This window comes from Streptomyces sp. NPDC057963, from assembly GCF_042887155.1.
In the GTDB taxonomy this organism is placed as follows: Bacteria; Actinomycetota; Actinomycetes; order Streptomycetales; family Streptomycetaceae; genus Streptomyces.
Genome location: NZ_JBHVPX010000002.1, coordinates 514,969 through 628,520 on the forward strand (window position 1 = coordinate 514,969; position 113,552 = coordinate 628,520).

Consider the following 113,552-nt stretch of genomic DNA (forward strand, 5'->3'; position numbering starts at 1 on the left):
GCCGGATGAGCGCTGATGTGCGGGAGAACCTGACGTAGGAGGGTTTCGGTCATGCCGTGCGTGAGCCGGCGCAGGCCGTGGCCGACGAGAGGTTCGAGCCCGATGTCGTGCTGAGCATCGCGCGGGGCGGGGTGTTCGTCGCGGGCGGGCTCGCCTACGCCCTGGACTGCAAGAACATTCACCTCGTGAACGTGGAGTTCTGCACCGGGGTGGATACCACCCTGGTAAATGCCGGTCATGTGAGCCGAAGCACGATAGCTGTCACTGAGGCAGGAGGTCTGTCACCAGGACTTCCGGGCAGGGCGGGGCTGGAAGCTGTGCCAGAACCCGTGACCTGTGACGTCCTGTGACAACCGGGACGGTAGGGCCGGCGTGGCTCACGTAGTCACCTGGGACTCATGAGCTTCTTGCTTGTGCAACCCATTTCGATACCCACGCGTCCGACCCTTTGACGGACGGCTGCCGATCACCCGGGAGGGCACGTGTCGAAGAAGGACCGGACAACGGACGCGGCGGGGGAGAAGGACCGCGAGAAGTGGATGGCTCGTTTCCAGGTACGGCTGGCCATGCAGCCGGGCGTGGACCGGGCAGTGGTGCTCCAGGCGGTCAAGGAAGTCACGACACACTGCGCGGATACGGGAGAGCACCCGCGGACTGCTTTCGGCGACCCGGACGCCTATGCCGTGCAGGCTGCCGCGCGGCTGGTACCGGCGGACCGGGCGGCGCGCGCGAGGCGGCACGGCGCCGCAGTGGACGCGCTCGACTCCGTGCTGAAAAGGGCCCGGGACGCCGCCGGTCTGTGACCGGTTGAAGCGACGCCCGCCACGTCCCGGCGCACGGGTTCTGACGCAGCTTCCATCCGTCGGGGCTGTTGGGCGTCTGTGCTTGCGCGCTGCTGGTGACGTGCGGCGTGCCGTCCCGGTGACAACCATCGTGCTTCGCCTGGTCGACGCCGCAGGCCAGTCGACGCCGCAGGTGACACCTACCGTGCTTCGGCTCATCAAGCTGGTTCCCGTGCCGAATGCCATCGACTTCTCGGACAAGAAGGTCCTGATCGCCGACGACGTCGCCGATACCGGGAAGACGCTGAAGCTGGTGCGTGATTTCTGTATCGATCATGTCGCCGAGGTGCGCAGCGCGGTCATCCACGAGAAGTCGCATTCGCTCGCGAAGTGCGAATACGTGTGGAAGAAGACCGATCGCTGGATCAACTTCCCGTGGAGCGTGGAGAAGTCCGTCGTTCGGCGCACTGGGCAGGTTCTCGACGCGTAGCGCCGGGCGGCGCCGGCGGATGACGGGGCGCGGCCTGTGTGGTGCGGTCCGCGCGAGGTGGTCCGTGCGGTGCGTGCCGTGCGGTGCGGTCGGCGCGGCCCCGTGCGAGCGGGCGCACCCGGACGGGGAAGACAGGGACGGCAGGAAGAAGAAAGAAGCAAAGAAGAGAAGAAGAAAGAAGCAAAGAAGAGAAAGTGGAGGGGCTCCGACGCGACAGCGTCGGAGCCCCTCCACTTTCTTCTTTCTTCCCGGACGACCGGATCCGTCAGACCGTGCCCAGCTTGATGATCGAGAGCAGGGCGATCAGCTGGATCGCGGATGCGCCCAGCGCCTTCGGCCACGGCAGGTCGTGCGACTTGCTCACCATCGAGGTGAAGAGCGCGGCCGAGGCCAGCCAGGTGATCCAGCCGAGGATCTGGACCAGGGAGTTCTCGCCGCCGAGGAAGAGCGCGAATATCAGGCGGGGGGCGTCCGTGATCGACATGATCAGCATGGAGAGGCCCACGGTCGGCTGCCAGGAGCCGTCGCCCCCGAGCTGGCGGGCGAGGGTGTGCGTGACCGCGCCCAGGACCAGGCCGCCGATGACGAAGCCGATGCCCGTGATGACGATGTAGGGGACCACCGTGGAGATCGTCGCGTGGATCGCGTCGTCCCGGGCCTGGTCGAAGCCGAAGAGGGCCAGCAGGCCGTACAGGAACGTGACGATGAGCGCCGGGCCCCAGACCGGGTAGTCGCGCATCTGCCAGAACGTCGGTCCCGGGCGCAGCACGATGCCGGTGAGCAGGTCCTTCCACGGCAGCCGCGGGCCGGCCGGCTGGGCGGGAGCCTGGCCGGCGCGGTAGGTGTTGCCGTCGCCGTACGGGTCCTCGCCGATGCTGAACGCCTGGGTGTGCCCCGGGGAGTTGGCGTACGGGTCGCCCTGCTGGGGGGATCCGTGGGGGTGGTGGGGCTGTTGGTACGGGTCGCCGAAGTACTCCGGTTCGCCGTGGTTGCCACCGCCCTGGCCGCCGGCGTTGTAGCCGTTGCCGCCGTTGCCGGCGTTCGGCCCTCCGCTGCCGTTGCCGTAGCCGCCGTTGCCGGTGTTCGGCCCGCCGTTGCCGTACGGGGGCGGGGCGCCGTTGCCTCCCGTCGGTGGCCATGGCTGCTGCCCGTACGGCGGTGGTGCCTGTGTGCCGTACGGCTGCTGCCGCGGTTGCTGCTGCGCCTGCTGCGGGGTGCGGTTGTCCCGGCCGCGTCCGATCCTGAATCCAGCCACGTCGTCGAACGTACCTGGTCCGCTCGGGTGCGGTGAGAGGGCCTGGGGAACCTGCCCGCCATTGCGGCCGAGCTGTGACATCCCCTAGGGGAATCCAGGGGGCACCTCCGGGGGAATCCTGGGGGCCCCGGAGGGTTGGCCCGAGGGGCGGGGCATGGGACCTGTGCGGGAAAGCAGCAGCGGCCGGTCCTGCCCCCGAGGCAGGTCCGGCCGCTGCTGTCGCACGGCAGCCCGAGCTACTTCACCGGCTCCGGCTCCGGTGCGTCCGCCGACTCCGTCTCACCGGCCGGGTCGGCCGGGGTCTTCACGGAGTCCAGCAGCAGCTGCGACACGTCGACCACCTGGACCGACTCCTTCGCCTTGCCGTCGTTCTTCTTGCCGTTGACCGAGTCGGTCAGCATGACCAGGCAGAACGGGCAGGCGGTGGAGATGATGTCGGGGTTCAGGGACAGAGCCTCGTCGACGCGCTCGTTGTTGATGCGCTTGCCGATCCGCTCCTCCATCCACATCCGGGCACCACCGGCACCGCAGCAGAAGCCGCGCTCCTTGTGGCGGTGCATCTCCTCGTTCCTGAGGCCCGGGACCTTCGCGATGATCTCGCGCGGCGGGGTGTAGATCTTGTTGTGACGGCCCAGGTAGCACGGGTCGTGGTACGTGATCAGGCCCTCGACCGGCGTCACCGGGATCAGCCGGCCCTCGTCGATGAGGTGCTGGAGCAGCTGGGTGTGGTGGATGACCTCGTACTCGCCGCCGAGCTGCGGGTACTCGTTCGCGATGGTGTTGAAGCAGTGCGGGCAGGTCGCCACGATCTTCTTCGACGCCTTCGCCTTCTTCGTCGAGTCGTCCTCGTCGTCCTCGCCGAACGCCATGTTCAGCATGGCCACGTTCTCCTGGCCGAGCTGCTGGAACAGCGGCTCGTTGCCCAGGCGGCGGGCCGAGTCACCCGTGCACTTCTCGTCGCCGCCCATGATCGCGAACTTGACGCCCGCGATGTGGAGGAGTTCCGCGAAGGCCTTGGTGGTCTTCTTGGCGCGGTCTTCGAGCGCGCCCGCGCAGCCGACCCAGTACAGGTAGTCGACCTCGGACAGGTCCTCGACGTCCTTGCCGACGATCGGGACCTCGAAGTCGACCTCCTTGGTCCACTCGACGCGCTGCTTCTTGGCGAGCCCCCAGGGGTTGCCCTTCTTCTCCAGGTTCTTGAGCATCGTGCCCGCCTCGGACGGGAACGCGGACTCGATCATCACCTGGTAGCGGCGCATGTCGACGATGTGGTCGATGTGCTCGATGTCGACCGGGCACTGCTCCACGCACGCACCGCAGGTGGTGCAGGACCACAGCACGTCCGGGTCGATGACGCCGTTCTCCTCGACCGTGCCGATCAGCGGGCGCTCGGCCTCCGCGAGAGCCGCGGCCGGGACGTCCTTCAGCTGCTCCTCGGACGCCTTCTCGTTGCCCTCCATGTCCTTGCCGCCGCCGGCCAGCAGGTAGGGGGCCTTGGCGTGCGCGTGGTCGCGCAGGGACATGATCAGGAGCTTCGGGGAGAGCGGCTTGCCCGTGTTCCAGGCCGGGCACTGCGACTGGCAGCGACCGCACTCCGTGCACGTGGAGAAGTCGAGGATGCCCTTCCAGGAGAACTGCTCGACCTGGGAGACCCCGAAGACGTCGTCCTCGCCCGGGTCCTCGAAGTCGATCTCCTTGCCGCCGGAGGTCATGGGCTGGAGCGCACCGAGCGCCGACTCCCCGTCCGCGTTCCGCTTGAACCAGATGTTCGGGAAGCCGAGGAAGCGGTGCCAGGCGACACCCATGTTGGTGTTGAGCGAGACCGTGATCATCCAGATCAGCGAGGTGCCGATCTTGATCATCGCGGTGAAGTAGATGAGGTTCTGCAGCGTGCCGAGCGCGAGGCCCTTGAAGGCGAGGACCAGGGGGTACGAGATGAAGTACGACGCCTCGTAGCCCTCCACGTGGTGGATCGCGCCCTCCAGGCCGCGCAGGGTCAGGATCGCCAGGCCGATGACGAGGATGACGTACTCGACGAAGTACGCCTGCCACGCCTTGGAGCCCGCGAAGCGGGACTTGCGGCCGGCCCGCGAGGGCAGGTTCAGCAGCCGGATGGCGATCAGTACGAGGATGCCGACCGTCGTCATCAGACCGATGAACTCGGTGTACATCTCGAACGGCGGCCAGTCGCCGATGATCGGCAGGACCCAGTCGGCCTTGAAGAGCTGCCCGTACGCCTGGAGCAGCGTCGGCGGCAGCGTCAGGAAGCCGATGGCGACGAACCAGTGCGCGAAGCCGACGATCCCCCACCGGTTCATCCGGGTGTGGCCGAGGAATTCCTTGACCAGGGTGATCGTGCGCTGCTTCGGGTTGTCGGTGCGGCTGCCCGCCGGGACCGGCTGTCCGAGCGTGACGAACCGGTAGATCTGCGCGACGGCTCGGGCGATGAGCGCAACGCCGACGACAGTCAGCACCAGCGACACGATGATCGCGGCGAGTTGCATGTGGGGGCTCCTCGGGCCTGCGAGGGTGGGATCCAGCGTCTACAAGCGAATACTGGCAATTACTAAGCAGTAACTTAATCAGTCTGTGCTGACACTATCCACTTATTCCGCCGCGCTGTAGCCGCACCGGCGGTGATCTGTGTCGCTCAGGTGTGCCTTGCCGTGCCGGGTGAGTCCGCGGACCGCCCGGCGCAGCGGAGTGTGTGCGGCGCGCACCAGGATGGCCAGGTCGAGTCCCACCCAGTGGTGCTCGGCGTAGTGCTGGTCGAGCAGGGCGGGTTCGTCCCACGGCATTCCGGAGCGGGAGCGAACCTGTGCCAGGCCGGTGAGGCCCGGCTTCAGGTCCTGCCGCCAGTGTCTCGCGCCGGGGGGCGCGGCGGATGCGGGGGTCCCCGCGGTCCGTGTCCGGTGGTCGTCCGGTGCCAGGGGCTCCGGCCCGACCAGCGAGAGGTCTCCCCGTACGACGTGCGGCAGCCGGGAGAGCAGATCCAGCCGCAGCCGCCGGGTGCGCAGCGAGCGCAGCACGAAGGGGCGGCCGCCCAGGCCTACCCGGGGCGACCGGGTCAGTACGCCGCCCGGGAGCCGCCGCGCCGCGAGGGCGAGGGCGCCCGCGGCGAGCAGGGGGGCGGCCAGGGCCAGCAGGATCGAGCCGAGGGCCAGATCCAGTACGCGCTTGGCCGACGGCCTCTCCCGTCGCCGCGCCCACTGCCATGTGCACCGCCATGTCCGCTGCCCTGCCCGGCGTGCCCCTTGCCGGGCCTGTTGCCGGGTCCACTGCCAGGTTGACGGCCAGGTCGACGGCCACTGCGGCGTCCGCCGCCGCCGCCGTTGCCGCTGCCGCGCCCATCGCCGCGCGGGCCGCCACTGCTGCCGCGGCGCCCACCGCCCCTGCCTCCTCCCTTGTCCCCGCCGCCCCGGTTGCTGTGCCTGCCTCTGTCTCTGCCTCTGCATCGTTCGCACCTGCCTGGGGTCGAGCGGATCGAGCGGATGGAGCGGATCGAGCCGGGTTGGACGGGGTTGAGCGGGCCGGCTGTCGGTTTTGCGTGACTCGCTGCAGTTTGTGACAGAACGATCCCATGACGCGATGATGGGTGGGGGCTGCGCGGCCCGCAGGGCGGGCGGGTGTCGTTCGTGATCTCGCGCTCCGCGCGAGGTGCGTGCACGATAGTTGAGTCGACCCGACTCAAGTCTGTTGACACTGGGGCGGGTGTCGTGCATCCTTGAGTCAGTTGCACTCAAGTAGTCAAGCTGGAGGAATTGAAATGGCACGTGCGGTCGGCATCGACCTGGGCACGACTAACTCCGTCGTCAGCGTTCTCGAAGGCGGCGAGCCCACCGTCATCACCAACGCAGAGGGCGCCAGGACCACGCCGTCCGTCGTCGCCTTCGCGAAGAACGGCGAGGTGCTGGTCGGCGAGGTCGCCAAGCGCCAGGCAGTGACCAACGTCGACAGGACCATCCGCTCCGTCAAGCGCCACATGGGCACTGACTGGAAGATCGACCTGGACGGCAAGAGCTTCAACCCGCAGCAGATGAGCGCCTTCATCCTGCAGAAGCTGAAGCGGGACGCCGAGTCGTACCTGGGCGAGAAGGTGACCGACGCGGTCATCACCGTCCCCGCGTACTTCAACGACTCCGAGCGTCAGGCGACGAAGGAGGCCGGCGAGATCGCGGGCCTGAACGTCCTGCGTATCGTCAACGAGCCGACGGCCGCCGCGCTGGCGTACGGGCTCGACAAGGACGACCAGACGATCCTCGTCTTCGACCTCGGCGGCGGCACCTTCGACGTGTCGCTGCTGGAGATCGGCGACGGCGTCGTCGAGGTGAAGGCCACCAACGGTGACAACCACCTCGGTGGTGACGACTGGGACCAGCGCGTCGTCGACTACCTGGTGAAGCAGTTCGCCAACGGGCACGGTGTGGACCTGTCCAAGGACAAGATGGCTCTCCAGCGTCTGCGCGAGGCCGCGGAGAAGGCGAAGATCGAGCTCTCGTCCTCGACCGAGACCACGATCAACCTGCCCTACATCACGGCGTCCGCCGAGGGCCCGCTGCACCTGGACGAGAAGCTCACGCGCTCGCAGTTCCAGCAGCTCACCGCTGATCTCCTGGACCGCTGCAAGAGCCCGTTCCACAACGTCATCAAGGACGCGGGCATCCAGCTCTCCGAGATCGACCACGTCGTTCTCGTCGGTGGCTCCACCCGTATGCCGGCCGTCGCCGAGCTCGTCAAGGAGCTGACCGGTGGCCAGGAGGCCAACAAGGGTGTGAACCCGGACGAGGTCGTCGCCATCGGTGCCTCGCTCCAGGCCGGTGTCCTCAAGGGCGAGGTCAAGGACGTCCTGCTGCTCGACGTCACCCCGCTGTCCCTCGGTATCGAGACCAAGGGCGGCATCATGACGAAGCTCATCGAGCGCAACACCACGATCCCGACCAAGCGCTCCGAGATCTTCACGACGGCCGAGGACAACCAGCCGTCCGTGCAGATCCAGGTCTACCAGGGCGAGCGCGAGATCGCGGCGTACAACAAGAAGCTCGGCATGTTCGAGCTGACCGGCCTGCCGCCGGCCCCGCGCGGTGTCCCGCAGATCGAGGTCGCCTTCGACATCGACGCGAACGGCATCATGCACGTCGCCGCCAAGGACCTCGGCACCGGCAAGGAGCAGAAGATGACCGTCACCGGCGGCTCCTCGCTGCCGAAGGACGAGGTCAACCGGATGCGTGAGGAGGCCGAGCAGTACGCGGAGGAGGACCACCGCCGCCGCGAGGCCGCCGAGGCCCGTAACCAGGGCGAGCAGCTCGTCTACCAGACGGAGAAGTTCCTCAAGGACAACGAGGACAAGGTCCCCGGTGACGTGAAGACGGAGGTGGAGACCGCGCTCACCGAGCTGAAGGAGAAGCTCAAGGGCGAGGACACCGCCGAGATCCGTACCGCCACCGAGAAGGTCGCGGCCGTCTCCCAGAAGCTGGGCCAGGCGATGTACGCCAACGCCCAGGCCGACGGCGGCCCGCAGGGCGACCCGCAGCCGGGCGCCCAGCAGGCCAAGGCCGACGACGACGTCGTCGACGCCGAGATCGTGGACGACGAGAAGCCCGCGAAGGGCGGTGCGGTGTGACCGAGGAGACTCCGGGCTTCGAGGAGAAGCCCGACGTCCCCTCCGGCGCCACCCCCGACGGAGCCGAGCCGAAGGACGCCCCTTCCTCTCCGGAGGAGGAGGCGTCCCCGGCCGGGGACGCAGCACAGACAGTCGGTCTGACGGCCCAGCTGGACCAGGTCCGCACCGCGCTCAATGAGCGCACGGGCGACCTCCAGCGGCTCCAGGCCGAGTACCAGAACTACCGCCGCCGCGTCGAGCGGGACCGGGCCACGGTCAAGGAGATCGCAGTCGCGGGTCTCCTGTCCGAGCTCCTGCCCGTACTCGACGACGTCGGCCGGGCCCGGGAACACGGCGAGCTCGTGGGCGGGTTCAAGTCGGTGGCCGAATCACTGGAGACGGTCGTCGCCAAGCTGGGCCTGCAGCAGTTCGGCAAGGAGGGCGAGCCCTTCGACCCGACGATTCACGAAGCCCTGATGCACTCGTACGCGCCGGATGTCACCGAGACGACCTGCGTGGCGATCCTGCAGCCGGGGTATCGGATCGGCGAGCGCACCATCCGCCCCGCGCGGGTGGCGGTGGCCGAACCCCAGCCGGGTGCGACACCGGCCGCGGCCAAGGAAGAGAAGGCAACCGACGAGGAGAGCGGTGGCACCGAGGAGGTCTGACATCCCGTCTGACCACCTCGCGGCCCACCGCCCGGCCATGCGACCGGCCAACGGGCCCGCCGCATGGCCGATCGTCCGGAAGGAGGGACGTCGATGAGCACGAAGGACTTCGTCGAGAAGGACTACTACAAGGTCCTCGGCGTCCCCAAGGACGCCACCGACGCCGAGATCAAGAAGGCGTACCGGAAGCTCGCCCGCGAGTTCCACCCGGACGCCAACAAGGGCGACGACAAGGCGGAGGAGCGCTTCAAGGAGATCTCCGAGGCGAATGACGTCCTCGGCGACACCAAGAAGCGCAAGGAGTACGACGAGGCGCGCGCCCTCTTCGGGAACGGCGGCTTCCGGGCCGGCCCCGGCGGCGCCGGAGGCAACTTCAACTTCGACCTGGGCGACCTCTTCGGAGGCACCCAGGGCGGGGGCGCGGGCGGCGGACCCGGCGGTTTCGGCGGCAGCGGGGGCGGCCTGGGCGATGTCTTCGGCGGCCTGTTCAACCGGGGCGGTACGGGGACGCGGGTGCAGCCGCGCCGCGGCCAGGACATCGAGTCCGAGGTGACGCTCAGCTTCACCGAGGCGGTCGAGGGGGCCACGGTCCCGTTGCGGATGTCCAGCCAGGCGCCCTGCAAGGCGTGCTCCGGCACCGGTGACAAGAACGGCACCCCCAGGGTCTGCCCGACCTGTCTCGGCACCGGCCAGGTGTCGCGCGGCACCGGCGGCGGCTTCTCGCTCACCGATCCCTGCGTGGACTGCAAGGGCCGGGGCCTCATCGCCCAGGACCCCTGCGATGTCTGCAAGGGCAGCGGACGGGCGAAGTCCTCCCGGACCATGCAGGTCAGGATTCCGGCGGGTGTCTCGGACAGCCAGCGGATCCGGCTGCGCGGCAAGGGCGGTCCGGGCGAGCGAGGTGGACCGGCCGGCGATCTGTACGTCGTGGTCCATGTCGACGCCCACCCGGTGTTCGGCCGCAAGGGCGACAACCTCACGGTCACCGTGCCCGTCGACTTCACGGAGGCGGCGCTCGGCGGCGAGGTGAAGGTGCCCACGCTCGGCGGCCCGCCGGTCACCCTGAAACTGCCGGCCGGGACTCCCAACGGGCGCACGATGCGCGCCCGGGGCAAGGGCGCCGTACGCAAGGACGGCACCCGGGGCGACCTGCTGGTCACCGTCGAGGTGACGGTGCCCGGCGAGCTCACCACCGAGGCCAGGGAAGCACTGGAGGCCTACCGGAAGGCGACTGCGGGCCGTGACCCGCGGGCGGAGCTCTTCCAGGCAGCGAAGGGAGCTTGAGGTGGACGGCCGACGACGCAATCCGTACGAACTGACCGATGAATCGCCGGTGTACGTGATCTCGATCGCGGCCCAGCTCTCGGGCCTCCATCCGCAGACACTGCGCCAGTACGACCGCCTGGGCCTGGTCTCTCCCGACCGCACGGCCGGGCGCGGCAGACGCTACTCGGCCCGCGACATCGAGCTGCTGCGCACCGTGCAGCAGCTGTCGCAGGACGAGGGCATCAACCTCGCCGGCATCAAGCGCATCATCGAGCTGGAGAACCAGGTCGCGGCCCTCCAGCAGCGCATCGCCGAGCTCTCGTCGTCCCTCGACGGTGCGGCGGCGGCGATGCAGCAGCGCGAGGCCCAGGTGCACGCCTCGTACCGGCGCGATCTGGTGCCGTACCAGGATGTGCAGCAGACCAGCGCGTTGGTGGTCTGGCGGCCGAAGCGGCCGAAGGACTGAGCGGGTTCGCACCCCGCACGACGAGCGAGGCCCGTCACCCGTTCCTCACCGGGGTGGCGGGCCTCGCCCGTGGGCGCACGCCGTGTACGTCGTCCCGGACCGGGAACGCAGCATCCGTCCGTAGCGTGGCCTGCTGCTGCGACGGGGCCGGCTGCGGCTGGTGTGACGGGCCGGGAACGGCTGTGGGCCGGTGCGACGGACGGGGAACGGCTGTGGCGGGGACGGCCACCGGGTCGGTGGCCCCTGCTCCTTGTTCTTCCGGTGCGACCCGCCCGGTCAGGGGGCCGCGTCCGCCACGAGACCGGAGTACCCCGAGGACAGCTCGGGTGTGAGGGGTGCGCACCATTCGTGCTGCGTCAGGATCTCGGCCAGCGGGTACACCTCGTCCCCCACCGTGCCGGCCGCCCGGTCCAGATGCACCGGCCGCCCGCTCAACAGGAGACGCAGGGCAGGCAGGGCGCGGGCCTTGAACGTGAGCTTCTTCCCCGACGAGAGCACCTCGACCGTCCGGCCCAGATCACGGAACCGGGGACGGAACTCGCTGATGCAGACGACGGAGGCAAGGGGACCGAAGGTCTCCAGGAAGGGGACGTGCCGGGGCGGGGCGACGTCCTGCTCCCGCGTCACCAGAAAGTCTGCGGGAGTGCGGGACCCGACGAGCCGGACGGCCGCCCCGACGAGTTCCTGGTGCTGTTCCGAGCCCGCCGCGTTGTCCAGATCGCGACGGAAGAGCTCGTTCTCACGGGACCGGTCGGCGAGCCAGGACAGCCAGTCCGCCCCGGTCCGCGTGGTGAACCCGAGCGTCATGTGCAGGCTGTGCCCCGAGCCGCGACCGCTTCGGCCGGCCCGGTGCCAATGACCGCGCGGGATGTGCATGACGTCGCCGGGGTTCATGGTGCCGGCCCAGAGCGTTTCCTCGCTGGGGTCGTTGTTCCGGGCGGTGTCGCGGTGGAGCGGCGCGACGCGCGACGTGCCCCGTACCTCCCAGTCCTTCTCGCCCGAGAGCTGGACGGCGAGGACATCGTGGTCGTCCCAGTGCAGGCCGAAGCCGTCGGCGCCGTTCGTGGTGAGGTAGATGTTGACCGTGACCCGATCGCCCGACCACCACTGGATGGCCCGGCAGGCCACTTCGAGCGTGGGGTCGAAGACGTTCGCACGGTCCAGCACCATCGTCACCCCCTCGCGCAGGAGGTTCCCGAGGTGGCGCATGTTCACCAGGCCGGCCTGGCCCGCACCGCCCGTGTCCTGGCTCAGGTACGCGCCGGGGTGCAGTTCCCGGCCGTCCTGGAAGCAGCGAATCTGCGGACTTCCCAGCCGCCTGCGCATCGCCAGATCCAGAAGCCGGGCGGGAGTCAGCAGGCGCGTGACCAGACCCGGGTCGCCGAGGCTGCCCCGGGCGAACCCGGTGCCGAGATGACGTGGGCCGTCCCACCCCAGTGCCTCTTCGATACCGGCGACCAGTCTGTGGTCCACTGCCCCTCCTGATGCGGAAACCCTGGTGGCGCCGAGGGGCCGCGCGGCCTTGCGACGACGCGGCCCCGTTGCCGTCCTGCGGATCCGGTCCTCAGACGCGGTGCGGCGCGTCGGTCGCTACGTTCGGCCAGGCGATGTCCCAGGCGATGTCGCCTGCTGCGGCGCCGAGCGGGTCGGCACCGTCGGAGCGGTCGTGCACGCTCCCCAGCACCTCCACCGACACGAGGAGGTCATCGCTGCTGAGGGTGCTCTGGGTGGCGCTCATGTGTATCGCTCCGTCCGATCAGAGGTTCGATGCCGAGTGAACAGTGCCATCGAAGCACGTTCACCGGCGGTTGGGATCATCGGCAGAGTGAAAAATCCGATTCAACGGCGAATTCCCATGACTTGGCGTCAGAGTGCGTCGCGATCGGCGCCCTGGTCCAGGATTCCTGACTGTGCGATGAGGTAACCGAGTTGGGCGCGGCTGCCGCTGCCGAGCGCGGCGTTCAGTTTGGCGATGTGCGCCCGGCAGGTGCGTACGTTCATACCGAGGCGGCGGGCGATGGAGTCGTCGACGTTTCCTTCGACGAGGAGCTGGGCGATGGAGCGCTGTACTCCGCTGATGCCCTTGGGCGTCTGTTCGTATCTCCTCTCTTCGAGGAACGGTTCCGCGCGGGTCCACAGCTGCTCGAAGACCTTCACCAGGTACTCGACCAGCCCGGGGTGGCGCAGTTCCAGGGCGACTTGGCGGTCGTCCTGGGCCGGGATGAAGGCGACGGTCCGGTCGAAGATGATGAGGCGTTCGATGAGTTCTTCGAGCGTCCGGATCTCGACCTTGCCCTCGGGCAGACGCTCCGCGTAGGCAAGGGTTCCAGGGCTGTGCCGGGCCGTGTGCTGGTAGAGCGTGCGGATGCTGACACCGCGGTCCACCACCGAGAGGCCCCGTTCCAGGGCCTCGCTGAGGCGGTCCTCGCTCCGCCCGCCCCCGGGCTGGACGGTGAGGACTTCGGTGCGGCACTCGGCCGTGGCGAGATCGAGCGCCGCGTTGATCCGGTTGACCCCCTCCAGCACGGTGATGGCGTGGGTCGTCGGCGGGTCCTGGGCACTGATGTCCATGAACGGTTCGAAGGATTCGGCCAGTTCGACGGAGTGCCGCCGGCGTTCCTGGATCTCGCGCTCTATGGGGTGAAGGCGCTGGGCCAGGGCGGCGGACGGGGGGACCGGACGGAGCCAGTCGGAGTCGTCGGGGTCCGGGTGCAGGAGGGTGAAGTCCATCAGGCAGGGCGCCGAGTCCACTTCACTGCGGGCGATGCGTCCGGAGCGAAGTGCGCTGGCATAGAGGCGTTTTCCGGCGTCACAGAGCTCGGTGATCCCATGAGGATGCGCCTGTTTTGTATCTCTTGTGGTCATACCTCCACCCCCCAGGTTCCTGAACATGCAGGAACATGATGCATTGACTCGGTGGTGTTCGCCTGCCCAGGTAAGACATCGTCTTAGGTGCGGGGGAGAAGAATCCACAAGTGAGGACGAAGCTGACTATGTATAAGCGAGTGCTTCGCTCGGTGCTTGCCGCCTCGTTCGTCGCGGCTTTGGGCCTTGGAGCGGTGGGCGCCGGCGACATTGCCTGGAACGCCGAGGCGGCATCCGTGCCGGGTGACATCGCGTGGAGCGTTGAGGCGGCGCCCGCGTCGGGCGACATCGCCTGGGTCGCGCCGGCCTCCGCGTCGGGCGACATCGCCTGGGTCGCGCCGGCCTCCGCGTCGGACGACATCGCCTGGGTCGCGCCGGCCTCCGCGTCGGACGACATCGCCTGGGTCGCGCCGGGTGACATCGCGTGGAGCGTCGAGGCGGCGGCCGCGCCCGGTGACATCGCCTGGTCCGAGCCGACCCACCTGAGCGCATGACCATCCCGCCGGACGACCGAACCTTCCGGCGCGAGATGGCCACGGCCTACCGATCAGGCTGGCATTTCATCGATCTCGTCACGGCCATCCCCCGTTGTGGCGACTCGTTGATGGTCACTCTGTTCGGCGACCCCATCGTTGTCGCACGGGAAGAAGACGGCGAAGTACGTGCCTACCGTTGCCTCCGCAAGCCGCGGGGAGCACCGCAGCCCGTCCGCTGCGCGATTCGGTACGACATGATTTTCGTCAACCTCGACCGGCGGGACCACCAGCTGTTCGAGCCAGAGACTATTTCCGCCACCCCCCGCAGTGCCTGAGCGATCCCCCGTCGTTACATGTCGCTCAGTCACTCCCCCACACAACGGCGCCATCGTGACCTGAACACGATGGCGCCGTTGTGCTGCCCGGAGCGGAGTCCGCGGTTTCCCGCCCGCCCCGCCCGCCGCGCCCGCCGCGCCCGCCCCGCTCGGCCCGGTTCCTCTCACGCCCTGCCGGGTTCCCCTCACGCCCTGCCGAGCGCCCGGTCCAGGGCGATCTCGATGACGACGCGGTCCGGGTTGGGCCCCGGCGTGCGCGCGTAGCGTTCCTCGTAGCGGCGTACCGCGTCGGCGACCGCCTCCGCCTCCGCGCTCACCGTCGCGCGGCCCTCCAGGGTCGCCCAGCGGCGCCGGTCGACCTGGCAGACCGCGACCCGTGCGCCGTCCGGACCCGCGGCCAGGACGTTGGCGACCTTCCGGCTGTTCTTGCTGGCGATGACGCGGGCGAGCCCGGCCCCGGGGTCGTACGTCACGCCCACCGGCACCACGTGCGGTGTGCCGTCGGCGCGGGGGGTGGTCAGTGTGCACAGGTGGTGCTCGCGCCAGAACGCGAGGTACTCGGGGCTCGGATTCGTTACGTCGACTGCCATGGGGACAGCGTAGGCAGTGCGGACCCGCACATCATCCTGCGGTGGCGGAGGCCCTCTCCGGCCGGTTGACTCGGAATCCGACCCGGTCCTGGTCCCGGTCCTGGTCCTGGTCCCGGAATCCGACCCGGTCCCGGTCCTGGTCCTGGTCCCGGAATCGGACCCGGAAGAGAAGTGCCTGTGGGGTTGAGTGGAATAGACTCAACTTTGTACACGTTGACTCAGTCAGTGTTGTGGAGAGAGCCAGCCATCGCAAGGAGGAGAAAGCGCACGTGGACGCCGAGCTGACCAACAAGAGCCGGGATGCCATCAACGCGGCCACCAGCAGGGCCGTGAAGGACGGACACCCCGATCTGACCCCCGGGCACCTGCTGCTCGCGCTGCTCGCGGGCGAGGACAACGAGAACATCATCGACCTGCTCGCCGCCGTCGAGGCCGACCAGATCGCCGTACGCACCGAGACGGAGCGGCTCCTGGGCGCCGAGCCCAGCGTGACCGGGTCGACCGTCGCCCCTCCGCAGCCCAACCGCGAGCTGCTCGCCGTCATCGCGGATGCCGCGCAGCGCGCGAAGGAGCTGGGCGACGACTACCTCTCCACCGAACACCTGCTGATCGGCATCGCGGCCGAGGGCGGCCGCGCCGGTGAGATCCTGAGCGGTCAGGGGGCCAGTGCGAAGAGGCTGCTGGACGCATTCGAGAAGAGCAGGGGAGGGCGCCGGGTGACCACACCCGACCCGGAGGGCCAGTACAAGGCCCTGGAGAAGTTCGGTACGGACTTCACGGCCGCCGCGAGGGAAGGCAAGCTCGACCCGGTCATCGGACGCGACCAGGAGATCCGGCGCGTCGTCCAGGTGCTGTCGCGGCGTACGAAGAACAACCCCGTACTCATCGGTGAGCCCGGCGTCGGCAAGACCGCCGTGGTCGAGGGCCTCGCCCAGCGCATCGTCAAGGGCGACGTCCCCGAGTCCCTGCGGAACAAGCGCCTCGTCTCGCTCGACCTCGGCGCGATGGTCGCGGGCGCGAAGTACCGCGGCGAGTTCGAGGAGCGGCTGAAGACCGTCCTCTCCGAGATCAAGGAGAGCGACGGGCAGATCATCACCTTCATCGACGAGCTGCACACCGTCGTCGGCGCGGGCGCCGGCGGCGACTCCGCCATGGACGCCGGCAACATGCTCAAGCCGATGCTGGCCCGCGGCGAGCTCCGCATGGTCGGCGCGACCACGCTCGACGAGTACCGCGAGCGGATCGAGAAGGACGCCGCGCTGGAGCGCCGCTTCCAGCAGGTGCTGGTGGCGGAGCCGAGCGTCGAGGACACCATCGCGATCCTGCGCGGTCTCAAGGGCCGCTACGAGGCCCACCACAAGGTCTCCATCGCGGACTCCGCGCTGGTGGCGGCCGCGACCCTGTCCGACCGCTACATCACCTCGCGCTTCCTCCCCGACAAGGCCATCGACCTGGTCGACGAGTCGGCGTCCCGGCTGCGCATGGAGATCGACTCCTCGCCCGTCGAGATCGACGAGCTCCAGCGCGCCGTCGACCGCCTCCACATGGAGGAGCTGGCCCTCAGGAACGAGACCGACCCCGGCTCCAGGCAGCGCCTGGAGAAGCTCCGGCGCGACCTCGCCGACAAGGAGGAGGAGCTGCGCGGCCTGACCGCCCGCTGGGAGAAGGAGAAGCAGGGCCTCAACCGCGTCGGTGAGCTGAAGGAGCGCCTCGACGAACTGCACGGCCAGGCCGAACGCGCCCAGCGCGACGGCGACTTCGACACCGCCTCCAAGCTGCTGTACGGGGAGATCCCCGGCCTGGAGCGGGAGCTCGCGGAGGCGGCCGAGGCCGAGCAGGAGGCCGCCAAGGACACGATGGTGAAGGAGGAGGTCGGCCCGGACGACATCGCCGACGTCGTCGGCTCCTGGACCGGCATCCCGGCCGGACGCCTGCTGGAGGGCGAGACCCAGAAGCTGCTCCGCATGGAGGACGAGCTGGGCAAGCGCCTCATCGGGCAGACCGAGGCCGTGCGCGCGGTCTCGGACGCGGTACGCCGCACCCGCGCCGGCATCGCCGACCCCGACCGGCCCACCGGCTCGTTCCTCTTCCTCGGGCCGACCGGTGTCGGCAAGACGGAGCTCGCGAAGGCGCTCGCCGACTTCCTGTTCGACGACGAGCGGGCCATGGTCCGCATCGACATGAGCGAGTACAGCGAGAAGCACAGCGTGGCGAGGCTGGTCGGCGCCCCGCCCGGATACGTCGGCTACGAGGAGGGCGGCCAGCTCACGGAGGCGGTCCGCCGCCGCCCGTACAGCGTGGTCCTGCTGGACGAGGTCGAGAAGGCCCATCCCGAGGTCTTCGACATCCTGCTCCAGGTCCTGGACGACGGCCGGCTCACCGACGGACAGGGCCGGACGGTGGACTTCCGCAACACCATCCTGATCCTGACCTCCAACCTCGGCAGCCAGTTCCTGGTCGACCCGCTGACCAAGCCCGAGGTGAAGAAGGAGCAGGTCCTGGAGGTCGTACGGGCCTCGTTCAAGCCGGAGTTCCTCAACCGGCTCGACGACCTGGTGGTCTTCTCCGCGCTGTCCGGCGACGAGCTCGCGCACATCGCGAAGCTCCAGATCGACCGGCTCGCCGGACGCCTGGCCGAGCGCAGGCTCACCCTCGACATCACCCCGGACGCCCTGGCCTGGCTGGCCGAGGAGGGCAACGACCCGGCCTACGGAGCACGGCCGCTCCGCCGTCTCATCCAGACGGCGATCGGCGACCGGCTCGCGAAGGAGATCCTCGCGGGCGAGATCAAGGACGGGGACACCGTCCGGGTGGACCGGGCCGGGGACGGACTGCGCGTCGGCCCCGCGGCGTAATCACCCCGGCCCCGTGCCGCCGGCACCCCGTACAGGGTGCCGGCGGCACGGTCCGCACACCGGCCGCGTGTCAGCTTGTGGCGGATCGGGCCCGTCCGGGCTTGCCATCCCCCGCCCGCCATGGGAGAGGATGGCGGCAACCGCACGAAGGGAAAAACACGGTGAGCATCGATCCGTCCTCGATTCCTAATTTCGGGGGCCAGCCCGAACCGCAGGCCGCAGGACCGGAGGGCCCCGTCGTCCCTGACCAGGACCTCGTCAAGCAGCTCCTGGAACAGATGGAGCTGAAGTACGTCGTCGACGACGAGGGCGACCTCGCGGCGCCGTGGGAGGACTTCCGCACGTACTTCATGTTCCGCGGCGAGGACGAGCAGCAGGTCTTCTCGGTCCGTACGTTCTACGACCGCCCGCACGCCGCGGACCAGCGTCCGGTCCTTCTCGACGCGATCGACGACTGGAACCGCCGCACCCTGTGGCCCAAGGTCTACACGCACACCCACGAGCCCGAGGAGGGTTCCGAGGAGACCGAGGTCTCGGTCCGTCTGATCGGTGAGGCGCAGATGCTCATCGGTACGGGCGTCAGCCTGGAGCACTTCGTCTCGTCGACGGTCAGCTGGGTGCGCGCCTCGATCGAGTTCGACAAGTGGCTGCAGGAGCGTCTGGGCCTGGCGCCGGCCGAGGAGAAGCCGGACGGCGCGGAGCAGGCCGCTCCGGACGCCTGAGTCCCGCACGGAAGCGAGAGCCCGGTCCGGGCGGTGGTCCACGTGACCACCGCTCCGGGCCGGGCTCTTCCGCGACGGGGCAGCCTTGGGCTACAGCCGCTACAGCCGCTTCAGCCGGGACACCACGGCGACGAGTGACGTGTGACACCTCGTCGGCCGGGCATCCGGCGCCGTACCTGTGCCCGGCGCTGCCTTCTCCGGGACCGCACCTCCCCGTGCCGTGCCGTGCTGCCGTCCGGTTCGGTGAGCGGCTGCTGTCCCGGTTCGGTGAGGGAACGTCACTTGGAACCCGGTGACGGGCTGTCGCGGGCCGTAGGGGCCTGGTCGCAGGCCCGATCAGGGCGTCGGCCCACCACTTTCGTCACTGTTCCGCAACAGACATGAACCGCCACGCCGGGCGCCCCGTACAGCCCGGTGTGCGCGGCTCAGCGACCGCGGCGACCCGAAACGAGAGAAGGAACCGACATGCCCGGCGGCAACATCAAGATCAGCCCGGAAGAGATGCGGGAGGCGTCGACCTGGCTGCAGCACCAGAAGGAACTGATGCAGCAGAGCCTCCACGAGGCCAACACCAAGATGGACGAGATGGTCGAGGCGGCCTACGCGACGCCGGGCTCCGAGACCAAGTTCCGTCCGTTCTGGGAGGAGTACAAGAACGGCACCGACAAGGCGATCGAGGGCCTGCAGGGCGTCAGCGAGTTCATCAAGCAGGTCGCCGACGCGTTCGTCGACACCGACGACCAGACGTCCGGCTCCATCGGCTGACGTGCCCTTGGGTCCGGTCCCGCCCTTCCGCGGCGGGACCGGACGGCGGCCGGAGAGGAGGAACCGATGACCCGCATCAACGTCCCCCTCGGGGACCTGAACGAGACGGTCAAGTCACTTGAGGACATCGGGGATCGGATCAACAACACCGCGCGGCTCAGCGACGTCGGATCGAAGGGCGATGTGGGCGATTCGAAGCTCGCCGACTCCCTCGCCGACTTCGACGACGCATGGGGCAGGGGCCACGAGAAGGTGCAGGACAACGTGAAGGTGTTCTCCGAGAACACGAAGAAGATCTCCGACGCCTTCACACAGACGGACGACGAGACCGTCAAGGTGCTGGACGACTCCAAGAAGGCCTGACGAGAGCCTGCTGGCAGAAGGGACATGCGTCATGACGCATCCGGTCACGGACCGGGCTACGGGGGCGCCCGCGCACTACAAGCTGCGCTACCCCGGCTCCTGGTGGTATCTGGACCTCGACCCGAGCACCCGGGACGCGTCCATCCGCCGCCGTATCGAGCACCAGGCGAAGGGGGTTCCGCAGCTCTCCCGCGAGCGGCTCGACGGCCTGATCCGCGACACCCGCCGGACCGCCCGCGAGGCCTACGCCCGGGGGGCGCTCCAGGCGGCGGGGATGGTCGGGTTCCCCGGCGGGGACGCGATGCTCAGCGCCACGTCCGTCGTGCTGCGGATGCCCGTGCCGGAGGACCAGTCGGCGGATCTGGCCGAGGTGCTGTTCGGGGCGAGCATGCAGGCCGGGGACCCGCAGAGCAGCGGGTACCCGCCGCGCGAGGTGGAACTGCTGGAGCTTCCGGACGTCGGACCGGTCGGGCGGATCGCCTCGATCGAGGACATCGACTACAAGGGCACGCCGGTGCGTACGGCGCTGCTGCACACGCTGTTCCCGATCCCGAACCGCCGGGAATACCTGCTGGTCTCCAGCTCCACGCCCAATGTGGAGCTCAAGGACCAGTTCTTCGAGGTGTTCGACGCCATCGCGGGGACGCTGCGTTTCGTGGAAGTCAAGAGCAAGGGCACGGCTGTGCCGGCCGCACAGAGCCCGCAGGGCACGGACGAGAACGGAAAGTGAGGGCGCGGCAATGGCGCGGCCAGCGGTGTCCGACTGGGAGACGGTCTTCGGGTTCTCGGACGACCCGACGCCGGGCGATGCGGAGATGCTCGGGAAGCTCGCGGGCCAGTACCGGTCCGTCGCCGACGACGCGGACCAGGCGCTCCCCATCGTCAGCGGCCTGAAGAACAGCCAGCTCGGCGAGGGCAAGGCCATGGACAAACTCCGGAACAAGCTCGGGGACCTGGCCAATCAGGTGGAGAAGCTGCACAGTTCGTACGACAAGGCGGCCCGCGCGCTGGACACCTACGCCGACCAGCTGGGGGACCATCAGCGCAAGGCCGACAACGCCCTGGTCGACGGACGGGACGCCAAGGAGCGGCTGCAGCGGGCCACCGATGCCGCCGCCGCGGCGGGGTCTGTGATCAGCGGCCTGGACGCGGCGGCCCCACCCCCGCCGGACGACGAGGCGGCCCGGCGCAGTGCGCGGCAGGCCATGGAGAATGCCCGGAACGACCAGTCCGCGGCACAGGGGAACGTCGACAGCGCCCAGCGGGATCTCGACGCCGCCCGCATGCTCGCCGAGGACGCGCGGGAGCTGCGCGAGACGGATGCCTCGACGGCGGCCCGCGCTCTGGACGAGGCGACGAGCGAGGCGGTCCCCGGCAAGAGTCTGTGGGAGAAGATCAAGGACATCTTCAAGAAGGTGCTCGGCTTCATCAGCGCCGCCCTGGGCATCATCGCCATGCTCATCCCCGGATTGCAGGGCCTGGGGCTCATCCTGACGATCGCCAGTCTGGTCACCGCTGCCATCCCCTTCATCATGAACATCGTCGACAGTATTCAGTCGGGCGAGTGGGATGTGCTCGACATGGTCCTCAGCGGCCTGGGGCTGGTGCTCGGCGGCATCGGCCTGGTCAAGATCGCCAATCTGGGCGGGATCGCGAACACCCTCAAGACCGTCACGAGCGATCTCAAGGCGATCCAGATCAACATCAAGAGCGTGATCCCCACCATCAAGTCGTTCACCGGGTTCAAGAACCCGGGTGACCTGGTCGCGAACCTGATGAAGAACCTCCCCGGTGGCGTGTGGAAGACACCGGACATCCTGAAGCAGCTGCCGGACATCACCAACATCTGGACGAAGACGGCGGGGTGGATCGACCAGAGCTCGAACCTCATCGGAGTGGCCGGCTTCGGCTGGGCCATCAACGGCGCCGTCCCCCACGGGACGCAGGGCACGATCAAGCACGACCCCAGCTACGTGGAGGGATCGACCTGATCCGGGCCGTGTCCCGTCATGCGTGAGGGCTCCCGCCCCGGCCGTCGCCGGGGCGGGAGCCCTCTGCTGTGGGACCCGGGAGCCCTCTGCCGTGGGACCTCAGAGCCGGTGTCGGAACCCTCGCACGGGCGCTCAGCTCCCGGCCGGCAGAAGCACCGTCTCCGGGACCTGGACGGTGCGCAGCACGCCGTCGCCCAGGTGCAGGATCGCCCGCCCCGGGCGGGTCGCGCCCAGGCGGCTGCGGGGCACCTTGACGCCGATCAGTTCGCCGTCGCTCATGTTCTGCGGCTTCAGCAGCAGGCCGCACCGGTTGCGGCGGGCCTCGGTGTGCCAGCCGGAGAAGCCGGAAGAGAGCCGGTCGGTCTGCCCGGAGATCACCAGGCCCCGGCCGTTCTCGGCACCGGACTTGGCGATCTGGTTGAGGACGGGCTCGGCCTTCGTCTTCAGCAGCAGGTCGGCGTCGTCCAGGATCACCACGGCCCCCTGCGGCGAGGACGCCAGCGCCTCCTCCAGCGCGGTGGGGTCGATGTCGGACTCGTCGAAGACCGCGAGGACCCCGGACCGTCCGGCGAGTTGGCGCAACGGCGACCTGGCGGGCGCGCCGACGACGACGGGCGTCCCGGCCGACAGCAGCGACAGTGCCAGCGTCGCCAGGACGGTGCTGCGGCCGGAGCGGGCGGGTCCGGCGACGAGGAAGGTCGGCGTGATGGCGAGGTCCGGCCCGAACGCGGTGAGTTCGTCGCCGCCGACACCGGACAGGGCCCACCGTGCGGACGGCAGCGGCTGCGGCACGTACCGGGTCGCGTCCTCCCAGGTGAGCCGGTCCGGCAGGGTGTCGACGCGGAACGGCCGGGTGGAGTCCGGCAGCTGGGCCGCCTGCTCGCGGCAGTACTCGGCGATCTGCTGGAGTGCCACGGCCTGCGCCTGGCCTTCCGGGTTGTCCGTGAGGAGCGCGATCTGCACCTCCGCCTTGTCGGCGGCGCGGAACGCGCGGCCCGGCGGGATCTCGTCGGGCACGTTGCGCTGGGTGATGCCGATCATCCCGTACTCGGACTTCTCGTTCAGCTTCAGCACGAGCTTGTCCTCGGTGGAACCGTTGACCCGGCTGGAGAACAGCGCCCGGTCACCGGTCATCACCAGGTGGATGCCGACGCTCGCGCCGTCCCGGAGCAGGGTCAGCACGGAGTTCAGCAGGTTCCCGGAGTCGTACTCGCCGAGCTGCTTGTCGAAGACCTCCCACCGGTCGATGAACAGCACGATGTGCGGCGGCCGTTCGGCCTCCGGCAGGGCGCGGCGGAGCTCCGGCAGGTCGGCGCTGCCGCGGGCGGCGAGCATCTCCTGGCGCCGGGTCAGCTCCCCGGTCAGCCGGGCGAGCAGCCGGGCCACCCGGTCGGGCTGGGTGCGCTGGGTGATGGCCCCGCAGTGCGGCAGCCCCTCGATGGGCAGCAGCGCGCCGTTGCCGCAGTCGATGCCGTACATGTGCAGCCGGTCCGGGGAATGGGCGGAGGCCAGGGCGCCGGCGATGGTGCGCAGCGTCTGCGACCTGCCCTGCCGGGGCGAGCCGATGATGTGCAGGTGCCCGAGCGTCGCCGGGTCGATCACCAGGGGCAGCCGGGCCTGCTGTGCGGGCAGGTCCACCACGCCGTACGCGACGGGCGCGAGGTCGTAGTCCGAGGGCGGGGGCGCCGGCAGTTCGCCGGTGACCAGGACCTCGGGCAGCGGCGGGAGCCAGGGGCTGTGCTGCGCGGGGATGCCCATCTCCCGGTCCGCTTCGCGGATCGCCGCGACGAGCCCGGTGAGGTCGGTCTCCACCTCGGCGGGTACGGCCGCGCCGCGGGGCCGCGCCGGGAGCGGCTCGCCGAGCCGTTCCCAGCCGACCGTCACCGCCCAGGGTGCCGGCAGCGAGGTCGCCGCGGCACCGGGCCGACGGCCGCCGACCCGTCCGGACTGGAACGGCACGAGGGAGTTCTGGCCCAGGCGCACATAGGCGCGACCGGGGGTGCCCTGCGAGATCCCGGCGGCCTCGGCGGAGTTGAGGACGTCCTGGCTCTCGCCGGCGTCCGTCACCCGGAGCGCGATGCGCAGGTTGGTGTTGGCGCGGATCTCCGAGGAGACGACGCCGCTGGGGCGCTGCGTCGCCAGGATCAGGTGGATGCCGAGGCTGCGGCCCCGCTGGGCGATGTTGACCAGACCCTTCACGAAGTCCGGCAGGTCGCGCACCATCGAGGCGAACTCGTCGATGACGATGAGCAGCCGGGGCATCGGCGCGCGGCCCGCCGGGTTGCGCTCCAGCAGCTCGACGTAGTCCTCGATGTCCTTGGCGCCGGCCGCGGCGAGGATGTGCTCGCGCCGGGTGAGTTCCGCCGTCAGCGACACCAGGGCCCGCTCGACGAGGTGGGCGTCGAGGTCGGTGACCATGCCGACGGTGTGCGGCAGGTCGACGCAGTCCTTGAACGCGGAGCCGCCCTTGTAGTCGACCAGGACGAACGTCATCGCGTCCGGACGGTTCGCCACCGCGAGCGAGGCGACCAGCGTCTGGAGGAGTTCGGACTTGCCGGAGCCGGTGGTGCCGGCGACCAGCCCGTGCGGGCCGTCGCGCCGCAGGTCCAGGTGGAACGGCCCGTCCAGGGAGACGCCGACGGCCGCCCGGGTTGAGCGGCCCCCGGCCGTCCAGCGCGCCCGGATGCCGGCGGCCTGCGGTGGGTCGAGGGCGAGGACGTCGAGCAGCCGCGCGGAGGCGGGTAGCACCGCGGCCTCCTCGTCGGCCCCGCCCGGGTCCCGCAGCGGGCCCATTGCGCGGGCCAGCGAACGGCACCATTCCAGGGACACCGCGTCGGGCCGGATGCCCCCGACGGTGCCCCTCCCGGAGCGTCCCACCCGTACGGTTCCGCCGGGCTCCTCGGCGACGACGGCGTGGCACTCCTCGGGCAGCAGCCGCTCCTCGGCGTCCAGGCAGACCGCGCGGACGCCGACGGCCGGTCCGTCGCGCAGGATCTGCGCCACGCCGGGCAGCGAACGCAGCCTGCGGGCTCCGTCGAGGATGACGAGCACGTCGGGCCCGGCGGGCCGGCTCCGCCGGTCCTCCCGTCCGGCGCGCTCGACGATCAGCGCGGTGAGTTCGGCGACCCGCCGGGCACAGGTCTCCGTGCCGTAGCCGATGCTGGCCGGGGTGTCGCCGGACTTCTTGCGCACATGCGGCAGCCAGCGCAGCCAGGACCAGCCGTCCCGGCCCCGTTCGCCGGTCGTCAGCAGATGGATCTGGAGGTCACGGGGGCTGTGCAGAACGGCGGCCTGGGCGACCGCCCAGCGCGCCACGGCGCGCGCGGCCGGGCCTTCGCCGGCGATGCCCAGGACGTCGTGCTCCCGCAGCGGAACGGTCACCGGGACGTCGTACGCGGTCCGCGGGTCCTCGCGGCGGTGTTCGTCCTTCGTCGGGTCCTGGAGCACCACGTCGGAGGCCAGATCGGCGGTTCCGATGCGCAGTTCGAGGAAGTCGGCGTCGGAGGTACGGCGTTCCCACAGGCGGCGCCGGGGGCCGACGGCGGTCAGGATGACCTCGGCCGGGTCCGGGAAACCACGGCGCCGGGCGGTGCGTTCGGCCGCCAGGGCCTTCGCCGCGTCGCCCTCGATGCGTGCCTTCTTCTCCTCGTAGGCGGCGACACTGCCGGAGTGGGTCTGGCGCCCGGTGCGCCGGCTCATCAGATAGTTGCCGAGGATCGCGACCGGGGAGAGCAGCCCGAACAGCAGCATCGACATGCGGCCGAATATCAGCGCCCCGGCCCCCGCCATCACCAGCGGGGCCGCCGCGGTGATCCACGGGAGCGGCCGGGCGGCGGGCGGGGCGGGCGGGGAGGGCAGGGTGAAGCGGGTGGCGTTCTCGGCCGGCCGCAGCCGCGGCGGCCGGTTGTAGTCCCAGCCGGTGCCGTCCTCCGACGGCTGCACGGCCGCGTCCGGCTTCTGCGGGAGGGCGAGTTCGAGCAGGCTGTCTCCGACGAGGAGCTGTGCGCCGGCCGGCCAGGCGGTCGCCTCGGTGAGGTCCTCGCGGTCCAGTTGCAGGGTGGCGCCGTCCGGCGCGGAGGCGTCGGGTGCGATACGGCAGCGTCCTTGGGGGCCCACCGCCAGGACGGCGGCCGGACGGTCCGGTACGGCGCGCAGCACCTGGGCGGTCCCGTCGTGGGCCAGCCCGATCCGGTACTCGCCCATGTCGAGCCGGTGCACGGCGCCCGCGCCGGTCCCGCCGACCGCACGGACCTCCACCAGCCCGTCCGGTTCGGCCGACACGGTGCCCGCCGGGCGGCCCAGGCCCACGATGGCCGCGTGGTGCAGCGGCGCGTCCCGCAGCCGCATATCGGCGGGCAGCAGCCGGTCGCCGGCGTACAGGCCGAGGCCCTCCGGGGGCCGGTGGATGCCTCCCGCCCCGGCCAGCGCCTCCGCGACAGCGCGCACGGGCGTGTCGGGGTCGGCGTCGAGGTGGACGTCGAACGCGTCACCGTCCTCCTCGACCACGGTCAACATCAACGACACGAGAACGTCCTCCAGCCGGCGTGAATGGGGGGCCTCGGCAGCCGCACTCGGCGGCTCCCGTGCCACTGACGGGACTTACGGCGCCCGTCCGCGGATGGTTCACCCGGCGCACCGGTGAACCATCCGCGGACCGGCGCCGTAGTGGCCATCGGGTGCACGGCGCAGCCACTGTGCCGCCCTCGTTCCCGACTGTCCCGGTTCCGCCGCCGGGGCGTCCCGACAAGGAGTCAGAAGATGATCTGGTACGTCCTGGCCGTGGTGCTGGGGCTGGCGTTGATCGGGGCGGTGGCCGCGCTGATCGTCACCGAGCGACGGCCCCGCCCGCCGAAGCCCGTCGCCGCCTCGGTGGCCGTCGTGGGCCGGGAGGCGCTGGACGTGGTCAACGCGGGCTTGCGCCGGCTGACGGGCGAATGCCTGCGCTCCGGCCGGTCGCTGCCCGACCTGTACGCCGTCGTCTACTCCGAGGAGCGGCTCGCACTGCTGCTGGCCGGGGCCGAGGAGTCCGCCCCCGCGCCCTGGACCGTCGAGGCGGACGGCGAGCGCTGGACGATCTCGCCCGAGGATCTGCACCGCCCCGGCCCGGAGGGCGAACCGGCCCTGCCGTACGCGCTGACGGTGACGGTGGGCCTGGACGGACCCGACCGCGTGCTGGTCGACCTCTCCCGGGCGTCGGGGCCCGTCTCGGTGACGGGCCCGGACAAGGAGGTGCACAGCCTGGTGCGGGCCGTCGTCACCGAGGCGCTCGCCGGCCCGGTGGGGGCGCTCGCCGAGGTCACCCTGGTGGGATCCCTGGCCGACGGCCGGCTTCTTTCCGGCGACGAGCCGCGGAACTCGCGTCTGCACAGCGCGGCCAGCCTGGAGGAGGCGTTCGCCACGGTGGCGGCGTCGGCGGCCTCGGGAGCGCCGGAGCCCGGCTCGCCCGACGTCACGCAGATCTTCCGGCTGATCGAGGGCAGCAGCCGGATCGCCGTCCAGGGCGAGGCGCCGCACCTGTTCGTCGTGGATGCCTCGCAGCTCCCGCGACGGGAGGGGTCACTGGCCGGTCTGCGGCGCGGGGACGCGGTGCTGGTGGTCGGCGAGGCACCCACGGGGTGGCGCTGGCGTGCCGGTGCGGGCGGATCGCTCGACACCGGGCCGCTCGGCCTGGAGATCACCCGGCACGCGGGACGTCTGGCATAGGTGTCATCCGGCCTCGCGGTACAGGCCGCCCGTGTACATCCCGCGGCTGTGCAGTGCCTCGCGCAGGGCGCGGGCGGCGTAGAACGTCCGGGACTTGACGGTGCCCGGCGGTACGCCGAGGACCTTGGCCGTCTGGTTGACGCTGCGTCCCAGGTAGTGCACGTGCAGCAGGACCTCGCGCTGGGCCGGCCGTAGGTCCTGCAACGCGTCGATGAGCACCTGGGAGGTGAGCATGTGGTCCACGCCGTCGGACACCGGCAGGTGGGCGAGTTCGGGGTCACCGGTCTCCGGTGGTCTGGCCTGGCGGGCCCGGTGGCCGTCGATGACCAGATTGCGCAGCGCGGTGAACAGCCAGGGCCGCACCGAATCCGTGGTCGGGTCGAGTTCCTCGGCGTGCCGCCAGGCGCGTATCGCGACTTCCTGGAGGACGTCCTCGGCGCGATGCCAGTCGCCTTCCAGCCGCCGTGCGGCGAACTGCAGCAACGCGCTGCCGTGGAAGTGGTAGAGCGCTCTGAGGAACTCGTCGGGGTGGGGTTCCGCGGTGCGGGGGCCAGGTATGAGGCCTTCGGTCGAAGCGCTGGCCGACAAGGGCCTTCCTCTCCGGTCGTCTGTGGGAAGACGGGTTCCGCCGGCTGCGGGACAACCGGCAGGCGCCGCCGCGAGCCGCCGTGCACCCGTACGGTGCCCGTCAGCCTGCGGCGGCGGTGAACTCGCCCCGTCAGCGCCGGTCAGCCCGGTTCGCGAGAGGAAAGCGAGTCCACCTCACGGGGCGTCAACTCCCGGTCGTAGAGATGTACGTCGGCGATGTCACCGTTCCAGTGGTCGGCCGCCTTTCCATCGAACTTGCCGCGGCCGATCACCACAGTGCCAGTGGGCTTCACGCTGCTGGAGGCCACCCTGGTTCCCGCGAGCCGGCCGTCCACGTAGACCCGCATCCGGTGGTCCTTCTGACTGTACGTGCCGGTCAGGTGGTACCAGCGGCCGGGCTGCGGCTTCTCGGGCGTCTCCGCGACGGTACGGGCGCCGCTGAAACTGAAGGCGAAGTTCCCGTCAGGGCCGGAGTACTGGAGGAAGAACGTGCTGATCCGGTCGCCGTCCTGGGAGAGGGCGGTGTGGATGCCGGTCATGCCCTGGGGCGTGAGGCGCACCCGCGCGGCGACCGAGTAGTCCTTGCTTACGGTGTCGAGCCGGGTGCTGGAGTCCGCGTATCCGCTGGCGCCGTCCAGCTGCACGGCGCCGCCCTCGGGGCCGTCGGTCCACTGCGTGCCGCCCCTGACCACGGCGTCGTGCTCGCCGGCCTTCGCGGTGCCGGACTGGTGCAGGGGCCACCAGCCGAGGCCCTGCAGCGACTCGGCGCCGTCGGTCGGGCTCGACGCGGCCGGTTTCGCCCCGGCGGGTTTCGCTTCGGCCTGTTCCTCCCCAGAGTCCTGACCGCGCACCAGTTGGACGACGACGAAGGCCAGCGCGACGGTCAATACGGTGATCGTGGTGATGAGCGGCCATCTGCGCGTCATGAAGTTCCTCAGGAGGTGCGGCATAAATGTGTCTCTGGTGAGTACGCGTCCGATCCGGAAGTGGTTCGGTGTGCAGGTGAGTCGTGACAGGCCTGTGAGGCGGCGGGCCTGTCCGCCCCTGGACGTGCGCGCGTGCGGCGGGAGATGCGGCGGCGCCGTGTCCGCGCCGGTGGAACATGGGGAGGTGTGACGTTCCGGCGGCGCGGGCGCATCGTCCACCGACCGTTCCCGAGGGTGCACGACGCGGTCGCCGGTGTCCGCCGTCGTTCCCCGGCCGTTCACCTGTGTGCGGTGGGGTGCGGGGTGTGTCCCGTGGAATCCGCTCAACTCCGTTACGGCTGTCGGTGAGCGGTACGGCGGGCACGCCGAGGGACTTCGGGACGGGCAGACCGGGGAATGTTTGCAAGCACTCGTTTTGGGGCCAGGGTTCCGAGTTTCCTGCCGGCCGATGGATCGGGCCGGAACCGAGTAGTGGTACTGACGGACCGTGATGAGGCTGGAGCGGTCGGCCTTCGGCGGCAGGGTGAACCCGCACTCGAAGTCCTCCGTCGGCAGCGGTGTCGGCTCGCCCACCTCGCAGCGGAAGTTGAAGCCGGTCGAGGTGACGGTAGAGGAGTTGGCGATCGGTTTCGGCGATGCGTGCTGCGAGGGCCATGTTCATTTTGCGGGGCCCGTGTTCGGTCATGCTCTGCATCACGGCGGAGTAGATCAGGCTCTGTGGTGGTGGTGCTTTGTACGAAGAACGTGGACGCATGGGGTGAGCCTGGCGCAGAAACCTGCCCTGGTCGGGCGGCTTCGCTCCGCTCCCACTCATAGGGGTTGTTACACAACGTGACAGGTGTGGGGGTGAGTGTCACGTTGTGTGGAGGGGTGGCCTGTGTGGCGAGAGATGGGCTTGGTGGGAGGGTCTGTGGAACGAACGTGACAGGTGTGGGGGTGGGTGTCACGTTGTGTGGAGGGGTGGCCTGTGTGGCGGGGGGTGGGCTTGGTGGGAGGGGCTGTGGAGTGAACGTGACAGGTGTGGGGGTGGGTGTCACGTTGTGTGGAAGAGGTGTTGCTGTGGGCGGGCTGGCGGAGGAACCGGGCGAGCGTATGGGTTGGCGTCGTGCGGGCCCGCCTGCTGTCGGTTCGCCCGGGTGTGGAGTGACGGCCAGGCGTGGGAGGTGACTGTGAAGGTGGGTTTGTCTGGCTTTTTGCTGGGTTGGTCAGTTGGACTTGGTGTAGGTGAGTTGTTCGCCGGTGTTCGTGTTTTCGCGGCTCAGGGAGCCGTTCGGGAGCAGGGTGAGTGTGGTGGGTTTGCCTGCGGTGCAGGATGACATGGGTTCGCCGACGGCGACGGTGGAGGTGCCGACTTCGACGGGTCCGTTCGGGGTCGGTTCTGCGGTCAGGTCTGCGTGGAAGACGCAGTGGTAGGAGCCGCCGCCGTCCAGCGGGCCGTCCGCGGTGAGGGTGAGGACGGTGTCGCCGACCGTGCCCTGCTTGATGACGAGATCCCGCGTGGAGTGGCCGACGGCGTTGTCGATGGAGCCCGACCAGGCGCCGAGGTAGCCGGCCGGGATCGGGCCGTCGCTGTTCCTCTTTCCGTCGGTCGGGCTCGACGCGGCCGGTTTCGCCCCGGCGGGTTTCGCTTCGACCTGCTCCTTCCCGGAGCCCTGGTCGCGCACCAGTTGGACGACGACGAAGGCCAGCGCGACGGTCAATACGGCGATTGTGGTGATAAGCAACCATCTGCGCGTCATGAAGTTCCTCAGGAGGTGCGGCATAAATCTGTCTCTGGTGATTACGCGTCCGATCCGGAAGTGGTTCGGTGTGCACGTAAGTTGTGACAGGTCTGTGAGGCGGCGGACCTGTCCCCCTGGATGCGCGCCCGTACGCCGGGAGACGTGGCGGCGCCGTGTCCGCGCCAGTGGAACATGAGGAGTTGTGACGATCCGGCGGCGTGGGCACTTCGTCCGCCGACCGTTCCCGAGTGTGCACGACACGGCGCGTCCGGAAAGCGACGCCGCGCCATTCGCCGCCGGTCCCTCCTTTCGTGGGGACCGGTGCCGAATGGCGCGGGCGGCTCGGGACTGCGCCGGGCCAAACAACACGTGGAGCCCCTGGTCGAGTTGGTCTCCGTACCTCATTTCGGATGAAGGGGGCGCGGGTTCAAGACGCCAGGCGCCGCAGCCGACCGGCCGCCTCCTGGAGGACATCGTCCTTCTTGCAGAAGGTGAAGCGGACCTGGCTGCGGCCGACGTCGGGGTCGTCGTAGAAAACGGAGTTGGGAATGGCCACGACGCCGCAGCGTTCGGGGAGGGCGCGGCAGAAGGCGTAGGCGTCCTCCTCGCCGAAGGGGGTGATGTCGGTGGTGATGAAGTACGTGCCCTGAGGCTGGTAGATGTCGAAGCCGGCCGCCCGCAAGCCGGCGCCGATCAGGTCGCGCTTGCGGCGGAGGTCGGCGCGGAAGCCATCGAAGTACGAGTCCGGCAGCCGGAGGGCCTCGGCGATCGCGTACTGGAATGGGCCTGCGCTGACGTAGGTCAGGTACTGCTTGGCTGTCCGGACGGCGGCGACGAGCGGGCCGTGTGCCGTGACCCAGCCGACCTTCCATCCCGTGAAGGAGAAGGTCTTGCCGGCGGACGAGATGGAGACGGTGCGCTCACGCATGCCGGGCAGGGCCGCGATGGGGCGGTGCCTGCCCTCGTAGACCAGGTGCTCGTAGACCTCGTCGGTGACGACCAGCAGGTCGCGTTCGATGGCGAGTGCGGCGATGGCGCTCTGCTCTTCAGCGGTGAGGACCATCCCGGTCGGGTTGTGCGGAGTGTTGAGGAGAAGGAGGCGGGTCCGCGGGGTGATCTTGGCGCGCAGCTCATCCAGGTCCGGGCGGAAGGACGGCGCTCGCAGCGTGAGCGGCACGCGCTTCGCACCGGCCATCGCGATGCAGGCGGCGTAGGAGTCGTAAAAGGGCTCGAAGGCGATGACTTCGTCGTCCGGCTCCAGAAGCGCCAGCATGGTGGCGGCGATGGCCTCTGTGGCGCCGGCGGTGACCAGGACCTCGGTGTCGGGGTCGAAGAAGAGTTCGTAGAAGTGCTGCTGGTGGTCGGAGATCGCCGCGCGCAGCTCCGGGACGCCTGGGCCGGGCGGGTACTGGTTGCCCTTTCCCTCTCGCAGAGCGCGGACGGCGGCCTCTCGGATTTCCTCGGGGCCGTCGGTGTCGGGGAAGCCCTGGCCGAGGTTGATGGAGCCGGTCCGTACGGCAAGCGCCGACATCTCCGCGAAGATCGTCGTGCCGAACCCGGCGAGGCGGCGGTTGAGCAGCGGTCGTCCCTGTGTCATGGCCGCCATCCTGCGCGGAAGCTCTGGAGTTGCTCAAGTCTGCTTTGGCCGTACGGGGACGGGGGCATCTCCGACACACGCAGGAAACGCGAGGAAGCGCAAGGAAGCGGCGGACCTCGCTTCGGGGGAACGGAAGGGCGTGAGGTCGGTGGGAGCCATCTTCGGAGCGGTGTTCGCGGTCGCGGTGGTCGTGCTGTTCGTAGCGGTCCTCGTGAGGTCGGGGAACAGGGCGAAGGCGCGCGGACGGAGTGCGCGCCGGGGCGCGAGCGCCGGCGGCGCCGCGGGCGGCAGCTGGTGGGCGGGGGGTGACAGCGGCGGCGGCACCTCCTGCGGAGGCGGCGGCGGGCACTCGGGCGGTCACTCCGGGGGCCATTCGTGCGGCGGCGGCCACTCCTCGTGCGGCGGCGGTTCCTCCTGCGGCGGCGGGGGCGGATGCGGCGGAGGCAGCTGACACGGGGCAGCTGGTCCGCGACCGGGCGGGGCCACACGCCCGGTGCCGGACCCGTGCGGTCCGGTGTCCGACAGGTGCCCGGCGGGTGAACTCCCGCCGGGCACCTTTTTGTTGGGCCTTTCCGCGCGATTCCGGTGAACAGATGAACCGGGAGGCCCCCTAGGGGATGGAAACCACTTCAAGTTGGGCAAAAAAGCTGTGGGCGCGGCATGCTTCGTGATTCCCTCGGACGAGAGAACATTCAGCCCTAGGACCCGAGTTGGACCTGATCGGGCGCTTCCCACCTCCCACGTGCATCACGTCGGAGGCGTCCCCTGTCCATGTGTCCACGCTTGTTTGCGGAGCCGACTCATGCTCACGACCCTCCAGACGGCCTATTCCGACACCCGTGCTGCCGATCTGGCCTGGGCGCTGGGGCGCGAACCGCTCCCCGCCCTGGCCGTGCTCGACCTCGATCTCGCCGGTGCCCGACTCCAGATGCGCCTGCTCGGCGCCTCCCACCAGGTGCTCCTGGAGGAGGACCGGGACACCTGTTCCGAAACCGTCGCGTGCATCCCCGGCAGCAGCACGCCGCTGCCGCTCGGGGTCGCCAAGCGGCTCGGCGAGTGGGAGTACGAATTCGCGGCGCGCGTCGAGACGCTCTCGGCGGGCTCGTTCGCGGGACGGGCGCAGGAGCTCCTCGCGCTCGTGGCCGACCATCCCCACGGTCTCGCCGGGACGTTCCCCGGCAGCCCGCACGCCTTCACCGCCATGCTCGCCCAGCGGACCGAGGGTCAGGTGCGGTGGCGCACCTGGCACGCGTACCCGCAGGAGGGCCAACTGGTCGTGACGCGCACCCGGGTCGGCGTACGGATGCCGGCGGCAGCGCTCTGACACGGGCCAACCTCCGTCGTGAGCACGCCACTTACATCCTTGTGGGTGACAGGCGGCCACCTCGTCGTAACGTAGCGTTCGCCTCATGATCGACCAGCAGGTGTCGCTGCGAGGGGGCGCGGCGCTTCTTCCCGTACGGCCGAGGACCGGTCGATGTCTCGTGCTGGCCGCTGTCTTCATCTGTGCCGCCTGCGGTCTGGTGTACGAGCTCGAACTGGTGGCGCTCGCCTCCTACTTGATCGGTGATTCGGTCACCCAGGCGTCCGTCGTGCTCTCCGTGATGGTGTTCGCGATGGGCGTCGGCTCGCTCCTCGCGAAACGTTTACGCAGCCGTGCCGCGGTGGGTTTCGGGCTGATCGAGGCGGCGCTGGCACTCGTCGGTGGTTCCTCGGCGGTCGTGCTGTACGCGTCGTTCGCCTGGATCGGGGAGTCGCGGTTCGCCCTGGTCGGGTTCTCGCTCGCGATCGGTGTCCTGATCGGGGCGGAGATCCCGCTGCTGATGACGCTGATCCAGCGCGTCGACCGGCAGGACCCGGGCGGGGCCGTCGCGGATCTGTTCGCCGCCGACTACGTGGGCGCGTTGGTCGGCGGGCTGGCGTTCCCCTTTCTGCTGCTGCCGGTGCTCGGACAGCTCACCGGGGCGCTGTTCACCGGCGCGGTCAACGCGGCGGCGGGCGGGGCGCTGGTGCTGTGGGTGTTCCGGCGGGACCTCACCCCGCGCTCGCGGTGGCTGCTGTTCCTCGTCAATGCCGCCGTGATCGCCGTGCTCGCCACCGCCACGGCGCTCGTCGACGACTTCGAGCGGGCGGCACGGCGCGCCGTGTACGGGGACGGGGTGCGGGTCGCGCTGCAGACCGGGGTCCAGGAGATCGTGCTGACGGGGACGGGCCGCAGCTCTCTGGACCTCTACCTGGACGGGCGGCTGCGGGTCAGCGCGCGCGACGAGTACCGCTACCACGAAGCGCTGGTGCACCCGGCGATGAACGGGCCGCGCGCCCGCGTCCTGGTCCTGGGCGGCGGCGACGGCCTCGCCGCCCGGGAGGTACTGCGCTACCCGGACGTGCGCGCTGTCACCCTCGTCGAGCTCGACCCCGGCGTCACCCGGCTGGCCCGTACCGACTCCGCGCTCTCGGCGCTGAACGCCCACGCGTTCCGCGACCCGCGGCTGACGACCGTCGACGCGGACGCCTTCACCTGGCTGCGGGCGGCGCACGGCAGCTACGACGTGGTGATCTCCGATCTGCCCGACCCCGGGATCTCCGCCAGCACGAAGCTGTACTCGGCGGAGTTCTACGGGCTGATCGCCGAGGCCCTCGCTCCGGGCGGCCGGCTGGTGGTGCACGGGGGCCCGCCGGTGACCCGGCCGCGTACGTACTGGACAGTGGAGGCGTCGATGAGGGCGGCGGGGCTGCACACCCGCCCGTACCGGATCAGTGGCCGGCTCTCCGATTTCGCGGCCGGCCCCGACCGGGCCACGCACCGGGCGCAGGCCGAGGACGGCTGGGGCTTCGTCCTGGCCGCCCGGGGCGGGGCGCCAAAGCTCCGCCTCGCCCCGGGAGCGCCGGAGCTGCGGTCGCTGACACAGCCCTCGCTGGCGCGCGCGGGGCGGGAGGCGGAGAGCGCCCGGCCGTGCGGGCTGCCGCCGTCGACGCTGGTGCATCCGCGGTACTGGGAGGGCCGGTGACCGGGCGCCGCCCGCCCGGCGGCCTCGCGACGCGGAATCGCTGACGTGATGGCCGGGGCTGAGTAGGCTCGGTTTCCATGGAGCATGAGGTGTTCGTTCCGGTTCCGGTCCCGTCCCTTCGGCGGACGCTGGGCGATCCCGCCCGCGTCGCGCGCTGCGTACCGGGCCTCCAGCAGGATGCCGACGCGTCCGCGGGCCCGCTGGCCGGCCGGCTCAAGATCCGGATCGACGGCCACACGATCACGTACCGCGGTGCGCTGCGGTTCACCGCCTCCCCGCCGGACGGGCCGGACGAGGGTGCGGTTCTGGTGACGGGCGAGGGCGTCGAGGCCCGGGGGACCGGCGCGGCGAAGCTGGCCCTGACGATCGGCCTGACACGCGAGGGCGACGGCACGACGATCGGGTTCACCGGCACGGCGAGCGGCGACGGCCGCCTCCTGGACCTGGACCCGGCGGCGGCGCTCGCGGCGGCCCGCCGCCTGCTGGACCGCTTCGCGCAGCAGCTGGTGACGGAGACGCTGGCGGGTGGCGGTGCGGGCGGCGGTACAGGCGGCCCCGCGGGCGGCGAGGCGGTGGGCGAGGTCCTCGACGAGGCCGAGCGGTCCGTCGGGGAAGCGGTGGAGCAGGCCATCGAGGAGGCGGCCGAGGAGGCCGACACGACCGGTGCTGCCGCCGCCCGCGGCACCGCCCCGGAGGCCGCCGGTGACTCCGGACCGGACATCGCCGACGCACACGCAGACGCAGACGCAGACGCAGACGCAGCCGCCGATGCCGACGACGGCGACGGCGACGGCGACGGCGCGCCCACGGACGACGCCGCCACGGACGGGACGCCCGCCACCGGGAAGCCCCCGGGCACGGGCGCCGTCTTCGACGCCCCCGTGCCCCCGCCGTCGCTCGACCCTGCGGCGGAGGTGGAGTTCACCGTCCCCGACGGCCCGCCGGCCGAGGCCGCGCACGCCAGGCGGACCATGATCGGCCGCAGCGCCGAGGAGGTCGACCACGCGCCGCCGCGCGGCCGGTACGCGCCCGTGCCGTCACCCGATTCGACCACCGCGGGCGCCACACTCCGCTGGGTGGCCCCCGCCGCGGCGCTCGCGCTCGCCTCGGCCGTCGTGGTGAGCCGGGCGCTGAGGCGGCGGAGGTAGCCGCGCCAGTAATGTCGGTCCGGTGAGTAGCAGCGAGAAGGACGTCCGGCTGTCCGTCGGCGACGCAGAGTTGACCGTGAGCCCCGCCAACGGCTGCCGCATCGGCAGCCTGCGGATCGGCGGTACCGAGTTGCTGCGGCAGGGGGAGCGGTACGGCTGCTTCCCGATGGTGCCGTGGTGCGGGCGCACCGAGAACGGCGTCTTCCGCAACGGCGGTGTCCCGCACCGGTTGCCGCTGAACTCCCCGCCGCACGCCATCCACGGCACCGGCAGGGACACGGCCTGGCAGACCGCCCGGACGGGCGAGCGGGAGGCCGCCTTCTACTACGACCTGGCCGACCCCTGGCCGTATCCGGGCCGGGTGACTCAGACGTTCGAGCTGGCCGAGGATTCGCTCACACTCGCCTTCGGCATCGAGACGTACGGGGATTCGTTCCCGGCGCAGGCTGGCTGGCACCCCTGGTTCCTGCGCAACCTCGGCGGCGGTGGCAAGGACGCACAGCTGGCGTTCGACCCGGCCTGGCAGGAGGAGCGGGGCGAGAACCATCTGCCGACCGGCCGCCGCATCCCACCCCTGCCCGGACCGTGGGACGACTGTTTCGGGATGCCGGACGGCGTCGATGTGACGCTCACCTGGCCGGACCAGCTGGAGCTGACGGTGAAGAGCCGGGCCGAGTGGGTCGTGGTCTACGACGAGCAGGCCGAGGCGGTCTGCGTGGAGCCGCAGTCCGGTCCGCCGAACGGGCTGAACACCGACCCCAGGTACGTCACTCCGATCGAGCCGCTGGAGATCGCGACGACCTGGAGCTGGCGCAGGCTCTGACCCGGGCGGCGGCTCCGGGCGCTTCATCCGGCCGGGTCTCCCCGCCTCCAGGAGCTCCGACCGGGCGAAGGCTCTGGGTGGGGGCTCCGGGCGAGGGCTCTCTGTACGGGCTCCGGGTGGGGGCTCTCTGCACGGGCTCCGGGCGGGGGCTCCGGGTGCGAGCTCTCCGCACGGGCTCCGGTCGGGTGCTGCGGCGGGGGCCGTACAACCGGTCGGCACGGGCCGTGAGGCGGGCGCCTTAAGCTCGTAGCCATGACTGACGTACGTGCTGAGCTGCTCCAGCAGATCAAGGACAAGGCCGTGGTACACGGCAAGGTGACCCTCTCCTCGGGTCTTGAGGCCGACTGGTACATCGACCTGCGCCGCATCACGCTGGACGGCAAGGCCGCTCCGATGGTCGGTCAGGTCATGCTCGACGCCACCGCCGGGCTGGACTACGACTGCGTGGGCGGGCTGACGCTGGGCGCCGACCCGGTCGCCACCTCGATGCTGCACGCCGCCGCCGCGCGGGGGCAGGAGCTGGACGCGTTCGTCGTCCGCAAGGCGCAGAAGGCGCACGGGATGCAGCGCCGCATCGAGGGCACGGATGTGAAGGGCCGCCGCTGTCTGGTGGTGGAGGACACCTCGACGACCGGCGGTTCGCCGCTGACGGCCGTCGAGGCGGTGCGCGAGGCCGGCGGCGAGGTCGTCGCCGTTGCCGTGATCGTGGAGCGGGGTGCGGCTCCGGCCATCGCGGAGGCCGGTCTCCCGTATGTCCACGTCTACTCGGTGGCCGACCTCGGGCTGGCCTGACAGCTGGAGTGACGTAGGGGCTGACCTGCTCTTTTCGCCAAGGGCCGACTGTTTCACGTGAAACGGCCGGCCCTTGGCGTATGCCCGCGAACCACTCGTAGGACTGGTGGGGCGGCAGGCCGGGTGGAGCCGGAGCGAGAGTCTGGGAAGATGGGGGCGACGATGACGTCGCCCCCAGGTCAGGGAACCAGCAACGCACACCCGCACATCCCAAGGAGCGGTCAGATGCCCATCGCAACCCCCGAGGTCTACGCCGAGATGCTCGACCGGGCGAAGGCAGGCAAGTTCGCCTACCCGGCCATCAATGTGACGTCGACCCAGACCCTGCACGCTGCACTGCGCGGCTTCGCGGAGGCGGAGAGCGACGGCATCGTCCAGATCTCCACCGGTGGGGCGGAGTTCCTGGGCGGCCAGTACAACAAGGACATGGTCACGGGCGCCGTCGCCCTCGCCGAGTTCGCGCACATCGTCGCCGCCAAGTACGACATCTCGGTCGCGCTGCACACTGACCACTGCCCCAAGGACAAGCTGGACGGTTACGTACGTCCGCTCCTCGACATCTCCGCCGAGCGCGTCGCCCAGGGGCAGAACCCGCTGTTCCAGTCGCACATGTGGGACGGTTCGGCCGAGACCCTCGCCGAGAACCTGGCCATCGGCCAGGAGCTGCTCGCCAAGGCCGCCGCTGCCAAGATCATCCTTGAGGTCGAGATCACCCCGACCGGCGGCGAGGAGGACGGCGTCACGCACGAGATCAACGACGAGCTGTACACGACCGTCGACGACGCGCTGCGTACCGCCGAGGCGCTCGGCCTGGGCGAGAAGGGCCGCTACCTGCTGGCCGCCTCCTTCGGCAACGTCCACGGCGTCTACAAGCCGGGCAACGTCGTGCTCCGTCCCGAGCTACTGAAGGACCTCCAGGAGGGCGTCGCCGCCCAGTACGGCAAGGCGGCCGGCAGCCAGCCGTTCGACTTCGTCTTCCACGGCGGATCCGGCTCCACCGAGCAGGAGATCGCCACCGCGCTGGAGAACGGCGTCGTGAAGATGAACCTCGACACCGACACCCAGTACGCCTTCACCCGCCCGATCGTGGACCACATGTTCCGCAACTACGACGGCGTGCTGAAGGTCGACGGCGAGGTCGGCAACAAGAAGGTCTACGACCCGCGCAGCTGGGGCAAGTCCGCCGAGGCGGGCATGGCCAAGCGCGTCACGGAGGCCTGCGCCAACCTGCGTTCCACCGGCACCAAGCTGAAGTAGCGGCCGGTACGAAGTGTGGCCGTGGGCCCGGTACCCCTGGGGGTGCCGGGCCCACGGCGTGTCCGAGAGAGCGGAAGAGGGATCGCTGTGAGTTCCAGTGCGCACTATGACTTCGACACCGTCGTCGACCGCCGGGGCACCTGGTGCATCCAGTGGGACGGGGTCGCGGACCGGTTCGGGGTGGACGGGCTGCTGCCGTTCACCATCTCCGACATGGACTTCGAGACCGCACCGGAGGTGCTGAGCGCGCTGCGGGACCGGCTCGACCACGGGGTGTTCGGCTACACGACCTGGCAGCAGGACGACTTCCGTTCGGCGATAGCCCACTGGTACGCGACCCGGTACGGAACCCGCATAGACACCGGGCAGCTGGTGTACGGGCCGTCCGTGCTCAGCCAGCTCTCCCAGCTGCTCCAGATGTGGACGGCCGAGGGCGAGGGCGTCGTCGTCCACGCCCCGACGTACGACGGTTTCCGCAAGGCGATCACCGGGCTCGGGCGCGAGCTGAGGGGTGTGCCGGTGGGAGACACGGCCGCGCTGGAACGCGAGCTCGCCCGCCCCGACAGCAAGGTCCTTCTCGTGTGCTCGCCGCACAACCCGACGGGCCGGGTGTGGACGGAGGCCGAACTGAGCGGGATGGCCGCGCTCGCGGCGCGGTACGGGGTCGCGGTGATCAGCGACGAGATCCACGCGGACTTCGTGCACGAGGGGCGCGCGCACGTGCCGTGGACGCGGGTCGGCGGTGAGGGGCGCTGGGCGGTGATCTCCTCCGCGTCGAAGGCGTTCAACTTCCCGGCGCTGACCGGCTCGTACGGGCTGATCGCCGACCCGGCCGACCGGACGGAGTTCCTGCGCCGGATGGAGACGGCGGAGGGGCTCGCCTCCCCGGCCGTGCTGTCGCTCACCGCGCACATCGCCGCGTACCGGGGGGCCGGGGCGTGGCTGGACGAGGTCCGCGCGTATGTCGCCGGGAATCTGGCGCTGGTCGCGGAACGGCTGAACGGGGCGTTCCCGGAACTGGGCTGGGAGCCGCCGCAGGCGGGTTACCTGGCATGGATCGATCTGCGCCCGGCGGGTGTGGCCGACGACGAGGCGTTGCAGCGGGTGCTGATCGAGCGCGAGAAGGTCGCGGTGATGCCGGGGGCGGTGTACGGGGCCGAGGGCTTCGTGCGGTTGAACGTCGGGTGCCCGAGGTCCAAGGCGGAGGCGGGCGTGGAGGCGCTGATCCGGGGCGTCCGGGCCGTTGCGGAAGCCGTGTCGTAGGGAAAGCCGTGCCATAGGGTCGGACTCCGCCTTTGGGCCGAGGTCTCCCGGGCTCTGCGCACAGGGGGTGCGTGGTGCCGGCCGGCTCCGACTCGGGCCGTCCCGGCGGGTCGTCCGGGCGTTCCGCGAGGCCGGGTTCCCCGTGGAACGGGACGGCGCGGGGGACAGCCGCCCGTCCCTCGCGCTGACCGACTGACCGCACCCCTTCGGAATGCACCCCTTCGAAAGTGCCCCCTCGGGGGCATCTCCTCGAAAGCACCTTCTCGAAAGCACCTTCTCGAAAAGCACCCGCCGTCCCGATGGCCCGGGCGGCGGGGAGCGGGGATGCTGCTGGTATGCCTGACGCAGAGACGGGAGCCATCCGGGTCGCCTCCCCGGCCGGACGCTGGGTCGTCCTCACCACCGTCCTCGGCTCCAGCATGGCCATGCTGGACTCCACCGTCATCAACGTCGCCCTGCCCCGCATCGGGAAGGACCTGGGCACCGACCTGGCCGCCCTCCAGTGGACCGTCAACGCCTACATGCTGACCCTCGCCGGGCTGATCCTGCTCGGGGGCGCCCTCGGCGACCGGTACGGGCGGCGGCGGGTCTTCGTCGTCGGAGTCGTCTGGTTCGCCACCGCGTCCGTGCTGTGCGGCATCGCGCCGAACGCGGCCGTCCTGATCTCCGCCCGTGCTCTCCAGGGCATCGGCGGGGCGCTCCTCACCCCCGGCTCGCTGGCGCTGATCCAGGCCAGTTTCCATCCGGACGACCGGGCCCGCGCCGTCGGGCTGTGGTCGGGGTTCGGCGGGATCGGCGCCGCCGTCGGTCCGTTCGTCGGCGGGTGGCTCGTCGACGGGCCCGGCTGGCGGTGGGTGTTCCTGCTCAATGTGCCGCTCGCCGCGGTCTGTCTGCCGGTCGCGCTGCGCCACGTACCGGAATCGCGTGACCCGCACGCGCACGGGCGCTTCGACGTGCTGGGCGCCGTGTTCGGCGCGCTCGCCCTCGCCCTGGTGACCTACGCGCTGATCGAGGCGCCGGGACAGGGGGCGTCCGGCGCGGTGATCGGGGCGGCCGTCGGCGGGGTCGCGCTCGCGGTGGCGTTCGTGCGGTTGGAGCGGCGGCGGCCGGACCCGATGCTGCCGCCGTCGGTGTTCGCGTCCCGGCAGTTCACCGTCGTCAACATCATCACCGTCTGCGTGTACGCGGCACTCGGCGGCTACTTCTTCCTGTCCGCGATCCAGCTCCAGGTCGTGGCCGGGTACTCGGCCCTCGGCGCGGGCACGGCCCTGCTGCCCACGACCGTGCTGATGCTGCTGTTCTCGGCCTCCTCGGGCGAGCTGGGGCAGCGCATCGGGCCCCGCATCCCGCTCACCGCGGGCCCCCTGGTCGCCGCGGCCGGAATGCTGCTGATGCTGCGGGTGGGACCGGGATCGAGCTCCGTCTCCGGCTACCTCACCGATGTGCTCCCCGCCGTCGGGCTGCTCGGCGCCGGACTCGTCACCGTGGTCGCCCCGCTCACCGCGACCGTCCTGGCCTCCGTCGACACCGCACGGGCCGGTCTCGCCAGCGGCATCAACAACGCGGCCGCCCGCGCCGCCGGGCTGATCGCGGTGGCGGCGCTGCCGCTGCTCGCCGGGATGGGCCCGGAGGCCTACCGGAACGCCGACGAGTTCGCCTCGACGTTCCGGCGGGCCATGCCGATGTGCGCCGGGCTCCTCGTGCTGGGTTCGCTGATCGCCTGGGCGACCGTACGGAAGCCTCCCGTCACGGCGGACGAGGAGAAGCCGCGCCCCGAGTGCACGGTGCACTGCGGCGTGGTCGCCCCGCCGCTGGAACCCGCGCAGGAGGAGACACGGGACCAGGACGCGGACTGACCGCCGGCGCCGTGCGCCCGGGGTGCCGAGGTGCCGCGGTGCCGGGGTGCCGGGGTGCCGCGGTGCCGAGATGCACGGGCATGTTGGGCGCGCGGGCACGTGAGGCGCGCACGGGCTCCTCGCAGCGCGCCCCCGCACCACCCGGCGTGAACCAGCCCTCCGTGCAGCGCTCGGGTACCCCGGCGCGCATGTGCCAGGCACACTTGAACCCATGTCGATCCACGAGAACCTGCTCGGGGGACCTCCCCCGACCCACCTGCCCGACGACCCGGAGCCGCGCGAGCTGCTCGCGAACGGCACGGCCCCCGCCGACGTCGCCGCGAAGTACCCGACCTCCTCCCTGGCCTGGGCACAGCTCGCCGACGAGGCGTTCGAGGGCGGCCGCGTCGTCGAGTCGTACGCCTATGCCCGCACGGGCTACCACCGCGGCCTCGACGCGCTGCGCAGGGCCGGTTGGAAGGGCCACGGCCCCGTACCGTTCGAGCACGAGCCGAACCGCGGCTTCCTGCGCGCCCTGCACGCCCTGGCGCGGGCCGCCCAGGCGATCGGCGAGCAGGAGGAGTACGAGCGCTGCTCGACGTTCCTCCGCGACTCCTCGCCGACCGCCGCGGAGACCCTCGGCTAGGGCCTCTCGTTCGGATCACGCCGGGCTCGCCGATCCGGCCTGTCCAGCCGGGCTCGCCGATCCGGCCTGATCCCAACGGAAGACCCTGGACGTACCCGGCCCGGCGCATGCATTCCGGACCCCGCGGACAGCCGTACGTCCGCGGGGCCTGCGTTGCCCCGCGAGCCCCGTCTAGGATGCCGACAGGGGACCGGAGCTCCACCACCTCACGGAAGGGGCGGACCGCTACCCGGAAGCTTGTGTCGAGGAGACAGCAATGTCGACGATCCACCCCGACCCCGAAGCCACCGGTGCGCAGACCCCGCACCTCGACTTCGCGGGAACGACTCCGTACGAGGACTATGTCCAGGCGGACGTCCTGACCCATCTCCAGCAGCTTCGCTCCGACGACCCGGGCGAAATGGTCTTCCTGGTCACCACCCAGGTCATGGAGCTGTGGTTCACCGTCATCGTCCACGAGTGGGAGACTGCCGCGCACGCCCTGCGCGAGGACCGGCTGCCCGTGGCCCGCGATGCGCTCAAGCGGTCGGTGCGGGAACTGGAGGCGCTCAACGCCTCCTGGACGCCGCTCGCCCAGCTCACCCCCGCCCAGTTCAACTCCTACCGCGGCGCCCTCGGTGAGGGCTCCGGCTTCCAGTCCGCGATGTACCGGCGGATGGAGTTCCTGCTCGGCGACAAGTCCGCGTCCATGCTCGTGCCGCACCGTGGCGCGCCCCGCGTCCACGCCGAGCTGGAGAAGGCGCTCGCCGAACCGAGCCTGTACGACGAGACGCTCGCGCTGCTCGCCCGGCGCGGCCACGCCGTACCGCAAGCCGTCCTCGGCCGCGATCTCACGCAGAAGTACGAACCGTCCCCCGAGGTCGAGGCCGTCTGGGCGGAGATCTATGCCAACCCCGACCAGCACGACGACCTGGTCCGGCTCGGCGAGGCGCTGACCGATGTCGGCGAACTGGTGTGGCGCTGGCGCAACGACCATCTCGTCGCCACCCGGCGTGCGATGGGCTCGAAGACCGGGACCGGCGGTTCCGCCGGGGTCGCGTGGCTGGAGAAGCGGGCCACGAAGAACGTCTTCCCCGAGCTGTGGTCGGCGCGCAGCCATGTCTGAGACCTTCGCCGCCGCGTCCGGGGCCTTCGCCGCGCGGGCCGCGGCGCTCGACGCCGCCGACCGGCTCGCCGATCTGCGCAAGCTGTTCGCCCTCGACGACACCGTCTACCTCGACGGCAACTCGCTCGGCGCACTGCCCGCGCACGTACCCGCGCGGGTGCAGGAGGTCCTCACCCGCGAGTGGGGCGAGCTGCGCATCCGGTCCTGGGACGAGAGCGGCTGGTGGACCGCGCCGGAGCGGATCGGCGACCGGATAGCGCCGCTCGTCGGGGCCGCGGCCGGGCAGATCGTCGTCGGCGACTCCACCAGCGTGAACGTCTTCAAGGCCGTCGTCGCCGCGAGCCGGCTGGCGCCCGGGGAGCGCGACGAGATCCTCGTCGACGCGACGACGTTCCCCACCGACGGGTACATCGCCGCGTCCGCGGCCCGGATGACCGGCCACCGACTCGTGCCGGTCACCCCCGCCGAGGTACCGGACGCCCTCGGTCCGCGTACCGCCGCCGTCCTGCTCAACCATGTCGACTACCGCACCGGCAGGCTCCACGACCTGCCCGGACTCACCGCCGCCGTGCACGCGGCGGGGGGTCTCGCCGTGTGGGACCTGTGCCACAGCGCGGGCGCCCTGCCCGTCGGACTCGACGCGCACGGCGTGGATCTCGCGGTCGGCTGCACGTACAAGTACCTGAACGGCGGTCCCGGTTCGCCCGCCTACCTGTACGTCGCCGAGCGCCACCAGGCGGCCTTCGACTCGCCCCTGCCGGGGTGGACGTCGCATGCCGACCCGTTCGGCATGACCCCCGGATATGCCCCGGCGGACGGTGCCGTACGGGGCCGCGTCGGCACCCCCGACATCCTGTCCATGCTGGCGCTCGAAGCGTCACTCGATGTGTGGAACGGGGTGCCGGTCGAGGCGGTACGGGCCAAGTCCCTGGCGCTGACGGACTTCTTCCTGGAGTGCGTCGCCGCGTACGCGCCCGAGGGCCGGGTCACCTCCCTCACCCCCGCCGCGCACGCGGAACGCGGCAGCCAGGTCGCGCTGCGGTGCGAGGAGGCGGAGCCGGTGATGAGCGCGCTCGTCGCACGGGGCGTCGTCGGGGACCTGCGGCGGCCGGACGTGCTGCGGTTCGGGTTCACCCCGCTGTACGTGGGCTTCGCGGACGTGGAGCGGGCGGCGCGGGTCCTGGGCGAGGTACTGGGCGAAGTGCCGGGTGAGGCGCTCGGCGAGGCGCCGGGCGAGGTGCCGGGGAGCCGGGGGCGCTGAGCCGGGTGCGCCGACCCGGGGCGGGGAACCGGCCCCGGGGTCCGGAGCAGGGGCGGACTCCTGGTGGAGTCCGCCCCTGTCATGATCCTTCCACGGGTACGGGAACCTCCCGTACTGGTACCGTCCCCGCAGGTCAGCCCAGTTGGGTTCGGATACGGATCAATACAGCTCGGATACAGGACGGTTGGAGCAGCATGTCGGATTCTGCCGCGCGTGATCGTGACGCAGCCGAGACCGAGTCGGCCCTCTCGCATCCACCGGTCGCCCCCGATGCGTCCGCCGCCTACGGCAACCACCCCGACCAGCTGATCGACTTCTACGCCCCGCGTGACGGCCGGGCCGGTGCGCCGGTCGTGGTCGTCCTGCACGGCGGGGCGTGGCGGGCGCCGTACGACCGGCAGCATGTGTCGCCGTTCGCGGACTTCCTGGCCCGGCGCGGTTTCGCCGTGGCCAGTGTCGAGTACCGGCGGGGCGGCGAGATCCCGCAGCAGCGGGGTGCCGGTCCGGTCGCGGGCCGCTGGCCGGAGACCTTCGACGACGTCGCCGCGGCGATGGACGCGCTGCCGGACCTGCTGGCCCGGGAACTCCCGGCCGCCGACACCCGGCGGATCGTCCTGACCGGGCACTCCGCCGGCGGGCAGCTCGCCCTGTGGGCCGCCGCCCGGCACGTCCTGCCCGAGGGCTCGCCGTGGCGGCTGCCCGCACCGCCGCCGCTGCGGGGCGTCGTCGCTCTCGCGCCGATCGCCGATTTCGCCGCGGCCGTCGAACTGGACGTGTGCTCGGGGGCGGTCGGCCAGCTCCTCGGCCGCGAGGAGGACTTCGGGGAACGGGCCGCGCACACCGACCCGGCCGCGCTGCTGCCCACCGGCATCGCGACGACCGTGGTGCAGGGCACCACCGACCTCGATGTGCCGCAGGCCGTCGCGGAGGCTTTCGTCGACGCGGCGGCGAAGGCGGGGGAGACGGTGGGCCTGACCCTGCTGCCCGACGTCGGCCACTACCCGCTGATCGATCCGGCGAGCGACGCGTGCGCGGTGGTGGCGGAGGAGCTCGCCCAGCTGGCCTGGTGAGCGGCGGTCCGACGGCGGTGCGGGTCCGTAGTACTTGCGACGGACGGCGCGGGATCCGCAGCACTGCTGACGACCTGCGCCGGTTCGGCCCCTACCGTTGGAAACGTGACCGAGACCAAGAGCAGAAGCCCCGAGTACCGATTGGCCGCCGGGGCGTTGGGCGGCCTGCGGCAGGACCTCTTCCGTGACACCTTCGCCTACCGTCCCCTGGAGCGGATGCGGACCGACGGGCCGCTGGTCCGGCAGCTGCCGCAGCGGATGCGTGAGCGTGCCGCCTGGACACCCCACGCCCTGGTCGGGGCAGCCGCGCTGTTCGCGGCCCTCCTGGGCCTCGTCTCGTCGGACTCCTTCGTGCTGCGCTTCATGTTCGATACCGTCGTGCTCGCGCTGCTTCCGTCGGCGACCGTACTGATGACGCTGGTCAGGCCGATCGGCGCGTTCTGGATATCGATGGCGCTCATCCCGTTCGCGGCGGTCGCCGGCGGTGGCTACTGGCCCTGGGCGCCGAGCACCTTCTTCTCGCACCTGGTGGTGCTGATCGTGGTCGCCGCCCGGACCCGGCCCCGTACCGCCGCCTGGATGTGGGGCTTCACGTTGCTGCTCGGCGTCGTGCTGGAGAACTTCGGCGGCGGCGGGCACCCCACGTCGACCGCCTCCCCCTTCGCCGTCGTCTCCGCGTTCGCGCTGCTGGTGGTGTCCGTGGTGCAGATCCGTCGCGACGCCGAGCGCCAGGTGACCGTGCAGCGCACCGTGACCGCCGTTGAACGCGACCGGCGCACACTCCTGGAGGAGCGCACCACCATCGCCCGGGAGCTGCACGACGTGGTCGCCCACCACATGTCGGTCGTCGCGATCCAGGCCGAGGCCGCCCCGTACCGGGTGGAGAACCCGCCGCCGGAGCTGGAGCAGGCCTTCGTCACGATCCGGGAGAACGCGGTCTCCGCCCTCACCGAACTGCGCCGGGTCCTCGGCGTCGTACGGGCCGAGGACTACCAGGCGCCGGACGCCCCGCAGCCCACCCTCGCCCAGCTCGACGGGCTGCTCGCCAACGTGCGCGAGGCGGGCCTGGAGACGGAGAGGACGACCACCGGCGCGGTACGTGAACTGCCGCAGGGCGTCGAGCTGTCGGCCTACCGGATCATTCAGGAAGCCCTCAGCAACACGCTGCGGCACGCACCGGGCGCCACTGCCAAGGTCGAGATCGGCTACGTGCTGGGCGGACTCGGGCTGCGGGTCGTCAACGGGCCGCCGACCGGTCCGGTGAAGGCCTCGCCGGGGGCCGGTCACGGGATCACGGGGATGCGGGAGCGCGTCGCGATGCTGAACGGTGACATGACGGCCGAACCGACGAAGGAGGGCGGTTACGAGATCACCGCGTTCATCCCCGTCCAGTCCGCGAACGGAACGGACGAGCAGCAGGAGGCGCAGGTGGAGCAGGTATGACCACGTCGTCCTTCACCTCCGCTTCCACCTCCGCCGCCCAGCCCATCCGGGTGCTGATCGTCGACGACCAGATGATGGTCCGCGAGGGCTTCTCGGTGCTGCTCAACGCCATGCCGGGGATCGAGGTCGTCGGCGAGGCCGTCGACGGCCGGCAGGCCATTGCGCAGGTCGCGGCGCTGCGTCCCGACGTGGTGCTGATGGACATCCGGATGCCGGAGCTCAACGGCATCGACGCCACGCGCGAGATCGTCGCCGCCGACGCGGACGCCAAGGTGCTGGTGCTGACCACCTTCGACCTGGACGAATACGTGTACCAGGCGCTGCGGGCCGGGGCGTCCGGCTTCCTCCTCAAGGACGCCTCCGCCCGGCAACTCGCCGACGGTGTACGGGTGGTGGCCGCCGGTGAGGCGCTGCTCGCCCCGACCGTCACCAAGCGGCTGATCAGCGAGTTCTCGAAGATCGCCGAGAGCCCGCGGCCGCCCGCCTTCGCCAGGATCGGCGACCTCACGGAGCGGGAGACGGAGGTGCTCGTGCTCATCGCGCAGGGCCGGTCCAATGCGGAGATCGCCTCGTACCTGGTGGTCGCCGAGTCCACCATCAAGACGCATGTGAGCCGCATCCTGGTGAAACTGGGGCTGCGCGACCGCACCCAGGCGGCCGTCTTCGCTTACGAGGCTCGGCTGGTCACGCCCTCCTGAGCCTGATCACGCCTTCCTGAGCCGAGGCGGCTGGGGCCGGGGCTGGGGCCGGGGCTGGGGCCGGGGCTGGGGCCGGGGCTGGGCACGGCGCTGGGCACGGGGTCGGGGACGGGGCTGGGGTCGGGATCGGCGGGGCCGCCGGTACGGGGGACGGGGGTGGGCGGCCGGCGGCGGCTCGTACCGGGGGGCGGGTGTACGTCGGCCGACTCGTACCGGGGCGGGTGTGGCCGGTGACCGTCCGGTCCGGTTAGCGTCCGTACATGCACCCGTCCTCACATTCCGCGGCCGACGGCTCCTGCGAGCCCTTCGATCCCTGGTCCCCGGCGTTCGTCGCCGACCCGTACCCCGCCTACGCCGGGCTGCGTGCCGCCGGCCGGGTGCATTACTTCGAGCCCACCGACCAGTGGCTCGTACCGCACTACTCCGACGTGTCGGCCCTGCTGCGCGACCGCCGCCTGGGCCGTACCTATCTGCACCGCTTCACCCACGAGGAGTTCGGCCGCACGCCGCCGCCCGCCGAGCACGAGCCCTTCCACACCCTCAACGGACAGGGGCTCCTCGACCTGGAGGCCCCCGACCACACCCGGATCCGGCGCCTGGTGTCCAAGGCGTTCACCCCGCGTACCGTCGAGCAGCTCGTTCCGACCGTGCGACGGCTGGCCGCCGGGCTGGTCGACTCGTTCGTCGAGGCAGGCGGCGGTGATCTGCTCACGGCGGTTGCCGAGCCGCTGCCGGTGGCCGTCATCGCCGAGATGCTCGGCATTCCGGAGTCCGACCGCGCCCCGCTGCGGCCCTGGTCGGCGGCGATCTGCGGGATGTTCGAGCTCAACCCCTCCGACGAGACCGCCCGCGCCGCGGTCCGTGCCTCGCTCGACTTCTCCGCGTATCTGCGCGAGCTGATCAAGGAGCGGCGCAAGAACCCCGGAACGGATCTGATCTCCGCGCTCATCGCCGCCCACGACGAGGGGGAGCGGCTGAGCGAACAGGAGATGATCTCCACCTGTGTGCTGCTGCTCAACGCGGGCCACGAGGCGACCGTCAACACCACGGTGAACGGTTGGTGGACGCTGCTGCGCCATCCCGAGCAGCTGGCCGCCCTGCGCGCCGACCACGGGCTGCTGCCGACAGCGGTCGAGGAGCTGATGCGGTACGACACTCCGCTGCAGATGTTCGAGCGCTGGGTCCTCGACGACATCGAGATCGACGGCACAGTCATTCCACGCGGCTCCGAGGTGGCCCTGCTCTTCGGTTCCGCCAACCGCGACCCGTCCCGCTTCCCGGCCCCGGACACCCTGGATCTGGCCCGCCAGGAGAACCCGCACATCACCTTCGGCGCGGGCATCCACTTCTGCCTGGGCGCCCCACTGGCCCGGGTCGAACTGGCCGCTTCCTTCGGCGAGCTGCTGCGTCGCGCCCCGAACCTGCGGCTGACGACCGAGCCGGAGTGGAACCCGGGCTACGTGATCAGGGGCCTGAAGGAACTGCGCGTCGAGCTGTGACGGGGTGAGCGGGAAGGGCAAGGGGAACGCGGAAGGGGAAAGGGAAGGGGAGCGGGGGAGCGGAAGGGGAAGGGCGGGGCGGGAGCAGGGGCTCAGCAGCCCGGCCCGCACATCGGCGGCGGGCCTTCCAGGACATCGAAAGCGACCCCGAAGCCCGCGAGGGCCGTGAGGAGCACCGCCGCCCCGAGCGCCTGCCGCCACTTTCCCAGTACGAGGGCGAAAAGGGTGATTCCGGCAACGATGCCGCCCAGGGTCATGACCGGCAGCCCGAGCCGGAGCACGTCCCACTCCATCGCGCCCTCGAAGCCGCCGAAGAGGCCCCGCCGACCGTAGGGGGCCCAGGCGAGCATCCCGGCGGCTCCACCGGCGGCGGCGACCGCACATCCGGCGGCCCCGCGGATGGCTTCACGTCGGTTCTCCACGATCTGGTCGACGCGAACGCACCACGGGAAGGTTGCACATCCCGGGGAGGGGCCCGCCGTCACCGGGCGCCCTCCCCGCCCCGTCACGTCAGGACATCGCGTCGCCGCAGCGCCGCCACCCCGGCGCCCACCAGCACCACAGCTGCCGCGGCGAGCGCCAGCACCGGTCCCCACTCCATCCCCGTGCCCCCCGGCAACTTCGGCAGATGCGTGAACGGCGATACGTCCATCACCGGCTGCGGCATATGGATGGCGGGCCCGATCCACCCCAGCGCCAGGCATATTCCGGCCACGCCCCAGGACGCCACCGCGGCTTTCGGGAGCGCCCCGTACAGCAGGACCGTCATACCGCCCAGCAGCCAGATCGCCGGCAGCTGCACCAGCGACGCGCCCAGCACGGCGGGGAGTTCATGTCCGTAGCCGGCGGCCAGGCCGAGGCCGCCCACCGCCATGATCAGGGCCGCGCCGCCGAACGCGATGACCAGATGGCCGGCTGCCCACCCGATCCGGCTCACCCCGCCCGCCAGCACCGGTTCGGCGCGCCCGGCGATCTCCTCGCCGTGCAGCCGCAGCACCGAGGCGACGATGTACAGCGCCGCGACCGTCCCGAGCACGGAGACCATCGCCGCGAGGAACGCGTCGGTCAGACCGGCCTGTCCGCCCATCCGCTCGAAGATCTCCCGGGTCTTCGCGTTGTCGCCGACGAGGTCCGCCGCGCCGCCGGTCAGCCCGCCGAAGACGACACCGGCCGTGGCGAAGGAGAGCGTCCAGCCGATCAGCGCACCGCGCTGGAGCCGCAGTGCCAGACCGAACGCCGTGGAGATCCGCCCCCGTGCGGGCCCCGGGCGGGTCGCCAGAAAGCTCATGCCGACATCGCGCCGCCCGGTCAGCGTGTACGCGAGGGCCGCCTGGACGGCGACGGCGGCCGCGATGACGAGCAGCACCCACCAGCGTTCGTCCGCGTACGCGCGCACGTTCTCCGCCCAGCCGAGGGGGGAGAGCCAGGTCAGTAGCGACGATCCGTCGTCCGTCGTTGAGTCGCCCGCCGCCTTCAGCACGAACGCGGCACCGATCACCGCCGCCGTGAACCCCTTCGCGAGCCGTGCGCTCTCGGTGAACTGCGCGGTGATCGCGGCGGTGCAGGCGAACAGCACACCGATCCCGGCCACGGTCAGGGCGAGCGCCACCGCTCCGGCACCACCCGCGCCGGAGCCGGCCATGCCGGCCGCGATCACCAGTGCCAGCGCGCCGTCGGCGATCAGCGCGGCGAGGAGTGCGGCGGTCAGCGGGGCGCGGCGCCCCACCATGGCGGAGGAGAGCATCTCCTGGCGGCCGGTCTCCTCTTCCTCCCTGGTGTGCCGGATGACGACGATCAGGCTCATCACGGCCGCCAGCGCTCCGCCGAAGCCGACCATCCGCCAGCTGACGAGCCCGCCGACAGAGTCGCTGAAGACCGGGCCGTACATCGCGCGGAGCGAGCTGTTGCCGTTCATCGACGCGGCGAGCCCGGCGCGCTGGGCGGCGGTGTCGTACAGCGAGGCGAAGGACCTGCCGACGGAGGAGAAGGAGCCCCCGAGCACGATCACCCAGACCGGCATCATGATCCGGTCGCGCCGCAGGGCGAGCCTCAGCAGGGTCCAGGTACCGGCGAGCTGTCCCGCCCCGGTGCCGGTCCCGGTCCCGGTCCGATGTCCCGCACCGGCCGGTGCGGGCGTGGTCACGGCAGTCATCGCGCCACCACCCCCGCGCCCTCGCCGCTGTCCGTCGCGTCGGTCGTGTCGGTCGCGTAGTGACGCAGGAAGAGCTCCTCCAGGGTGGGCGGGGTGCTGGTCAGGGTCCGTACCCCCGATGCGGAGAGCGACTTGAGGACGGCGTCCAGCTTGTCCGTGTCGACCTGGAGCGTGACCCGCAGGCCCTGGACGTCGAGGTCGTGGACGCCGGGGAGCCGCGTGAGTCCGTTGGGTGCACCGGCCAGCTCGGCGCTGATGTTCGTACGCGTCAGATGACGCATGTCCGCCAGCGAACCGGTCTCCACCGTCCGCCCCTGGCGGATGATGCTGACCCGGTCGCAGAGTGACTCGACCTCACTGAGGATGTGGCTGGACAGCAGGATCGTCCGCCCGCGCGCACGCTCCTCGGCGACGCAGGCCTGGAAGACCTCCTCCATCAGCGGATCGAGCCCGCTCGTCGGCTCGTCGAGGATCAGCAGATCGACATCGGAGGCGAACGCGGCGACGAGGGCGACCTTCTGCCGGTTGCCCTTGGAGTACGTACGCCCCTTCTTCGTCGGGTCGAGCTCGAACCGCTCGACGAGGTCGGCGCGCCGGGCCGGGTCCAGGCCGCCGCGCAGCCGCCCGTACAGGTCGATCACCTCGCCGCCGGAGAGGTTGCGCCACAGGGTGACGTCACCCGGGACGTACGCGACGCGTCTGTGGAGCTCCACCGCGTCGTTCCACGGATCGCGGCCGAGCATCCGGGCCGCGCCGGAGTCGGCCCGCAGCAGACCCAGCAGCACCCGGATGGTGGTGGACTTCCCGGAGCCGTTGGGTCCGAGGAAGCCGTGGACTTCACCGGTCTCGACCATGAGGTCGAGGCCGTCCAGCGCGTGCGTCCGACCGAACGACTTGTGCAGCCCGGCCACCGTGATTGCCTTCGTCATGTTTCTGAAGGTACGCTACGTTCACAAATTTGTGAAGTTAAGGAAGCGTATAAAGTTGGGGCGCGGCAGAGGCTGCGGAATCAGGGGAGACGATCGGGCGATGACCAGCGGAACCGAACAGAACACGCGTGACGGGCGTGACGCGGAGGCCGTGTCGCGGTTCGTGGAGCGGTTCGCGTCCGAGATGACCGAGGCGGGGATGCAGCGGATGGCGTCCCGCGTCTTCGCCGCGCTCCTCGCGGACGACGACGGGTCCATGACCTCCGCGGAGCTCGCCATGGCGCTGCAGATCAGCCCGGCGGCCGTGTCCGGCGCGGTCAACTACCTCACCCAGGTCAGCATGGTTGGCCGCGAACGCGACCCGGGATCACGCCGGGACCGTTACCGCCTGCACGACGAGGTCTGGTACACCACCTTCGCCGGCCGCGACCGGGCGTTCACCCGCTGGGAGAGCACCCTCAAGGAAGGCGCCCGCACCCTGGGCGAGCACACCCCGGCCGGCGCCCGGCTCGCCGAGACGGCGGCTTTCTTCGAGTTCGCGCAGGAGGAGCTGGGCAGATTGATGGACCGCTGGCGCGAGCACCGAAAGACGCTCGACCTCCCGACGGCCGACGGGCGCCGGGCCACGAGCGCCTGAAGAAGTGCGGTCCGATGCCTGTCACACCGGTCCGATGCCCGTCACACCGGGCCGGGGACCAGGTTCGAAAGCGCGTCGAGGGCGCGGGGGTCGGACGGGTCGATGTCCGTGTACACGTCCTGCGGCCAGTACGGGCGTCCCTCGATCCAGGCGACGACCAGGGGCGGCCCGGCAGGCCGCGCAGTTCCGCCGTGCCGGTCGGCGCGGGCAGTCCCGCCCAGGGGCACTTGTCCGGCCCCGGCGGCAGAAGCCGCAGCAGCCCCTCCGGAGCGGCGTCGCCGTCGGCACCCCCGTCCGTCCCTCCGTCCGGCCTCCTGCCGGCCCTCTTCTCCGGGAAGAGCACGAGCAGGGGGGCGGCACTTGCGTTGTCCGCATCGCACAGCAGGGCGTACGGCCGGGTCCGTGGTTCCGGAGCGACAGCGGCACGGGCCAGCCGGCGTGCGAGCGGGATGCCCGAACCGAACATCCGCCAGGCGCCGTAGAGCCCCAGGACCCCACTCAGCACGGCGAGCCCCCGGAAGAAGTCCGGGACTGCACCGGCGTCCAGGACCCAGCACAGCCCGGCGATGACGCCTGCGTATCCCAGTGACCACGAGGTCCCCGCGGTTCCGGCGACGTACCGCAGCGTGGGCACCCGCCACCACGTGACCTCCTGCCCCACCCGCACAGGGTCCGCCGCCCGTGGCCCGACCGGGTCCGGGCCGCGCAGCCAGGCCTGGTGTTCCGCCACGGCGGCGAACGCGGCGTAGGTGATGTGCGCGGAGTCCGCGCGGGGCGGCGCGGACTCCGCGCGGGGCGGCCCGGACTCCGCGCGGGGCAGCGCGGACTCCGCGACGGCCCGGCCGTCCGGTCCGCTGCCAGGTCCACCGTCCGGCCCGCTGTCCGGTCCGCGGTCCAGCTCGGCGTCCGTTCCGCCGTCGGGTCCGGCGCCCGGTCCCCCACGCACCCACGGCCGGTCGGGCAGAGGGTACGACGACGGCCTCCAGCCCCTCCGCCTCCAGGCTCTCCGCCCCCAGCCTCTCCGCCCCCGGTCTGTCCGCGCCCTCTGAACCGTCCGGCATCTCCGGCCCCACCCTTCTGCCCGTCCCCGCCCGGTCTGCCCCCGGCCCCGCGCCGGAGGCTACCCCTCGGCCACCGGCAGCATCAGTCCCCAGGCCCCGGCCCGTACCGTCCAGGTCCTCGTCCGGACCGGGCCGCCGATGTGTATGTCCGCCCGGTAGCGGAAGTCCGCGCCCGAGACCGTGACGGCCTTCGCCTCCGCCGTCACCGGTTCGCCGGACGGAAGGCGGATCACCACCTCCGCGAGGCCCCCGTCGCCGCCCTGCGAGGTCACCGTCACCGACTCGACCGGGCGGTCCAGATCGTTGAGCAGGGCGCCGTCCGCCTCGACCCGCAGCCGGTGGGTGCGCGGTGGGACGGAGGACGGTGGCGGGGCGGGGTGCACCAGGGTGCGGACCAGGGTGCGGCAGGTGTCCCAGACCGTCGTGCCCCCCGTACGGGCCGCCGCCGCGCCGGGCAGCGTGCTCATGGCCGGGATGTGCAGCACCCCCAGGACGACGCCGTCGCTGTCGTCGACCAGCAGGTCGAGCATGCGTACGGCCCCGTCCAGCGCGGTGCGCGCCGCCGCCACCGCGCCCCGGGGCACGCCGAGCGCATGGGCGAGTTCCAGCGCGGCCGGGGCGCCGACCGGGATCAGCGCGAGCGCGCTCTCGGCGGGCTCGCGCTCCCGGTGCAGCAGGGCCACCGCCCGCCGCAGCGCCCGGTCGTCGCCGACCACCACCGGCCGCCGACTGCCCCGGCGGGACAAGGCCCGCGCGAATTCCTCGGGGCCGTCGGGCAGGCAGATCTTGGCGTGCGAACCGGCACTGAGCACGTCCTTCGCGATGCGGACGGATTCGCCGTCGGTCCGGCGGGCTACCGGGTCGATGACCACCAGCAGCTGGTGCGCACCGTCGCCGGGGGGCTGGGCAGCCGACACCTCGGTCCTTCCTCGGGTAGCATCTTGGTGCAAGAGCCCCTTGCGCTATTGCGCCAGGGGCTTCGTCTATTCCGGGGCACCGGTTCGACGGTTAAGGCCTTGTCGTACATCGTCGTACGGCATGTACGACGTTTACGTACGCCCCCTGACCTTGGACATGCCCCGCCCGGAAGGGGTGTACGCCTGTGCCCGCACTTGTGCTGCTCGGTGCTCAGTGGGGTGACGAGGGCAAGGGAAAGGCCACCGACCTCCTCGGTGGATCCGTGGATTATGTGGTGCGCTACCAAGGCGGCAACAACGCCGGCCACACGGTGGTCGTCGGTGACCAGAAGTACGCACTTCATCTCCTCCCCTCCGGAATCCTTTCGCCGGGGTGTACCCCGGTCATCGGAAACGGTGTCGTCGTCGACCCGGCCGTCCTGCTCTCCGAGCTGAGTGGGCTGAACGACCGCGGCGTGGACACGTCCAAGCTGCTGATCAGCGGCAATGCCCATTTGATCACCCCGTACAACGTGACCGTCGACAAGGTGACGGAACGGTTCCTCGGGAAGCGCAAGATCGGTACGACGGGCCGCGGCATCGGCCCGACGTACGCCGACAAGATCAACCGTGTGGGCATCCGCGTCCAGGACCTCTACGACGAGTCGATCCTGGAGCAGAAGGTCGAGGCGGCCCTGGAGCAGAAGAACCAGCTCCTCGCCAAGGTCTTCAACCGGCGCGCCATCGAGTCCGGCAAGATCGTCGAGGAGATGCTCCAGTACGCGGAGCAGATCAAGCCGTACGTCTCCGACACGACGCTCGTCCTGAACAACGCCATCGACGCGGGCAAGGTCGTCCTCTTCGAGGGCGGTCAGGGCACGCTGCTCGATGTCGACCACGGCACGTACCCCTTCGTCACCTCCTCCAACCCGACTGCGGGCGGCGCCTGCACCGGTGCCGGAGTGGGCCCGACGAAGATCAGCCGGGTCATCGGCATCCTCAAGGCCTACACCACCCGTGTCGGCGCGGGCCCGTTCCCGACGGAGCTGCTCGACGAGGACGGCGAGGCGCTGCGCCGGATCGGTGGCGAGCGCGGTGTCACCACCGGCCGTGACCGTCGCTGCGGCTGGTTCGACGCGGTCATCGCGCGGTACGCGACCCGGGTCAACGGCCTCACCGACTTCTTCCTCACCAAGCTGGACGTGCTGACCGGCTGGGAGCAGATCCCGGTGTGCGTCGCGTACGAGATCGACGGCAAGCGCGTCGAGGAACTCCCGTACAGCCAGACCGACTTCCACCACGCGAAGCCGGTCTACGAGATGCTGCCGGGCTGGTCCGAGGACATCACGAAGGCCAAGACCTTCGCTGATCTGCCGAAGAACGCGCAGGCGTACGTGAAGGCGCTGGAGGAGATGTCCGGCGCCCCGATCTCCGCGATCGGTGTCGGCCCCGGCCGCACCGAGACCATCGAGATCAACTCCTTCCTCTAGGAGCGGCGGACGTTCCTCCAGGAGCGGCGGACGCGCGGAGGGCCGGGACGGTGTGTTCCGGCCCTCTCCGCGTTTCTTCAGGATGCCGGCGGGGGCAGGTTCTTCAGCGGTACGTGGTCGTCGACGACGAGGCGGAAGAGCGCGACGGCGATCCGGTTCTGCGGTTCTTCGGTTCTCCGGTTCTCCGGTTCTGCGGTCCGCTTCCCGGTCGGCCGGTTCCCACCGCCTCGGTGGAGGGCCAGGACTACCGGATGCTCGCCGTCCCGGCCTCCAACGACGACCGTCCGGTCGTGGTGGTGGTGGGGGCCGGCTCCCGGCTCGCGGACGCCGCGACCGCGCACACCCGCAACGCCCTGCTGCTGGGCGGCCCACCCGCCGTGATCGCCGCCGGGCTCGGCGCGTACTGGCTGGCCGGCTCCGCCCTGCGCCCGGTGGACCGGATGCGCAGACGGCTCGCGGAGATCACCGAGCAGGACACCGGCTCCCGTCTTGAGACGCCCGCCACCCGCGACGAGATCGCGACCCTCGCGGTCACCATGAACGACGTACTCGACCGGCTCGCCGATGCCCTGGCCCGCCAGCGCGGATTCGCCGCGGACGCGGGCCACGAACTGCGTACCCCGCTGACCGCCCTGAAGGCCGAACTGGAACTGGCCGGGCAGCCCCGGCGCACCCGGGATGAACTCGCCGCCGCGGTGGCCGCCGCCGCCCGGGACACCGATCGGCTGATCCGGCTGTCCGAGGACCTGTTGCTGCTGAGCAGGACCGACGAGGGGAGGCCCGTCGTGCGGCCGGAGCCGGTGGCCCCCGCCGAACTGCTGGCCACCGCCGTGCGGGCCGCGTCGTCCCTCGCGGCACCCCGGAACGTGCGGGTGTGGCTGCACACCGACGAGGACGGCGTACGCATGGTCGCCGACCCCGACCGGTTGCGGCAGGCCGTCGACAACCTGCTCGACAACGCCCTGAGGTACGCCCCCGAGGGCAGCGGCATCGACGTCTCGCTCACCGTCCGCGGTGTGGGGGCGGACGGCCGTGCGGTGATCGAGGTGCGTGACCACGGCCCCGGCTTCCCGCGCACGTTCCTGCCGCTGGCCTTCGAACGGTTCCGGCGCGCCGACGCCGCCCGCAGCAGACACGGGGGGCGGCGCCGGCCTGGGCCTGGCCATCGTGCGTTCCATCGCGCAGGCGCACGGCGGCAGTGCGACGGCGGACAACGCGCCGGGCGGCGGCGCCCGGGTGCGGCTGGAGATCCCGCTCGCACCGGGAGCCACCCGGCTCTGAGCGGTCCGTACGGCGCACCCCGGCCGAACATGTCAGTGCTCACATCCGGCGTAAACGGTCCCCTCATTGAGGGTTTCGCACCATGGAGCCATCGATACCGGCAAGCAAGGCACCCGTGCGAGGTGAACGTTCATGAATCAGAAGGCCATGAATAGAACCGGGACGACGCAGAAGACCGGGAAGGGCCTCCGGATGCGGGCGGCGGCCGTCGGCGCCGTGTGCGCGGCCATGCTCGCGGGCGGAGCCGGGGCCGCGACAGCCGCACCGCTCACCGCACCCGCCGCCCATCCGGCGACGGTGGCCGCGGCGACGCCGGTGATGCACGCGTCCATCACCGCTCACGCCAACCACACGTCGGTCAAGGCCGGTTCGAGCGTCATCATCAGCGGCAAAGTGAGGGACATCAAGACCGGCAGCAAGCTCACCGTGCGCCATCTCAACAGCAGTGGCAAGTGGACCGCGCTGCACGTCAGTGGCACCGTCAAGAAGCACGGCGTCTACGCCGTGCACGTCAAGCTCAGCCACAAGGGCGCCCAGGAGCTGCGCGTGGTCCACGGCAAGACCATGTCGCCCATCGTCCACGTGAACGTGACCTGACCCCCATTCCTTCGGAATCCTTCGGACCTCCTCTGGAGGAGCACCAAGCCCTGTGGTCTAGACCTTGACAGGTCCAGACCATCAGGGCTTGAGTGGCGGGACGTCCGGACGGCCCGCTGACGTGGTCGTCGCGCCCTGCCGAAGGAGTGAGCAGCGCTGAACCGCATCAAGGGTCTTCTGACCGTCCTGAGCGCCGTCGTCGCGACGGCGGCGTTACTGCCGACCGCCTCCGCAGCTTCCACAGCCTCCGCGCCGAGCCCCGCTTCTGTGTCGGCCGTCTCCGCCGCCGCGCCCGCTCCGTGCGCGTCCGTATGGAGTTCCTCGACCGCGTACTCGGCGGGTGGCACCGTCTCGCACCACGGCCGCAACTGGACGGCCGCGTGGTGGACGCAGAACGAGAATCCCGGTGCCACCGCCGTCTGGGCCGACCGGGGCGCCTGTACGGGCGGGGTTTCGGACTTCGTCGTCAGCGAGGCGCAGTTCGACGCGCTCTTCCCTGACCGGAACCCCTTCTACACGTATCGGGGACTGATCGACGCCCTGCACGCCTACCCGCGCTTCGCGAACACCGGAACGCCCGCCACGCGGGCCCGGGAGGCCGCCGCGTTCCTGACCCACGCCGACTTCGAGTCGGTCGGGCTGCGGTACGTGAAGGAGATCAACGAGGCCAACTACTGGCGCAAGTGCGACTACAGCCGGCCCTACGGCTGCCCGGCCGGACAGACCGCCTACTACGGCCGCGGCCCGATCATGTTCAGCTGGAACTTCAACTACAAGACCGCGGGCGACGCGCTCGGCCTCGATCTCCTCGACAACCCCTGGCTGGTGGAGCAGGATCCGTCCGTCGCCTGGCAGACGGCCCTCTGGTACTGGAACACCCAGAACGGCCCCGGCACCATGACCTCGCACGACGCGATGGTCGGCGGTGCGGGCTTCGGTGAGACGATCCGCTCGCTCAACGGTGCCCTGGAGTGCGACGGCGGCAACCCGGGCTCTGTCGCGGCCCGGGTCGCCACGTACGAGCGGATCACCGCCGTCCTCGGTACGGCGCCGGGCTCCCGGCTGTCCTGCTGACGGCCGGACCGCGCCGCACCCTCGCCGCCCGGGTCCGTTCTGCCCGGTGGGCAGGGCCCGGCCGGAACATTCACCGGAAGGCAGGACGGTTCACCGGAAGGCAGGACGGTTCAGCGGAGGGCCGGAGTGTTCAGCGGAAGGCCGCCGCGTTGCGTGCGGCCCAGGCGGCGAAGGTGCCCGGCGTCCGGCCCAGGACGCGTTCGACATCGGGGCTGGCCCGCCGCTCCTCCTCGGTGGGTTCGCCCAGGATGGCCAGCGTGCCCTCGACCACGGGAAGCGGCATGAAGCCCGCCATCAGCGTGCGGGCCTCCTCGCGGGTCTGCTCGGTGAACCGCACCGGTTCGCCCAGCGCGGCCGCGATCGCCGCCGCCCGTTCGCGCGGGGTCGTCGGCGCGGGGCCGGTCAGGGTGTACGTGGCACCCGCGTGCGTGTCCTCGCGCAGGGCGGCGGCGGCGACCGCGGCCACGTCGACCGGGTCGACGAAGGGCAGGCCGATGTCACCGAACGGCGCTGCCGCCGCCCGCCGCGTACGGACCGACTCCGCCCAGGCGAGGGCGTTGGTGGCCATCCCGCCCGACCGCAGGACCGTCCAGTCGAGACCGGACTCCCGCACGGCCGCCTCGAACAGACGCGGATGCCGGTACGCCTCCGGGCGGGTCCCCGCACCCTGCGAGGACAGCAGCACCACTCTGCGCACCCCGGCGGCCTTCGCCACCTCCAGAACGCCGTGCGGGTCGTCGCCCGCCACCAGCAGGAACAGCGCCTCCGCGCCGTCGAACGCGCCCCGCAGCCCGGCCGGCGCGGCCAGGTCGGCGGCCGTCGCGCGCACGCCCGGCGGCACGTCGGCGTCGGTGATGTGCCGGGCCACCGCCGTGACCGGAACCCGGGCCTCGGTGAGCATCCGTACCAGCGCCCGCCCTACGTTCCCGGTCGCACCTGTCACCACGATCACGCCGGTCCCCCCTCATTGCGAGTGAGTCAGTCAACTGACTGACTTGGTGCACGGGACGCTAGCACGGCCGGCCGGGGTGCCGTCTATAGTCAGTCGGGTGACTGACTCAATGGATTCCCGGCGGCCCCGGACGAAGGCCGCCGACAAGCGGCAGCGGCTGACGGCCGCCGCCGCCCGGGTCCTGCACGAGCAGGGCGTGGAGCGTACGACCATCGCCGACATCGCCCGAGCCGCCGATGTCCCGGCGGGCAACGTGTACTACTACTTCAAGACCAAGGACGAGCTGGTCGAGGCCGCCCTCTCCGAGCACACCCGCCACCTGGAAGCCCTCACCGACCGCCTCGACCGGCTTCCCGATCCGTGCGAGCGGCTGAAGGGCCTGGTGGATGCGTGGGTCGGGCAGCGCGACACCGCGGCCCGTTACGGCTGCCCGACCGGCACCCTCGCCGTCGAGCTCGGCAAGGGTGCCGAGGGGGGTCTCGACCTCGCGGTGGGGCATGTCGTCCGCCGGCTCCTGGACTGGGTGGAGCGGCAGTTCCGCGAGATGGGGGTGGCCGACCCCGAGGGCCTCTCGCTGACGTTCGTCGGCGCCTACCAGGGCATGTCGCTGCTCTCCAATGCCCTGCGCGACCCGGAGATCATGACCCGTGAGGGGGCCCGCCTCGTCCGCGGGCTCGACGCGCTGACCTGACGCGACCGTCGGGGCCGCGCCCCGCGCCCCGCGCCCCGCGCCCCGCGTGCCGCTGACCGCTGACCGCTGACCGCCGGTCGGCCGATCGGTCCGACGTTCCGCATGCTGGACGGGCCCGAAGTTTTCCTTCGGGCCCGCCCTGTTGCGCGGTCCATGATCCGGATGAACTCTTCCCGCTATCAACCCTGTTGGGGGGAGGGTTCGGCGGCACGGATGTGTTGCGGCCCCACTCATGGGCACTCATTCGGGGAGCTCTCCCGCGTTGGTCTAGACCTTGACAGGTTCAGAGCGGCAGCGCTTGAGTGACCGTCAACCCCCCATGGCGGCGCACCGCCCGGCTCGGTGCGCCGCACCGAAGGAGTGACACATGATCAGACGCATCATGGGCCTGCTGACCGCACTGGGCGCGGTCGTCGCGATGGTCGTCATGCTCCCCGCCACCACCGCCGCGGCAGCCGACTGCGCGGCACCCTGGAACTCCTCCTCCGTCTACACCGGCGGTGGTTCGGCCTCCTACAACGGGCACAACTGGACCGCCAAGTGGTGGACCCAGAACGAGACCCCGGGCAGCTCCGACGTCTGGGCGGACCAGGGAAGTTGCGGCGGTGGCGGCGGTACGGACCCGGGCACCCCGTCCGGCTTCGTCGTCAGCGAGGCGCAGTTCAACCAGATGTTCCCGAACCGGAACCCGTTCTACACGTACGACGGACTCACCGCGGCCCTGAGCGCCTACCCGGGCTTCGCGACCACCGGCAGCGACACCGTCAAGCGTCAGGAAGCTGCGGCGTTCCTCGCCAACGTCAGCCACGAGACGGGCGGCCTGGTGTACGTGGTCGAGCAGAACACGGCCAACTACCCGCACTACTGCGACAGCAGCCAGCCCTACGGCTGCCCGGCCGGACAGGCCGCGTACTACGGCCGCGGCCCGATCCAGCTCAGCTGGAACTTCAACTACAAGGCCGCCGGTGACGCGCTCGGCATCGACCTGCTGGGCAACCCGTACCTGGTCGAGCAGAACGCCTCGGTCGCCTGGAAGACCGGCCTCTGGTACTGGAACACCCAGAACGGTCCGGGCACGATGACCGCCCACAACGCCATGGTGAACGGTGCGGGCTTCGGCGAGACCATCCGCTCCATCAACGGCAGCCTGGAGTGCAACGGCGGGAACCCCGCCCAGGTCCAGAGCCGTATCGACCGCTACCAGGCATTCGTCCAGATCCTCGGCACCACTCCCGGCTCCAACCTGAGCTGCTGACGGGCAGTCCGTAGACCCGCTGCCCGAAGAACCCCCACCCGACGGGGGCGTGCCCGGCCCGGCCGGACACGCCCCCGTTCCGGTTCACCGGGCGGCGCCGGCTCCCGCGACATCCAGGGCACGGAAGGCCAGCCACAGGTCGTAACGCGCGCTCGGTGCCCGCAGAAGCGAGCGCTGAAGCGTCGATTCGAGGCGCGTGAGGCGCTTGCGGGCCCCCGGCACCGAGATGCCCAACGCGGCGGCCGTCGGGCCGAGTCGGGCCTCGCAGTCCAGCCAGGTGCGGAGCGTCGCCCGCGGGTCGGCGGTGCTCCCGGAGGCGTCCCGCGCGGTGAGCGGGTGCACCTGCTGGGCCGCCCACTCCTGGACGGCCGGTCCGCGCAGGATGTCGTCCAGCCGGCGGGGCGGTTCGGGCACCGCCTCGCCCGGACGGACCGCCCGGGGCACGGTGGGCGTGGCGCGGATGCGCAGGGCCAGGTCGAGGGCGGCCTGGTCGGCGACCCGGTGCAGATCGAGGCCGAGCAGTTCGCCGATCAGCCGGAGCCGTGCCGTCAGGGTGTTCCGGTGGATCTTCAGGTGCTGGGTCGCGTGCGAGGAGAACGCGAGCCAGGAGGTCAGGGTCGCCGCGAGTTCCTGGCTGCCCGGGTCGTGGCTGCGCCGCGGCAGGTACATGAGCAACGGGTTCAGCAGCGCATCCGCCCACCGCGCACCGGCCGCGCCGACGATCAGGGCGGCCTCCGGCGCCGAGCCGAACCCGGCGTGCCGGGCCGGCAGTCCGCGGGCCACGGCCAGGGCGTGGAACGCCTGCCGGTATCCGGTCGCCGTGTCGGACAGCGGTACGTCCTCGCTCGCCCCCACGACACACTCGTCCACCACGTCGGCGACCCGACGGCCGAGCGGCTGTCCGGCCGCGTTCGGATCGGCCGGTACGACGAGGATCAGATGGCGTGCGTACACCGGGCACCGCACGATCCAGGACCGGCCGCCGGAGAGCTCCGTGCAGATCCGTGCCACCTCGTCGCGGCGGCCGGCCGGGCACTCCACCACGCACACCCGGACGGGGTCGGGCAGCGTGGGTTTCAGCGCCCCCGCGACCTGGTGCGCGATGGACAGCTGGCCGGTCATGAGCAGATGCAGCACCGCTTCCCGGTTGCGCGACTCCGCCAGGTCGACGCGGCGGCGCTTGCGTTCCACGGACTCCGCCGTCCAGCACATGGCGAGCGGCATCGCGACATCGGCGAGCAGCGCGCCGAGTCCGTCCGGCAGCGGGCGCGGGGCGACGACGGCCAGGACCGGAGGAGCGGTGTCGGGCGGCCCGTCCAGAGGGAACAGCAGCGCGGTGTGCGGACCCCGGTCGAACGAGAAGGAGCGTGCGCCGAGCGATGCCAGCTCCCTGACGCCCTCGGTGGCCAGAGCGGCGGCATCGGCGCCCGTACGAACCGGGGCCCTCGCCACGCCGTGCAGGACCGTGCCGTCCCCGTCGAGCAGCCCGGCCCAGCCCTCCGCCCGGCCGGACACCCAGCGCAGCAGCTCCTGCGTGCCGCCGGATCGGGCCAGCCGGAACATCCGCAGTACGTCGTCGGCCCGTTCCCGCGCGCGCACGCACCCTCCGCTTCCGCGCTCCTGCGCTCCGCACAAGCCCTGCCCGAAAAACCGGAGTGCATCGTACCGATTTGGCTGTGCGGACTGATACCCCCGACGGCTCACGCAGTGCTAACTGAATCTTCCTGTCGAGTACCCGACGTTCTAGAGTCCCCACACGGTTGCGGGGCCCTTCGGGGGAGGGGCAACGGGGACGGCGGCAGCGGCTCACGGGGGTGGCCGCTCCCGCCGGCCGCAACCGGATCTCTTCTTCTCCCGCTGTCAGTGGCAGCCCCTAGTGTCGGATCACGATCAGGACCACGTTCACGATCACGATCCGAGACGACCGGGAGAAGCCGCCGCCATGGAGTTCCGCATCGAGCGCAGCGCACTGACCGACGCCGTGGCCTGGGCGGCCCGGGTGCTGCCCACACGCTCGACCGTTCCCGTGCTGGGCGGGCTGCTGTTGGAGGCGGCCGACGGGCGGCTGCGCATCTCGGGCCTCGATTACGAGGCGTCCGCGTGCATCGAGGTGGAGGCGGAGACCGTACGGGCCGGGAAGGTGCTGGTCATGGGCCGCCGACTGCTCGATGTCTGCCGGGTGCTGCCTGAGGGTGCGGTGGAGTGCGCGGTCGAGGGCTCACGGTTCTCGCTGACGAGTGGCGGCGCCCGATTCGGGCTCTCGGTGCTTCCGTTCGACGACTATCCGGCGCTTCCGCCACTGCCGGAGGTGCTCGGCGTTGTGGACGCGGAGGAGTTTGCCGCGGCCGTCGCCCATGTCGCGGTGGCGGCGGGCCGGGACGACACTCTGCCCACCCTGACCGGTATCAGGCTGGCGCTCGACGGCGACACGATGACCCTCGCCGCGACGGACCGCTACCGGTTCGCGGTGCGCGTGCTCACGTGGAAACCCGGGCAGGACGGCGTCTCGGCCGATGTCGTGGTCTCCGCCCGCAGACTGACCGAGATCGCCCGCTCCTTCGGCCGGGCCGGAATGGTCCGACTCGCATGGGACGCCGGCTCGGTCGGTTTCGAACTGGCCGGGATGCGCACCACGGTGCGCCTGCTGGATGGCCGACTGCCGCGCCACGACAAGCTGTTCGCGACGCCGGACGCCGCCCGTGCGATCACCGATCGGGCCCCTCTGGTCGAGGCCGTCAAGCGCGTCGCCGTGGTCGCGGAGGGCGGCAGCCCGCTCCAACTGGCCTTCTCCGGCGATTCGGTGCTGCTGCAGGCGGGTTACGAGGACGATGTCGCCTCCCAGCGCCTGCCCGCCGCACTTGAGGGCTCCGACGGGCTGACGGTCGCCTTCAACCCCTCGTACCTGATGGACGCCCTGGCTTCCTTCGACGCCCCCGTGATCAGGTTCGAGCTCATGGGCCCCGGGCAACGTGCGATGGTCACCGGATGGGGGGCCCGGAAGGATGCGGCGGACGAGGCGGCGCGCCCCACCCACCAGCATCTGCTGATGTCGGCCAGGCCATTGGTCTAAAGCGTGTCGCAGAAGGCTGGGGCTGGGCAGGCTGAGCCGGTTTCTGCACCTTTGTGGATCACGCCGTCAGGGCGTGGTTATGCAGGGTGACGACGGCTCGGACCGCGTAGTGGAGGCCGTTTCCGCACTGTCGGCAGTCGCGGAGGATCTTGTAGTGCTTCATGGGGGGCGAAGGCGTGTTCCACACGGGCTCGCACACGTCGGTGTTCCGCGTTGTCTGTTTCCTGGCCGGGCAGGAGTGGGCGGCCAGGTCGTTTGCGGTGGGGGACGACGAGTCCTGTGTTGATGCAGGCGCCGTCACTGAGCCACGGTCGCCCACCGCTGCGGTTGGTCCTCCACCAGCGCCTTCATCGACGCCTTCCGCCGTGCCTTCGGCCACACCCCCGGCGCCCACAACCGCCGTCCCTGACTGGTCGGGTGCGGGGCCGGGTCCTGGCCGACTGTGTGAGCCGTCGGGCGCCGATGAGGTCGGAGATGGGCCCGGTTATGGCGAGGGCGGTGCAGAGATCACGACGAGACGAGGGTGCAGGGGCAGTCCGGAGCGGCGCCGAGACACACGTGCAGCGTGATGCGGAGTCGCTGGTCGAGGTACGAGCGTGAGGAGTCCGGGCCGTCGGAGCCTGAGGAATCGGAGCTCGAGCGCTCGGAGCTTGAGCATCCGGAGTCCGATCGTTCGGAGCCCGGGTGGGGATCCTCCGGCGGTGTGAGTGCGAAGGGAGCCGCGATGGTGAGCAGGACGTCCCGCAGCCAGTACATGCGCGGAAGCGTCCTGGCCAGCGGTTCCGGGAACAGGCTTTCCAGCCAGTACCTGGCTTGTCCGTGCAACCGGGTGTCCATGTCGAGCAGGGCGCTCCGCAGCAGGTCCGGGTCGGTACGTGCGGTCGTCCGGGTCACGGGGTGCTCGCGCACCATGCGGGCAGCTCGCACGATCTTCTCGATCACCCGGCACACGTCCTCCTGCTCGGAGAGCAGATCGCCCGCGACGAACAGGACACGCTGCAACTCGCTCTCGGTGGCTTCGCGGACGAGCACGTGGCGATCGGGCCAGTTGCGGTAGAGGAGTTGGCGATCGGTTTCGGCGATGCGTGCTGCGAGGGCCATGTTCATTTTGCGGGGCCCGTGTTCGGTCATGCTCTGCACCACGGCGGAGTAGATCAGGCTCTGTGGTGGTGGTGCTTTGTACGAAGAACGTGGACGCATGGGGTGAGCCTGGCGCAGAAACCTGCCCTGGTCGGGCGGCTTCGCTCCGCTCCCACTCATAGGGGTTGTTACACAACGTGACAGGTGCGGGGGTGAGTGTCACGTTGTACGGAGGGGCAGTTTGTGTGGCGAGAGATGGGCTCGGTGGGAGGGGCTGTGGAGTGAACGTGACAGGTGTGGGGGTGGGTGTCACGTTGTGTGGAAGAGGTGTTGCTGTGGGCGGGCCGGCGGAGGAACCGGGCGAGCGTATGGGTCGGCGTCGTGCGGGCCCGCCTGCTGTCGGTTCGCCCGGGTGTGGAGCGACGGCCAGGCGTGGGAGGTGACTGTGAAGGTGGGTTTGTCGGGCTCTTTGCTGGGTTGGTCAGTTGGACTTGGTGTAGGTGAGTTGTTCGCCGGTGTTCGTGTTTTCGCGGCTCAGGGAGCCGTTCGGGAGCAGGGTGAGTGTGGTGGGTTTGCCTGCGGTGCAGGATGACATGGGTTCGCCGACGGCGACGGTGGAGGTGCCGACTTCGACGGGTCCGTTCGGGGTCGGTTCTGCGGTCAGGTCTGCGTGGAAGACGCAGTGGTAGGAGCCGCCGCCGTCCAGCGGGCCGTCCGCGGTGAGGGTGAGGACGGTGTCGCCGACCGTGCCCTGCTTGATGACGAGATCCCGCGTGGAGTGGCCGACGGCGTTGTCGATGGAGCCCGACCAGGCGCCGAGGTAGCCGGCCGGGATCGGGCCGTCGCTGTTTTTCTTTCCGTCGGTCGGGGACGGATCCGGGGACGACGGATCGTCGGTGACGGGGGAGTCCGAGGAGGAAGAAGGGGACGGCTTGGGCTTCGGGCCCTTGTCGTTCATGAGCGCGTAGACGGACCCGCCCGCACCGATGGCGACGAGCACGGCGATCGCGACGAGGGCGATGGTCGCACCCCTCCCGCGGCGGGTGGGTCCCGGGCCGGGCTGCGGGGCGGCGGGGTGGAGGGGGCCGTACGGGGGCGTGGCACCGAAGCCCGGCTGTTGCGTCGGCGTCGGCGTCGGCGACTGCTGCTGCGGATATCCGTAACCGGCGTAGCTCTGCTGGGCGGGCGGCTGCTGCGGATAGCCGTACGCGGGGGAGGACGTCGGCCCGAGGGGCGGAGCAGGTATGGGCGCACCGGCCATCGGGGGGAGCGCGTGGACGGCGCCGGATGGCGGTTCGGGGGTGGGACGCCCGGTGGGCGGCGGTGTGGGCGGTGTGGCCGGTGCAGGCGTTGAGGACGCTGGGGGTGCCGCGGGCACCGGGGGCGTGGGGGCCTCCGCAGGTACTGGGGGCGCTGGGGGTGCCTTGTCCGGGACGGGGTCCGGCCCGGCCGCTTCCTCCGGATCCTCGGAGTCCAGCAGTTCGACGGCGTGGCGCCCGAGTTGGGCGATGAGTGCGCCCGGGAGCCAGGGTTCCGCCGTGTCGTCGTCGGCCAGGCGTTCCAGGATCGCGTCCGGCGTCGGACGGGCGGCCGGATCCTTGTGCAGGCAGTCCCTGACCAGTTCGACGAGGTCCACGGGGACACCGGTGAGGTCCGGGGCCTCCTGCACGATCCGGAACATCTGCGCGTGCACGCCGCTGTTGGAGGTCCCGAACGGAAGCCGGCCGGTCGACGCGTACGCCAGTACCGAGCCGAGGCAGAACACATCGCACGCCGGGGTCACGCGCTCGCCCCGTACCTGCTCGGGCGACATGAAGCCGGGCGAACCGACCAGGGCCCCGGTGCGGGTGAGGCCGCCGTCTGCGACGGTGTCGAGTGCCCGGGCTATGCCGAAGTCGATGACGCGCGGTCCGTCGATCGTCAGCAGGATGTTGGAGGGCTTGAGATCGCGATGGATGAGCCCGGCGGCATGGATGGCCTGGAGGGCATGGGCGAGGCCGGAGCCCAGGATGTGGACCGAGCGCTCGGGCAGGGGGCCGTACGCACTGGAAGCCGCCCCCGTGCGGGCGCCCGCACGGCCGGAGACGGTGGAGTGGAGGGAGGGCCCGGCGACGTATCCGGTCGCGACCCAGGGCACGGCGGCCTCGGTGTCGGCGTCCAGCACGGGGGCGGTCCAGGCGGAGCCGACCTGGCGGGCGGCCCGCACTTCCTGGCGGAAGCGGTCGCGGAACTCCTGCTGCTCGGCGAGCTCGCCGCGCACCAGCTTGATCGCGACGGTGCGGCCGCGGTCCGACCGGGCCAGGTAGACCTGACCCATGCCGCCCGCGCCGAGCAGGCCCAGCAGGCGGTAGGCGCCGATGCGTTGTGGGTCGGTGAGCCCGAGCTTTTCCACGGTGTGCGTCCTCCCCCGTACGGCGATACGCCGGAACGCGTCGAGGATAGCCGCGCGGGGTGCGCCTCGGCGGGGACGGAATTCCACGCCTGCCCGCGAGGCGCTCGGGGTTTGCCTCTCCGGTTCCGTCCTCAATCGCCGGACGGGCTGGGTACGTCCACCGCCTCCAACGCGGCCGACAATCGGGCCAGCATCCGTACCGTCTCCGCGAACTCCGCCTCTCCCAGCTCCTCCGCCAGGCGCGCGGCGAACTCCGCGTGGCCGGGGCCGATCCGGGACACCGCGGCCCGGCCCTCCTCCGTGGGACGCAGCAGCTTCGCGCGGCGGTGGGCCGGATTCGGTACGTACTCCGCGAGCCCCTTTCCCACCAGCAGGTCCGCGATCCGCTGCACGCTCTGCCGCGTGATCCCCATGGCGCGGGCGATCCCGGACACGGGCAACGGCTCGGTCAGTACCGCCCCGAGGACCTGCCACCACGCCGCGGTCAGCCCGGCCGGGCGGGCCAACTGCTCCGCCACCGCGAGGAACTGACCGTTCAGCCGGAAGGCGGCGAGTGCGGTCCGGCTGAGTGCGTCCTGCTGCGCGCGGCTCATCCCTGCAACACCTCGTACGCGCTCGCGTCCGAGTCGTGGAAGAGCCGGTACCAGGCGTCGAGCTTCTCGCCCTCGTACACCCCGAGCCGTGCGAAGACCTCACGGGCGAACGCGACCGGCTCGGTCGGCCCGGCCGTGATGAGGTCGCCGTCGGTCACCGCGTCCGCGTCGACATACCGCTCACCGCCCCTGTACCCGGTGGCCGCCAGATAGAAGGAGACCGCACTCGTGTGCGCGCGGTCGTCGAGCAGACCCTCGCGGGCCAGCCCAGCCGTGGCACCGCAGATCGCGGCGACCGGCACCCCCGCGTCCAGGAAGTCGCGGGCCGTCCGGGCGAAGGGGGCGAGTTCGTCGCCGGAGTCCCAGAGGTCGGCGCCGGTGAGGATCAGGAGCGCGCTGTCCTCGGGGCGCAACTCGGCGAGTGCGAGATCGGGCTGGACGCGCAGCCCGCCCATGGTGGACACGGTGTCGGTGGTGGGCCCGACCGTCCGCACCGTGAATCCGGCCCGGGAGAGATGAGCGGTGGTGTGCCCGGTCTCCCAGTCGGCGTAGGTGTCGTACACGGCCAGATGTGCGGTCCTGCGGGGCATGACGCCTCCCGGAGAGGAGTGAACTGCGAAAATCACGATGACAACATGCTGCCATTACGACAATGTGCTGTCAAAGACGAATGGGCGGCACCGACCCGGCACCGACCCGACACCCTGCCCACCAAAGGGCCCCGGGCCATACAAGGTGGCCATGTCGAGCCGTCCCCGGCGCGACCTACGCTCACCGCATGACCCCTCATGCCCCTCATGCCCCGCATGTCGACCCCGCTGCCGGTGCGGCCGTGAAGGCCGCCGACCGCGCGCACGTGTTCCACTCCTGGTCCGCCCAGGGCCTGATCGACCCGCTCGCCGTCGCCGGCGCCGAGGGGGCGTACTTCTGGGACTACGACGGCAACCGGTACCTGGACTTCACCAGCGGCCTCGTCTACACGAACATCGGCTACCAGCACCCCACCGTCGTGGCCGCCATCCAGGAGCAGGCGGGCAAACTCGCCACCTTCGCACCCGCGTTCGCGATCGAGGCACGTTCCGAGGCCGCCCGCCTCATCGCCGAACGCACCCCCGGCGACCTGGACAAGATCTTCTTCACCAACGGCGGCGCGGAGGCCGTCGAGAACGCCGTCCGGATGGCCCGGCTGCACACCGGCCGTACGAAGGTGCTCTCCGCCTACCGCTCGTACCACGGCGCCACGTCCACCGCGATCAACCTGACCGGCGACCCGCGCCGCTGGCCGTCCGACAACGGCTCGGCGGGCGTCGTCCGCTTCTGGGCTCCGTTCCTCTACCGCTCGCCGTTCCACGCGGAGACCGAGGCCGAGGAGTGCGCCCGCGCGCTCCAGCACCTGGAGGACACCCTCGCCTTCGAGGGCGTCGGCACCATCGCCGCGATCATCCTGGAGACGATCCCCGGCACGGCGGGCATCATGACGCCGCCGCCCGGCTATCTCGCGGGCGTGCGCGAGATCTGCGACCGGTACGGGATCGTCTTCGTCCTCGACGAGGTGATGGCCGGATTCGGACGTACAGGCAAGTGGTTCGCCGCCGACCACTTCGACGTGGTGCCGGACCTGATGACCTTCGCCAAGGGCGTCAACTCCGGGTACGTACCGCTCGGCGGCGTCGCCATCTCCGCCGAGATCGCCGCCACCTTCGAGACCCGCGCCTACCCGGGCGGACTGACCTACTCCGGCCACCCGCTGGCCTGCGCGGCCGCGGTCGCCACCATCCACGTGATGGAGGACGAGAAGGTCATCGAGAACGCCGCCCACATCGGCGAGACGGTCCTCGGCCCCGGCCTGCGTGAACTCGCCGAGCGCCACCCGTCGGTCGGCGAGGTCCGCGGCCTCGGCGCGTTCTGGGCGCTGGACCTGGTCCGCGACAAGGAGACCCGCGAGCCGCTGGTTCCGTACAACGCGGCGGGCGAGGCCAACGCGGCGATGGCGGCCTTCGGCGCGGCGGCGAAGAAGAACGGGCTGTGGCCCTTCATCAACATGAACCGCACCCACGCCGTTCCGGCATGCAACGTCACCGAGGCCGAGGCCAAGGAGGGCCTCGCGGCTCTCGACACGGCGCTGTCGGTCGCGGACGAGTACACCGTGTAGCGGCGGGGCCGCACGGCCCGCCCATACGGCGCCCCTCCTCCACACTCTCCCCTCCTCTGCCCGGATCCGGGCAGAGCGACCCTGGCTTAAGGTGATCGAAAGCCGAAAAGGGGAGGGGCGCCATGTGCGCGAGCGGAGCTGTGACCCGCAGTACGCTGCGGCAGCAGATCGCGGACGCGCTGCGTGACGAAGTGCTTGCCGGGCGTTTGCAGCCGGGACGGGAATTCACCGTCAAGCAGATCGCCGAACAGTACGGCGTCTCCGCCACTCCGGTGCGCGAGGCGCTCTTCGATCTTTCCGCGCACGGCCTGCTCGAATCGGATCAGCACCGCGGTTTCCGGGTGCGTGAGTTCACCGTCGCCGACTACCGGTCGATGGTCGAGGCCCGCGCCCTGGTCACCGAAGGAGTCATCCGCGGCCTGTTCAGCGGGCCCCCGCCGGCGGACGCGCAGACGGCGGGGCACCGGGACTGCCTGGTCTCCGTACGCCGCAGGGCCCAGGAGGCCGCGCGGGCCGCCCAGGGCGGCGACCTCGACATCCTCATCGGCTACGACCTGCGTTTCTGGCGCGAACTCGGCGTGCTCGTGAGCAATGCGTACATCACCGATTTCCTGCACCGGCTGGGTGTTCAGGCATGGGTGTTCGCGGTGCCGTATCTGCGCCACGACGTGGGTGCCCGGGAATGGCTCTGGCACGGTCATCCGGAACTCGTCGCGGCGCTCACGCTCGGCGACCACGACGCGGTGCGCGCGGTGATGGACGACTACAACACCCACGCGCTGAACTGGGCGGACCGGCTCGCGGCCGGAAATCCCGCACATCCGGGCCACGGCCCACAGGCCCCGTCCGCCGGTGCGCCGGAACCGCGCTGACCGAGCGACAGCGGACCGCGGCCGGCCCGCATCAGCGACCACCGGCCACTGTGCGCGACGAGCCCACCGCATTACGCTGGCCCGACCGCTGTGAATATTCCGTTGAACCCGTTGAACCCGTTGAACCCGTAGAACCCGATGAACAGATGACGCCGATGCGGCACCCGTGGGAGAGCGAGACTTCGTGGCCTGTGACCTGTGGCTGGTCCCCCTCGTCGATGTGCTGTGCCACAGCCCCGACAATCCGTTCGCCGAAGAGATAGCCGCCTATGACAGGGCACTGGGCGAGGCCGGACTGCCGCCCGTCCCGGTGTACGCCTACATGCCGGGTCTGACCGGCGACGTCGCCCCGGTCGCGGGCTTCGACTACGACGCCCTGCACTTCCTGCGCCGCGCCTACCTGCTCCAGCTCAGCGGACTCGCCGTCACGCCCGTCGACGAACTGGGCGGGGACTACGAGCAGTTGCTGGAGATGTTCGAGGCGACGGCCCGGCAGTCCCACCTGGTCTGGCACTACGACCACGCGGGGGCGTACGTCCCGCTGGACTTCGCCGTCCCGCTCTGCGCCGACGATCTGCTGGAGGGCGGCGGCCCGCTCGGTTCCGCGCACGGGCTGCTGAGGGAGCTGGAGTTCGTCGCCCCGTCCATCGGCATCGACCCGGCGAACCCGCCGGCCGCCCCGCTGCCGCCCGCCGCACCGACATCCCTGGAAGAACCGGCGGCTCCGATTCCGTACGACAACAGTCTGTTCGCCCGCGAGCGGCACGTCTGGCTGGGCCTGCACGCGGCAGCCACGCGCAGCCTCGCTCAAGGCTCCATGATCATCTTCAGCTGAGGCCGGGCCGGAGCAAGGGTCGCAGCAAAGGCCGGAACAACCGGAACAAGGGGCCGGAGCCGGATGGACCGGATCCGGGGCGAGCGGAGACGGCCGCGCGTCTTCGGGGTCCCCGCGGCGGAATCACCGCGGAGACTCCGGAGGCCGCTGCCGCGGCATGTTCGGCCGGGTCATCGTCTGCATCGGGAACCGTCCCGGCTGCACCCCGTGGTCCGTACGTCCGCCGCCGCTGCCCGACGACAGCGCCTGCATCCCCATCGGCGCGGGCCCGGCCCGGAACTCCACCATCCAGTCCGCGGTCTCGGTCCGTACGAGTTCCGTGATGTCCTCCGAGAACCGCCGCAACACCCCCAGGCACCGCTCGGCGGCCTCGCTGGCCGTGCCCTCGGTCGGGCCGAGCACCTCCCGCACGCACTCCGACGCCCAGTCGAACTGCAGCACCTGGAGGCGCCGCTGCACGGCCTGAGCGGTGGCGAGGTTCCTTATCCAGCCCGAGGTCAGGCCGAAGTACCGGTCGCAGGCCATGCACGCGGCGCCCAGCAGCAGCGACAGAAAGCCCCACCCCGCCGCCCCGCTCAGCGCGCCGGTGAGATCGAGCAATGGCAGCGCGGCGCCCGCGACCGCCCCGGCCGCCGTGCCGATCCGCAGCGCCCTGGCCCCGCGCCGCTTCCCCACCCGGTCGCTCAGGTACCAGTCGGCGGTGCGCAGCGCATCGGCCTCGACCCAGCGGTACAGCTCGTCGAGACGTTCGGCGGGTTCGCCCCAGTCGCCGAGCGGGAACGGCGTGGCGGTCAGATCCCGGCCCCGCCCGCCCCGCCTGCCCCGGCCGCGTGCGCCGGAGCCCGAACCGGAGGAACCGGCCGAGCCGGCCGAACCGGGCTCGTTGCGGGGCGGCCCTTCGGGCTGCATCTCCGGCTGACTCACCGGGGTACTCCTCTGCATTCTGCGTAGCGACGCCTGATGTGTGGCGGTGTGTTCGACGGTGGGCTGATCACTGCTCTCCGGCGTGGCCGACTGTCCCGCGTACGTAACCTTGCGTGACGGGCGGTGTGCCTGTGTGTCTGATGCGCATGCTCTTCCTACCGCCGAATGGTGGGCCGTGGAGTCGAAATCGCGGTATTCCCGGGTGTAAGGGGCCTGTGATCAGGTATAGGAGTCACGCCGACGTTGCCTGAACCTCACCCGAAAGAGTTGCTCGCCAGTGGGTGGGGCGCGCTGCGTGGTGACCACGTAGGCTCGGCGTACCGAAACATTTTGTCGTCGAATTGCCAGGAGTGACCGTGATTCCCGGTGGTGGTCAGCCCAATATGCAGCAGTTGCTGCAGCAGGCTCAGAAGATGCAGCAGGATCTCGCCACGGCTCAGGAGGAGTTGGCCAGGACCGAGGTCGAGGGCCAGGCGGGTGGCGGTCTGGTGAAGGCGACCGTGACCGGCTCCGGCGAGCTCCGTGCTCTGGTGATCGATCCGAAGGCCGTCGACCCGGAGGACACCGAGACGCTCGCGGACCTCGTCGTCGCCGCGGTCCAGGCGGCGAACGAGAACGCGCAGCAGCTTCAGCAGCAGAAACTGGGCCCGCTGGCCCAGGGCCTGGGCGGAATGCCCGGCCTCCCCTTCTGACCTGCGGCCCGAACTCGTAAGTTGTATGCATAGCTCAGGACCAGGAAGGCGTTCCCGTTGTACGAAGGCGTGGTTCAGGACCTCATCGACGAGCTGGGCAGGCTGCCCGGCGTCGGTCCCAAAAGCGCGCAACGGATCGCCTTCCACATCCTGCAGGCCGAGCCGACCGATGTGCGCCGTCTTGCCCATGCCCTCCTGGAGGTCAAGGACAAGGTCCGGTTCTGCTCGGTCTGCGGCAATGTCGCGCAGCAGGAGCAGTGCAACATCTGCCGGGACGCGCGCCGCGACCAGACGGTCATCTGCGTGGTCGAGGAGCCGAAGGATGTCGTCGCGATCGAGCGGACCCGTGAGTTCCGGGGCCGGTACCACGTGCTCGGTGGCGCGATCAGCCCGATCGAGGGCGTCGGCCCCGACGACCTGCGTATCCGCGAGCTGCTCGCCCGTCTCGCCGACGGCTCGATCACGGAGCTGATCCTGGCGACCGACCCCAACCTGGAGGGCGAGGCCACCGCGACGTACCTGGCACGGATGATCAAGCCGATGGGCCTGCGGGTCACCAGGCTGGCCAGCGGCCTGCCGGTGGGCGGCGACCTGGAGTACGCGGACGAGGTCACCCTGGGCCGCGCCTTCGAGGGGAGGCGGCTGCTCGATGTCTGATGCCTTCGCGGTCACGACGCCTGGCGTCCGAACGGCCACGGCGTCCGGCGTCCTCGCGGTCACGACGCCCGGCGTCCGAACGGCCACGGCGTCCGGCGTCCTCGCGGCCATGACGTCATCTGATGTTCTTGCGGCGACTCACGACAGCTTTACGTTCAGCGACGCTATGTTCTACTCACCGTTCGCGACCGTGCCCACGGGAGGTCCCTTCGATGTCTGACGCCACGCTGAACTCCGTCACGCAGGACCCCGACGATTTCGCCGTCCAGATCGCCGACCAGATCAAGACGTTCATCGTCGCGGTCACCGAGGTGTCCAAGGTCGAGGAGCCAGAGGAGGCCGTTCCCGTCCTGCTGCTCCAGGTCTCCCAGCTGCTGCTGGCGGGCGGCAGGCTCGGCGCGTACGAGGACATCGTCCCCGACGAGCGCTACGAGCCGGACCTGGGCGCGGAGCCGGACGCCGACGGCCTGCGCGAGCGGTTCGCCGCCCTGCTGGAGCCGATCGACGTCTACTCCGAGGTCTTCGACCCGTACGAGCCCCGCAAGGCCCCGGTCCCGGCCCGTATCTCCGACGACCTGGCCGACCTGGTCACCGACCTGCGCCACGGTCTGGCCCACTACGAAGAGGGCCGCACGACCGAGGCCCTGTGGTGGTGGCAGTTCTCCTACTTCTCCAACTGGGGCTCCACCGCGTCCGCCACCCTGCGCGCCCTCCAGTCCCTGATCGCCCACATCCGCCTCAACCAGCCCCTCCAGGAACTGGACGGCCTGGACACGGACTCGGAGGCCGTCGACGACGACCTGGCCGAGGAGGCGGGCCGGGTGATGGCCGAGGAGATCGCGGGACCACTGGGCCTGCGGCCGGTGCAGTAGCGGCGGCGCGGACCGACCGCCCCCGGCAGCTTCACCCCGTCGCACCGCAGGTCGCCGTCCCGCATGTGTCCCCGCCGCGCGCCGTTGTCCGTGCGCGGTACCCGCCACAGCCCGTCCGTGCCCTGGCGGCCGACGTTCACCGGGGTGCCGGGGTGCTGGGGGCCAGGTGGCCGGCGATGCCGGTCCAGGGATTCGCGCGCGTAGATCGGGGCGTCGGAGCGGGTGGCGAGGCAGGTGCCGCCCGCGTGGGCGGGAGCCGCGACCGGGCGGCGGCGGAGAGAGCCAGGAGCACGGGGAGTACGCGGAGTGCGCGGAGCGGCGTACGCATGGTGGGGGCCTCCGAAGGGCGGACCGCGGGGTTCCGGTCCAGGCTGGAGGTGGACGGCTCGTGCATCGTGGACCCGGCCCACCAGGCGTGTGTGCTGGACCACATACGGGAGTGCGGGCCCGATCGGCGGGCAGCAGCCCCGTACGAGCAGTTCGGGACGACACGCCGATGATCACGTGCTGAGCGGGACATCTCACCATGTGGTATTGGCGGGGCGTTTCCGGACTGCTCGTTAAACTGAGCCGACCGCAGTAACGGACTGAGCGAGGAGCGCACGTGGGCCTTGTCGTGCAGAAGTACGGAGGCTCCTCCGTAGCCGATGCCGAAGGCATCAAGCGTGTCGCCAAGCGAATCGTCGACGCCAAGAAGAACGGCAACCAGGTGGTTGTCGTGGTGTCAGCGATGGGCGACACGACGGACGAGCTGATCGATCTCGCCGGGCAGGTATCCCCGATCCCTGCCGGGCGTGAGTTCGACATGCTGCTGACCGCCGGAGAGCGGATCTCCATGGCCCTGCTGGCGATGGCGATCAAAAACCTGGGCCACGAGGCCCAGTCGTTCACGGGCAGCCAGGCAGGCGTCATCACCGACTCGGTCCACAACAAAGCGCGCATCATCGATGTGACGCCGGGCCGTATCCGTACGGCGCTGGACGAGGGGAACATCGCGATCGTCGCGGGGTTCCAGGGTGTGTCCCAGGACAAGAAGGACATCACCACCCTCGGTCGCGGCGGGTCCGACACCACCGCTGTCGCGCTCGCGGCCGCGCTGGACGCCGAGGTCTGTGAGATCTACACCGATGTGGACGGTGTCTTCACCGCCGACCCCCGGGTCGTGAAGAAGGCCCGGAAGATCGACTGGATCTCCTTCGAGGACATGCTGGAGCTGGCCGCGTCCGGCTCCAAGGTGCTGCTGCACCGGTGCGTGGAGTACGCACGCCGCTACAACATCCCGATCCACGTCCGCTCGTCCTTCTCCGGACTGCGCGGAACCTGGGTCAGCAACGAGCCGCAAGGGGACCAGAAGGTGGAGCACGCGATCATCTCCGGAGTCGCCCATGACGTCTCCGAGGCCAAGATCACCGTCGTCGGTGTGCCCGACAAGCCGGGCGAGGCCGCCGCGATCTTCCGCGCCATTGCGAACGCGGAGGTCAATATCGACATGGTGGTGCAGAACGTCTCCGCCGCGTCGACCGGCCTGACCGACATCTCGTTCACGCTGCCGAAGGCCGAGGGCCGCAAGGCCATCGACGCCCTGGAGCGCACCCGCGGCACGATCGGCTTCGAGTCGCTGCGCTACGACGACCAGATCGCGAAGATCTCTCTGGTCGGCGCCGGCATGAAGACCAACCCGGGCGTCACGGCGGGCTTCTTCGAGGCGCTGTCGGACGCCGGGGTGAACATCGAGCTGATCTCGACATCCGAGATCCGCATCTCGGTGGTCACCCGTGCCGACGACGTCATCGAGGCCGTGCGCGCCGTGCACACCGCCTTCGGTCTCGACAGCGACTCCGACGAGGCCGTCGTCTACGGGGGCACCGGCCGATGACCGCCCGCCGTCCTTCGCTCGCGGTCGTCGGAGCGACCGGGGCGATCGGCGGCGTCATGCTCCAGATCCTTTCGCAGCACGCGGATGTCTGGGGCGAGGTGAAGCTGATCGCCTCGCCGCGTTCGGCCGGCCGCAAGCTGGTCGTGCGCGGCGAGGAGAGCGAAGTCCTCGAACTCACCGAGGACGTCTTCGACGATGTCGACGTGGCGCTGTTCCTGGTGCCCGACGACGTCTCCGCGCAGTGGGCGCCGATCGCCGCCACGAAGGGCACGGTCGTCATCGACGACTCCGCCGCGTTCCGGCTGGACGCGGACGTTCCGCTGGTCGTGCCCGAGATCAATCCGCATGCCGTACGGATCAGGCCGCGCGGCATCGTCGCGAGCCCGAACTGCACGACGCTCTCGCTGATCGTCGCGGTCGGTGCGCTGCATGCCGAATTCGGCGTGCGGGAACTGGTCGTCTCCTCGTACCAGGCGGTGAGCGGAGCGGGCCGCGACGGCGTCGCCGCGCTGCGCGAACAGCTGTCGCTGGTGGCCGGTACGGAACTGGGCACGAAGCCCGGGGACGTGCGCCGGGCCGTGGGCGACACGGAAGGCAGTCCCTTTGCCGCACCGGTGGCCCTCAACGTGGTGCCCTGGGCCGGGACCGAGGCCGGGGGCGGCTGGTCGTCGGAGGAACTGGCGATCCGCGAGGAGTGCCGCAAGATTCTGGACCTGCCGGGCCTGCGGGTGGCGGCGACCTGTGTGTACGTACCCGTCGTCGCGACGCACTCGATGTCCGTGCACGCGCGGTTCGAGAACGAGATCGCGGTCGAACGGGCCCACGAGATCCTGGCGACGGCACCGGGCGTCGTGCTGTACGACAACCCGGCGGCGGGGGACTTCCCGACACCGTCCGACGTGGTCGGCACCGATCCGACCTGGGTCGGGCGAGTGCGCAGGTCGCTGGACGATCCCCGGGGTCTGGAACTGTTCGTCTGCGGCGACAACCTCCGCAAGGGAGCGGCGCTGAACGTGGCGCAGATCGCCGAATCGGTGGCCGCCGAATTCCCCCGGTCCTGATCGAACCTGTTTTGTACTCTCTGTGAATGCCCTGTGAGCAAGTTGAAGGTCTGAACCTCTTGAGCTGGGGTGTCAGGGTGTCCGACGATGACCTTCCGGCCCGGTGCAACCGCTGGCCGGAAAGCGCGCGTCTATGCGGTCACCTCTTGCGCGGCGGGGCGCGCATTCGGGGCATTCGGGGAAGAGCAGGTACGTATGAGGGCATGTCGCACCGCGTCAAACGCGGTGCCGCGCGCGTACAACCCTGACGGGGGGAAACGTGTCCAACTGGCGTGGCAGAGGTTCTCGATATCACAGTGGTGGGCCCCCTGCGCGGCGCTTCGGTGCGACCGCTCAGACGGCCCCGCGCGCCCGGCGGTATGCCGGTGATCGCGCCCATGCCCGCTGCGCGTCCCGCACGCCTGCCGTCGCAGCGCGAGGGCGCTGAGGAGGGCGTGGCTGCCGGAACCACGGTCGACCATCTCACCGAGACCTACCGTGCCCACTACCGTTCGCTGCTCGGCCTTGCGGCGCTGCTCCTGGACGACACCGCCTCGTGTGAGGACGTGGTGCAGGAGGCGTTCATCCGCGTGCACTCGGCGCGCAACCGGGTACGGGAACCCGAGAAGACACTCGCGTATCTGCGCCAGACCGTCGTCAACCTGTCGCGCTCCGCGCTGCGCCGCCGCATCCTCGGGCTGAAGCTGCTCTCCAAGCCCATGCCGGACATGGCGAGCGCGGAGGAGGGCGCGTACGACCAGTTGGAGCGGGACGCGCTGATCAAGGCAATGCGGGGGCTGCAACGGCGCCAGCGGGAGGTGCTGGTGCTGCGTTACTTCGCGGACATGACGGAGGCCCAGGTGGCCGAGACACTGGGCATATCTCTGGGCTCGGTCAAGGCCTATGGCTCGCGTGGGATCGCGGCGCTGCGCGTCGTGATGGAGGCGCAGGGATGAGCCGGCGCGACCACGGGAACGAGAACAGCCGCGAGCGCGACCACGGGAACGGGACCGGCCGCGAGCGCGAGCCCCGGAATGACCGGACTGGAAACGGAATGGTGAACGACGGGCCGGAACGTGACGGGCCGGAGGACTACGAGTCGGGGAACGGCGAGTCGGGGAACGGCGAGTCGGGGATCGGCGAGTCGGGGATCGGCGAGTCGGGGATCGGTGGGCCGGGGATCGGCGAGTCGGGGAACGGCGGGCCGGAGCGCGTCTCGCAGGTGAATGCGGCCGCGGACCCGGGTGCGCACTCGGACGCGGGCGGGGGTGCGGCCCCGGGCGGGGGTGCGGATCTGGACGAGGTCGCGCTGCGCCGCATGCTGCGCGGGGCGGTCCAGCACATCGAACCCGGTGACGGCACCCTCGACCGGCTGCAGCGCGCGGTGCCCGCCCGTCGTGCCAGGCGGCGGCAGGCCGTCGTCGGCATGGCAGCGGCGGCGCTGCTCATCGGCACGGCCGTCCCCGCCTTCGTCCATGTCGCGAACTCCGACGGTTCGGACGCCGCCAACCCCGCGATAGCCGGACACGGCGAGCAGGCGCAGGGCGGCAACGGCACCGAGAACGGCTCGGCGGCCGGCGGGAAGAGCGACGGCGGCAACACCGACGGACAGGCCGACGGCGGCCCGGACCACCCCGCGAGCACGAGCAGCCCGTCCGACGGCCGCGGCCAGGGCACCGGCGGCGGCCTGGCCGGTGGGGTCTCCGACCCGGCCGGCTCCGCTGCGGCGGCCCTGCCGAACTGCGACCCGGGACAGCTCTCGGTCGCCTCGGCCGAGACGGGCGCGGCCGGCGCCGACGGCACGGTGTACGGCACCTTCCGGATCGCCAACGTCTCCGGCACGGGCTGCTCGGTGAGCAGCGGCGGCAGTGTGGGCTTCCAGACGATGGGCGCGGCCGACCCGTCCAGGATCACGGTCGTCCAGCACACGGCGGGCGACGCCGCGTCCGGGCTGCCCGACCCCTCGCAGGAGCAGGCGACGGTGCTGCTGAAGCCCTCCATGGCGTACGAGGTGAAGTTCGCCTGGGTACCGAAGGACACCTGCCCGACCTCCGGAGGTTCACCGAGCCCGACCCCGACGGGCGGTACGGACGGCGCGGGTGGCGCCACGGCCGCCGGCCCCGGTGCGGGTACCTCGGACGGGGTCACTGACACGAGTCCGCAGCTCGGCAGCGAGGACGGCGGCGGGACGTTGGAAGGCAGCGTCGCCGTCACACACACGCCGGAAGCGGGAGCGCCGGTCGCGGAGACGAAGATCGCCAACGCCTGCGCGGGCACGATCTACCGGACCGGGGTACTGGCTCCCGAGGCGTGACGGGCCGGGACGGGTCGGGACGGGATGCGGCGCAACGCAGCGCGACGCCGCACGAGGCGTGCGCGTACGGCGCAGGCCGTATGACACAGGCCGTATGACACAGGCCGTATGACACAGGACGCATGACTGAGGGGGTCCGTCGGCCGATTCGGCGGGCGGACCCCCTCACATGTGTACGGCCTAGACGGTGCCGACTCTCACGTCGGGGTCGGCGGGGTCGGCAGGGTCGGCGGGGCGGGCGCCCGCCGCCGGGTCCGCGCCCGCCGCCGGGTTCGCGCCCGCCTTGTGGTCCACGTCCACATCCGTCCCCGTATCCGTCCCTGCGTCCGCATCCGCGTCCGAGACGAGGCCCAGCTTCAGGTCGCGCACCGCTTCGGCCTCGCGGCGGACCAGCCGGAACCACATGAAGAGCACGAACCCGGCGAAGACGAACCACTCGCCGGTGTAGCCGAGGTTCTGGAAGGCCTTCAGATCGAGTCCGGTGCCCTGCGGCGCGGCGGCCGGCACGGGACGAAGCGCACTGGTGGCGCCGCTGTCCTGGAGCGTCACCCATGCGTCGTAGACGTCGTACGGGACGAGGTTGACCAGGGACGCTGCGCTGATTATGCCGAGCTGGCCGTCGGGAAGCCCGCCCGCTGCGTCGACGCCCGCGGTGCCGGCGTTCTCGGACGCCTGGAGATCGCCGGTGACCTTGACCTCGCCGGTCGGCGCGGCGGGCACGGCGGTGCGGCCGGGCTCGCCGGGTAGCCAGCCGCGCACGACCGGCAGGGCCTTGCCACTGTCCGTACGGAGCAGGTTCAGGACGTAGAAGCCCCGCTCGTCGTCCAACTCCCGGCCGGGCACCAGGAACTGGTCGGCGTACCGGCCGGTGGCCGTCGCGGGGCGGCCGGAGGTCACGGTGTCGACGGGCAGGAGGTCGTCAATCGGCTTGGCGGCCCGCGTGCCTGGGGCGGGCTGCTTCTCGGCGGCCTCGTGCGTCTGCACGCGGTCCTCGAAGCGGCCGAGCTGCCAGGTACCCATGAAGACGCAGAACGGGATGGCCAGCACGACGAAGAGGTTGATCCCCCACCATCGCGGGGTCAGCAGAAACCGGTACACCCCTCCACGGTACGGTCCCCGCTCCGGCCGCCCGGCGCGGGGTGCCGACAGATGTCCGGCGGCGGTGGTCCGGGCGGGCCGGGAACCGGCGTCCCTACTCGCCGGACGGGCCGGGCCGCGGGGACAGGTGGCGTCGGGCGAAGTCGAGTTCCAGGCGGACCTGCTTGATCCGCTCCTCCACGACGAGCGAACCGTGCCCCGCGTCGTACCGGTAGACCTCGTGCACCGCGTCACGGGCCTTCAGCCGGTCCACGTAGTTCTCGACCTGGCGGATCGGGCAGCGCGGGTCGTTGACGCCCGCCGAGATGTAGACCGGTGCCCGGACGGCGTCGACGTACGTCAGCGGGGACGAGGCCTCGAAGCGTTCGGGAACCTCCTCCGGCGTGCCGCCCAGCAGCGTGCGGTCCATCGCCTTCAGGGCCTCCATCTCGTCGTGATACGCCGTGACGTAGTCGGCGACCGGGACCGCCGCCAGGCCCAGGGCCCAGTCGTCCGGCTGCGTACCGAGGCCGAGCAGGGTCAGGTAGCCGCCCCAGGAGCCACCGGCCAGGACCAGCCTCGCCGGGTCCGCGAGCCCGGACTTCACCGCCCACTCCCGTACCGCGGCGATGTCCTCCAGCTCGATCAGGCCGACCCGGTGCTTGAGCGCGTCCGTCCAGGCACGGCCGTATCCGGTGGAGCCGCGGTAGTTGACCCGGACGACCGCGTAGCCCTGGTCCACCCAGGCGGCAGGGCCGGAGGCGAAGGCGTCGCTGTCGTGCCAGGTCGGGCCGCCGTGGATCTCGAAGACAGTGGGGAACGGCCCCTCGGCCGGGGCGGCGGGCCGCTGTACGAGCGCGTGGACGCGGCCTCCGGGCCCGTCCACCCACACGTCCTCCACGGGCACGGACGCCGGGGCCTTCGCGCCGGGCGGATCGAGCACCACCGCGCCCGAGGTGGACCGGATGACGGGCGGCCGCGCGGCCGACGACCACAGGTACTCCACCGTGCCGTCCGGCCGGGCCGTGGCACCCGACACCGAACCGGCGGGAGTCTCCACCCGGACGGGAGCGCCGCCGGCCCCCGGCTCGTACCGCCACAGGTCGCTGCGGGCCTCGAAGCCGTGCACGATCAGCAGCGCGGAGGCGTCCGGATACCACTCGGCGCCCAAATCCCCTGGCAGATCGATCGCGAGATCCGTCTCCGTGCCCGTCATCGGATCCCAGATCATCGGCTCCCAGCGGCCCCGCCGCTGATGCCCGACCAGCAGCCTGGTGTCTCCGGCCACGGGCGCGAAGCCCAGCACGGACAGGCCCAGCTCCTTCGTACCGCCCTCGGTGTCGTCCAGCTCGGCGACCGTCGACCCGTCCGGCCGCACCACGCGCAGCGCGGAGTGCATCGCGTCGCCGTGCTCGGTGTGCTCCAGGGCGATCAGCGTCCCGTCGTACGAGAGGTCACCGACGCCCGCCGACTCACGGTGCCGGTAGATCTCGACAGGCGCGGTCCCGGGCCGTACGACATGGACCGTCGTCCCGTCCTCGTCGGTCGAACGGCCGATCACCGCCGTACCGTCGCGCCCGATCGCGAGCCCGGCCGGGTACGAGGCACCGAGGCCGGGGGCCGCCGGCTCGTCCACCGCCTCGTCACCCCCGCCGCCGTGGAACGGCTGACACATCCACACCCCGAACTCGTCCCCGTCGGTGTCGCTGAACCACCAGATCGACTCGCCGTCCGGTGTCAGCACGCCGTCCGTCGTGCCGTTCGGCCGATCGGTCACCTGACGCTGCTCGCCGGTGGCGCGGTCCCACGCGTACAGCTCGTACGTGCCCGTGGCGTTGGAGACGAACAGGGAGCGGTCCGGCGCGTCCTCCGCCCAGTCGGGCAAGGACACCCGGGGAGCCCGGAAGCGCTGCTCCCACTTCGGTGCGGAAGTGGTCGCGGTCGGTGCGGAAGACGCCTCCGGTGCGGCTTCAGGTGGCGTTCCGGAGGCCGTCCCGGAGGCCGTCTCCGGTGCGGAAAGGGCCGCAGGTGCGGTGGGGGACGTCGAACCAGTGATCTCAGTCATGCCGTCCATTCTGCGCCGGAACGCCGACAATTCGTTCGCATCGCCCCCAGCCTGTGGATAACCTCCCGGGCATGTACGCATCGACCCCTGCCGACTGGCACGAGGCCAACTGGGCGCGCTGGGACGAGCGGGTCCCCATCCACGCCGTGAGCGACTTCTACGACCTCGAGTCCTTCCGCGCGGGCGAGGACGCCCTGCGCGACTTCGAACTCGTCGAGGTCGGGGACGTCACGGGCAAGTCCCTGCTGCATCTGCAGTGCCACATCGGGGTCGACACCCTCTCCTGGGCCCGGCACGGCGCCACGCGCGTCGTCGGCCTGGACTTCTCCGAACCGGCCGTCGAGACAGCGCGCGGCCTGGCCCGCGAGCTCGGGTTCGCCCCGGACCGGGCGGCGTTCGTCGCCGCCGATGTCCACGACGCCGTGGAGGCCGTCCCCGACGCGTCGTACGACATCGTCTACACCGGTGTCGGCGCGCTGAACTGGCTGCCCGACACCCGGCGCTGGGCCGAGATGGCGGCTTCACTCGTGGCGCCCGGGGGTTTCCTCTACCTCGCGGAGTTCCACCCGATCACGGACTGCCTCGACGACTCGACCGGTGCGAAGGTCGTGCACGACTACTTCAGCCGCGACGCGTGGGTGGACGAGACACCGGGCACGTACGCCGACTTCGACGCACCGACCGTCCACAACCGCAGCGTCGAATGGCAGCACCCGGTCGGCGACGTGGTGTCGGCGCTGGCCGCCGCCGGACTGCGCATCGAGTTCCTGCACGAGCACGACTTCTCGCTCTTCGCCCGTTTCTCGTCGCTGCAACGGCAGGGCGGCGGCTTCTACCGCTTCCCCGCCGACCGTCCGCGCATCCCGCTGATGTACTCGATCAAGGCGTCGCGGCCGGCCGGCGCCTGACCGGAAGCCGGCACTCAAGGCCCGTTGTCAGTGGTGGGGTTCAGACTCGAACCATGACCACGACTGCTGATCTGCGCGCCGCGGTGGAGACGTACTGGACCGCGGCCGACCACCGCGACTGGGACGCCTTTGCCGCGACCCTCGCCGACGACGTGCTGTACGACCTGCCGCTGACGCGCGAACGCATCCGCGGGAAGGAGGGGTACGTGCGGTTCAACCGGGAGTACCCGGGGGACTGGCGCGTCCGGGTCGAACGCGTCGTGGCCGACCGGGAGGGGCGGCAGGCCGCTGTCCGGACGCTCTTCACGGTCGGTCTGCAGGAGTTGCACGCCGTTCACTTCTTCACGTTCGACGCGGAGGGGCGGATAGGCGGGATCACCGACTTCTGGCCGGAGCCGTACGAGCCCCCGGCGGGCCGTGAGCACCTCGTGGAGCGGTACTGAGGCGGGAGGGCGGAAGAACCGTGGGCGCCGGGGATATGGGAGGCCGAGGGGGATGGCCCGGCGGACCGCGGCGCTCGATACGACTCCCGGTACGGCTGATGGGCTGCCGCGGCCACCGGACCGCTGGGTGGGCTGCCGCGGCCACCGGACCGCTGGGTGGGCTGCCGCGACCACCGCCGTACCCGCCGCCGCGGCTGCCCTCGCCCTGCGCGGACCGGGCGCCGTCGCCGACGGCTGAATGCGACAGGGGTGCGGCGGGCCGCCGGAGCATCCCCGGCAGTCCGCCGCACCCCTGCACCTCCGTCGTCCGCGTCCTACACGGCCGAGCGGAGGGCCGGGAGATAGCCGCCCGACTGTCCGGCGGCCTTGGGGTGGTACGAGTTGTAGACCGGGATCGACACGCTGTGGAGCCACGCGTCGCCGGAGCACAACTCATGTCCGGTGAACTCGTCCACCACGCTGGAGAACGTGAACCCGGCATTGGCCGCCTGCTTGGCGATGACCCCGTTCAGGACGTCGGACGCGTTGTTGATGGCCGACCGCTCCTTCTCCGAGAGGCCGGCGATGCAACTGCCGCTCAGCTGGTAGAAGCGCGGGTAGCCCAGCACCACGACGTGCGCCTGCGGGGCCCGCGACCGAATGGAACCGTAGAGCGAACTGAGTCCGGACGGCAGTGAGTTCTGCATCTGCGACACGGCCGTGTTCACGCTGCCCAGGCAGGTGGCCTCGCTGGACAGTACGCAGTCCTGCATGACATCGGCGAAGCCCACGTCGTTGCCGCCCGCGGTGACGCTGACCAGGCCGGTGGACGAGTTCAGCGCGCCCAGCTGGGTGCCGGCCACCGAACTCGTCGTGGCGCCCGAGCAGGCGACGAACGTGAAGGAGGAAGGTGAGTTCGCAGCTGCCCAGAGGTAGGGGTAGGCATTGGTGCTGCGGCGGCAGTCGCCGCTGTCGGAGAGGTAACTCCCGGCGCCGACACCGGACGAGTACGAGTCGCCGAGAGCGACGTACCCGCCGGCGGCGGCCGAGGAGCTTGCCGAGGCCGGCTGGGCGATGCCCAGAGCGGCCGCGGCGGCGAGGACCAGGGTGGATGCGGACGCCCAGAATCTCCGTACTGACATGGCTGTCAGCCCTCCGAAGTGTGGGGGGTGGGTGGGGGGTTGGTTGAGCGCCACGTTTCTAGCAGCTACTGGTACTCGCCGGTAATAGCTGCGGAAGAACCGGTCTGATATGCCCGAATGATCGTTCGGGTGGCATGGCTCCGCGCGTAGATAAACCTCTGGTTGCCCCTGGATCTGCACGAGGCGCGTGCAGGTGCGCAATGCGTGCACGCAGGCCCGGGTGCCATGTCCTCGTGGGTGCACAGGCCCGGGTGCCATGCCCTCGTGGGCGCGCACGTCCGGGTCTCGTGCCGTCATGGATGTGCATGCATGCCGTCATGCCGTCATGCCGTCATGGGGCTGAGCGTCGGCCGTCCTGGCCTGGCGCCTGTGCGCTTCGGCCTGGGCGTCGGCCGTCCCGGCCCGAGTGCCGCGTGCGTCGGGCTGGTGGTCGATGGCGATTCGCTACGGGCGTGCGGGTACGTCCTCGGGTGCGCGCGTGGCCTTCCCTCCGGCCGGACACGTGCCGTTGCGCGCAACGAAAACCGCCCTCTGCGGTGGCATCCGGCTCGGGGATGCCACCGCAGAGGGCGGTTTTCGTGGATCTACGGGATCAGTTGTGGCCGAACCTCCGCTGCTTCCGGTGGGAGACCTGCTCAGAGATCGCGTGCACCGGGTTCGGGTCGGCTGGTGGCTGCTGCTTCTGCTCCTTCGTCTCCGGAGCGGCGCTGCGTTCGTGGCCGCCCGTACGGGCCCCCCGGTTCTGCCGACTCTGTTTCTTGCCCACGATCGTGCCTCCTCTAGAGGATCTAGCGGATCTGGTGCTGCAAGGACGATGGGCCACTTCCAGATTCACATGTGTGTGCAAAGGGTGCATTTCGGGTGGTTCTTGTCAGGAACGCTTACGTCGGCTCCCGCCAGGGGGCGGGCCGCGCCCCCGGCCCTCGGTGCCGTGCATGACAAGGGTGGCGGGCGCCGCAGGGCGTACGGGCCGACACCCCGGGGCGTACCGGCCGGCCCGCGGCCCGCCGGGCGTGGTGGCGCTCGGGCGGGGGGTTGGGGCGGGCCCTGGCCGACGTACCAAGCGAATATTGAGATGCGGGCCGGCCGGGGCGGACGTAGCGTCGACGCCCGTGGACCCGCTCACTGAGAAACAGATCCGCTCATCCTTCGTGAACTGCACCAAGGGCGATGCGGTGCGACTTCGACTGCCGCTCGACTTCGCGGAACTGCCTTGGGACGACCTGGACTTCCTGGGCTGGGTGGATCCGGGAGCGCCGTTGAGGGCACACCTCGTGCTGCCCCGGGTGCAGGGCCCGCTGGGGGTCTCCCTGCGGATACCCTCCGTGAAGCGCACCAGCGCCATGAAGTCCAGCATGTGCCAGGTCTGCCTGACGGGCCACGCCTCCTCCGGGGTCTCGCTGCTCGCCGCCCCCCTGGCGGGTGCCCGGGGTCGCGAGGGCAACACGGTCGGTATCTACCTTTGCGGAGACCTCGCCTGCCCCCTGTACGTGCGTGGCAAGCGGCAGCCGAAGCTGCCTTCCGGGCGATACGAGGAGTCCCTGAGCCTGGACGAACGCCTCGCGCGCATGTCGGACAACCTGGATGCCTTCGTGGCCAAGGTCACCGGGGTGTGAGCTCCGGCTGTGACCGAGAGGGGTCCCGGCTGCATTCGGTGCGCGGGCCGGGCCCATTCACCGGATCACCGGATCACCGAAGGTTCTTCCAGAAGGCGTAGTGGTGGTCGGTCGCGAAGTCCGCGCGCTTCCAGGCTCGGGAGGACAGGGTCTGCGTGTATCCGTGCTCACCGCGGAAGGCCGGCCAGCTCGTCCGGCCCGAGGCGGCGAAGGCCACACAGGTGTGAAGCATCCGGTCGCGGAACCGTGACTGCTCGTCCTGGACGTTCTCGAAGAGGGCGAGGTCGAACAGGTAGGGCAGTTCGGCCATGCGCTGTGCGCGCTGGCCGAAGCTGGGGGCCGGGTACCCCTTGAACCACGGGGTGTCGCGCTCGCTGAACTCGTACATCCGCGTCGGGGTCCACGTCGACAGCAGGCGCGCGGTGTCGAGCGTCGGGACCGACCACGTCACGTCCGTGCGGACCGTGGCCAGGGCTTCGCCCGCCGAGGCGAACCCGCTCAGGGGGTAGCGCCCCAGTGCGGCGTCGGCCCGGTCGAAGAGTCCTGCCGACAGGGGCGAGGCAAGGTGGTCGCAGACGCTGTAGCCGCCGGACTGGCCCACCGGGAGCCCTTGCGGCTGCGTGCAGGCGGCGCCCGGGGTGGTCGCCTTGCGCACCCCGGTCCAGGCCGCGGCGGGCTCGGGCCCCCTCCAGCGCCGTTCACCGACGGACGGGGCGGCGTACGGGATGCTCTGGAAGCTGCGTACTCGGTTGTGGGTGCCGCCGCGCACCTTGCCGTTCGTCGTGCTGACGACCGTGCCGCTGTTCTGCCCCGGCTGGGCCGAGGCGGCGGCCTGGACAGGCCCCCACCCCGGTCCCAGGCCCAGGACCAGGCTCAGGACCAACGACAGTGCGGCGAACGGCCACTTGGAGACGCTCTTGGCGTGTGCCATGGCAAGGTCCGTAGAAGGCTGCGCGCGATCGCCGCCGATCTCGGAAGGCCGGGTCCAGCGGGCCGAGGTGTACTCGATGCGGTCGAGGGGGAAGCGCCTGCGCAGGAACGGGACGAGCGCCGATCCGGCGGTGACGCCACCGGGGGACGGTGACGCGGATCGCGCCGGTGATGAGGAACGCGGCGGAGGCGCGGACGGTGGCAGCCCTGGGAGGCGTGGCCTGTCTTGCCACGGCGTCGGCGATGGCCGCCACACCGGCTGCTCACGTCGCAATGCGCTCCAGTTGCCCAGCGCACCCCGCGCGGCAGAAGAGAGGTGCCCGCAGGGTACGCGGAGAAGTGTGCCGGCTACTGGCGTGGCCGTTACAAGATCGAGGACGGAAAGTACGGCTCGGTCACCGACCCGCCAGTAGTCCGTCACCGCGCCGCAGGCAAACGGCGTCCGGATTCGCAAACGCGCAGGTGTGAGATGTGATGAGCGACGGTCGCCATGATGACGCGGTGATCGCGTGCCGGGAGAAGCCGACCAAGATCTTCTCCCAGATTTCTCCCAAACGCTCTCCAGGAACCACTCAGGGGCCTGATCCACTAAGTGGATCAGGCCCCTGACCTGGTATTTCAGCTGTCGGGGTGGCGGGATTTGAACCCACGACCTCTTCGTCCCGAACGAAGCGCGCTGCCAAGCTGCGCTACACCCCGATCGTCACCGGTGTCCCGGCGACATCGATTACTTTAGCCCACCCGCGCCCGCAGACGAAATCCGGTTTATGTGCAGCTGAGGGCGAGGGGGCCGCGGGCGCTCAGGCGCGGGGGGTCAGGGTCAGCAGGGTTGCCTCGGGCGGGCAGGCGAAGCGGACCGGGGTGTAGCGGTTGGTGCCGCAGCCCGCGGAGACGTGGAGGTAGGCGCGGCGGTCCTCGACGGAGTGGGTGGAGAGGCCCTTGACCCGGTCCGTGTCCAGGTCGCAGTTGGTGACCAGGGCCCCGTAGAAGGGGATGCAGAGCTGGCCGCCGTGGGTGTGACCGGCCAGGATCAGGGGGTAGCCGTCCCTCGTGAAGGCGTCGAGGGAGCGCAGGTAGGGGGCGTGGACCACGCCGATGGAGAGGTCGGCACCCGTCTCGGGGCCGCCCGACACCTCCGCGTAGCGGTCGCGCTTGATGTGCGGGTCGTCCAGGCCGGTGAAGGCGATCTCCAGGCCGTCGGTCTTGAGGCGGCCGCGAGTGTTGGACAGGCCCACCCAGCCCGCCTCGTCGAAGGCGTCGCGCATCGGCTCCCACGGGTTGTGGACGACGCCGACCGCGGGGGCGTTCCCGTTGAGACCGTGCTTGCCCTGGACCTTCTCGAAGAGGTAGCGGGCGGGGTTGCGGAGCTTGGGGCCGTAGTAGTCGTTGGAGCCGAAGACGTACACGCCCGGGAACTCCATCAGCGGGCCGAGCGCGTCGAGCAGCTCGGGTACGGCCTCGGGGTCGGAGAGATTGTCGCCGGTGTTCACGACGAAGTCCGGGCGCAGGCCGGCCAGCGACTGCAGCCAGGCGCGCTTCTTGCACTGGCCGCTCACCATGTGGATGTCGGAGACCTGGAGTACGCGCAACGGGCGTGCCCCGTGCGGGAGTACGGGGACGGCCACCCGCCGCAGGCGGAACGAGCGGGCCTCGAATCCGGCGGCGTAGGCGAGGCCGGCTGCGCCGACCGCTGCGCCGACTGCCGTGACTTTCAGGGGTACTCCGTAGCGTGCGCGCATGCACCCATCGTCGCAGACACCGTGCGCCGGGAAGAAAACCGGCGGGCGGCGGATGCCCCGTACCTGCCACAATCAGCACATGACCACGCTCAAGTCCAAGCTCAAGGAAGACCTCACCACGGCCATGAAGGCGCGTGACGAGCTGACCTCGTCGACGCTCCGGCTGACCCTCACCGCCATCACGAAGGAGGAGGTCAGCGGCAAGACGGCGCGTGAGCTCTCCGACGACGAGGTGCAGAAGGTGATCGCCAAGGAGGCGAAGAAGCGCCGCGAGGCGGCCGAGGCCTTCGCCCAGGGCGGCCGCACCGAGCAGGCCGAGCGTGAGAAGGCGGAGGGCGAGATCCTCGACGCGTACCTGCCGAAGCAGCTGAGCGACGACGAGCTGGGCGCGATCGTGGCGTCCGCCGTGGAGGAGGCCAGGGCCGCGGGGGCCGAGGGGCCGCGGGCGATGGGCGCCGTCATGAAGATCGTGAACCCGAAGGTCGCGGGGCGCGCGGACGGCGGCCGGGTGGCCGCTGCGGTGAAGAAGCTCTTGGCGGGCTGAGGCCGGGCACCTACCCATACGAAGAGGGCACATGAAGGTGGGGCGCCCCGGATCGGGAGAAATACCGATCCGGGGCGCCCCACCTTCGTGCGCGTGAGCCGTACGGGTCAGGGGCCCTGCGTGCCGCTGTTGGTCTGGCCCGGGTGGTCGCCGTTGTTCCCGCCGAGCAGGTTCGACGGAAGGCTCATGCCGGGGAACGGGGTGTTGCCACCGGGCTTCCCGCCGGGCTTTCCGCCAGGCTTGCCACCGGGCTTTCCGCCAGGCTTGCCACCGGGCTTGGAGCCGTTGGTGCCCGGATTGCCCCTGTCCTCCTCGTCGCCCTCGTCCCTCTGCGGATCCGGGATGTCGACGGTGTTGAAGGGCGGGGCGGCCACTCCATTGAGGGCTCCCGTCATCGCGTCACGCCAGATCGGTCCGGGGACCTGTCCGCCGTACACCTTGTCCTGGTACACGCCACCGATGGTGATGCGCTCCATCTCGACGCTCTGGGACGGGCTGCCGACCCAGACCGCACCGGACATGTTCGGGGTGTAGCCGACGAACCAGGCGTTCTTGCGGGCGTCGGTCGTACCGGTCTTGCCCGCGTTGTCGCGGCTGTCGAGGCCCGCCTCCTGACCGGTACCTGAGTCGACCACGCCGCGCAGCAGGGTGTTGATGGTGTCGGCCGTCGTCTGCGACATCGCCTGCGAGCAGCTGGTCTTCGGTACGGGGAGCGAGGTGCCGTCCGCCGCCTTGACCGACTCGATGGCGATCGGCGTGCAGTACGTACCGCGGTTGGCGAAGGCGGCGTAGGCGCTGGCCATCGTCAGCGGCGACAGACCGTTGGAACCGAGGGTCAGTGTGGACGGGTTCTGCGGCAGCTTGGTGCCGTCGCCCTGCACCACGCCCAGCTTGTCGGTCATCTGCGAGACCGGGCACATGCCGATGTCCTGGAGCATCTGCACGAAGTAGGTGTTGACGGACTTCTCCATCGCCTGCTTCAGCGCGTACGGCCCCTTCTCGGACTCGCTCTCGTTCTCCAGGTGATACTTCGGCACGCCGTCGTTGACCCACGGCTTTCCACAGGACCGCACCGTGTCCGGGTAGTCCATCTCGTACGGGGAGGGGTAGACCTGGGTGGCCGACTTACCGCCCTCTATGGCCGCCGCGGCGAGGAACGGCTTGAACGTCGAACCGGTCGGGAAGCCGTAGTTCGAGCCGCCCATGCTCTTGTTGACCGAGTAGTTGTACTGGGTCTCGTTGGACCCGAAGCCGTACGGCTTGGACTGGCCCATTCCCATGATCTTGCCGGTGCCCGGCTGGACCAGCGTCACGGCCGTTGCGACCTTGTCCGACTTGTAGACGTGGCTCTTGATCGAGTTCTGCACCGACTGCTGGGACTGCGGGTCGAGCGTCGTACGGACCGTCAGACCGCCCCGGTTCCAGACCTTGGCCCGGTCCTCCTTGGTCTTGCCGAAGGCCGGGTCGGTGAGGAAGACGTTGCGTACGTAGTCGCAGAAGAAGCCCGCGCCGCTGACGGCCGTGATGCAGCCGTTCTTCGGCTTCTTGACCTTCAGTTTGATCGGGTTCGCCTTGGCCTTGTCGGCCTCGGCCTGGGTGATGTCACCGACGTCGGCCATCCGCTGGAGCACGGTGTTGCGGCGCTTGGTCGCCTCCGCCGGGTCGTTGACCGGGTCGTAGCGGCTCGGCGACTGCACGATGCCGGCCAGCAGCGCGGACTCCTCCAGCGTCAGGTCCTTCGCCGACTTGGAGAAGTAGCGCTGGGAGGCGGCCTCGACGCCGTACGCCTGCTGCCCGAAGAAGGTGATGTTCAGGTAATTCGTCAGAATCCTCTTCTTGCCGAGCTTCTCCTCGACCTGGATCGCGTACTTCAGTTCCTGGATCTTGCGGCCCAGTGTCTGCTGTGTGGCCTGCGCGACCTTGTCCGGGTCGTCACCGGCCTCCTCGACGAAGACGTTCTTCACGTACTGCTGCGTGAGCGTCGACGCGCCCTGCGCGGTCCCGCCCGTCTGCACATTGCGGTTCAGTGCGCGCAGGATGCCCTTGAGGTCGACCGCTCCGTGCTTGTAGAAGCGGGCGTCCTCGATCGCCACGATCGCCTTCTGCATATACGGCGAGATGTCCTTCAGCTTGACCACCGTGCGGTCGCGCGAATACACCGAGGCGATCATTCCGCCCTTGCTGTCCAGGATCGTGGTGCGCTGGCTCAGCGGCGGAGTCTGGAGATTGGCCGGGATCTCGTCGAATCCCTCGACCGTTCCCTTGGTGGCGAGCCCCAGTGCTCCGGCGGCCGGCAGCGCGATGCCCGCGAGCACAACTCCGGAAAGTGCGGCGACACCGAGGAACTTGGCGGCCTGCTGGGTCGTCGTGAGACCCCCGCCCGAGCGCTTCTTTGGCATGGGGGCAGCCTACGTTCTCATTCGCCGGACACACGTATATGCCTTGGCCTAAGCTGCTCTCAACTGTCACAGCAGTCCGGTTCCGTATCAACCCCCGTGCATGATCCGGCCACGCGTTCAGGCGCTCCCGAATTCGCCTCCTGTGTCATCGAACGTCCGTTGTGATCCGGGAGAACTGTCCCGATTCTGTGGGGTTATTCAGTTATGTCCTCACCTCACTCCCCTGGGTGATCTGCCGCATACGCATAGTCCGTTCGGGCCATTCAAGATTGGGCCCGAAGGGGGTGTTGTGCTGTCGCCGCCTTCCGTAACGTCCTCCACTGGCAGCGGTGAATATGCCGCTGCCGCCGTGGGGGAGCCTCGATTCGGGAGAGGACGGCGCCGTGATGGGCTGGGTAACCGACTGGAGTGCGCAGGCAGCCTGCCGCACTACCGATCCGGATGAACTGTTCGTACAAGGGGCAGCGCAGAACAGAGCCAAGGCGGTGTGCACCGGATGCCCGGTGCGGACCGAGTGCCTGGCCGACGCGCTGGACAACCGCGTCGAATTCGGCGTATGGGGTGGAATGACGGAGCGGGAGCGCCGCGCACTGCTGCGCAGGCGGCCCACCGTCACGTCGTGGCGCCGGCTGCTGGAGACCGCGCGCAGCGAGTACGAGCAGTCCTCGGGCATCCTGCCCGTGGCGATCGGGCTGGACGACGACGAACTGCACGAGAGGTACGCCGCGGTGGGGTAATCAGGACGGGCGGTTACGCAGCTCCGGCCGGAGCGGAACCGGTCGCGAGCCGGTCCCCGATGGCCCGGAGCCCCGCAAGGTCATGTACGTCACCGGGCAGCGCGGCCACTTCGACCACGGCTACTTCGGGATGCAGAGCGGTGAAGCGATCGCGTGTGCGCTCTTCGCGCGCGACCACCTGCATCCGTTCCGCGTGCAGCCGCAACAGCCCTGCGGTCAGCTGCTCGACGGCAGCGGCCTCAGGATCTCTGTCTCGGCTCGTCACCGGCTCTGTTTCCGGCGCTCTCTCCGGTTCTGCCTTCGGTTCTGCCTTTGGCTTTTCTTCCGGCTCTGTTTCCGGATCTGGTTCGCAGTCCTCGGTGACCTCGTGCTCGTGCGTGTACGCGGCCTCGCGATCGGCCTCGTGCTGGGAAGATTCAGGTGCGGTGTACGGGGCGGCAACGGTGTCGGGGGACACGACCGACCAGTCGGCCGGGTCACCAAGTCCAGTCTTCCCGGCCGCCTGATCCACAATGCCGACTCCGTCAAGATTTTCTGCGGCTGCCAGAGCGCGTTCGGCGGAGAGCCGGGCGGCGCCGCTGCCGTGGACGCGGTTGAGCACCAGACCGGCCAGCGGCATCTCCTCGGCGGCCAGCCGTTCCACGAAGTACGCCGCCTCGCGCAGCGCGTCCCGCTCCGGTGTCGCCACGACGAGGAACGCCGTGCCGGGCGCCTGCAGCAGTTTGTACGTGGCGTCGGCCCGGGTGCGGAAGCCGCCGAACATGGTGTCCATCGCTGCCACGAAGGTCTGTACGTCACGCAGGAACTGACCGCCGAGCAGCTTGCCGAGTGTCCCGGTCATCATCGACATGCCGACGTTGAGGAACTTCATCCCGGCCCGGCCGCCCATCTTCGCCGGGGCCATCAGCAGCTTGATGAATTTCCCGTCCAGGAACGAACCGAGCCGCTTCGGCGCGTCCAGGAAGTCCAGCGCGGAGCGTGACGGCGGGGTGTCGACGATGATCAGGTCCCACTCGTTGCGCGCGCGCAGCTGGCCGAGCTTCTCCATCGCCATGTACTCCTGCGTGCCCGCGAAACCGGCCGACAGGGACTGGTAGAACGGGTTCTCCAGGATCGCGCGGGCCCGCTCGCCGTCCGCGTGGGCCTCGACGATCTCGTCGAAGGTCCGCTTCATGTCGAGCATCATCGCGTGGAGTTCCCCGGCGCCCCCGCCCGTGATGCCCGGCACCTGACGCGGGACGTTGTCGAGTGAGTCGATCCCCATGGACTGGGCGAGCCTGCGGGCCGGGTCGATGGTGAGGACGACGACCTTGCGGCCGCGCTCGGCCGCCCGTACGCCCAGCGCCGCGGCGGTCGTGGTCTTGCCGACCCCGCCCGAACCGCAGCACACGACGATCCGGATCCCGGGGTCGTCGATCAGTGCGTCGGTGTCCAGCACAGCTACGGGTGCGGGCGCGGGTGCGCCGGTGGTGGCCGTGGCCGTGCCGGCGGCCCTGCGCGTGTCCGTGGCGAAAGCTTTGTCCGTGGCAATGGCTTCGTCCGTGTCCGCGTCCTGTGTCATGTGCCCACCCCTTGTCCCTCCCCTTCGTCCGCCCCGTCGCCCACGCCCTGCTTGCGGAGTTCGGTCGCCAGGTCGTACAGCCCGGCCGGGTCCATGCCCTCGCCGATCAGCGGGAGTTCGTACCCCGGCAGCTCCAGGCCCGCGAGCAGCGTGCGCTGTTCGCGCTCCAGCTCGACCCGCTGGGCATGCTCGGCGGCCTGCTCGACCAGGGGACGCACGAGCCCCGCCGAGCCGGTCACGCCCGCCCACGTCAGCGCCTTGGCGATCTCCTTGCGGCGGCCGCTCGCGGCGGTGCGCAGCGCGTCCTCGTCCAGCAGATGCGGGCGCACCATGTTCACGATGACCCGGCCGACCGGCAGTTCGGCCGCCCGCAGCTCCGCGATGCCGTCCGCGGTCTCCTGGACCGGCATCTCCTCCAGCAGGGTCACCAGGTGGACCGCGGTCTCGGGGGACTTCAGCACCCGCATCACGGCCTGCGCCTGATGGTGTATCGGGCCGATCCGGGCCAGTCCCGCCACCTCGTCGTTCACATTGAGAAAGCGGGTGATGCGCCCGGTGGGGGGCGCATCCATGATCACGTAGTCGTAGGCGTACCGGTTCTGCTTGTCCTTGCGGCGCACGGCCTCGCATGCCTTGCCGGTTAGCAGCACGTCCCGTACACCGGGCGCGATCGTCGTGGCGAAGTCGATCGCGCCGAGCTTCTTGAGCGCCCGGCCCGCGCTGCCGAGCTTGTAGAACATCTGGAGGTAGTCGAGAAGGGCGCGTTCGGCGTCGATCGCGAGGGCGTACACCTCGCCGCCGCCGGGCGCGACGGCGATCTTGCGCTCCTCGTACGGAAGCGACTCCGTCTCGAAGAGCTGGGCGATGCCCTGTCTGCCCTCGACCTCCACGAGGAGGGTGCGCCTGCCCTCGGTCGCGAGGGCGAGGGCGAGGGCGGCGGCGACCGTGGTCTTACCGGTACCACCCTTGCCGCTGACGACCTGGAACCTGCTCACGTATTCGAGCCTAACCAGTCGGGCCGCGGGCTACGCACGAGGCTGTGTGTGCCAGGCATTACAGTCGGGCCATGACCAAGTGGGAATACGCGACCGTGCCCCTTCTCGTGCACGCGACCAAGCAGATTCTGGACACCTGGGGCGAGGACGGCTGGGAGCTGGTCCAGGTCGTTCCCGGCCCGAACAACCCCGAGCAGCTCGTGGCCTACCTGAAGCGGGAGAAGGCGTAGTGGCGGGCGCCGTCGAGGCGAAGCTCGCCGAGCTCGGGCTGACGCTGCCGGACGTCGTACCGCCGCTGGCCTCGTACCAGCCTGCCGTGCAGTCCGGGGTGTACGTGTACACCTCCGGCCAGCTGCCGATGGTGGACGGCAAGCTCGCGGTCACCGGCAAGGTCGGTGCGGAGGTCACGGCCGACGAGGCCAAGGAACTGGCGAAGACCTGCGCGCTCAACGCACTGGCCGCCGTGAAGTCCGTCGCGGGCGATCTGGACCGGATCGCGCGTGTCGTGAAGGTCGTGGGCTTCGTCGCCTCGGCATCCGACTTCACCGGGCAGCCCGCCGTGATCAACGGCGCCAGTGAGCTGCTGGGCGCGGTTCTCGGCGACAAGGGCGTGCACGCGCGCAGCGCGGTGGGCGTCGCGGTGCTGCCGCTGGACGCGCCGGTGGAGGTCGAGGTCCAGGTCGAGCTGGTCGGGACCTGAGCCGCAGCTCGTCTGCCGGGGCCGGTGGGGCCTGAGGTGTGAGCCTGCCGGGGCCGCTGCGGTTTGAGCCGTGGCCCCGCCGGGGTCGGTGGGTCTTGAGCCGTGAGCCCGTCGTGGTCCGGCGGTGGTGGTCGCTGATGTGGGTCCGTCGTGGCCCGCAGTCCGCCCTCCGCGGTCCGGGTCCGCCGGGGTGCGGCGCGGAGTCCGAGCCGTACGACTGCCGCGGTTCGGTGAGGGCGGCGCCGTGCCGGTGCCATCCGCTGTCGATTCCCTGATCCCGCCCGGTCGTGACGACCGGGCGGGATCATGTGTGTACCGAGCATGTACGGATCAACGCGCCTCTCGAACATCGGCGCGGTTCCGGATAGCCTCCGGCCATGTCCAATGGTCAGTGGTACCCACCGGAATGGCCCGACCGGATCCGGGCACTCGCCGCAGGTGAGCTGACGGCCGCGCCCCCGAGGCGGGCTGCCACCGTGATGCTGCTCCGGGACCCTGCCACTGGCACCGCGGGCGGCCCCGCCGTCCACATGCTGCGCCGCCGCGCCTCCATGGCCTTCGCGGGCGGTGCGTACGCCTATCCGGGGGGCGGAGTCGACCCGCGCGACGACGACCGGCTCGTCGGCTGGGCCGGACCCGCACTGGAGAGCTGGGCCGCGCGGCTCGGCGTCGATACGCCGGCCGAGGCCCAGGCCATCGCCTGCGCGGCCGTCCGTGAGACGTACGAGGAGGCGGGCGTCCTCCTCGCCGGTCCGACCGCCGATACGGTCGTCAGCGACATCACCGGCGCCGACTGGGAGGCCGATCGCGAGGCACTGGTCGCGCGAGAGCTGTCCTTCGCGGAGTTCCTGGACCGGCGAGGTCTGGTGCTGCGCTCCGACCTGCTGGGCGCCTGGGCGCGCTGGATCACTCCCGAGTTCGAGCCGCGCCGGTACGACACATGGTTCTTCGTCGCCGCGCTCCCCGAGGGCCAGCGCACCCGCAACGCCTCCACGGAGGCCGACCGCACGGTGTGGATCGGGCCCGGCGACGCGGCCGACGGGTACGACCGGGGCGAGTTGCTGATGATGCCGCCGACCGTGTCGACGCTCCGGGCGCTCAGGCCGTACGGGACGGCTGCCGAGGCCCTGAAGGCGGCGGATTCCCAGGACCTCACCCCCGTACTCGCGCAGGCGCGGCTGGAGGGTGACGAGTTGGTGCTGAGCTGGCCGGGACACGACGAGTTCACCAAGCACATCCCGAGCGGGCCGGCCGGTGCCGGTGGTGCGGGAGGCGAAGAGGTATGAGCGACGCGCACGAGCTGCCCGGACAGCCGCGCGGCGGGGTCCTGTCCGGACCCGCCACCACCCGTACCGTCAACGTCCTGGCCCCCAACGCCTCGCCGATGACGCTGGACGGGACCAACACCTGGATCGTTGCCGAGCCCGGCTCCGACCTCGCGGTCGTCATCGACCCGGGGCCGCTGGACGACATACATCTGCGGGGCGTCATCGACACCGCCGAGCGGGCGGGCCGCCGGATCGCGCTCACCCTGCTCACCCACGGGCACCCCGACCACGCGGAGGGCGCGGCACGCTTCGCCGAGCTGACCCGTACGAAGGTGCGTGCCCTGGACCCGGCACTGCGCCTCGGTGACGAGGGCCTGACCTCGGGTGACGTGATCACCACCGGAGGACTGGAACTCCGCGTCGTGCCGACCCCGGGGCACACCGCGGACTCGCTCTCCTTCCACCTGCCGGCCGACCGGGCGGTGCTGACGGGGGACACGATCCTCGGACGCGGCACCACGTTCGTCGCGCATCCGGACGGGCGCCTCGGCGATTACCTCGATTCGCTGCGGAGGCTGCGCTCGCTGACCGTCGACGACGGCGTGCACACGGTGCTGCCGGGACACGGCCCGGTGCTGGAGGACGCGCAGGGCGCGGTCGAGTTCTACCTTGCACACCGCGCGCACCGGCTGGCCCAGGTGGAGACGGCGGTCGAGGCGGGGTACCGGACGGCGTCGGAGGTGGTGGCGCAGGTGTACGCGGAGGTCGACCGGTCCCTGTGGCCCGCGGCGGAACTCTCGGTGCTGGCGCAGCTGGACTACCTGGGCGAGCACGGGCTGATCTAGGGCAGGGCGGATATGCGGAAGGCCCTGCTGTGCGGCGGAGCCGCCTGGCAGGGCCTTCCGTACGGAGATGGCGTCCAGCCCTGCCCGGTACCGTCCGGTCGGACCGCCGGGCCTTCTGGATGGTCGGACGGACGGACGTCGGCCGGTCGGGCGTCGGTCGGCTAGCGGGACCGCTTGGCCAGGCGCTCCACGTCCAGCAGGATCACGGCGCGTGCCTCCAAGCGCAGCCAGCCACGCCCGGCGAAGTCGGCGAGCGCCTTGTTGACCGTCTCACGGGAGGCGCCGACCAGTTGGGCCAGCTCTTCCTGGGTCAGGTCGTGGACGACATGGATGCCTTCCTCCGACTGGACGCCGAAGCGGCGCGACAGGTCGAGGAGGGCGCGGGCGACACGGCCGGGTACATCCGAGAAGACCAGGTCGGACATCTGGTCGTTGGTCTTGCGCAGCCGGCGGGCAACGGCACGCAGCAGGGCCGTGGCCACCTCGGGGCGGGCGTTCAGCCAGGGCTGGAGGTCGCCGTGGCCGAGGCCGAGGAGCTTGACCTCGGTCAGCGCGGTCGCCGTCGCGGTGCGCGGGCCCGGGTCGAAGAGCGACAGCTCACCGATCAGCTCGCCGGGGCCGAGGACCGCCAGCATGTTCTCGCGCCCGTCGGGCGAGGTGCGGTGGAGTTTCACCTTGCCCTCGGTGACCACATAGAGGCGGTCACCCGGGTCGCCCTCGTGGAAGAGCGCGTCGCCGCGTGCGAGGGTCACCTCACTCATCGAGGCGCGGAGCTCCGCGGCCTGCTCATCATCGAGCGCCGCGAAAAGCGGGGCGCGCCGCAGAACGTCGTCCACGAGTTCTCTCCTTGTCGGCCTGTTCAGGGAACCGTGGTCCCCATCATGCCGGACGGTAAAACAGTGCGATCAATCACAAACCAGTTTGACGCACGGGCGTGCCTAACCGTGCGGCAGGGGGCCGATCGGGGACGGATACGCGGTGACCGGGGCGAATGTCGGTGCGTGGCTCTAGGCTGGCCGGGTGTCCAAATCGCCGGTGAGAGTGCAGGCCAAGGGGGCTGATGGGGTGTCGGAAGGCCGTGATTCCGCTGTGGGCGAACAGAGGACGAGTCGCCCGGAAAAAGCGACAAAACGCCCTGTTGTCGAGCAGGTTCCGAGATCCGGAGTGAGGGCCGCGAGGAAGACGGCAGCCAAGCCCGCCGAATCGGGGCCCACACCGGAGTCCACATCCCAGTCCACCGCGGAGTCCACCCCGAAACGCGGAAAGACCGGAGCGGAGCCCGGAAAAGTCGGCGCGGAACCCGCGAGGGCCGGGGTGAAGGCTGCGGCGTCCGGCGCGAGGGCCGGGGTGAAGCCCGCGGCGTCCGCCGCGAGGGCCGGAGCGAAACCGGAATCTCACCTGGCGATGGTCCGCCGGGCCCGCAGGATCAACCGTGAGCTCGCCGAGCTCTACCCGTACGCCCACCCCGAGCTGGACTTCAGGAACCCCTTCGAGCTTCTCGTCGCCACGGTCCTCTCCGCCCAGACCACCGACCTGAGGGTCAACCAGACCACCCCCGCGCTCTTCGCCGCCTATCCCACGCCCGAGGACATGGCAGCGGCTGTTCCGGAGGAAATGGAAGAGCTCATCCGGCCGACCGGCTTCTTCCGGGCCAAGACCAAGTCGCTGATAGGTCTCTCCGTGGCGATCAGGGACAGATTCGGCGGTGAGGTGCCGGGCCGCCTCGTCGACCTCGTCACTCTGCCGGGGGTCGGCCGCAAGACCGCCAACGTCGTGCTCGGGAACGCCTTCGGCGTACCGGGAATCACGGTCGACACCCACTTCGGACGCCTGGTACGGCGCTGGAAGTGGACGGAGCAGGAGGACCCGGAGAAGGTCGAGGCCGAGGTCGGCGCGATCTTCCCCAAGAGCGAGTGGACGATGCTCTCCCACCGCGTGGTCTTCCACGGGCGCCGCATCTGCCATGCCCGCAAGCCTGCCTGCGGGGCCTGTCCGATCGCCCCGCTCTGCCCCGCGTACGGGGAGGGCGAGACGGACCCGGAGAAGGCCAAGAAGCTGCTGAAGTACGAGATGGGCGGTCAGCCTGGTCAGCGGCTCAGTCCGCCGCCGGACTACCCGGGCAGGCCCGCGCCCGGCCCGGGGGCCGACTGACCTGCGGTCGTCCGCTCCGGAACGAAATGCGTGACGACAGGCGTTGTGAGACGAGGGGTGCCTATGAAGACGCACGAACAGAACACGCAGAGCACGCACGAGCGGACTGTGCGCGAGCGGAACGCCCACGAGCAGAACGCGCGCGAGCAGGTCATTGAGCACGAGCAGAGTGCTGAAGCGGCGGCCGCACCGGCGACGGCCCGCCCGGCGGCGGTCGACCGCGCGACGATCGGCCCCGCGATGTTCACCCCCGCAGCCGCCAGTCCTGCGGCGGCGGTCGCGGCCGCGATTGCCGCCACCCCGGCAGGCGCCGGTCGTGACGGCGCCGTCACCGTCACGGCCGAGGGCCTGCCCGACTGGCTCGCCCCCGTCGCCCGCGCCGCGCAGACCATCGAGCCGGACCAGCTCAGCCGCTTCCTGCCACCCGAGAGCGGCGCCGGGCGGCAGTCCGCCGTACTCGTGCTGTTCGGGGAGGGCGCGCGCGGCCCCGAGCTGCTGCTCATGGAGCGATCCGGAAGCCTGCGCTCCCACGCCGGGCAGCCGTCCTTCCCCGGCGGCGCCCTGGACCCGGAGGACGGCGATCAGGCGACCACGGGGCCGCTCAGGGCCGCTCTGCGGGAGGCCCGGGAGGAGACCGGCCTCGATCCGCGCGGGGTCCAGCTCTTCGCCGTGCTGCCCCGGCTCTACATCCCCGTGAGCGGCTTCGTCGTGACACCGGTCCTCGGCTGGTGGCGGTCGCCGAGTCCGGTCGGCGTCGTCGATCCGGGTGAGACCGCCCGGGTCTTCACCGTCCCCGTGGCGGATCTCACGGATCCGGCGAACCGCGCCACCACCGTCCATCCGAGCGGTCACCGAGGCCCGGCATTTCTGGTCGAATCCGCTCTGGTCTGGGGCTTCACGGCCGGAGTGATCGACCGCATCCTGCACTTCGCGGGCTGGGAGCGCCCGTGGGACGCCGCCAAGCAGGTGCCGCTCGACTGGCGCGCATGACAGGCTGACTCCCGTGCTGCGCTGTCCGGCCGTGCCCGGACCCAGCCGAAGGATCGGGCCCGGTGACGAATCTGCGAGGCTATAGACGGTGAACGTGCTGGACATCCTGCTGCTGGCCGGCGCCGTGTGGTTCGCGGTCATCGGCTATCGCCAGGGGTTCGTCGTCGGCATCCTGTCGGTGATCGGGTTCCTGGGCGGCGGTCTCGTCGCCGTCTACCTGCTGCCGGTCCTGTGGGACCAGCTGACGAACGGCTCCGAGGTCTCATCGACGGCAGCCGTTGTCGCCGTCGTCATCGTGATCGTCTGCGCCTCGGTGGGCCAGGCATTCACCACCCACTTGGGAAACAAGCTCCGCAGATACATCACGTGGTCGCCCGCGCGCGCCCTCGACGCCACCGGCGGCGCCCTGGTCAACGTGGTCGCGATGCTGCTGGTCGCCTGGCTGATCGGCTCGGCACTGGCGGGCACCTCACTGCCGACGCTGGGCAAGGAGGTGCGCAGCTCCTCGGTCTTGCTCGGTATCTCCCGGGTGATGCCCGCCCAGGCCTCCACCTGGTTCACGGACTTCTCCTCGGTCCTCGCGCAGAACGGCTTCCCGCAGGTCTTCAGCCCCTTCGCCAACGAGCCGATCACCGAGGTCCAGGCCCCCGATCCGGCGCTGGTCGGCAGCCCCGTCGCGGCCCGCGCCAAGGAGTCCATCGTCAAGGTCGTCGGTACGGCCCCGAGCTGCGGCAAGGTTCTCGAAGGCACCGGCTTCGTCTTCTCCGACCGCCGGGTGATGACCAACGCCCATGTCGTCGGCGGCGTCGACGAGCCGACCGTCCAGATCGGCGGCCAGGGACGGCTGTACGACGCGAAGGTCGTCCTCTACGACTGGCAGCGCGACATCGCCGTACTTGACGTACCGGACCTCGACGCGAAGCCGCTGAAGTTCGCCGACACCGATCACGACGCCCGGACCGGCAACAGCGCCATCGTCGCGGGCTTCCCGGAGAACGGCTCGTACGACGTACGAGCCGCGCGCGTCCGGGGCCGTATCGACGCCAGCGGCCCGGACATCTACCGCCGGGGCACCGTCCGCCGCGATGTGTACTCGCTCTTCGCGACCGTCCGTCAGGGCAACTCGGGCGGACCGCTGCTGACCCCCGACGGCAAGGTGTACGGGGTCGTCTTCGCGAAGTCGCTCGACGACCCGAACACCGGTTACGCGCTGACGGCCGACGAGATCCGCCAGGACATCGCGCATGGCCTCTCGGCCGGCCAGCAGGTCGACAGCCAGTCGTGCGCGCTCTAGCCGTATTGCCCTGTGAGGTCGGGGCCGCACCGGCCAGGCAGGAGATCACGTCGTACGGCTCCCCGGCGTGTGGAGCACGACACGTACACTCCCTGAGTCATGAAGGTGCTTATTTCTGTTGACATGGAGGGCATCTCGGGGGTTGTGCATCCCGCCGAGACGAATCCGGATCGCTACGACTACGAGCGCGGCCGGGCTTTGATGACGGCCGAGGCGAATGCCGTGATCGCCGGGGTTCTGGAGGCCGAACCCACTGCTGTGGTTCTGGTCGCCGACGCGCACGGTCCTTTCCGCAACTTGCTGCCGGAGGAACTTGACCGCCGGGCACGCCTGGTACGCGGCAAGCCGCGCCCGCTGGGCATGCTCGGCGGGCTCGACGAACACACCGACGCAGTCATGCTGATCGGCTACCACGCCCGAGCCGGTGGCGGCCCGGCCGTGCTGGCGCACACCATGAGCGACGACATCCTGGACGTGCGCGTGGCCGGGCGTTCCCTGGGCGAGATCGGTCTCAATGCCGCCATGGCCGGGCATCTGGGCGTGCCGGTCGTGCTGTTCAGCGGCGACGACACCGCCTGCGCCGAACTGAATGACCTGGTCCCCTCCGCGGCCACCGTCGCGGTCAAGCAAGCCCTCGGCCGGGCTGCCGCTGTCACCCTGCACCCCGAAGAAGCCAGGGAGCGTCTGCGCCGGGCTGCGGCCGAAGCCATGTCGCGGCGTGCACTGGTTTCGCCGCTGACCATCGAGGGACCGCTCGATGTGGAGGTCGACCTCCACAGCCCGACCACGGTTGACCTGGCGGCACTCGTGCCGGGTGTCTCACGCGCCGGGGGCGGCCGTACGGTCACGTTCACCGCCGCCGATTTCGCCGAGGCATACCGACTGGTCCTGCTGCTCGTCCAGCTCGCCACCATCAAACCCGGTTAGCGCTGCGCACCCCCGGTTAGCGCTGCGCACCCCCGGCTGGCACTGCGCACCCCCGTCGGCTCTGTGCACCTCCCGGCTGGCACTGCGCACCCCCCGGTCGGCTCTGCGACCGGGAACGTTCGCCGACAGCCTGTTCGGGTGGCCTCGACCGACCCAGCAGAAGCCGCACGGTCCGGGCGGTTGCGCCGGCTGTGCGCGTCCGGTGCAGGCGCGTGTGATTGCCCCAGGGCCACTGGGTGTGCCTGGGGGTTCCCATGCGCGCCGGTGTGCGCTCCACGCGTACTGACCGGTGGCAGCCGGGAGCCGGCTGTGGAAGTCCCGCCCGGCCGGTGAACGCTCACCGGTCGGCCGGGGCGGACCTCATCCGCGTGGATGGCGCAGTCGCGCCGAGACCCAGCGGGCCCTTCGGCGCAGAATGCGCGGAATACCGAGCCGGGGATCATGCAGAACATGCATATCGTGCACCCGGCCCTGAGGGCCGCCCCCCTCATGAGTGCTCGGACCTGCCGTGGCGGTCGAGCGACGGTTGCGTGCTGCGTCACCGAAGTCGTGCGTCCAGCCCATACCCCGACGTCTGCCCGTGCCTCATGGTCGGTAACCGCCCATCCGTCAGCCAATTGGCTTATGCGCCGGGCAATTGGCTGTTCGTCGGACAACTGTGCCGTGCGGCTACCGGTCGGGCTCGGGATCCTTGAGCCAGTTGATGAGTTCGGCCGAGAAGCCGGCCGGATCCTCCTCGTGGGGGAAGTGTCCCAGACCGTCGAAAAGTCGCCAACGGTACGGCGCTTCGACGTACTCGCCGGACCCCGCCGCGCTGCGCGTGCGGATCGCCGGATCGAGTGAACCGTGCAGATGCAGTGTGGGTACCCGTACCGGCCGTTTCATCCGCCGGTTGAACTGGATTCCGTCCGGACGGGCCAGAGAACGGACCATCCAGCGGTACGGCTCGATCGAGCAGTGCGCCGTCGACGGGATGCACATGGCGCGCCGGTAGACGTCGACCGCCGTGTCGTCGGGGAACTCCGGGGCCCGGGGCCCCGCCCAGTCGCGGATCAGCCGGCCCACCAACGCCGCGTCGTCGGCGACGAGCTGACGCTCCGGCACCCACGGGCGCTGGAAACCCCAGACGTACGAGCCCGCCCGGGACTGCGTGAAATCGGAGAGCATCGAGGAACGCCAGCGGCGTGGATGCGGCATAGAGGAGACCGCGAGGCGGCGCACCAGCTTCGGGCGCATCACCGCGGCCGTCCAGGCGAGATAGCCGCCCATGTCATGTCCGACCAGGGCCGCGTCCGGTTCACCGAGCGAGCGGATGACGCCGGTGACGTCGAGCGCCAGGTTGGCGGGGTCGTAACCCCGGGGCGTGCGGTCGCTGCCGCCGACCCCCCGCAGATCCATCGCCACGGCGCGGAAACCGGCGTCGGCGAGTGCGGTGAGCTGATGGCGCCAGGTCCACCAGAACTGCGGGAAGCCGTGCAGCAGCAGTACCAGCGGCCCATCACCGAGTTCGGCGATGTGGAAGCGGGCACCGTTGGCCGCCACGTCCCGGTGGGTCCACGGCCCGTCGAGCCGCACCGGTCCTCCGACACCGGTCACGCCTGCCGGGCCGGTCGTGCCTGCCGGGCGGGGCGAACCATGGGGCCCGGGAGCACTGGAGTCGTCCGGGCCTTCCTGGCCTGCCTGACCCGTCCGACTTACTTGGCTTGCCTGATCTTCCGGGCCAACTGGGCTTTCCGGGCCTTCTGGGCCGGATGCGCTGAAATCGGGGACCGTCATGTGGACGAGCGTGCCACAGCGGACGCCTTGTCCTGGACCGGAGACTTCTCCAGAGCCTTGTGCGTCAGTGTGCTGCCCGTGACCTCCGGACGGCTTTCCCCTGCCGGGACGGCGGGCCGCGGGTGCGGCTTGACGCCCTGCAGCACAGCCGCCGTCTGCTTGGCCGAAGCGATGGACTTCTCCGGCGGCTTCACCTTCTTGAACTTGGCGACGGCGAACAGCGCGAGCAACGCCCCCAGCACGATGAAGGCGAGACCCACGATCCCGAAGCACCAGGCCAGACCCAGCCCCGAGGTGTGGATCCAGTAGGCGGCCCCGAAGCTCAGCACCGGGATCGCGAACAGAAGCAGCACGCCCGCGATGATGAACGCCACGCTTCCGGTGACGCCCCGCTTGACGTCCTGGCGCACTTCGGCCTTGGCCAGGGCGATCTCGTCGTGCACCAGTGCGGACATCTCTGCCGTCGCCGCGGCGACCAGCTGTCCGAGACTGCGGTCGGCGCTGCCCGCGTTGTTGCCGGGGTCGCTCATCCCTGACTCCCTCTCCTGCTCTCCTGCTCAATACATCTGGTGTCAGATCATGCCGGACTGTCCGGCTTGCTGCTCGCTGCCCCCGCCAGTTGGGCAAGGCGGCGGTGTTCGGCCGCCTTCTTCTCGTAGATCGAGGCCATCCGCAGGTGATACTCCGGATCGTCCTGCTCGTAGACGTCGGGCACGCCGTCCTCGTCCGCGTCGAGCTCCTCGGCCTCGTGCAGCGCCCGGTAGGTGCGCACCCGGAGTTTGAGCAGTACCGCGGAGAGTGCGGCGGCCGTCAGGGAACCGAGCAGTACGGCGGCCTTGACCTCGTTGATCATGTCCTCATCGCCGGCGAAGGCCAGTTCGCCGATGAGCAGCGAGACGGTGAAGCCGATCCCGGCGAGAGAGGCGACCGCGAAGACATCCGCCCAGGCCAGATCCTTGTTCAGCTCCGCCTTGGTGAAGCGGGTGGCCAGCCACGTACCGCCGAAGATGCCCGTCGCCTTGCCGACGACGAGCCCCAGGACCACACCGAGCGTCTCGGGCCGGGTGAAGACGTCCGCCAGCGCGCCGCCGGAGAGGGAGACCCCGGCCGAGAAGAGCGCGAACAGCGGTACGGCGACACCGGCCGACAGCGGGCGGATCAGGTGCTCGATGTGCTCGCCGGGGGAGTGGGTCTCGCCGTCCCGCGTCGTGCAGCGGAGCATCAGGCCCATGGCGACACCGGCGATGGTGGCGTGAATGCCGCTGTTGTACATCAGGCCCCAGATGACCAGGGCGAGCGGCACGTAGATGTACCAGCCCCGCACATTCCTGCGCAGCAGCAGGTAGAAGATGCCGAGGCCGATGAAGGCGCCGGTCAGCGCCATGAAGTCGATCTTCTCGGTGAAGAAGACCGCGATGATCAAAATCGCGAAGAGGTCGTCGACGACGGCGAGGGTCAGCAGGAAGGCGCGCAGCGCGTTCGGCAGCGAGGTCCCGATGACCGCGAGAACGGCGAGGGCGAAGGCGATGTCGGTGGCGGTGGGGACGGCCCAGCCGTCGGTGGACCCTCCGCCGGTCACGGCCACGAGTGTGTAGACGACGGCCGGAACCGCCATTCCGCACAGCGCGGCGACGACGGGGAGGGCGGCCGCCTTGGGGTCCCGCAGTTCGCCCGCGACCAGTTCCCGCTTGAGCTCGACGCCCGCGACGAAGAAGAAGACCGCGAGCAGCCCGTCCGCCGCCCAGTGCTCCACGGAGAGGTTGAGGCCCAGCGACTCGGGACCGAAGTGGAAGTCGCTGACAGCCGTGTAACCGGAACCGAAGGTGTTCGCCCACACCAGGGCCGCTATCGCGGAGACCAGCAGGATGACGCCGCCGACCGTTTCGGTGCGCAGCGCGTCCGCGAGGTAGTTCCGCTCAGGGAGGGACAGGCGCCCGAGAAAGGTGCGGCGGGGGGAAGGGGGTGCGGGGGTGGGCGCGGCCACGAGTGAAGACCTCCGGGTCGGTACGGCAGCGATGGCATGGCTGATGCACTTGCCGACCAGACTTCCCGGCACACCCTGTGGAGATTTCTTATTGGTTTGTTGACGCGGCTGCCACTGTACCCGGGACGTGCGGGGCTGTATCCGGTGATCTTCACCATAAATGGCCGAGGGACACCCGGCGCGTTGCCGGATGCCCCTCGGGGACGTGCGCGCTGCGGACAGCCCTGCTGTGGCCAGTCCTGCTGCGGTCGGTCCTGCCTCGGTCAGTCCTGCTGAGGTCAGTCCTCGGAGGAGGAGGACGGCAGCTGGGTCTGGATGAGGTCCATCACCGAGGAGTCGGTGAGCGTCGTGACATCGCCCAGTTCGCGGTTCTCGGCGACGTCACGCAGCAGACGTCGCATGATCTTGCCGGAGCGGGTCTTCGGCAGCTCGGCGACCGGCAGGATCCGCCTCGGCTTGGCGATCGGGCCGAGCGTGGCGCCGACGTGGTTGCGCAGCTCCGCGACGAGCTCGTCGGAGGACTCGGCCGTACCGCGCAGTATCACGAACGCGACGATGGCCTGGCCGGTCGTCTCGTCGGCGGCACCGACCACGGCGGCCTCGGCGACCGACGGGTGCGACACGAGCGCCGACTCGACCTCGGTGGTCGAGATGTTGTGCCCGGACACGAGCATCACGTCGTCGACCCGGCCGAGCAGCCAGATGTCGCCGTCCTCGTCCTTCTTGGCACCGTCGCCCGCGAAGTACTTGCCCTCGAAGCGCGACCAGTAGGTGTCGATGAAGCGCTGGTCGTCGCCCCAGATGGTGCGGAGCATCGACGGCCACGGCTCCGTGAGGACGAGGTAGCCGCCCCCGCCGTTCGGAACCTCGTTGGCCTCGTCGTCCACGACTGTGGCGCAGATGCCGGGCAGGGCTCGCTGGGCGCTGCCGGGCTTGGTCTCCGTCACTCCCGGCAGCGGCGCGATCATCATCGCGCCGGTCTCGGTCTGCCACCAGGTGTCCACGATCGGGCACTTGTCGGCGCCGATGTGCTTGCGGTACCACATCCACGCCTCGGGGTTGATCGGCTCACCGACCGAACCGAGGACCCGGAGGCTGCTCAGGTCGAACTTGGCGGGGATGTCGTCCCCCCACTTCATGAACGTGCGGATCGCGGTCGGCGCGGTGTAGAGGATCGTGACGCCGTACTTCTGCACGATCTCCCAGAAGCGGCCCTGGTGCGGGGAGTCGGGCGTGCCCTCGTACATGACCTGCGTCGCGCCGTTGGCCAGCGGGCCGTAGACGATGTACGAGTGGCCGGTCACCCAGCCGATGTCGGCGGTGCACCAGAAGACGTCGGTCTCCGGCTTGAGGTCGAAGACCGCGTTGTGGGTGTACGCGGCCTGCGTGAGGTAGCCGCCGGAGGTGTGCAGGATGCCCTTCGGCTTACCCGTGGTGCCGGAGGTGTAGAGGATGAAGAGCGGCTGCTCCGCCTCGAACGCCTCGGGGGTGTGCTCGGCGGACTGACGGCCGGTGATCTCGTGCCACCAGACGTCGCGACCCTCGGTCCATGCGGTGTCCTGGCCGGTGCGCCGCACCACGAGGACGTGCTCGACACTGTCGATACGGGCGACGGCGTCGTCCACGGCGGGCTTGAGCGCGGACGGCTTGCCCCGGCGGTAGCCGCCGTCGGCGGTGATGACGACCTTGGCGTCCGCGTCCTGGATACGGGCCGCGATGGCGTCGGCGGAGAAGCCGCCGAAGACCACCGAGTGCGCGGCACCGATGCGGGCGCAGGCCAGCATCGCGATGGCGGCCTCGGGGATCATCGGCAGGTAGACGGCGACCCGGTCGCCCTTGCCGACACCGAGCTCGGTGAGCGCGTTGGCGGCGCGGGAGACCTCGTCCTTGAGGTCGGCGTAGGTGATCGCGCGACTGTCGCCGGGCTCGCCCTCGAAGTGGATGGCGACCCGGTCGCCATGGCCGGCCTCGACATGGCGGTCCACGCAGTTGTACGCGACGTTGAGCTTGCCGTCCGCGAACCACTTCGCGAAGGGCGGGTTGCTCCAGTCGAGCGTCTCAGTCGGCTCCGTGGCCCAGGTCAGGCGACGGGCCTGCTCGGCCCAGAAGCCCAGCCGATCCGCCTCGGCCTGCTCGTACGCCTCCGCCTTGACGTTGGCGTTCGCGGCCAGATCGGCAGGCGGTGCGAACCGCCGCTCCTCACGAAGCAGATTGGCCAAGCTTTCGTTGCTCACGACATCTCCCATTCCGGGTGTCCGTTGTGTCCCGCGCATAGCTCATCAGGCCAGAGGCCGGGTGACAAGTGCCTGCCCGGAATTGGTTTAGACCTGTGTCTCGGGTATGGAGACACGGTCCCACCTCCACGTTGCGCTGCGACGCGGTGCCGGTCGACGTGGAGCAGAGCGACACGGTGCGTCGCACAGCGGCACGGCGCGATGCGGAGGCGGGACCACAAGGTCTCACGGACCTGGGGCGCATGTGGTTCAGACCCCAGTACGCCCCCACTCGCCCGAACCGGAGGGGCCGCCCAGGCCGGAGGGCTCGCCCGAGCCGGAGAGGCCGCCCGAACCGGAGGGTTCGCCCAGGGCGGTGGTACTTCCCGGGGTATCGGCACGGCCGGGGATGCGGGCGGACGCCAGGGCATGGGCGGGGGTGCCGACCGGAGTGGGGGTGGGGGCATCGCCCGAGGCTGGGGCATCGCCCGGGTCCACGCGGTCGAAGACCTCGTCGAGCGCGAGTCCGGCGCTTGCGCCCTCGGTCAGCAGATATGCCTGGGCCTCGCCCACGTGGAAGTACATTCCGTGCAGGTGGAGCGTGCCCTCGGCGAGCCGCTGCGCCACCGCTTCATGGGCCCGCAGATGGTCCAACTGCTGGACCACATTGGTGAGGCAGAGCTGCTCCACCGCATCGGTCGGCAGCCGGCCGGAGATCCGGGCCCAGGGGTGATGCCGGGACGCCATTCGCTCCAGGCTCGGCAGCCCGTGTCTCAGCCAGCGCCACAGGGACGTCTGCGGAGCGCCTGTGTTCGGCTCGGCATCGAGCAGCGCCTGCATCGCGCCGCAGCCGGAGTGCCCGCAGACGGTGATGGACTCCACCTTCAGCACATCCACCGCGTACTCGATGGCGGCGCCCACCGAGTCGTCACCCGACTCCGTGTCCGGCAGGGGCACCAGATTGCCGATGTTCCGCACGGTGAACAGGTCACCGGGGCCGCTCGCCGTGATCAT

Annotated in this window: 104 protein-coding genes, 1 tRNA gene and 4 pseudogenes (1 of these 109 running past the window's edge); 66 read left to right on the plus strand and 43 right to left on the minus strand. The window is 70.6% G+C overall.

Annotation, left to right across the window (positions count from 1 at the left end; genetic code table 11):
• The first annotated feature begins 56 nt into the window (after positions 1–56).
• From ACFVT1_RS06100 to ACFVT1_RS06110, 3 genes are all read left to right on the plus strand, one after another.
• Positions 57–350 carry a hypothetical protein gene (locus ACFVT1_RS06100; RefSeq protein WP_389792962.1) on the plus strand — a complete coding sequence of 98 codons (294 nt, stop codon included), beginning with the start codon at positions 57–59 and terminating at the stop codon, positions 348–350.
• Between the two features lie 132 nt (positions 351–482).
• Positions 483–803: a hypothetical protein gene (locus tag ACFVT1_RS06105; protein WP_389792964.1), complete on the plus strand. Its 321-nt coding sequence runs from the start codon at positions 483–485 to the stop codon at positions 801–803.
• A gap of 4 nt (positions 804–807) precedes the next feature.
• Positions 808–1,272 carry a phosphoribosyltransferase gene (locus ACFVT1_RS06110; RefSeq protein ID WP_389792965.1) on the plus strand — a complete coding sequence of 155 codons (465 nt, stop codon included), beginning with the start codon at positions 808–810 and terminating at the stop codon, positions 1,270–1,272.
• Between the two features lie 265 nt (positions 1,273–1,537).
• Here the strand turns inward: ACFVT1_RS06110 and ACFVT1_RS06115 are convergent, their stop codons facing one another.
• The 3 genes from ACFVT1_RS06115 to ACFVT1_RS06125 all read right to left on the minus strand — a co-directional run bounded on the left by ACFVT1_RS06115 (position 1,538) and on the right by ACFVT1_RS06125 (position 5,982).
• Entirely contained in the window at positions 1,538–2,527 is a 990-nt protein-coding gene (locus ACFVT1_RS06115) for a Yip1 family protein (protein ID WP_389792967.1), read from the minus strand.
• Between the two features lie 236 nt (positions 2,528–2,763).
• Complete coding sequence (locus ACFVT1_RS06120) at positions 2,764–5,031, minus strand: (Fe-S)-binding protein (RefSeq protein ID WP_389792969.1); 2,268 nt, start codon at positions 5,029–5,031, stop codon at positions 2,764–2,766.
• A gap of 102 nt (positions 5,032–5,133) precedes the next feature.
• Positions 5,134–5,982, minus strand: coding sequence for a sugar transferase (locus ACFVT1_RS06125; RefSeq protein WP_389792971.1), 849 nt, complete (start codon positions 5,980–5,982; stop codon positions 5,134–5,136).
• Positions 5,983–6,293: 311 nt separating this feature from the next.
• Here ACFVT1_RS06125 and dnaK point away from each other — a divergent pair, with 311 nt between their 5' ends.
• From dnaK to ACFVT1_RS06145, 4 genes are all read left to right on the plus strand, one after another.
• Entirely contained in the window at positions 6,294–8,147 is a 1,854-nt protein-coding gene (gene dnaK, locus ACFVT1_RS06130; protein ID WP_389792973.1) for a molecular chaperone DnaK, read from the plus strand.
• Positions 8,144–8,794 (plus strand): nucleotide exchange factor GrpE, encoded by a 651-nt coding sequence (grpE, locus tag ACFVT1_RS06135; protein ID WP_362193092.1) that lies wholly within the window; start codon positions 8,144–8,146, stop codon positions 8,792–8,794. Before dnaK ends, grpE begins: the two co-directional genes overlap by 4 nt.
• A gap of 93 nt (positions 8,795–8,887) precedes the next feature.
• The gene (gene dnaJ / locus ACFVT1_RS06140; protein ID WP_389792975.1) at positions 8,888–10,078 is read left to right on the plus strand and encodes a molecular chaperone DnaJ; all 1,191 of its coding nucleotides are present in this window, start codon (positions 8,888–8,890) and stop codon (positions 10,076–10,078) included.
• 1 nt (position 10,079) lies between these two features.
• A complete protein-coding gene (locus tag ACFVT1_RS06145) occupies positions 10,080–10,526 on the plus strand; it encodes a heat shock protein transcriptional repressor HspR (protein WP_389792978.1) in 447 nt (148 codons plus the stop codon).
• A 276-nt stretch (positions 10,527–10,802) separates the two neighbouring features.
• Here the strand turns inward: ACFVT1_RS06145 and ACFVT1_RS06150 are convergent, their stop codons facing one another.
• The 3 genes from ACFVT1_RS06150 to ACFVT1_RS06160 form a co-directional block, all read right to left on the minus strand.
• Positions 10,803–11,999, minus strand: a complete 1,197-nt coding sequence (locus tag ACFVT1_RS06150) for a JmjC domain-containing protein (RefSeq protein WP_389792980.1) — start codon at positions 11,997–11,999, stop codon at positions 10,803–10,805.
• Between the two features lie 91 nt (positions 12,000–12,090).
• Positions 12,091–12,264, minus strand: coding sequence for a hypothetical protein (locus ACFVT1_RS06155; RefSeq protein WP_389792982.1), 174 nt, complete (start codon positions 12,262–12,264; stop codon positions 12,091–12,093).
• Positions 12,265–12,392: 128 nt separating this feature from the next.
• On the minus strand, positions 12,393–13,418 hold the full coding sequence (locus tag ACFVT1_RS06160; RefSeq protein WP_389792984.1) for a helix-turn-helix transcriptional regulator: 1,026 nt from the start codon (positions 13,416–13,418) through the stop codon (positions 12,393–12,395).
• Positions 13,419–13,501: 83 nt separating this feature from the next.
• Here ACFVT1_RS06160 and ACFVT1_RS06165 point away from each other — a divergent pair, with 83 nt between their 5' ends.
• Together ACFVT1_RS06165 and ACFVT1_RS06170 are read left to right on the plus strand one after the other, a co-directional pair.
• Positions 13,502–13,885: a 5'-nucleotidase gene (locus ACFVT1_RS06165; protein WP_389792986.1), complete on the plus strand. Its 384-nt coding sequence runs from the start codon at positions 13,502–13,504 to the stop codon at positions 13,883–13,885.
• Positions 13,882–14,202, plus strand: coding sequence for a (2Fe-2S)-binding protein (locus tag ACFVT1_RS06170; protein ID WP_389792988.1), 321 nt, complete (start codon positions 13,882–13,884; stop codon positions 14,200–14,202). Before ACFVT1_RS06165 ends, ACFVT1_RS06170 begins: the two co-directional genes overlap by 4 nt.
• Positions 14,203–14,387: 185 nt before the next feature.
• Here ACFVT1_RS06170 and ACFVT1_RS06175 read toward each other — a convergent pair whose 3' ends face one another.
• Positions 14,388–14,792, minus strand: coding sequence for a pyridoxamine 5'-phosphate oxidase family protein (locus ACFVT1_RS06175; protein WP_389792989.1), 405 nt, complete (start codon positions 14,790–14,792; stop codon positions 14,388–14,390).
• Between the two features lie 269 nt (positions 14,793–15,061).
• On the opposite strand from ACFVT1_RS06175, the gene clpB reads away from it, so the two are divergent.
• The 6 genes from clpB (at position 15,062) to ACFVT1_RS06205 (ending at position 21,488) form a co-directional block, all read left to right on the plus strand.
• Positions 15,062–17,647 (plus strand): ATP-dependent chaperone ClpB, encoded by a 2,586-nt coding sequence (gene clpB, locus ACFVT1_RS06180; RefSeq protein ID WP_389792991.1) that lies wholly within the window; start codon positions 15,062–15,064, stop codon positions 17,645–17,647.
• 161 nt (positions 17,648–17,808) lie between these two features.
• A complete protein-coding gene (locus tag ACFVT1_RS06185; protein ID WP_389792993.1) occupies positions 17,809–18,369 on the plus strand; it encodes a YbjN domain-containing protein in 561 nt (186 codons plus the stop codon).
• Positions 18,370–18,834: 465 nt separating this feature from the next.
• A complete protein-coding gene (locus tag ACFVT1_RS06190) occupies positions 18,835–19,134 on the plus strand; it encodes a WXG100 family type VII secretion target (protein WP_327274356.1) in 300 nt (99 codons plus the stop codon).
• Between the two features lie 66 nt (positions 19,135–19,200).
• A complete protein-coding gene (locus ACFVT1_RS06195) occupies positions 19,201–19,497 on the plus strand; it encodes a hypothetical protein (protein ID WP_389792995.1) in 297 nt (98 codons plus the stop codon).
• A 31-nt stretch (positions 19,498–19,528) separates the two neighbouring features.
• Positions 19,529–20,227, plus strand: a complete 699-nt coding sequence (locus ACFVT1_RS06200; protein ID WP_389792997.1) for a hypothetical protein — start codon at positions 19,529–19,531, stop codon at positions 20,225–20,227.
• A 10-nt stretch (positions 20,228–20,237) separates the two neighbouring features.
• Positions 20,238–21,488 carry a hypothetical protein gene (locus ACFVT1_RS06205; RefSeq protein ID WP_389792999.1) on the plus strand — a complete coding sequence of 417 codons (1,251 nt, stop codon included), beginning with the start codon at positions 20,238–20,240 and terminating at the stop codon, positions 21,486–21,488.
• 132 nt (positions 21,489–21,620) lie between these two features.
• Here the strand turns inward: ACFVT1_RS06205 and ACFVT1_RS06210 are convergent, their stop codons facing one another.
• Together ACFVT1_RS06210 and ACFVT1_RS06215 are read right to left on the minus strand one after the other, a co-directional pair.
• Entirely contained in the window at positions 21,621–23,246 is a 1,626-nt protein-coding gene (locus ACFVT1_RS06210) for an FtsK/SpoIIIE domain-containing protein (protein ID WP_389793358.1), read from the minus strand.
• 375 nt (positions 23,247–23,621) lie between these two features.
• Positions 23,622–26,003: pseudogene (locus ACFVT1_RS06215) on the minus strand (FtsK/SpoIIIE domain-containing protein); the annotation flags it as partial.
• Positions 26,004–26,246: 243 nt separating this feature from the next.
• Here ACFVT1_RS06215 and ACFVT1_RS06220 point away from each other — a divergent pair.
• Positions 26,247–27,191: a hypothetical protein gene (locus tag ACFVT1_RS06220; RefSeq protein ID WP_389793001.1), complete on the plus strand. Its 945-nt coding sequence runs from the start codon at positions 26,247–26,249 to the stop codon at positions 27,189–27,191.
• A gap of 3 nt (positions 27,192–27,194) precedes the next feature.
• Here ACFVT1_RS06220 and ACFVT1_RS06225 read toward each other — a convergent pair whose 3' ends face one another.
• The 4 genes from ACFVT1_RS06225 to ACFVT1_RS06240 all read right to left on the minus strand — a co-directional run bounded on the left by ACFVT1_RS06225 (position 27,195) and on the right by ACFVT1_RS06240 (position 32,023).
• Positions 27,195–27,779, minus strand: a complete 585-nt coding sequence (locus ACFVT1_RS06225; protein WP_389793003.1) for a sigma-70 family RNA polymerase sigma factor — start codon at positions 27,777–27,779, stop codon at positions 27,195–27,197.
• A gap of 140 nt (positions 27,780–27,919) precedes the next feature.
• The gene (locus tag ACFVT1_RS06230) at positions 27,920–28,705 is read right to left on the minus strand and encodes a LamG domain-containing protein (RefSeq protein WP_389793006.1); all 786 of its coding nucleotides are present in this window, start codon (positions 28,703–28,705) and stop codon (positions 27,920–27,922) included.
• A gap of 1,205 nt (positions 28,706–29,910) precedes the next feature.
• Positions 29,911–30,429, minus strand: coding sequence for a hypothetical protein (locus ACFVT1_RS06235; RefSeq protein WP_389793007.1), 519 nt, complete (start codon positions 30,427–30,429; stop codon positions 29,911–29,913).
• 424 nt (positions 30,430–30,853) lie between these two features.
• The gene (locus ACFVT1_RS06240) at positions 30,854–32,023 is read right to left on the minus strand and encodes a pyridoxal phosphate-dependent aminotransferase (RefSeq protein WP_389793009.1); all 1,170 of its coding nucleotides are present in this window, start codon (positions 32,021–32,023) and stop codon (positions 30,854–30,856) included.
• 802 nt (positions 32,024–32,825) lie between these two features.
• On the opposite strand from ACFVT1_RS06240, the gene ACFVT1_RS06245 reads away from it, so the two are divergent.
• The 15 genes from ACFVT1_RS06245 (at position 32,826) to ACFVT1_RS06315 (ending at position 49,871) form a co-directional block, all read left to right on the plus strand.
• On the plus strand, positions 32,826–33,347 hold the full coding sequence (locus tag ACFVT1_RS06245) for a DUF2617 family protein (RefSeq protein WP_389793010.1): 522 nt from the start codon (positions 32,826–32,828) through the stop codon (positions 33,345–33,347).
• Between the two features lie 85 nt (positions 33,348–33,432).
• Positions 33,433–35,031, plus strand: a complete 1,599-nt coding sequence (locus tag ACFVT1_RS06250; RefSeq protein WP_389793012.1) for a polyamine aminopropyltransferase — start codon at positions 33,433–33,435, stop codon at positions 35,029–35,031.
• Between the two features lie 77 nt (positions 35,032–35,108).
• Positions 35,109–36,179, plus strand: a complete 1,071-nt coding sequence (locus ACFVT1_RS06255) for a hypothetical protein (RefSeq protein WP_389793014.1) — start codon at positions 35,109–35,111, stop codon at positions 36,177–36,179.
• 22 nt (positions 36,180–36,201) lie between these two features.
• On the plus strand, positions 36,202–37,002 hold the full coding sequence (locus tag ACFVT1_RS06260) for an aldose 1-epimerase (RefSeq protein ID WP_389793016.1): 801 nt from the start codon (positions 36,202–36,204) through the stop codon (positions 37,000–37,002).
• 252 nt (positions 37,003–37,254) lie between these two features.
• A complete protein-coding gene (gene pyrE, locus ACFVT1_RS06265; protein ID WP_389793018.1) occupies positions 37,255–37,794 on the plus strand; it encodes an orotate phosphoribosyltransferase in 540 nt (179 codons plus the stop codon).
• Positions 37,795–38,019: 225 nt separating this feature from the next.
• On the plus strand, positions 38,020–39,051 hold the full coding sequence (gene fbaA / locus ACFVT1_RS06270; protein WP_389793020.1) for a class II fructose-bisphosphate aldolase: 1,032 nt from the start codon (positions 38,020–38,022) through the stop codon (positions 39,049–39,051).
• 87 nt (positions 39,052–39,138) lie between these two features.
• Positions 39,139–40,314, plus strand: coding sequence for a MalY/PatB family protein (locus ACFVT1_RS06275; protein WP_389793023.1), 1,176 nt, complete (start codon positions 39,139–39,141; stop codon positions 40,312–40,314).
• A 335-nt stretch (positions 40,315–40,649) separates the two neighbouring features.
• Positions 40,650–42,170 carry an MFS transporter gene (locus ACFVT1_RS06280; RefSeq protein WP_389793025.1) on the plus strand — a complete coding sequence of 507 codons (1,521 nt, stop codon included), beginning with the start codon at positions 40,650–40,652 and terminating at the stop codon, positions 42,168–42,170.
• A gap of 211 nt (positions 42,171–42,381) precedes the next feature.
• Positions 42,382–42,795 carry a DUF3151 domain-containing protein gene (locus tag ACFVT1_RS06285; protein WP_351084151.1) on the plus strand — a complete coding sequence of 138 codons (414 nt, stop codon included), beginning with the start codon at positions 42,382–42,384 and terminating at the stop codon, positions 42,793–42,795.
• Between the two features lie 256 nt (positions 42,796–43,051).
• Complete coding sequence (locus ACFVT1_RS06290) at positions 43,052–43,900, plus strand: tryptophan 2,3-dioxygenase family protein (protein ID WP_389793028.1); 849 nt, start codon at positions 43,052–43,054, stop codon at positions 43,898–43,900.
• The gene (kynU, locus tag ACFVT1_RS06295; RefSeq protein ID WP_389793030.1) at positions 43,893–45,161 is read left to right on the plus strand and encodes a kynureninase; all 1,269 of its coding nucleotides are present in this window, start codon (positions 43,893–43,895) and stop codon (positions 45,159–45,161) included. Before ACFVT1_RS06290 ends, kynU begins: the two co-directional genes overlap by 8 nt.
• Positions 45,162–45,355: 194 nt before the next feature.
• Positions 45,356–46,231 (plus strand): alpha/beta hydrolase family protein, encoded by an 876-nt coding sequence (locus ACFVT1_RS06300; protein ID WP_389793032.1) that lies wholly within the window; start codon positions 45,356–45,358, stop codon positions 46,229–46,231.
• A 105-nt stretch (positions 46,232–46,336) separates the two neighbouring features.
• Positions 46,337–47,674 (plus strand): sensor histidine kinase, encoded by a 1,338-nt coding sequence (locus ACFVT1_RS06305; RefSeq protein ID WP_389793034.1) that lies wholly within the window; start codon positions 46,337–46,339, stop codon positions 47,672–47,674.
• Positions 47,671–48,372: a response regulator transcription factor gene (locus tag ACFVT1_RS06310; protein ID WP_362193193.1), complete on the plus strand. Its 702-nt coding sequence runs from the start codon at positions 47,671–47,673 to the stop codon at positions 48,370–48,372. Before ACFVT1_RS06305 ends, ACFVT1_RS06310 begins: the two co-directional genes overlap by 4 nt.
• Before the next feature lie 260 nt (positions 48,373–48,632).
• Positions 48,633–49,871 (plus strand): cytochrome P450, encoded by a 1,239-nt coding sequence (locus ACFVT1_RS06315; RefSeq protein ID WP_389793037.1) that lies wholly within the window; start codon positions 48,633–48,635, stop codon positions 49,869–49,871.
• A 92-nt stretch (positions 49,872–49,963) separates the two neighbouring features.
• Here ACFVT1_RS06315 and ACFVT1_RS06320 read toward each other — a convergent pair whose 3' ends face one another.
• The 3 genes from ACFVT1_RS06320 to ACFVT1_RS06330 form a co-directional block, all read right to left on the minus strand.
• Positions 49,964–50,293, minus strand: a complete 330-nt coding sequence (locus ACFVT1_RS06320; protein ID WP_389793039.1) for a hypothetical protein — start codon at positions 50,291–50,293, stop codon at positions 49,964–49,966.
• Between the two features lie 83 nt (positions 50,294–50,376).
• Positions 50,377–52,023, minus strand: coding sequence for an ABC transporter permease (locus tag ACFVT1_RS06325; protein ID WP_389793041.1), 1,647 nt, complete (start codon positions 52,021–52,023; stop codon positions 50,377–50,379).
• The gene (locus tag ACFVT1_RS06330; protein WP_389793043.1) at positions 52,020–52,952 is read right to left on the minus strand and encodes an ATP-binding cassette domain-containing protein; all 933 of its coding nucleotides are present in this window, start codon (positions 52,950–52,952) and stop codon (positions 52,020–52,022) included. The genes ACFVT1_RS06325 and ACFVT1_RS06330 overlap by 4 nt, the downstream gene beginning before the upstream one ends.
• A gap of 100 nt (positions 52,953–53,052) precedes the next feature.
• On the opposite strand from ACFVT1_RS06330, the gene ACFVT1_RS06335 reads away from it, so the two are divergent.
• The gene (locus tag ACFVT1_RS06335; RefSeq protein WP_389793045.1) at positions 53,053–53,589 is read left to right on the plus strand and encodes a GbsR/MarR family transcriptional regulator; all 537 of its coding nucleotides are present in this window, start codon (positions 53,053–53,055) and stop codon (positions 53,587–53,589) included.
• A 41-nt stretch (positions 53,590–53,630) separates the two neighbouring features.
• Here the strand turns inward: ACFVT1_RS06335 and ACFVT1_RS06340 are convergent, their stop codons facing one another.
• Entirely contained in the window at positions 53,631–53,816 is a 186-nt protein-coding gene (locus ACFVT1_RS06340; RefSeq protein WP_389793047.1) for a hypothetical protein, read from the minus strand.
• A gap of 893 nt (positions 53,817–54,709) precedes the next feature.
• A complete protein-coding gene (locus tag ACFVT1_RS06345) occupies positions 54,710–55,567 on the minus strand; it encodes a diacylglycerol kinase (RefSeq protein ID WP_389793049.1) in 858 nt (285 codons plus the stop codon).
• A gap of 185 nt (positions 55,568–55,752) precedes the next feature.
• Between ACFVT1_RS06345 and ACFVT1_RS06350 the strand changes: the two genes are divergently transcribed.
• The 5 genes and pseudogenes from ACFVT1_RS06350 (at position 55,753) to ACFVT1_RS06370 (ending at position 59,988) form a co-directional block, all read left to right on the plus strand.
• On the plus strand, positions 55,753–57,036 hold the full coding sequence (locus ACFVT1_RS06350) for an adenylosuccinate synthase (protein WP_389793051.1): 1,284 nt from the start codon (positions 55,753–55,755) through the stop codon (positions 57,034–57,036).
• A 251-nt stretch (positions 57,037–57,287) separates the two neighbouring features.
• Positions 57,288–58,148, plus strand: a pseudogene (locus ACFVT1_RS06355) (sensor histidine kinase); the annotation flags it as partial.
• A 55-nt stretch (positions 58,149–58,203) separates the two neighbouring features.
• Entirely contained in the window at positions 58,204–58,317 is a 114-nt protein-coding gene (locus ACFVT1_RS06360) for a hypothetical protein (RefSeq protein ID WP_389793359.1), read from the plus strand.
• Positions 58,318–58,449: 132 nt separating this feature from the next.
• Positions 58,450–58,914, plus strand: a complete 465-nt coding sequence (locus tag ACFVT1_RS06365) for a hypothetical protein (protein WP_389793053.1) — start codon at positions 58,450–58,452, stop codon at positions 58,912–58,914.
• Between the two features lie 156 nt (positions 58,915–59,070).
• A complete protein-coding gene (locus tag ACFVT1_RS06370) occupies positions 59,071–59,988 on the plus strand; it encodes a glycoside hydrolase family 19 protein (protein ID WP_389793360.1) in 918 nt (305 codons plus the stop codon).
• A 130-nt stretch (positions 59,989–60,118) separates the two neighbouring features.
• Here ACFVT1_RS06370 and ACFVT1_RS06375 read toward each other — a convergent pair whose 3' ends face one another.
• Positions 60,119–60,940, minus strand: a complete 822-nt coding sequence (locus tag ACFVT1_RS06375) for an SDR family oxidoreductase (RefSeq protein WP_389793054.1) — start codon at positions 60,938–60,940, stop codon at positions 60,119–60,121.
• A 97-nt stretch (positions 60,941–61,037) separates the two neighbouring features.
• On the opposite strand from ACFVT1_RS06375, the gene ACFVT1_RS06380 reads away from it, so the two are divergent.
• Positions 61,038–61,631, plus strand: a complete 594-nt coding sequence (locus ACFVT1_RS06380; protein ID WP_389793056.1) for a TetR/AcrR family transcriptional regulator — start codon at positions 61,038–61,040, stop codon at positions 61,629–61,631.
• Between the two features lie 367 nt (positions 61,632–61,998).
• The gene (locus tag ACFVT1_RS06385; RefSeq protein WP_389793058.1) at positions 61,999–62,886 is read left to right on the plus strand and encodes a glycoside hydrolase family 19 protein; all 888 of its coding nucleotides are present in this window, start codon (positions 61,999–62,001) and stop codon (positions 62,884–62,886) included.
• An 84-nt stretch (positions 62,887–62,970) separates the two neighbouring features.
• Here the strand turns inward: ACFVT1_RS06385 and ACFVT1_RS06390 are convergent, their stop codons facing one another.
• The gene (locus tag ACFVT1_RS06390) at positions 62,971–64,449 is read right to left on the minus strand and encodes a helix-turn-helix domain-containing protein (RefSeq protein ID WP_389793361.1); all 1,479 of its coding nucleotides are present in this window, start codon (positions 64,447–64,449) and stop codon (positions 62,971–62,973) included.
• Between the two features lie 379 nt (positions 64,450–64,828).
• Between ACFVT1_RS06390 and dnaN the strand changes: the two genes are divergently transcribed.
• On the plus strand, positions 64,829–65,956 hold the full coding sequence (dnaN, locus tag ACFVT1_RS06395; protein WP_389793060.1) for a DNA polymerase III subunit beta: 1,128 nt from the start codon (positions 64,829–64,831) through the stop codon (positions 65,954–65,956).
• Between the two features lie 58 nt (positions 65,957–66,014).
• On the opposite strand, the pseudogene ACFVT1_RS06400 reads toward dnaN, so the two are convergent.
• A pseudogene (locus ACFVT1_RS06400) lies at positions 66,015–66,264 on the minus strand (transposase family protein); the annotation flags it as partial.
• Here ACFVT1_RS06400 and ACFVT1_RS06405 point away from each other — a divergent pair.
• Positions 66,264–66,365, plus strand: a pseudogene (locus ACFVT1_RS06405) (AraC family transcriptional regulator); the annotation flags it as partial. The pseudogenes ACFVT1_RS06400 and ACFVT1_RS06405 sit on opposite strands and share 1 nt — an antisense overlap.
• A 98-nt stretch (positions 66,366–66,463) precedes the next feature.
• Here ACFVT1_RS06405 and ACFVT1_RS06410 read toward each other — a convergent pair.
• The 4 genes from ACFVT1_RS06410 to ACFVT1_RS06425 all read right to left on the minus strand — a co-directional run bounded on the left by ACFVT1_RS06410 (position 66,464) and on the right by ACFVT1_RS06425 (position 70,611).
• Positions 66,464–67,156, minus strand: coding sequence for a hypothetical protein (locus ACFVT1_RS06410; RefSeq protein WP_389793061.1), 693 nt, complete (start codon positions 67,154–67,156; stop codon positions 66,464–66,466).
• A 361-nt stretch (positions 67,157–67,517) separates the two neighbouring features.
• The gene (locus tag ACFVT1_RS06415; RefSeq protein ID WP_389793063.1) at positions 67,518–69,428 is read right to left on the minus strand and encodes a serine/threonine-protein kinase; all 1,911 of its coding nucleotides are present in this window, start codon (positions 69,426–69,428) and stop codon (positions 67,518–67,520) included.
• 131 nt (positions 69,429–69,559) lie between these two features.
• Positions 69,560–70,021 (minus strand): MarR family winged helix-turn-helix transcriptional regulator, encoded by a 462-nt coding sequence (locus tag ACFVT1_RS06420; RefSeq protein WP_389793065.1) that lies wholly within the window; start codon positions 70,019–70,021, stop codon positions 69,560–69,562.
• Positions 70,018–70,611 carry a type 1 glutamine amidotransferase family protein gene (locus ACFVT1_RS06425; RefSeq protein ID WP_389793067.1) on the minus strand — a complete coding sequence of 198 codons (594 nt, stop codon included), beginning with the start codon at positions 70,609–70,611 and terminating at the stop codon, positions 70,018–70,020. The genes ACFVT1_RS06420 and ACFVT1_RS06425 overlap by 4 nt, the downstream gene beginning before the upstream one ends.
• Before the next feature lie 188 nt (positions 70,612–70,799).
• On the opposite strand from ACFVT1_RS06425, the gene ACFVT1_RS06430 reads away from it, so the two are divergent.
• The 3 genes from ACFVT1_RS06430 (at position 70,800) to ACFVT1_RS06440 (ending at position 73,880) form a co-directional block, all read left to right on the plus strand.
• Positions 70,800–72,173, plus strand: coding sequence for an aspartate aminotransferase family protein (locus ACFVT1_RS06430; RefSeq protein WP_389793069.1), 1,374 nt, complete (start codon positions 70,800–70,802; stop codon positions 72,171–72,173).
• A gap of 122 nt (positions 72,174–72,295) precedes the next feature.
• Positions 72,296–73,045, plus strand: coding sequence for a GntR family transcriptional regulator (locus ACFVT1_RS06435; RefSeq protein WP_389793071.1), 750 nt, complete (start codon positions 72,296–72,298; stop codon positions 73,043–73,045).
• Positions 73,046–73,229: 184 nt separating this feature from the next.
• A complete protein-coding gene (locus tag ACFVT1_RS06440) occupies positions 73,230–73,880 on the plus strand; it encodes a hypothetical protein (protein WP_389793362.1) in 651 nt (216 codons plus the stop codon).
• A gap of 123 nt (positions 73,881–74,003) precedes the next feature.
• On the opposite strand, the gene ACFVT1_RS06445 is transcribed toward ACFVT1_RS06440, so the two are convergent.
• The gene (locus ACFVT1_RS06445; protein WP_389793363.1) at positions 74,004–74,789 is read right to left on the minus strand and encodes an SLATT domain-containing protein; all 786 of its coding nucleotides are present in this window, start codon (positions 74,787–74,789) and stop codon (positions 74,004–74,006) included.
• A 371-nt stretch (positions 74,790–75,160) separates the two neighbouring features.
• Between ACFVT1_RS06445 and ACFVT1_RS06450 the strand changes: the two genes are divergently transcribed.
• From ACFVT1_RS06450 to ACFVT1_RS06485, 8 genes are all read left to right on the plus strand, one after another.
• A complete protein-coding gene (locus ACFVT1_RS06450; RefSeq protein ID WP_351086067.1) occupies positions 75,161–75,496 on the plus strand; it encodes a YbaB/EbfC family nucleoid-associated protein in 336 nt (111 codons plus the stop codon).
• A 57-nt stretch (positions 75,497–75,553) separates the two neighbouring features.
• On the plus strand, positions 75,554–76,153 hold the full coding sequence (gene recR, locus ACFVT1_RS06455) for a recombination mediator RecR (RefSeq protein WP_351086039.1): 600 nt from the start codon (positions 75,554–75,556) through the stop codon (positions 76,151–76,153).
• On the plus strand, positions 76,146–76,373 hold the full coding sequence (locus tag ACFVT1_RS06460; RefSeq protein ID WP_389793073.1) for a hypothetical protein: 228 nt from the start codon (positions 76,146–76,148) through the stop codon (positions 76,371–76,373). The genes recR and ACFVT1_RS06460 overlap by 8 nt, the downstream gene beginning before the upstream one ends.
• On the plus strand, positions 76,366–77,025 hold the full coding sequence (locus ACFVT1_RS06465; RefSeq protein WP_389793075.1) for a DUF5063 domain-containing protein: 660 nt from the start codon (positions 76,366–76,368) through the stop codon (positions 77,023–77,025). The genes ACFVT1_RS06460 and ACFVT1_RS06465 overlap by 8 nt, the downstream gene beginning before the upstream one ends.
• Before the next feature lie 604 nt (positions 77,026–77,629).
• Positions 77,630–78,901 (plus strand): aspartate kinase, encoded by a 1,272-nt coding sequence (locus ACFVT1_RS06470; RefSeq protein ID WP_389793077.1) that lies wholly within the window; start codon positions 77,630–77,632, stop codon positions 78,899–78,901.
• Entirely contained in the window at positions 78,898–79,962 is a 1,065-nt protein-coding gene (locus ACFVT1_RS06475; protein WP_389793079.1) for an aspartate-semialdehyde dehydrogenase, read from the plus strand. The genes ACFVT1_RS06470 and ACFVT1_RS06475 overlap by 4 nt, the downstream gene beginning before the upstream one ends.
• Before the next feature lie 359 nt (positions 79,963–80,321).
• Positions 80,322–80,897: a SigE family RNA polymerase sigma factor gene (locus ACFVT1_RS06480; protein WP_389793364.1), complete on the plus strand. Its 576-nt coding sequence runs from the start codon at positions 80,322–80,324 to the stop codon at positions 80,895–80,897.
• The gene (locus tag ACFVT1_RS06485) at positions 80,894–82,255 is read left to right on the plus strand and encodes a hypothetical protein (RefSeq protein WP_389793081.1); all 1,362 of its coding nucleotides are present in this window, start codon (positions 80,894–80,896) and stop codon (positions 82,253–82,255) included. Before ACFVT1_RS06480 ends, ACFVT1_RS06485 begins: the two co-directional genes overlap by 4 nt.
• Before the next feature lie 180 nt (positions 82,256–82,435).
• On the opposite strand, the gene ACFVT1_RS06490 is transcribed toward ACFVT1_RS06485, so the two are convergent.
• Together ACFVT1_RS06490 and ACFVT1_RS06495 are read right to left on the minus strand one after the other, a co-directional pair.
• Positions 82,436–83,353 (minus strand): SURF1 family protein, encoded by a 918-nt coding sequence (locus ACFVT1_RS06490; protein ID WP_389793083.1) that lies wholly within the window; start codon positions 83,351–83,353, stop codon positions 82,436–82,438.
• Between the two features lie 94 nt (positions 83,354–83,447).
• Entirely contained in the window at positions 83,448–85,397 is a 1,950-nt protein-coding gene (locus ACFVT1_RS06495) for a S9 family peptidase (RefSeq protein WP_389793086.1), read from the minus strand.
• Between the two features lie 71 nt (positions 85,398–85,468).
• Between ACFVT1_RS06495 and ACFVT1_RS06500 the strand changes: the two genes are divergently transcribed.
• Genes ACFVT1_RS06500 through ACFVT1_RS06510 form a run of 3 tightly spaced genes read left to right on the plus strand, consistent with a single transcriptional unit; the run spans position 85,469 to position 86,986 of the window.
• Positions 85,469–86,305, plus strand: coding sequence for a class I SAM-dependent methyltransferase (locus ACFVT1_RS06500; RefSeq protein WP_389793089.1), 837 nt, complete (start codon positions 85,469–85,471; stop codon positions 86,303–86,305).
• Positions 86,306–86,358: 53 nt separating this feature from the next.
• Positions 86,359–86,748, plus strand: a complete 390-nt coding sequence (locus ACFVT1_RS06505) for a nuclear transport factor 2 family protein (protein ID WP_389793091.1) — start codon at positions 86,359–86,361, stop codon at positions 86,746–86,748.
• Positions 86,749–86,800: 52 nt separating this feature from the next.
• Positions 86,801–86,986, plus strand: coding sequence for a hypothetical protein (locus ACFVT1_RS06510; protein WP_389793093.1), 186 nt, complete (start codon positions 86,801–86,803; stop codon positions 86,984–86,986).
• Between the two features lie 76 nt (positions 86,987–87,062).
• Here the strand turns inward: ACFVT1_RS06510 and ACFVT1_RS06515 are convergent, their stop codons facing one another.
• Together ACFVT1_RS06515 and ACFVT1_RS06520 are read right to left on the minus strand one after the other, a co-directional pair.
• Entirely contained in the window at positions 87,063–87,869 is an 807-nt protein-coding gene (locus tag ACFVT1_RS06515) for an SGNH/GDSL hydrolase family protein (protein WP_389793095.1), read from the minus strand.
• A 592-nt stretch (positions 87,870–88,461) separates the two neighbouring features.
• Positions 88,462–88,635: a hypothetical protein gene (locus ACFVT1_RS06520; RefSeq protein WP_389793097.1), complete on the minus strand. Its 174-nt coding sequence runs from the start codon at positions 88,633–88,635 to the stop codon at positions 88,462–88,464.
• 346 nt (positions 88,636–88,981) lie between these two features.
• On the opposite strand from ACFVT1_RS06520, the gene ACFVT1_RS06525 reads away from it, so the two are divergent.
• Positions 88,982–89,485, plus strand: a complete 504-nt coding sequence (locus tag ACFVT1_RS06525; RefSeq protein WP_389793098.1) for an FBP domain-containing protein — start codon at positions 88,982–88,984, stop codon at positions 89,483–89,485.
• Between the two features lie 73 nt (positions 89,486–89,558).
• Here ACFVT1_RS06525 and ACFVT1_RS06530 read toward each other — a convergent pair whose 3' ends face one another.
• The 3 genes from ACFVT1_RS06530 to ACFVT1_RS06540 all read right to left on the minus strand — a co-directional run bounded on the left by ACFVT1_RS06530 (position 89,559) and on the right by ACFVT1_RS06540 (position 92,154).
• Positions 89,559–90,416 carry a carboxylesterase family protein gene (locus ACFVT1_RS06530; RefSeq protein ID WP_389793100.1) on the minus strand — a complete coding sequence of 286 codons (858 nt, stop codon included), beginning with the start codon at positions 90,414–90,416 and terminating at the stop codon, positions 89,559–89,561.
• Positions 90,417–91,040: 624 nt separating this feature from the next.
• Positions 91,041–91,114 (minus strand) — tRNA-Pro (locus tag ACFVT1_RS06535).
• A 101-nt stretch (positions 91,115–91,215) separates the two neighbouring features.
• A complete protein-coding gene (locus ACFVT1_RS06540; protein ID WP_389793101.1) occupies positions 91,216–92,154 on the minus strand; it encodes a metallophosphoesterase in 939 nt (312 codons plus the stop codon).
• 79 nt (positions 92,155–92,233) lie between these two features.
• On the opposite strand from ACFVT1_RS06540, the gene ACFVT1_RS06545 reads away from it, so the two are divergent.
• Positions 92,234–92,698: a GatB/YqeY domain-containing protein gene (locus tag ACFVT1_RS06545; protein WP_362193320.1), complete on the plus strand. Its 465-nt coding sequence runs from the start codon at positions 92,234–92,236 to the stop codon at positions 92,696–92,698.
• A gap of 107 nt (positions 92,699–92,805) precedes the next feature.
• Here the strand turns inward: ACFVT1_RS06545 and ACFVT1_RS06550 are convergent, their stop codons facing one another.
• Positions 92,806–95,097, minus strand: coding sequence for a transglycosylase domain-containing protein (locus ACFVT1_RS06550; RefSeq protein WP_389793103.1), 2,292 nt, complete (start codon positions 95,095–95,097; stop codon positions 92,806–92,808).
• 386 nt (positions 95,098–95,483) lie between these two features.
• Between ACFVT1_RS06550 and ACFVT1_RS06555 the strand changes: the two genes are divergently transcribed.
• Positions 95,484–95,834 (plus strand): WhiB family transcriptional regulator, encoded by a 351-nt coding sequence (locus ACFVT1_RS06555; protein WP_362193326.1) that lies wholly within the window; start codon positions 95,484–95,486, stop codon positions 95,832–95,834.
• Between the two features lie 13 nt (positions 95,835–95,847).
• Here ACFVT1_RS06555 and ACFVT1_RS06560 read toward each other — a convergent pair whose 3' ends face one another.
• Together ACFVT1_RS06560 and ACFVT1_RS06565 are read right to left on the minus strand one after the other, a co-directional pair.
• Positions 95,848–97,395: an ArsA-related P-loop ATPase gene (locus ACFVT1_RS06560; protein ID WP_389793105.1), complete on the minus strand. Its 1,548-nt coding sequence runs from the start codon at positions 97,393–97,395 to the stop codon at positions 95,848–95,850.
• Entirely contained in the window at positions 97,392–98,390 is a 999-nt protein-coding gene (locus ACFVT1_RS06565; RefSeq protein ID WP_389793107.1) for an ArsA family ATPase, read from the minus strand. The genes ACFVT1_RS06560 and ACFVT1_RS06565 overlap by 4 nt, the downstream gene beginning before the upstream one ends.
• A gap of 71 nt (positions 98,391–98,461) precedes the next feature.
• Here ACFVT1_RS06565 and ACFVT1_RS06570 point away from each other — a divergent pair, with 71 nt between their 5' ends.
• The 4 genes from ACFVT1_RS06570 to ACFVT1_RS06585 all read left to right on the plus strand — a co-directional run bounded on the left by ACFVT1_RS06570 (position 98,462) and on the right by ACFVT1_RS06585 (position 101,203).
• On the plus strand, positions 98,462–98,620 hold the full coding sequence (locus tag ACFVT1_RS06570; RefSeq protein ID WP_003967454.1) for a DUF4177 domain-containing protein: 159 nt from the start codon (positions 98,462–98,464) through the stop codon (positions 98,618–98,620).
• Positions 98,620–99,090 carry a RidA family protein gene (locus tag ACFVT1_RS06575; RefSeq protein WP_389793109.1) on the plus strand — a complete coding sequence of 157 codons (471 nt, stop codon included), beginning with the start codon at positions 98,620–98,622 and terminating at the stop codon, positions 99,088–99,090. Before ACFVT1_RS06570 ends, ACFVT1_RS06575 begins: the two co-directional genes overlap by 1 nt.
• Positions 99,091–99,467: 377 nt before the next feature.
• Positions 99,468–100,376: an NUDIX hydrolase gene (locus ACFVT1_RS06580; protein ID WP_389793110.1), complete on the plus strand. Its 909-nt coding sequence runs from the start codon at positions 99,468–99,470 to the stop codon at positions 100,374–100,376.
• Positions 100,373–101,203 (plus strand): MBL fold metallo-hydrolase, encoded by an 831-nt coding sequence (locus ACFVT1_RS06585; RefSeq protein WP_389793112.1) that lies wholly within the window; start codon positions 100,373–100,375, stop codon positions 101,201–101,203. The genes ACFVT1_RS06580 and ACFVT1_RS06585 overlap by 4 nt, the downstream gene beginning before the upstream one ends.
• Before the next feature lie 161 nt (positions 101,204–101,364).
• Here the strand turns inward: ACFVT1_RS06585 and ACFVT1_RS06590 are convergent, their stop codons facing one another.
• Entirely contained in the window at positions 101,365–102,039 is a 675-nt protein-coding gene (locus ACFVT1_RS06590) for a Crp/Fnr family transcriptional regulator (protein WP_014046869.1), read from the minus strand.
• A 511-nt stretch (positions 102,040–102,550) separates the two neighbouring features.
• On the opposite strand from ACFVT1_RS06590, the gene nth reads away from it, so the two are divergent.
• The 4 genes from nth (at position 102,551) to ACFVT1_RS06610 (ending at position 106,565) form a co-directional block, all read left to right on the plus strand.
• Complete coding sequence (gene nth / locus ACFVT1_RS06595; RefSeq protein WP_389793365.1) at positions 102,551–103,354, plus strand: endonuclease III; 804 nt, start codon at positions 102,551–102,553, stop codon at positions 103,352–103,354.
• A gap of 240 nt (positions 103,355–103,594) precedes the next feature.
• A complete protein-coding gene (locus tag ACFVT1_RS06600) occupies positions 103,595–104,344 on the plus strand; it encodes an NUDIX hydrolase (protein ID WP_389793366.1) in 750 nt (249 codons plus the stop codon).
• Between the two features lie 88 nt (positions 104,345–104,432).
• Complete coding sequence (locus ACFVT1_RS06605) at positions 104,433–105,638, plus strand: MarP family serine protease (protein ID WP_389793113.1); 1,206 nt, start codon at positions 104,433–104,435, stop codon at positions 105,636–105,638.
• A 99-nt stretch (positions 105,639–105,737) separates the two neighbouring features.
• Positions 105,738–106,565 (plus strand): M55 family metallopeptidase, encoded by an 828-nt coding sequence (locus tag ACFVT1_RS06610; protein ID WP_389793115.1) that lies wholly within the window; start codon positions 105,738–105,740, stop codon positions 106,563–106,565.
• A 360-nt stretch (positions 106,566–106,925) separates the two neighbouring features.
• Here the strand turns inward: ACFVT1_RS06610 and ACFVT1_RS06615 are convergent, their stop codons facing one another.
• The 6 genes from ACFVT1_RS06615 to ACFVT1_RS06640 form a co-directional block, all read right to left on the minus strand.
• Positions 106,926–107,129 carry a hypothetical protein gene (locus tag ACFVT1_RS06615; RefSeq protein ID WP_361454176.1) on the minus strand — a complete coding sequence of 68 codons (204 nt, stop codon included), beginning with the start codon at positions 107,127–107,129 and terminating at the stop codon, positions 106,926–106,928.
• 105 nt (positions 107,130–107,234) lie between these two features.
• Positions 107,235–108,341: an alpha/beta fold hydrolase gene (locus ACFVT1_RS06620; RefSeq protein WP_389793117.1), complete on the minus strand. Its 1,107-nt coding sequence runs from the start codon at positions 108,339–108,341 to the stop codon at positions 107,235–107,237.
• Positions 108,338–108,871, minus strand: a complete 534-nt coding sequence (locus ACFVT1_RS06625) for a phage holin family protein (RefSeq protein ID WP_389793119.1) — start codon at positions 108,869–108,871, stop codon at positions 108,338–108,340. Before ACFVT1_RS06625 ends, ACFVT1_RS06620 begins: the two co-directional genes overlap by 4 nt.
• A gap of 47 nt (positions 108,872–108,918) precedes the next feature.
• Positions 108,919–110,325 carry a Na+/H+ antiporter NhaA gene (gene nhaA, locus ACFVT1_RS06630; RefSeq protein WP_389793120.1) on the minus strand — a complete coding sequence of 469 codons (1,407 nt, stop codon included), beginning with the start codon at positions 110,323–110,325 and terminating at the stop codon, positions 108,919–108,921.
• 278 nt (positions 110,326–110,603) lie between these two features.
• On the minus strand, positions 110,604–112,559 hold the full coding sequence (gene acs / locus ACFVT1_RS06635) for an acetate--CoA ligase (protein ID WP_389793122.1): 1,956 nt from the start codon (positions 112,557–112,559) through the stop codon (positions 110,604–110,606).
• A 249-nt stretch (positions 112,560–112,808) separates the two neighbouring features.
• Positions 112,809–113,552 carry the end of a carbonic anhydrase gene (locus tag ACFVT1_RS06640; protein WP_389793124.1) on the minus strand. The gene runs 1,437 nt beyond the window's last position, so only the last 744 of its 2,181 coding nucleotides appear in the window; its start codon lies beyond the right edge, outside the window — the gene reads right to left on this strand; its stop codon occupies positions 112,809–112,811.

Coding starts and splice junctions, on each gene's coding strand:
- ACFVT1_RS06280 (WP_389793025.1), top strand. CDS start 40,650: ATGCCTGACGCAGAGACGGGAGCCATCCGGGTCGCCTCCCCGGCCGGA.
- ACFVT1_RS06600 (WP_389793366.1), top strand. CDS start 103,595: ATGTTCACCCCCGCAGCCGCCAGTCCTGCGGCGGCGGTCGCGGCCGCG.
- ACFVT1_RS06475 (WP_389793079.1), top strand. CDS start 78,898: ATGACCGCCCGCCGTCCTTCGCTCGCGGTCGTCGGAGCGACCGGGGCG.
- ACFVT1_RS06540 (WP_389793101.1), bottom strand. CDS start 92,154: ATGCGCGCACGCTACGGAGTACCCCTGAAAGTCACGGCAGTCGGCGCA.
- ACFVT1_RS06155 (WP_389792982.1), bottom strand. CDS start 12,264: ATGAGCGCCACCCAGAGCACCCTCAGCAGCGATGACCTCCTCGTGTCG.
- ACFVT1_RS06255 (WP_389793014.1), top strand. CDS start 35,109: ATGGAGCATGAGGTGTTCGTTCCGGTTCCGGTCCCGTCCCTTCGGCGG.
- ACFVT1_RS06285 (WP_351084151.1), top strand. CDS start 42,382: ATGTCGATCCACGAGAACCTGCTCGGGGGACCTCCCCCGACCCACCTG.
- ACFVT1_RS06310 (WP_362193193.1), top strand. CDS start 47,671: ATGACCACGTCGTCCTTCACCTCCGCTTCCACCTCCGCCGCCCAGCCC.
- ACFVT1_RS06335 (WP_389793045.1), top strand. CDS start 53,053: ATGACCAGCGGAACCGAACAGAACACGCGTGACGGGCGTGACGCGGAG.
- ACFVT1_RS06480 (WP_389793364.1), top strand. CDS start 80,322: ATGCCGGTGATCGCGCCCATGCCCGCTGCGCGTCCCGCACGCCTGCCG.
- dnaJ (WP_389792975.1), top strand. CDS start 8,888: ATGAGCACGAAGGACTTCGTCGAGAAGGACTACTACAAGGTCCTCGGC.
- ACFVT1_RS06625 (WP_389793119.1), bottom strand. CDS start 108,871: ATGAGCGACCCCGGCAACAACGCGGGCAGCGCCGACCGCAGTCTCGGA.
- ACFVT1_RS06175 (WP_389792989.1), bottom strand. CDS start 14,792: ATGGCAGTCGACGTAACGAATCCGAGCCCCGAGTACCTCGCGTTCTGG.
- dnaK (WP_389792973.1), top strand. CDS start 6,294: ATGGCACGTGCGGTCGGCATCGACCTGGGCACGACTAACTCCGTCGTC.
- ACFVT1_RS06210 (WP_389793358.1), bottom strand. CDS start 23,246: ATGGGCATCCCCGCGCAGCACAGCCCCTGGCTCCCGCCGCTGCCCGAG.
- ACFVT1_RS06585 (WP_389793112.1), top strand. CDS start 100,373: ATGAGCGACGCGCACGAGCTGCCCGGACAGCCGCGCGGCGGGGTCCTG.
- ACFVT1_RS06365 (WP_389793053.1), top strand. CDS start 58,450: ATGAATCAGAAGGCCATGAATAGAACCGGGACGACGCAGAAGACCGGG.
- ACFVT1_RS06195 (WP_389792995.1), top strand. CDS start 19,201: ATGACCCGCATCAACGTCCCCCTCGGGGACCTGAACGAGACGGTCAAG.
- pyrE (WP_389793018.1), top strand. CDS start 37,255: ATGACTGACGTACGTGCTGAGCTGCTCCAGCAGATCAAGGACAAGGCC.
- ACFVT1_RS06200 (WP_389792997.1), top strand. CDS start 19,529: ATGACGCATCCGGTCACGGACCGGGCTACGGGGGCGCCCGCGCACTAC.
- ACFVT1_RS06555 (WP_362193326.1), top strand. CDS start 95,484: ATGGGCTGGGTAACCGACTGGAGTGCGCAGGCAGCCTGCCGCACTACC.
- ACFVT1_RS06160 (WP_389792984.1), bottom strand. CDS start 13,418: ATGTTCAGGAACCTGGGGGGTGGAGGTATGACCACAAGAGATACAAAA.
- ACFVT1_RS06120 (WP_389792969.1), bottom strand. CDS start 5,031: ATGCAACTCGCCGCGATCATCGTGTCGCTGGTGCTGACTGTCGTCGGC.
- ACFVT1_RS06250 (WP_389793012.1), top strand. CDS start 33,433: ATGATCGACCAGCAGGTGTCGCTGCGAGGGGGCGCGGCGCTTCTTCCC.
- ACFVT1_RS06510 (WP_389793093.1), top strand. CDS start 86,801: ATGGCCCGGCGGACCGCGGCGCTCGATACGACTCCCGGTACGGCTGAT.
- ACFVT1_RS06420 (WP_389793065.1), bottom strand. CDS start 70,021: ATGAGCCGCGCGCAGCAGGACGCACTCAGCCGGACCGCACTCGCCGCC.
- ACFVT1_RS06300 (WP_389793032.1), top strand. CDS start 45,356: ATGTCGGATTCTGCCGCGCGTGATCGTGACGCAGCCGAGACCGAGTCG.
- ACFVT1_RS06615 (WP_361454176.1), bottom strand. CDS start 107,129: ATGGGCTGGACGCACGACTTCGGTGACGCAGCACGCAACCGTCGCTCG.
- ACFVT1_RS06170 (WP_389792988.1), top strand. CDS start 13,882: ATGACCATCCCGCCGGACGACCGAACCTTCCGGCGCGAGATGGCCACG.
- ACFVT1_RS06505 (WP_389793091.1), top strand. CDS start 86,359: ATGACCACGACTGCTGATCTGCGCGCCGCGGTGGAGACGTACTGGACC.
- ACFVT1_RS06550 (WP_389793103.1), bottom strand. CDS start 95,097: ATGCCAAAGAAGCGCTCGGGCGGGGGTCTCACGACGACCCAGCAGGCC.
- ACFVT1_RS06290 (WP_389793028.1), top strand. CDS start 43,052: ATGTCGACGATCCACCCCGACCCCGAAGCCACCGGTGCGCAGACCCCG.
- ACFVT1_RS06570 (WP_003967454.1), top strand. CDS start 98,462: ATGACCAAGTGGGAATACGCGACCGTGCCCCTTCTCGTGCACGCGACC.
- kynU (WP_389793030.1), top strand. CDS start 43,893: ATGTCTGAGACCTTCGCCGCCGCGTCCGGGGCCTTCGCCGCGCGGGCC.
- ACFVT1_RS06410 (WP_389793061.1), bottom strand. CDS start 67,156: ATGCGTCCACGTTCTTCGTACAAAGCACCACCACCACAGAGCCTGATC.
- ACFVT1_RS06500 (WP_389793089.1), top strand. CDS start 85,469: ATGTACGCATCGACCCCTGCCGACTGGCACGAGGCCAACTGGGCGCGC.
- ACFVT1_RS06385 (WP_389793058.1), top strand. CDS start 61,999: ATGATCAGACGCATCATGGGCCTGCTGACCGCACTGGGCGCGGTCGTC.
- ACFVT1_RS06435 (WP_389793071.1), top strand. CDS start 72,296: ATGTGCGCGAGCGGAGCTGTGACCCGCAGTACGCTGCGGCAGCAGATC.
- ACFVT1_RS06445 (WP_389793363.1), bottom strand. CDS start 74,789: ATGCAGCCCGAAGGGCCGCCCCGCAACGAGCCCGGTTCGGCCGGCTCG.
- ACFVT1_RS06545 (WP_362193320.1), top strand. CDS start 92,234: ATGACCACGCTCAAGTCCAAGCTCAAGGAAGACCTCACCACGGCCATG.
- ACFVT1_RS06330 (WP_389793043.1), bottom strand. CDS start 52,952: ATGACGAAGGCAATCACGGTGGCCGGGCTGCACAAGTCGTTCGGTCGG.
- ACFVT1_RS06230 (WP_389793006.1), bottom strand. CDS start 28,705: ATGACGCGCAGATGGCCGCTCATCACCACGATCACCGTATTGACCGTC.
- ACFVT1_RS06460 (WP_389793073.1), top strand. CDS start 76,146: ATGTCTGATGCCTTCGCGGTCACGACGCCTGGCGTCCGAACGGCCACG.
- ACFVT1_RS06560 (WP_389793105.1), bottom strand. CDS start 97,395: ATGACACAGGACGCGGACACGGACGAAGCCATTGCCACGGACAAAGCT.
- ACFVT1_RS06325 (WP_389793041.1), bottom strand. CDS start 52,023: ATGACTGCCGTGACCACGCCCGCACCGGCCGGTGCGGGACATCGGACC.
- ACFVT1_RS06620 (WP_389793117.1), bottom strand. CDS start 108,341: ATGACGGTCCCCGATTTCAGCGCATCCGGCCCAGAAGGCCCGGAAAGC.
- ACFVT1_RS06205 (WP_389792999.1), top strand. CDS start 20,238: ATGGCGCGGCCAGCGGTGTCCGACTGGGAGACGGTCTTCGGGTTCTCG.
- ACFVT1_RS06530 (WP_389793100.1), bottom strand. CDS start 90,416: ATGGCACACGCCAAGAGCGTCTCCAAGTGGCCGTTCGCCGCACTGTCG.
- ACFVT1_RS06315 (WP_389793037.1), top strand. CDS start 48,633: ATGCACCCGTCCTCACATTCCGCGGCCGACGGCTCCTGCGAGCCCTTC.
- ACFVT1_RS06390 (WP_389793361.1), bottom strand. CDS start 64,449: ATGTTCCGGCTGGCCCGATCCGGCGGCACGCAGGAGCTGCTGCGCTGG.
- ACFVT1_RS06425 (WP_389793067.1), bottom strand. CDS start 70,611: ATGCCCCGCAGGACCGCACATCTGGCCGTGTACGACACCTACGCCGAC.
- ACFVT1_RS06240 (WP_389793009.1), bottom strand. CDS start 32,023: ATGACACAGGGACGACCGCTGCTCAACCGCCGCCTCGCCGGGTTCGGC.
- ACFVT1_RS06430 (WP_389793069.1), top strand. CDS start 70,800: ATGACCCCTCATGCCCCTCATGCCCCGCATGTCGACCCCGCTGCCGGT.
- ACFVT1_RS06220 (WP_389793001.1), top strand. CDS start 26,247: ATGATCTGGTACGTCCTGGCCGTGGTGCTGGGGCTGGCGTTGATCGGG.
- ACFVT1_RS06465 (WP_389793075.1), top strand. CDS start 76,366: ATGTCTGACGCCACGCTGAACTCCGTCACGCAGGACCCCGACGATTTC.
- ACFVT1_RS06190 (WP_327274356.1), top strand. CDS start 18,835: ATGCCCGGCGGCAACATCAAGATCAGCCCGGAAGAGATGCGGGAGGCG.
- ACFVT1_RS06125 (WP_389792971.1), bottom strand. CDS start 5,982: ATGCAGAGGCAGAGACAGAGGCAGGCACAGCAACCGGGGCGGCGGGGA.
- dnaN (WP_389793060.1), top strand. CDS start 64,829: ATGGAGTTCCGCATCGAGCGCAGCGCACTGACCGACGCCGTGGCCTGG.
- ACFVT1_RS06245 (WP_389793010.1), top strand. CDS start 32,826: ATGCTCACGACCCTCCAGACGGCCTATTCCGACACCCGTGCTGCCGAT.
- fbaA (WP_389793020.1), top strand. CDS start 38,020: ATGCCCATCGCAACCCCCGAGGTCTACGCCGAGATGCTCGACCGGGCG.
- ACFVT1_RS06610 (WP_389793115.1), top strand. CDS start 105,738: ATGAAGGTGCTTATTTCTGTTGACATGGAGGGCATCTCGGGGGTTGTG.
- ACFVT1_RS06485 (WP_389793081.1), top strand. CDS start 80,894: ATGAGCCGGCGCGACCACGGGAACGAGAACAGCCGCGAGCGCGACCAC.
- ACFVT1_RS06495 (WP_389793086.1), bottom strand. CDS start 85,397: ATGACTGAGATCACTGGTTCGACGTCCCCCACCGCACCTGCGGCCCTT.
- ACFVT1_RS06580 (WP_389793110.1), top strand. CDS start 99,468: ATGTCCAATGGTCAGTGGTACCCACCGGAATGGCCCGACCGGATCCGG.
- ACFVT1_RS06515 (WP_389793095.1), bottom strand. CDS start 87,869: ATGTCAGTACGGAGATTCTGGGCGTCCGCATCCACCCTGGTCCTCGCC.